At 61.2% G+C, this 115,343-nt stretch carries 103 protein-coding genes and 8 pseudogenes (2 of these 111 cut by a window edge); 52 read left to right on the top strand and 59 right to left on the bottom strand.

Going from position 1 to position 115,343, the window contains the following annotated elements:
• A protein-coding gene (locus C7411_RS17820; RefSeq protein ID WP_110385565.1) for a LysR substrate-binding domain-containing protein crosses the window boundary here: on the top strand, positions 1–918 show its 3' portion. 36 nt of this gene lie to the left of the window's left edge; 918 of the gene's 954 nt are visible here — the last part of the coding sequence; the start codon falls outside the window, past its left edge; the stop codon is at positions 916–918.
• 115 nt (positions 919–1,033) lie between these two features.
• Here C7411_RS17820 and C7411_RS17815 read toward each other — a convergent pair whose 3' ends face one another.
• Positions 1,034–1,729 carry a P-loop NTPase family protein gene (locus tag C7411_RS17815; RefSeq protein WP_110385564.1) on the bottom strand — a complete coding sequence of 232 codons (696 nt, stop codon included), beginning with the start codon at positions 1,727–1,729 and terminating at the stop codon, positions 1,034–1,036.
• Positions 1,730–2,273: 544 nt separating this feature from the next.
• Between C7411_RS17815 and C7411_RS17805 the strand changes: the two genes are divergently transcribed.
• Positions 2,274–2,723, top strand: a complete 450-nt coding sequence (locus tag C7411_RS17805; RefSeq protein WP_110385563.1) for a hypothetical protein — start codon at positions 2,274–2,276, stop codon at positions 2,721–2,723.
• Positions 2,724–2,924: 201 nt separating this feature from the next.
• Here the strand turns inward: C7411_RS17805 and C7411_RS17800 are convergent, their stop codons facing one another.
• The 7 genes from C7411_RS17800 to C7411_RS17770 form a co-directional block, all read right to left on the bottom strand.
• Complete coding sequence (locus C7411_RS17800; RefSeq protein WP_373682601.1) at positions 2,925–3,815, bottom strand: aldo/keto reductase family oxidoreductase; 891 nt, start codon at positions 3,813–3,815, stop codon at positions 2,925–2,927.
• 542 nt (positions 3,816–4,357) lie between these two features.
• Complete coding sequence (glnQ, locus tag C7411_RS17795; RefSeq protein ID WP_165822831.1) at positions 4,358–5,086, bottom strand: glutamine ABC transporter ATP-binding protein GlnQ; 729 nt, start codon at positions 5,084–5,086, stop codon at positions 4,358–4,360.
• Positions 5,083–5,739 carry a glutamine ABC transporter permease GlnP gene (glnP, locus tag C7411_RS17790; protein WP_110385560.1) on the bottom strand — a complete coding sequence of 219 codons (657 nt, stop codon included), beginning with the start codon at positions 5,737–5,739 and terminating at the stop codon, positions 5,083–5,085. Before glnP ends, glnQ begins: the two co-directional genes overlap by 4 nt.
• A gap of 63 nt (positions 5,740–5,802) precedes the next feature.
• Positions 5,803–6,555 (bottom strand): glutamine ABC transporter substrate-binding protein GlnH, encoded by a 753-nt coding sequence (gene glnH / locus C7411_RS17785; RefSeq protein WP_110385559.1) that lies wholly within the window; start codon positions 6,553–6,555, stop codon positions 5,803–5,805.
• Positions 6,556–7,241: 686 nt separating this feature from the next.
• Complete coding sequence (gene katG / locus C7411_RS17780; protein WP_110385558.1) at positions 7,242–9,416, bottom strand: catalase/peroxidase HPI; 2,175 nt, start codon at positions 9,414–9,416, stop codon at positions 7,242–7,244.
• A gap of 538 nt (positions 9,417–9,954) precedes the next feature.
• Positions 9,955–10,197, bottom strand: coding sequence for a GntR family transcriptional regulator (locus C7411_RS17775; protein WP_110385557.1), 243 nt, complete (start codon positions 10,195–10,197; stop codon positions 9,955–9,957).
• Positions 10,198–10,301: 104 nt separating this feature from the next.
• Positions 10,302–11,834, bottom strand: a complete 1,533-nt coding sequence (locus C7411_RS17770; RefSeq protein WP_243413213.1) for a glycoside hydrolase family 68 protein — start codon at positions 11,832–11,834, stop codon at positions 10,302–10,304.
• A 365-nt stretch (positions 11,835–12,199) separates the two neighbouring features.
• Here C7411_RS17770 and C7411_RS37065 point away from each other — a divergent pair, with 365 nt between their 5' ends.
• On the top strand, positions 12,200–12,667 hold the full coding sequence (locus C7411_RS37065; protein WP_133253668.1) for a hypothetical protein: 468 nt from the start codon (positions 12,200–12,202) through the stop codon (positions 12,665–12,667).
• Here the strand turns inward: C7411_RS37065 and C7411_RS17765 are convergent.
• Positions 12,618–13,607 carry a LysR family transcriptional regulator gene (locus C7411_RS17765; protein ID WP_243413207.1) on the bottom strand — a complete coding sequence of 330 codons (990 nt, stop codon included), beginning with the start codon at positions 13,605–13,607 and terminating at the stop codon, positions 12,618–12,620. The two genes, C7411_RS37065 and C7411_RS17765, sit on opposite strands and share 50 nt — an antisense overlap.
• Positions 13,608–13,658: 51 nt before the next feature.
• Here C7411_RS17765 and C7411_RS17760 point away from each other — a divergent pair, with 51 nt between their 5' ends.
• The 5 genes from C7411_RS17760 to C7411_RS17740 all read left to right on the top strand — a co-directional run bounded on the left by C7411_RS17760 (position 13,659) and on the right by C7411_RS17740 (position 19,314).
• The gene (locus C7411_RS17760; RefSeq protein ID WP_207786542.1) at positions 13,659–14,819 is read left to right on the top strand and encodes an L-dopachrome tautomerase-related protein; all 1,161 of its coding nucleotides are present in this window, start codon (positions 13,659–13,661) and stop codon (positions 14,817–14,819) included.
• Between the two features lie 61 nt (positions 14,820–14,880).
• The gene (locus C7411_RS17755; RefSeq protein WP_110385554.1) at positions 14,881–15,429 is read left to right on the top strand and encodes a GlcG/HbpS family heme-binding protein; all 549 of its coding nucleotides are present in this window, start codon (positions 14,881–14,883) and stop codon (positions 15,427–15,429) included.
• 40 nt (positions 15,430–15,469) lie between these two features.
• Entirely contained in the window at positions 15,470–16,537 is a 1,068-nt protein-coding gene (locus C7411_RS17750; protein ID WP_110385553.1) for an aldo/keto reductase, read from the top strand.
• Between the two features lie 178 nt (positions 16,538–16,715).
• Positions 16,716–17,774, top strand: coding sequence for an L-dopachrome tautomerase-related protein (locus C7411_RS17745; RefSeq protein ID WP_207786540.1), 1,059 nt, complete (start codon positions 16,716–16,718; stop codon positions 17,772–17,774).
• A gap of 370 nt (positions 17,775–18,144) precedes the next feature.
• The gene (locus C7411_RS17740; RefSeq protein ID WP_110385551.1) at positions 18,145–19,314 is read left to right on the top strand and encodes a porin; all 1,170 of its coding nucleotides are present in this window, start codon (positions 18,145–18,147) and stop codon (positions 19,312–19,314) included.
• Positions 19,315–19,420: 106 nt separating this feature from the next.
• Here C7411_RS17740 and C7411_RS17735 read toward each other — a convergent pair whose 3' ends face one another.
• From C7411_RS17735 to C7411_RS17715, 5 genes are all read right to left on the bottom strand, one after another.
• Positions 19,421–21,145, bottom strand: a complete 1,725-nt coding sequence (locus C7411_RS17735; RefSeq protein ID WP_207786539.1) for a GGDEF domain-containing protein — start codon at positions 21,143–21,145, stop codon at positions 19,421–19,423.
• Positions 21,146–21,492: 347 nt separating this feature from the next.
• Positions 21,493–22,821, bottom strand: a complete 1,329-nt coding sequence (locus tag C7411_RS17730; RefSeq protein ID WP_110385604.1) for an NTP/NDP exchange transporter — start codon at positions 22,819–22,821, stop codon at positions 21,493–21,495.
• Between the two features lie 57 nt (positions 22,822–22,878).
• Positions 22,879–23,631 carry an NADPH-dependent F420 reductase gene (locus C7411_RS17725; RefSeq protein WP_110385549.1) on the bottom strand — a complete coding sequence of 251 codons (753 nt, stop codon included), beginning with the start codon at positions 23,629–23,631 and terminating at the stop codon, positions 22,879–22,881.
• Between the two features lie 56 nt (positions 23,632–23,687).
• Complete coding sequence (locus C7411_RS17720; RefSeq protein ID WP_110856304.1) at positions 23,688–24,047, bottom strand: hypothetical protein; 360 nt, start codon at positions 24,045–24,047, stop codon at positions 23,688–23,690.
• A 29-nt stretch (positions 24,048–24,076) separates the two neighbouring features.
• Positions 24,077–24,718, bottom strand: coding sequence for a cupin (locus C7411_RS17715; protein ID WP_243413206.1), 642 nt, complete (start codon positions 24,716–24,718; stop codon positions 24,077–24,079).
• Between the two features lie 328 nt (positions 24,719–25,046).
• Between C7411_RS17715 and C7411_RS17710 the strand changes: the two genes are divergently transcribed.
• Complete coding sequence (locus tag C7411_RS17710; RefSeq protein WP_110385547.1) at positions 25,047–26,057, top strand: substrate-binding domain-containing protein; 1,011 nt, start codon at positions 25,047–25,049, stop codon at positions 26,055–26,057.
• Positions 26,058–26,403: 346 nt separating this feature from the next.
• Here C7411_RS17710 and C7411_RS17705 read toward each other — a convergent pair whose 3' ends face one another.
• Positions 26,404–28,062, bottom strand: coding sequence for a glycoside hydrolase family 32 protein (locus C7411_RS17705; protein WP_110385546.1), 1,659 nt, complete (start codon positions 28,060–28,062; stop codon positions 26,404–26,406).
• Positions 28,063–29,184: 1,122 nt separating this feature from the next.
• Here C7411_RS17705 and C7411_RS17700 point away from each other — a divergent pair.
• The 3 genes from C7411_RS17700 to C7411_RS17690 are packed head-to-tail and all read left to right on the top strand — an operon-like array spanning position 29,185 to position 32,884.
• The gene (locus C7411_RS17700; RefSeq protein WP_243413205.1) at positions 29,185–30,618 is read left to right on the top strand and encodes a sugar porter family MFS transporter; all 1,434 of its coding nucleotides are present in this window, start codon (positions 29,185–29,187) and stop codon (positions 30,616–30,618) included.
• Complete coding sequence (locus C7411_RS17695) at positions 30,618–31,355, top strand: HAD family hydrolase (protein ID WP_110385545.1); 738 nt, start codon at positions 30,618–30,620, stop codon at positions 31,353–31,355. The genes C7411_RS17700 and C7411_RS17695 overlap by 1 nt, the downstream gene beginning before the upstream one ends.
• Positions 31,352–32,884: a mannitol dehydrogenase family protein gene (locus C7411_RS17690; RefSeq protein WP_110385544.1), complete on the top strand. Its 1,533-nt coding sequence runs from the start codon at positions 31,352–31,354 to the stop codon at positions 32,882–32,884. The genes C7411_RS17695 and C7411_RS17690 overlap by 4 nt, the downstream gene beginning before the upstream one ends.
• 302 nt (positions 32,885–33,186) lie before the next feature.
• Here C7411_RS17690 and C7411_RS17685 read toward each other — a convergent pair whose 3' ends face one another.
• Both C7411_RS17685 and C7411_RS17680 read right to left on the bottom strand, forming a co-directional pair.
• Positions 33,187–34,554, bottom strand: a complete 1,368-nt coding sequence (locus C7411_RS17685) for a sensor histidine kinase (protein WP_110385543.1) — start codon at positions 34,552–34,554, stop codon at positions 33,187–33,189.
• Between the two features lie 4 nt (positions 34,555–34,558).
• Positions 34,559–35,236 (bottom strand): response regulator transcription factor, encoded by a 678-nt coding sequence (locus C7411_RS17680; protein ID WP_110385601.1) that lies wholly within the window; start codon positions 35,234–35,236, stop codon positions 34,559–34,561.
• Between the two features lie 299 nt (positions 35,237–35,535).
• On the opposite strand from C7411_RS17680, the gene C7411_RS17675 reads away from it, so the two are divergent.
• The 4 genes and pseudogenes from C7411_RS17675 to C7411_RS17660 form a co-directional block, all read left to right on the top strand.
• On the top strand, positions 35,536–35,793 hold the full coding sequence (locus tag C7411_RS17675) for a DUF4148 domain-containing protein (RefSeq protein WP_110385542.1): 258 nt from the start codon (positions 35,536–35,538) through the stop codon (positions 35,791–35,793).
• Positions 35,794–36,214: 421 nt separating this feature from the next.
• The gene (locus tag C7411_RS17670) at positions 36,215–37,057 is read left to right on the top strand and encodes an NAD(P)H-dependent oxidoreductase (RefSeq protein WP_110385541.1); all 843 of its coding nucleotides are present in this window, start codon (positions 36,215–36,217) and stop codon (positions 37,055–37,057) included.
• Between the two features lie 53 nt (positions 37,058–37,110).
• Positions 37,111–37,544, top strand: a pseudogene (locus C7411_RS17665) (alcohol dehydrogenase catalytic domain-containing protein); the annotation flags it as partial.
• Positions 37,520–37,798 (top strand): annotated as a pseudogene (locus C7411_RS17660) (chromosome partitioning protein ParB); the annotation flags it as partial. The pseudogenes C7411_RS17665 and C7411_RS17660, both read left to right, overlap by 25 nt.
• A 159-nt stretch (positions 37,799–37,957) precedes the next feature.
• Here C7411_RS17660 and C7411_RS17655 read toward each other — a convergent pair.
• From C7411_RS17655 to C7411_RS37060, 7 genes and pseudogenes are all read right to left on the bottom strand, one after another.
• Positions 37,958–38,374 carry a carboxymuconolactone decarboxylase family protein gene (locus tag C7411_RS17655; protein WP_110385540.1) on the bottom strand — a complete coding sequence of 139 codons (417 nt, stop codon included), beginning with the start codon at positions 38,372–38,374 and terminating at the stop codon, positions 37,958–37,960.
• A gap of 151 nt (positions 38,375–38,525) precedes the next feature.
• Positions 38,526–38,981 (bottom strand): SDR family oxidoreductase, encoded by a 456-nt coding sequence (locus tag C7411_RS17650; RefSeq protein ID WP_165822830.1) that lies wholly within the window; start codon positions 38,979–38,981, stop codon positions 38,526–38,528.
• A 233-nt stretch (positions 38,982–39,214) separates the two neighbouring features.
• Positions 39,215–40,360, bottom strand: a complete 1,146-nt coding sequence (locus tag C7411_RS17645) for a porin (protein ID WP_243413211.1) — start codon at positions 40,358–40,360, stop codon at positions 39,215–39,217.
• 72 nt (positions 40,361–40,432) lie between these two features.
• A pseudogene (locus C7411_RS38215) lies at positions 40,433–40,822 on the bottom strand (hypothetical protein); the annotation flags it as partial.
• Positions 40,823–41,416: 594 nt separating this feature from the next.
• Entirely contained in the window at positions 41,417–41,917 is a 501-nt protein-coding gene (locus C7411_RS17640) for an acyloxyacyl hydrolase (protein WP_243413210.1), read from the bottom strand.
• Between the two features lie 660 nt (positions 41,918–42,577).
• Complete coding sequence (gene poxB, locus C7411_RS17635; protein ID WP_110385537.1) at positions 42,578–44,299, bottom strand: ubiquinone-dependent pyruvate dehydrogenase; 1,722 nt, start codon at positions 44,297–44,299, stop codon at positions 42,578–42,580.
• Between the two features lie 212 nt (positions 44,300–44,511).
• The gene (locus C7411_RS37060; protein WP_133253666.1) at positions 44,512–44,841 is read right to left on the bottom strand and encodes a hypothetical protein; all 330 of its coding nucleotides are present in this window, start codon (positions 44,839–44,841) and stop codon (positions 44,512–44,514) included.
• A 52-nt stretch (positions 44,842–44,893) separates the two neighbouring features.
• Between C7411_RS37060 and C7411_RS17630 the strand changes: the two genes are divergently transcribed.
• The 15 genes and pseudogenes from C7411_RS17630 to C7411_RS38760 all read left to right on the top strand — a co-directional run.
• Complete coding sequence (locus tag C7411_RS17630) at positions 44,894–46,006, top strand: mandelate racemase/muconate lactonizing enzyme family protein (protein ID WP_110385600.1); 1,113 nt, start codon at positions 44,894–44,896, stop codon at positions 46,004–46,006.
• A gap of 171 nt (positions 46,007–46,177) precedes the next feature.
• Complete coding sequence (locus tag C7411_RS17625; RefSeq protein ID WP_110385536.1) at positions 46,178–47,317, top strand: branched-chain amino acid ABC transporter substrate-binding protein; 1,140 nt, start codon at positions 46,178–46,180, stop codon at positions 47,315–47,317.
• 34 nt (positions 47,318–47,351) lie between these two features.
• On the top strand, positions 47,352–48,029 hold the full coding sequence (locus C7411_RS17620; RefSeq protein ID WP_110385535.1) for an HAD family hydrolase: 678 nt from the start codon (positions 47,352–47,354) through the stop codon (positions 48,027–48,029).
• Between the two features lie 640 nt (positions 48,030–48,669).
• On the top strand, positions 48,670–50,358 hold the full coding sequence (locus C7411_RS17615) for a 5-guanidino-2-oxopentanoate decarboxylase (RefSeq protein ID WP_110385534.1): 1,689 nt from the start codon (positions 48,670–48,672) through the stop codon (positions 50,356–50,358).
• Between the two features lie 227 nt (positions 50,359–50,585).
• A complete protein-coding gene (locus C7411_RS17610; RefSeq protein ID WP_243413204.1) occupies positions 50,586–50,909 on the top strand; it encodes an aldehyde dehydrogenase family protein in 324 nt (107 codons plus the stop codon).
• Positions 50,910–51,072: 163 nt separating this feature from the next.
• Complete coding sequence (locus tag C7411_RS17605; RefSeq protein ID WP_110385532.1) at positions 51,073–52,170, top strand: extracellular solute-binding protein; 1,098 nt, start codon at positions 51,073–51,075, stop codon at positions 52,168–52,170.
• A gap of 4 nt (positions 52,171–52,174) precedes the next feature.
• Positions 52,175–53,089, top strand: coding sequence for an ABC transporter permease (locus C7411_RS17600; RefSeq protein WP_110385531.1), 915 nt, complete (start codon positions 52,175–52,177; stop codon positions 53,087–53,089).
• Positions 53,089–53,931 (top strand): ABC transporter permease, encoded by an 843-nt coding sequence (locus C7411_RS17595; RefSeq protein ID WP_110385530.1) that lies wholly within the window; start codon positions 53,089–53,091, stop codon positions 53,929–53,931. Before C7411_RS17600 ends, C7411_RS17595 begins: the two co-directional genes overlap by 1 nt.
• Positions 53,932–53,968: 37 nt before the next feature.
• Positions 53,969–55,042, top strand: a complete 1,074-nt coding sequence (locus tag C7411_RS17590; protein ID WP_110385529.1) for an ABC transporter ATP-binding protein — start codon at positions 53,969–53,971, stop codon at positions 55,040–55,042.
• A 49-nt stretch (positions 55,043–55,091) separates the two neighbouring features.
• Positions 55,092–55,910 carry a transporter substrate-binding domain-containing protein gene (locus tag C7411_RS17585; protein WP_110385528.1) on the top strand — a complete coding sequence of 273 codons (819 nt, stop codon included), beginning with the start codon at positions 55,092–55,094 and terminating at the stop codon, positions 55,908–55,910.
• A 37-nt stretch (positions 55,911–55,947) separates the two neighbouring features.
• Complete coding sequence (locus C7411_RS17580) at positions 55,948–56,700, top strand: amino acid ABC transporter permease (protein ID WP_110385527.1); 753 nt, start codon at positions 55,948–55,950, stop codon at positions 56,698–56,700.
• On the top strand, positions 56,697–57,353 hold the full coding sequence (locus tag C7411_RS17575) for an amino acid ABC transporter permease (protein WP_110385526.1): 657 nt from the start codon (positions 56,697–56,699) through the stop codon (positions 57,351–57,353). Before C7411_RS17580 ends, C7411_RS17575 begins: the two co-directional genes overlap by 4 nt.
• 30 nt (positions 57,354–57,383) lie before the next feature.
• The gene (locus C7411_RS17570; protein WP_110385525.1) at positions 57,384–58,109 is read left to right on the top strand and encodes an amino acid ABC transporter ATP-binding protein; all 726 of its coding nucleotides are present in this window, start codon (positions 57,384–57,386) and stop codon (positions 58,107–58,109) included.
• Positions 58,110–58,222: 113 nt separating this feature from the next.
• Positions 58,223–59,125: a LysR substrate-binding domain-containing protein gene (locus tag C7411_RS17565; RefSeq protein WP_110385524.1), complete on the top strand. Its 903-nt coding sequence runs from the start codon at positions 58,223–58,225 to the stop codon at positions 59,123–59,125.
• A 6-nt stretch (positions 59,126–59,131) separates the two neighbouring features.
• A pseudogene (locus tag C7411_RS38760) lies at positions 59,132–59,290 on the top strand (aminotransferase class I/II-fold pyridoxal phosphate-dependent enzyme); the annotation flags it as partial.
• On the opposite strand, the pseudogene C7411_RS17555 reads toward C7411_RS38760, so the two are convergent.
• Positions 59,277–59,472 (bottom strand): annotated as a pseudogene (locus tag C7411_RS17555) (IS5/IS1182 family transposase); the annotation flags it as partial. The pseudogenes C7411_RS38760 and C7411_RS17555 sit on opposite strands and share 14 nt — an antisense overlap.
• 476 nt (positions 59,473–59,948) lie before the next feature.
• On the opposite strand from C7411_RS17555, the gene C7411_RS37830 reads away from it, so the two are divergent.
• Entirely contained in the window at positions 59,949–60,179 is a 231-nt protein-coding gene (locus C7411_RS37830) for a hypothetical protein (protein WP_207786538.1), read from the top strand.
• Positions 60,180–60,268: 89 nt separating this feature from the next.
• Here C7411_RS37830 and C7411_RS17545 read toward each other — a convergent pair whose 3' ends face one another.
• The 7 genes and pseudogenes from C7411_RS17545 to C7411_RS37055 all read right to left on the bottom strand — a co-directional run bounded on the left by C7411_RS17545 (position 60,269) and on the right by C7411_RS37055 (position 66,767).
• A complete protein-coding gene (locus tag C7411_RS17545; protein WP_110385521.1) occupies positions 60,269–60,994 on the bottom strand; it encodes a GntR family transcriptional regulator in 726 nt (241 codons plus the stop codon).
• 176 nt (positions 60,995–61,170) lie between these two features.
• Positions 61,171–61,389: a hypothetical protein gene (locus C7411_RS38200; RefSeq protein WP_165822828.1), complete on the bottom strand. Its 219-nt coding sequence runs from the start codon at positions 61,387–61,389 to the stop codon at positions 61,171–61,173.
• Positions 61,390–61,394: 5 nt separating this feature from the next.
• Positions 61,395–61,676: pseudogene (locus C7411_RS38930) on the bottom strand (porin); the annotation flags it as partial.
• Between the two features lie 511 nt (positions 61,677–62,187).
• Positions 62,188–63,561 (bottom strand): cytochrome c, encoded by a 1,374-nt coding sequence (locus tag C7411_RS17530; RefSeq protein WP_243413202.1) that lies wholly within the window; start codon positions 63,559–63,561, stop codon positions 62,188–62,190.
• 133 nt (positions 63,562–63,694) lie between these two features.
• A complete protein-coding gene (locus tag C7411_RS17525) occupies positions 63,695–65,347 on the bottom strand; it encodes a GMC family oxidoreductase (protein ID WP_110385519.1) in 1,653 nt (550 codons plus the stop codon).
• A gap of 5 nt (positions 65,348–65,352) precedes the next feature.
• The gene (locus tag C7411_RS17520; RefSeq protein WP_243413201.1) at positions 65,353–66,141 is read right to left on the bottom strand and encodes a sorbitol dehydrogenase family protein; all 789 of its coding nucleotides are present in this window, start codon (positions 66,139–66,141) and stop codon (positions 65,353–65,355) included.
• A gap of 440 nt (positions 66,142–66,581) precedes the next feature.
• Complete coding sequence (locus C7411_RS37055) at positions 66,582–66,767, bottom strand: alpha/beta fold hydrolase (RefSeq protein ID WP_133253665.1); 186 nt, start codon at positions 66,765–66,767, stop codon at positions 66,582–66,584.
• Positions 66,768–67,074: 307 nt separating this feature from the next.
• On the opposite strand from C7411_RS37055, the gene C7411_RS38635 reads away from it, so the two are divergent.
• Positions 67,075–67,200, top strand: coding sequence for a hypothetical protein (locus tag C7411_RS38635; protein WP_258365430.1), 126 nt, complete (start codon positions 67,075–67,077; stop codon positions 67,198–67,200).
• A gap of 270 nt (positions 67,201–67,470) precedes the next feature.
• Entirely contained in the window at positions 67,471–67,851 is a 381-nt protein-coding gene (locus C7411_RS17515; RefSeq protein ID WP_110385518.1) for a BON domain-containing protein, read from the top strand.
• A 235-nt stretch (positions 67,852–68,086) separates the two neighbouring features.
• Here C7411_RS17515 and C7411_RS17510 read toward each other — a convergent pair whose 3' ends face one another.
• Positions 68,087–69,046 (bottom strand): aldo/keto reductase, encoded by a 960-nt coding sequence (locus C7411_RS17510; protein WP_110385517.1) that lies wholly within the window; start codon positions 69,044–69,046, stop codon positions 68,087–68,089.
• Positions 69,047–69,216: 170 nt separating this feature from the next.
• Between C7411_RS17510 and C7411_RS17505 the strand changes: the two genes are divergently transcribed.
• Complete coding sequence (locus C7411_RS17505; protein WP_110385516.1) at positions 69,217–70,143, top strand: AraC family transcriptional regulator; 927 nt, start codon at positions 69,217–69,219, stop codon at positions 70,141–70,143.
• Positions 70,144–70,146: 3 nt separating this feature from the next.
• On the opposite strand, the gene C7411_RS17500 is transcribed toward C7411_RS17505, so the two are convergent.
• The 21 genes from C7411_RS17500 to C7411_RS17395 form a co-directional block, all read right to left on the bottom strand.
• Entirely contained in the window at positions 70,147–70,443 is a 297-nt protein-coding gene (locus tag C7411_RS17500) for a hypothetical protein (RefSeq protein ID WP_243413200.1), read from the bottom strand.
• 7 nt (positions 70,444–70,450) lie between these two features.
• A complete protein-coding gene (locus C7411_RS17495) occupies positions 70,451–71,230 on the bottom strand; it encodes a trans-sulfuration enzyme family protein (protein WP_110385514.1) in 780 nt (259 codons plus the stop codon).
• The gene (locus C7411_RS37050; RefSeq protein ID WP_133253664.1) at positions 71,173–71,442 is read right to left on the bottom strand and encodes a hypothetical protein; all 270 of its coding nucleotides are present in this window, start codon (positions 71,440–71,442) and stop codon (positions 71,173–71,175) included. Before C7411_RS37050 ends, C7411_RS17495 begins: the two co-directional genes overlap by 58 nt.
• Positions 71,443–72,031: 589 nt before the next feature.
• Complete coding sequence (locus C7411_RS17485; RefSeq protein ID WP_110385512.1) at positions 72,032–72,553, bottom strand: FAD-dependent oxidoreductase; 522 nt, start codon at positions 72,551–72,553, stop codon at positions 72,032–72,034.
• Between the two features lie 17 nt (positions 72,554–72,570).
• Positions 72,571–72,975, bottom strand: coding sequence for a hypothetical protein (locus tag C7411_RS17480; RefSeq protein WP_110385511.1), 405 nt, complete (start codon positions 72,973–72,975; stop codon positions 72,571–72,573).
• Between the two features lie 229 nt (positions 72,976–73,204).
• Complete coding sequence (locus C7411_RS17475; RefSeq protein ID WP_110385598.1) at positions 73,205–74,410, bottom strand: M20 aminoacylase family protein; 1,206 nt, start codon at positions 74,408–74,410, stop codon at positions 73,205–73,207.
• Between the two features lie 32 nt (positions 74,411–74,442).
• Positions 74,443–74,754: an NIPSNAP family protein gene (locus C7411_RS17470; RefSeq protein WP_110385510.1), complete on the bottom strand. Its 312-nt coding sequence runs from the start codon at positions 74,752–74,754 to the stop codon at positions 74,443–74,445.
• A 52-nt stretch (positions 74,755–74,806) separates the two neighbouring features.
• On the bottom strand, positions 74,807–75,949 hold the full coding sequence (locus C7411_RS17465) for a porin (protein WP_110385509.1): 1,143 nt from the start codon (positions 75,947–75,949) through the stop codon (positions 74,807–74,809).
• Between the two features lie 140 nt (positions 75,950–76,089).
• A complete protein-coding gene (locus C7411_RS17460; protein ID WP_110385508.1) occupies positions 76,090–76,785 on the bottom strand; it encodes an SRPBCC family protein in 696 nt (231 codons plus the stop codon).
• Positions 76,782–77,693 (bottom strand): NAD(P)-dependent oxidoreductase, encoded by a 912-nt coding sequence (locus tag C7411_RS17455; protein ID WP_110385507.1) that lies wholly within the window; start codon positions 77,691–77,693, stop codon positions 76,782–76,784. Before C7411_RS17455 ends, C7411_RS17460 begins: the two co-directional genes overlap by 4 nt.
• A 45-nt stretch (positions 77,694–77,738) precedes the next feature.
• Entirely contained in the window at positions 77,739–80,129 is a 2,391-nt protein-coding gene (locus C7411_RS17450) for a xanthine dehydrogenase family protein molybdopterin-binding subunit (protein WP_110385506.1), read from the bottom strand.
• Positions 80,122–80,610: a (2Fe-2S)-binding protein gene (locus tag C7411_RS17445; protein WP_110385505.1), complete on the bottom strand. Its 489-nt coding sequence runs from the start codon at positions 80,608–80,610 to the stop codon at positions 80,122–80,124. Before C7411_RS17445 ends, C7411_RS17450 begins: the two co-directional genes overlap by 8 nt.
• 6 nt (positions 80,611–80,616) lie before the next feature.
• Positions 80,617–81,489, bottom strand: a complete 873-nt coding sequence (locus C7411_RS17440) for an FAD binding domain-containing protein (protein ID WP_110385504.1) — start codon at positions 81,487–81,489, stop codon at positions 80,617–80,619.
• Positions 81,486–82,631, bottom strand: coding sequence for an ABC transporter ATP-binding protein (locus C7411_RS17435; protein ID WP_110385503.1), 1,146 nt, complete (start codon positions 82,629–82,631; stop codon positions 81,486–81,488). The genes C7411_RS17440 and C7411_RS17435 overlap by 4 nt, the downstream gene beginning before the upstream one ends.
• A 9-nt stretch (positions 82,632–82,640) precedes the next feature.
• Positions 82,641–83,525, bottom strand: a complete 885-nt coding sequence (locus tag C7411_RS17430; RefSeq protein ID WP_221206671.1) for a carbohydrate ABC transporter permease — start codon at positions 83,523–83,525, stop codon at positions 82,641–82,643.
• The gene (locus C7411_RS17425) at positions 83,525–84,472 is read right to left on the bottom strand and encodes a carbohydrate ABC transporter permease (protein WP_110385502.1); all 948 of its coding nucleotides are present in this window, start codon (positions 84,470–84,472) and stop codon (positions 83,525–83,527) included. The genes C7411_RS17430 and C7411_RS17425 overlap by 1 nt, the downstream gene beginning before the upstream one ends.
• Positions 84,473–84,482: 10 nt before the next feature.
• Positions 84,483–85,817: an extracellular solute-binding protein gene (locus C7411_RS17420; RefSeq protein ID WP_110385501.1), complete on the bottom strand. Its 1,335-nt coding sequence runs from the start codon at positions 85,815–85,817 to the stop codon at positions 84,483–84,485.
• 382 nt (positions 85,818–86,199) lie between these two features.
• Complete coding sequence (locus C7411_RS17415; protein ID WP_243413199.1) at positions 86,200–87,042, bottom strand: TetR/AcrR family transcriptional regulator; 843 nt, start codon at positions 87,040–87,042, stop codon at positions 86,200–86,202.
• A gap of 480 nt (positions 87,043–87,522) precedes the next feature.
• Positions 87,523–87,750 carry a hypothetical protein gene (locus C7411_RS17405; protein ID WP_110385499.1) on the bottom strand — a complete coding sequence of 76 codons (228 nt, stop codon included), beginning with the start codon at positions 87,748–87,750 and terminating at the stop codon, positions 87,523–87,525.
• 18 nt (positions 87,751–87,768) lie between these two features.
• On the bottom strand, positions 87,769–88,371 hold the full coding sequence (locus C7411_RS17400) for an ANTAR domain-containing response regulator (protein ID WP_110385498.1): 603 nt from the start codon (positions 88,369–88,371) through the stop codon (positions 87,769–87,771).
• Positions 88,368–89,555, bottom strand: a complete 1,188-nt coding sequence (locus tag C7411_RS17395) for a transporter substrate-binding domain-containing protein (protein ID WP_110385497.1) — start codon at positions 89,553–89,555, stop codon at positions 88,368–88,370. The genes C7411_RS17400 and C7411_RS17395 overlap by 4 nt, the downstream gene beginning before the upstream one ends.
• A 406-nt stretch (positions 89,556–89,961) precedes the next feature.
• Between C7411_RS17395 and C7411_RS17390 the strand changes: the two genes are divergently transcribed.
• The 15 genes from C7411_RS17390 (at position 89,962) to oxlT (ending at position 107,324) form a co-directional block, all read left to right on the top strand.
• Positions 89,962–91,209, top strand: a complete 1,248-nt coding sequence (locus tag C7411_RS17390; RefSeq protein ID WP_243413198.1) for an urea ABC transporter substrate-binding protein — start codon at positions 89,962–89,964, stop codon at positions 91,207–91,209.
• 72 nt (positions 91,210–91,281) lie between these two features.
• A complete protein-coding gene (urtB, locus tag C7411_RS17385; protein ID WP_110385495.1) occupies positions 91,282–92,904 on the top strand; it encodes an urea ABC transporter permease subunit UrtB in 1,623 nt (540 codons plus the stop codon).
• Positions 92,901–94,034, top strand: a complete 1,134-nt coding sequence (gene urtC / locus C7411_RS17380) for an urea ABC transporter permease subunit UrtC (RefSeq protein WP_110385494.1) — start codon at positions 92,901–92,903, stop codon at positions 94,032–94,034. Before urtB ends, urtC begins: the two co-directional genes overlap by 4 nt.
• Positions 94,034–94,789 carry an urea ABC transporter ATP-binding protein UrtD gene (urtD, locus tag C7411_RS17375; protein WP_110385493.1) on the top strand — a complete coding sequence of 252 codons (756 nt, stop codon included), beginning with the start codon at positions 94,034–94,036 and terminating at the stop codon, positions 94,787–94,789. The genes urtC and urtD overlap by 1 nt, the downstream gene beginning before the upstream one ends.
• Positions 94,790–94,791: 2 nt before the next feature.
• Positions 94,792–95,496: an urea ABC transporter ATP-binding subunit UrtE gene (gene urtE, locus C7411_RS17370; RefSeq protein ID WP_110385492.1), complete on the top strand. Its 705-nt coding sequence runs from the start codon at positions 94,792–94,794 to the stop codon at positions 95,494–95,496.
• Positions 95,497–95,555: 59 nt separating this feature from the next.
• Positions 95,556–96,551, top strand: a complete 996-nt coding sequence (locus C7411_RS17365) for an acetamidase/formamidase family protein (protein WP_110385491.1) — start codon at positions 95,556–95,558, stop codon at positions 96,549–96,551.
• An 11-nt stretch (positions 96,552–96,562) separates the two neighbouring features.
• Entirely contained in the window at positions 96,563–97,333 is a 771-nt protein-coding gene (locus C7411_RS17360) for an SDR family NAD(P)-dependent oxidoreductase (RefSeq protein WP_110385490.1), read from the top strand.
• Between the two features lie 158 nt (positions 97,334–97,491).
• Positions 97,492–98,604, top strand: a complete 1,113-nt coding sequence (locus C7411_RS17355; RefSeq protein WP_181431349.1) for a substrate-binding protein — start codon at positions 97,492–97,494, stop codon at positions 98,602–98,604.
• Between the two features lie 25 nt (positions 98,605–98,629).
• The gene (locus C7411_RS17350) at positions 98,630–99,463 is read left to right on the top strand and encodes a branched-chain amino acid ABC transporter permease (protein WP_207786545.1); all 834 of its coding nucleotides are present in this window, start codon (positions 98,630–98,632) and stop codon (positions 99,461–99,463) included.
• A 13-nt stretch (positions 99,464–99,476) separates the two neighbouring features.
• Complete coding sequence (locus C7411_RS17345) at positions 99,477–101,318, top strand: branched-chain amino acid ABC transporter ATP-binding protein/permease (RefSeq protein WP_110385487.1); 1,842 nt, start codon at positions 99,477–99,479, stop codon at positions 101,316–101,318.
• A gap of 53 nt (positions 101,319–101,371) precedes the next feature.
• Complete coding sequence (locus C7411_RS17340) at positions 101,372–102,025, top strand: branched-chain amino acid ABC transporter ATP-binding protein (protein ID WP_243413197.1); 654 nt, start codon at positions 101,372–101,374, stop codon at positions 102,023–102,025.
• A 20-nt stretch (positions 102,026–102,045) separates the two neighbouring features.
• Positions 102,046–102,972: a DUF1028 domain-containing protein gene (locus C7411_RS17335; RefSeq protein WP_110385485.1), complete on the top strand. Its 927-nt coding sequence runs from the start codon at positions 102,046–102,048 to the stop codon at positions 102,970–102,972.
• Positions 102,969–104,366, top strand: a complete 1,398-nt coding sequence (locus tag C7411_RS17330; protein ID WP_110385484.1) for an amidase — start codon at positions 102,969–102,971, stop codon at positions 104,364–104,366. Before C7411_RS17335 ends, C7411_RS17330 begins: the two co-directional genes overlap by 4 nt.
• Complete coding sequence (locus C7411_RS17325; protein WP_110385483.1) at positions 104,363–105,202, top strand: nitrilase family protein; 840 nt, start codon at positions 104,363–104,365, stop codon at positions 105,200–105,202. The genes C7411_RS17330 and C7411_RS17325 overlap by 4 nt, the downstream gene beginning before the upstream one ends.
• A gap of 844 nt (positions 105,203–106,046) precedes the next feature.
• Positions 106,047–107,324: an oxalate/formate MFS antiporter gene (gene oxlT, locus C7411_RS17320; RefSeq protein WP_110385482.1), complete on the top strand. Its 1,278-nt coding sequence runs from the start codon at positions 106,047–106,049 to the stop codon at positions 107,322–107,324.
• Between the two features lie 106 nt (positions 107,325–107,430).
• Here oxlT and C7411_RS17315 read toward each other — a convergent pair whose 3' ends face one another.
• Positions 107,431–107,802 (bottom strand): RidA family protein, encoded by a 372-nt coding sequence (locus C7411_RS17315; RefSeq protein WP_110385596.1) that lies wholly within the window; start codon positions 107,800–107,802, stop codon positions 107,431–107,433.
• Between the two features lie 132 nt (positions 107,803–107,934).
• Between C7411_RS17315 and C7411_RS17310 the strand changes: the two genes are divergently transcribed.
• Entirely contained in the window at positions 107,935–110,337 is a 2,403-nt protein-coding gene (locus tag C7411_RS17310) for an acetamidase/formamidase family protein (RefSeq protein ID WP_110385481.1), read from the top strand.
• 9 nt (positions 110,338–110,346) lie between these two features.
• Here C7411_RS17310 and C7411_RS17305 read toward each other — a convergent pair.
• The 4 genes and pseudogenes from C7411_RS17305 to C7411_RS39135 all read right to left on the bottom strand — a co-directional run.
• A pseudogene (locus C7411_RS17305) lies at positions 110,347–111,585 on the bottom strand (acetamidase/formamidase family protein); the annotation flags it as partial.
• 34 nt (positions 111,586–111,619) lie between these two features.
• Positions 111,620–113,206 (bottom strand): amino acid ABC transporter permease/ATP-binding protein, encoded by a 1,587-nt coding sequence (locus C7411_RS17300; RefSeq protein WP_110385479.1) that lies wholly within the window; start codon positions 113,204–113,206, stop codon positions 111,620–111,622.
• A 1-nt stretch (position 113,207) separates the two neighbouring features.
• Complete coding sequence (locus C7411_RS17295) at positions 113,208–114,149, bottom strand: ABC transporter substrate-binding protein (protein ID WP_243413196.1); 942 nt, start codon at positions 114,147–114,149, stop codon at positions 113,208–113,210.
• A gap of 153 nt (positions 114,150–114,302) precedes the next feature.
• Positions 114,303–114,411, bottom strand: a pseudogene (locus C7411_RS39135) (IS21-like element helper ATPase IstB); the annotation flags it as partial.
• 111 nt (positions 114,412–114,522) lie between these two features.
• Here C7411_RS39135 and C7411_RS17285 point away from each other — a divergent pair.
• A protein-coding gene (locus C7411_RS17285) for an NAD(P)/FAD-dependent oxidoreductase (protein WP_110385478.1) crosses the window boundary here: on the top strand, positions 114,523–115,343 show its 5' portion. Its footprint extends 490 nt past the window's final position; 821 of the gene's 1,311 nt are visible here — the first part of the coding sequence; the start codon lies at positions 114,523–114,525; the stop codon falls past the right edge of the window.

The following is a 115,343-nucleotide window of genomic DNA, read 5'->3' as shown; positions in this document are numbered from 1 at the left end:
TCGGATACGAAAAGTTTTTCCCGGTCGGCGCGCAGCAGGCATCTCACCCAGTCAGCGTTCAGTAGACGAATTGTGGCGCTCGAAACGTGGATGGGCGCTAAGCTGGTCGATCGCAGCGTCAATCCGATCACCCTTACGCCGGCCGGCCGGATGTTTCGCAGTCTCGCGGCGGACATCCTGCGCAGCATGACTGCGGCGCGCAACCTAGTGGGCGGGTATGAACAGTTCGCCGAAAACGACCATGTGGTTCATTTCGCCGTTGCCCATACACTCGTCTTCACGCTTTTTCCTGACTGGCTCAAGCGCCTGACCAGTGAATTCGGCCACATCATGGCCCGGGTTCAGGCGGTCAACGTGCCGGAGGGTGTGCAACATCTCGTGGCAGGTGATTGCGACCTGCTGATCGGCTATCACCACCCGCAATTGCCGATCGCTCTCGATCCCAATCACTTCCCGTTCCTGACGCTCGGTGTTGAGCGCATCGTTCCCGTCTCGGCAGTAGCCAATGATGGCAAGCCTCTCTTCGAACTTCCTGGCAAGAGCAGCAGACCGCTGCCCCTGCTCGCCTACTCATCCGGAGCATTCCTTGGCAACGTTGTCGAAATGCTTTTGATGAACGCAACGGAACCGTACGCCCTGTTCCGCTGCTTCGAGACCCACATGTCAGAGGCGTTAAAAGGCATGGTCGTGGCCGGCCACGGGATCGGCTGGCTTCCGGAAAGCTGCATCACTAAAGAGTTAAGCGAAGGAAATCTGGCTCGTGCAGGGTCAAACGTTTGGGCGACTGAGTTGGAGATACGCCTGTACCGTCCGCTCAAGGAGCGGGGCCAGGCGGCCGAACGGCTTTGGGCTTTCATCAGCAACCAGGTGAACGAGCCGCGGACCGATCAGTTACCGGACATCGTGACTGCGCCGTGAGTCGCGAAGGTCAATCGATCGTAACGCCGATGGCGGAGTTAGACGTCGATCATTTCACCCCAGCCGCCGTGCGCCAAACCATTGCGCATTTCCGAAACCGACCGGCGTGGTGTCTCTACAAGGCGACCTTAACCAATTCGCCATAAGTGCGGTGTAGCCACACCTTGACGCGTTGCCGCTCAAGCAGGCCCAAGCCGGTGGCACCACGGTCATGATGATTGATGGCTGCCCAAAAGCTTGCGCTTTGTCGATCGACCTTCTGCATCGTCGTGTCGGGCAGCCGGCGCAGGGTGATCACGCTCGCGCCAAGCGCTTCAGCACGCGCGCGTTCACCGGATGAGTCTAGGATCTCGAACCGGTCACCGCGAATTTCGTTCAATACGACCACCAGCTTGAGTCGTCCACCAAACTGATCAAGCCACTGCCGCAGAAGATCAACCGAATCGCGTCCTGCGTCCATGACGTGCCACCAGGTCAACGTTAGACCGTGCTCTTCGGCAAGACCGATGACGTCCGTGTCATCCAGCCATTGGCCGAGAGACTGCTGCGTTTGGGCGGCAAGGTCGACAAGAACACGCCGCTCGGGATCGTCGAGTGCATGTTCGATAAGGGGATCGAGGCTGTCGGGTTGATCGAGTACTGCCGGAGCTGCAAAATCGGCATAGAATCGCAACAAGGCACCATGTGATTTGTCGGTGTCAAAGCCGACGAACGGAATGCCCTCGTCGATAAAATGCTGGGCCAAAACGCGGGCGACCAACGATTTTCCGACGCCGCCCTTCTCGCCGCCGATAAAGTGGATGAAGCTCATCTGTGCCGATCCTTGGTCATGAAGCCGGTTGGGTTGAAAGCAAAAAAATACCAGATTTAGGGTATGCGGTCGAGAAACGACGCCCTTCCAATGAGCGGCAGAAGGTCTGAACCTAAGTGTCCGCGTGGACACATGCACTCAGACCGCATTGACCGAGAATCAAGTCCTTCGCAACAGGCTGGTCGTTGGCGAGAAACGGGATGGCCGGCGCGAATTCAATGAGGATGCTGTGTGCGGGGTCGGCCGAACGACGACAGCGATTGCCCGGAGGTACAGTACATCGGCACCGTTGCGATTTATATCGACGCATGAGAGGCTTGACTCCTGGCCGATGGGATCGATGTGTGCAGAAGCGGGCCGCAAGGGGCGCCGTAGTGTGCATTACTCTCTCCGTACAATGACGGAAAGGACTATCGTTCCCCCGAACGTCTACAACGGCCGGCTCGAAAAAGTCGATTGCGAATGATCCCCTGCCCCCTCCTCGCGGACATGAGCAGCTCAGACGCTCTCGAGCTATCGTGCGGCGAACCGACTCCCGTTTCAAATGGTAACCGAACAGTTCGAACGAAAGGACATACGCAAGCCATCGCTCGGCGAGCCCGTGGTTGTCGATGCGCTCGTGCGTCAGTTCGCCACTCGCGTTATCGACACCTGGACGGCGTTTCTAGTGGGTGAGCCCGGTTTCGAAGTGCCGCTAGCCAACATTGGGAAGGATGCGCGAGATATGGCCGCAATCTTCCTTGGGCGTAACGACAGCTACGACCGTACACCGTGGAACGCAGACAATCGGCTCGGGGTTTATCTGCGGAGCCTCCTGCCTGAGGAGTCCCAAGACTACGGCGATCCTGGCAGTGCGCTCTTCATGTGGTTCGCCTACCAGGTTGCCAAGGCGTGCGAGGTGGCCGAAAGCGATCAGAACGCCGAAGAGGCCTGCCGCCGGCTGGAGCCGATCATCCAGGACGTGATCGCCTGGCTTTTGCACGTCAGGCATTGAGCGTGATCGAATTGGTTGTGCCTGGCATCGGGCGCGCCGCAATTGACCACATTGCCCGTCCGGTCTCAACGGATTCAGGATCCCGCCTCGAAGAGGATTGGGGGAATATGGACGCAGCGAGGCCCATGCACATCTTCAGGCGCTGCGTATCACGCTGAACGTACGCGGACGGAATTTCCTCGCCCGCGCCGTGCCGCCCGCTCACTCTTGAGCTTTGCCGATTGCGTCGAGTTGCGCGAGTACCTCGGCGGAGAGACCGAGCGGACCAGCGGTCAGGTTGTCGCGCAGATGCGCTACCGAAGACGTCCCCGGGATCAACAGGATGTTCGGCGCACGGTGCAGCAGCCAGGAAAGCGCAACGACCATCGGCGTGGCGCCGAGCGAGCGTGCAATGTCCGATAGCGCTGACGACTGGATCGGCGTGAAGCCGCCCAGTGGAAAGAACGGCACATAGGCGATACCGCGCGCCGCCAGCGAGTCGATCAGCGTATCATCGGCGCGATGTACGAGATTGTAGTGGTTCTGGACACAGACTATTGGCGCGATCTTTTCGGCATCGTCGATCTGCTTTGCCGTCGCGTTCGACACGCCGATATGGCGCACAAGTCCGCGTTCGCGCATGTCGGCGAGCGCTTCCATCTGACGCTCGATCGGCCCCTCCGACGGCTTGTGCACGTCGCCCATGATGCGAAGGTTGACAACGTCGAGCGTGTCGAGGCCGAGATTGCGCAGGTTGTCGTGCACTGCCCGCTCAATGTCGGCAGGCTCAAGTGCGGGCAACCACGCGCCAGCGGCGTCACGCACCGCACCCACCTTGGTGGCGATCGTCAGATCAGCAGGATACGGATGCAGCGCCTCGCGGATGATCCGGTTCGTCACGTGTGGACCGTAGAAGTCGCTCGTGTCGATATGGTTCACGCCGCGTTCCAGCGCCTCGCGCAGCACCGCAACGGCTTCCTCGCGGTCCCTCGGCGGCCCGAACACGCCGGGGCCAGCAAGCTGCATGGCGCCGTAGCCCATGCGGTTGACGGCGCGGCCCGCGAAGAGAAAGGTTTGGGCGGGCATTGCGGTGTGGGTGGTTGTCAGCGGCATCGTGCTCTCCTCATAAAGCGGTCGACGTAGTATGGACGCCGTCGCACTGCGCGATAATCCCCTGTAGTCCGCACAGGCTGTACAAAAAAGCGCACACCGGGAAGCAGTCCGCAGTGACGGGAGGCTCGGCCGCCAAACAACGATGCCCTGAAAGATTACGGCGGTATCCGACGGGTTGCCGATTTACGAATGGGCTTTCCCAAAGTGCGATAGCAGAGGCGAGAGAGACGACATGGGCAAGATCGTGCCCCGCCATCTTTTCGACTCACGTCAGCAACCATTACCGGCGCAGTCCGCTCAACGGCGTCATTCAAGGCACCGAATCGCCTTTGGACTTTCGCGAGACGGCTCAGCATCTTCCGATGCCCTGCGGACAGCTCCGGACGGAACAGGTCGAACAGATGCAGCATCTTCCGGCTCTTCTGACATCGTGCAAAGCCGAAAGTGCTCCAGGCGTCCCACCGAAAGGACGCCGGTTTGCGATACAGTCGCATCAGCCTCGGCTTATCCGCGAGAACAATGGACGGCCACCAGGACTTGAGCTACGACACATGCCGCAAAAAGTCCATCAAACGTTGCGTAGGTGGATTATCGATTAGCGTCGCTGGCGCGCCGTCTTCCGCGATCCCACCATTGTCCATAAAGAGCAGGCGCGTCCCCACCTGTTTCGCAAAGCCGATCTCATGTGTGACGACAATCATCGTCATACCTTCGGTCGCAAGGTCCTGCATGACCTTGAGCACTTCGTGACGCAACTCCGGGTCGAGCGCAGACGTCGGCTCATCGAACAGCATCAGCTTCGGCTTGATCGCAAGTGCACGCGCGATGGCAACGCGCTGCTGCTGGCCACCAGACAGCTCCGACGGATAGTGATCCGCGCGCGCCGCGAGACCTACCTTGTCGAGAAGAGCCATCGCCTGCGCACGCGCTACTGCGCGCGTGACGCCACGAACTTGAATCGGCCCGAACATGACGTTCTCAAGCGCTGTCATCTGCGGGAACAGGTTGAACTGCTGAAATACCATCCCCGCTTCAAGGCGTATCGTGCGGATATCCGACGTGTTGCCTTTGACGCTCAGGCCGTCAACGAGCAGTTCTCCACCACTGATTTTTTCGAGCGCGTTGATGCAACGAAGCAGAGTCGACTTGCCCGAGCCCGATGGCCCGACGATCACGACCACCTCTCCGTTCTCGATGCGTAGATTGATGTCCTTGAGCACCGGCACGGTGCCGAAGCTTTTCGAAACACCCTGGAATTCGACCATGCTCATAGTATGCGCATCCTTCGTTCAACCAGACGCAACGACAGCGTCATCACACCCGTGAGGGCCAGATAAATCACGGCCACCGCAGACCAGATTTCGACCGCGCGAAAATTCCCCGCAATAATTTCCTGGCCCTGGCGTGTCAGTTCGCCGACGCCAATGACGATAAACAGCGACGTATCCTTCAGACTCACAATGCACTGGTTACCTAACGGAGGAATCAGCCTGCGAAATGCCAGCGGTCCCACGATTTTCAGCAGAACGCGCGGCATGGATAGTCCCATCGCGAGGCCTGCTTCCATCAAACCCTTGGGGATCGACAGCAATGCTCCTCGCACGACCTCGGCCAGGTAGGCGCCCGAGTTCACCATAATGGCGATGATGGCGGCCGTGAGTCCGTCGATCCTGATGTGCGCGAGCAAAGGCAGCGCAAAATAAAGAAACATCACCTGAACCACAATCGGCGTGCCGCGAATGAGTTCAACATAGACCTGCGCTATGACGTTAAACACGAGGGGACCATACGCGCGGAACATGCCGGCGACGACGCCGACAACAAACCCGCCAACCAGTCCCACAAACGCAATGAATACCGTCAATTTCACGCCGGCCATCAAGTCTGGAAGAGCAGTCCAGATAACTGACCAATCGAATTCCACACACCGCTCCTGATTGAGTCGTCTTCGCGCAGTGGACGTCGCTGCGCGTCGTGCCATTGCCGGTTACGACTTGGGCGGCTCCGAGCCGAACCACTTCTTGTACAGCGTCGCGTAGCGACCGTCGGCTTTTATCTTGATCAACTCCTGGTTGACCTTGGCGACCAACGGACTCCCCTTCGGAAAACCGATGCCGTACTTGTCGCCGCTGACCGGTGTGCCGGCGACTTGCACTTTCCCTTTACCAGCGGTGTTGACGAAATAAAGCACATTTGGCGTGTCGTGCATCGCAGCGTCCACCCGACCTGCCTCCAGCGCAAGATAGGCTTCGTCGATATTCGGGAACTGCTTGATCTCCTTCGGTTTCAGGTGCGCCTTGATCCAGTCGATGGTAGCCGTCCCGGTTTTCGCTGCAATGACCTTGCCGTTCAGGTCGTCGATGGATTTGATGCTGGTGTTACCCGTTTGCACCATGGCGGCGAGCCCGCTGTCGTAGTACGGATCCGAGAAGTCAATCGCCTTCTTGCGTTCCTCCTTGATCGTCATACCGGAAAGCGCCACATCGATGTTCTGGGTTTGCAGTGCCGGAATGAGGCCGCTGAAGTCCATTGGCTGGATCTTGTAAGCCCAGCCCTGGTCCTTTGCAATTTCCGCCCAAAGGTCGAGATCGAAACCGACATACTTGTCGCCCTGCTTGAATTCGAAGGGCATGAACGACGTATCGGTGCCAACGACGAGTTCTTTGCTGCCGGCGTGGGCGAGAGCTGTGCCGAACATGGCGACAGCAACCATAGACTTGAGGAAGGATCGACGTCCCATAGATTCTCCGCGGTGGTAGGCAATGCCCCTGACATCATCAAAGGCGACGGACTAACGCTAGACAGCGCCGCAACACACGATTCTCGATCAAACTAATACGCAACATGTGTTGTCATGACGGATAGTACGACACCAAAATGTTTTGCAACAGGAATTTGTGTCGTTGAAACGCCTGGGTGACGACTCGCGCCTCCCGCGAGTATGGACAGCCGCGGCAGTTCTTTGCATCTCGTGGTGGCACCGACCTTTCCAACCGATAGCTCGCGCCGCTGCTGACCGGCGCGCGGTTACTACGTGCGGCAGTTCGTCGCGCATCGCCGAGATGTCCTGTACGTGTGCGCATGAAGGCGATGAGGTCGCGCGACAACGCGACTATGCCGCCCGTGAGTTCGCGGCCGAAAGACTATCGTGTGAAAGCGGTCTCAACTGGTCGATTCGGCGCCCTGGCTTCGTCTATGGCGATGGGCACATCGGGCAGATACCCGTATCGCCCAGATGCTCAAACTGCACCTGGCCAATCGACTGAGTATGATTGACCACCGCGAAATCGCCACTTTCGTGAAGATGGGATTAAGCGGCGCTCTGGATCGCAGGATCGTCAATGGGGTGGACGAGCGTGACAGCAGAGCGAAGATCGAGCGTCGAACTTCGGGCCGGATAAAGCGACCCGAAGTTCCGGCGGAAACTCAAGCCAGGTCAAAGCGGTCCAGATTCATCACTTTGGTCCAGGCCGCGACGAAATCCTTCACGAACTTCTCCTTGGCGTCGGCGCTCGCATAGACTTCCGCGAGCGCGCGCAGCACCGCGTTCGAACCGAACACCAGATCGGCGCGCGTGCCGGTGTACTTCGCTTCGCCGCTCTTGCGGTCACGCCCTTCAAAGCGCTCCGACGAGGCATCCACCGCCTTCCACGCCGTGCCCATATCGAGCAGATTGACGAAGAAGTCGTTGCTGAGCACGCCCGGCCTGTCGGTCAGCACGCCGTCGTTGCTGCCGTCGGTATTCGCGCCCAGCACGCGCAGGCCGCCGATCAGCACGGTGAGTTCAGGCGCGGTCAGCGTGAGCTGCTGCGCTTTGTCAATCAGCATTGCTTCCGTCGAGGGACCATCCTGCACACGGCGATAGTTGCGGAAGCCATCGGCCTGAGGTTCGAGCACGTTGACCGATTCGATATCGGTCTGATCCTGGCGCGCATCCACACGGCCCGCGATAAACGGCACGCTAACCTTCACGCCCGCCGCTTCAGCCGCCTGCTCGATACCGACCACGCCGGCCAGCACGATCACATCCGCAAGCGACGCCTTGCCCGACGCCTGCTGGATCGCCTGCAGCGTCGGCAGCACGGCGACCGCGGCCTTGTTCACGTCCCAGTCCTTCTGCGGCGCGAGCGCAATGCGCGCACCGTTGGCGCCGCCGCGCTTGTCGCCACCGCGGAACGTCGATGCCGACGCCCACGCGATCGACACCAGCTCGCTCACCGACAGGCCCGAGTCCGCGATCTTCGCCTTCAGATCGGCGATATCGGCAGCGCTCGGGTGATGCACGGGTGCGGGCAGCGGATCTTGCCAGAGCAGATCCTGCGCGGGCACTTCAGGGCCGAGGTAACGCGCCTTCGGGCCCATGTCGCGGTGGGTCAGCTTGAACCATGCACGTGCGAACGCTTCGCTGAACGCTTGCGGATCGTCGAGGAAGCGGCGCGAAATCTTCTCGAATTCCGGATCGAAACGCAGCGTGAGGTCGGTGACCAGCATGGTCGGCTTGCGCTTTTTCGACGGGTCGAACGGATCGGGGATGATCGCTTCTGCATCTTTCGCTTCGAACTGGATGGCGCCAGCCGGGCTGCGCGTCTGCACCCACTCGTACTTGAAAAGGTTTTCGAAGAAGTGATTGCTCCACTGCGTGGGCGTCTGCGTCCAGACCACTTCGAGACCCGAGGTGATCGCGTCCGCGCCCGCACCCGAGCCGTAACCATTGTGCCAGCCCAGACCTTGCGCTTCGAGTGGCGAGGCTTCCGGCTCCGCGCCCACGTTCTCTGCCGAACCGGCGCCGTGGGTCTTGCCGAGCGTATGGCCGCCGGCGATCAGCGCGACGATTTCCTCATCGTCCATCGCCATGTTGCCGAAAGTCGCGCGAATTGCCGGCGCCGCCGATACCGGGTCGCCGCTGGCGTTCGGGCCTTCCGGGTTCACGTAGATCAGGCCCATTTCGGTGGCCGACAGCGGGTTCTTCGCGAGCGTTTCCGGATCGCGGTACGCGAGCCACGTCTTCTCGTCGCCCCAGTTCACGTCCATGTCCGGTTCCCACACGTCTTCGCGGCCAGCCGCGAAACCGAAGGTGCGGAAGCCCGCGTTTTCCAGCGCAACGTTGCCTGCGAGCACGATCAGGTCGGCCCACGAAATCTTCTGGCCGTACTTCTGCTTGACCGGCCACAGCAAACGGCGCGCCTTGTCGAGACTGACGTTATCGGGCCAGGAATTGAGCGGCGCGAAGCGCTGCTGGCCACGGCCTGCACCGCCACGGCCGTCAATCATGCGGTAGGTACCGGCGCTATGCCATGCCATGCGGATAAAGAGGCCGGTGTAGCTGCCCCAGTCGGCGGGCCACCACACCTGCGAGTCGCTCAGCACCTTGCGCAGGTCGGTCTTGAGTGCGCTGTAGTCGAGTTTCTTGAACTCCGCGCGATAGTCGAAACTTTCGCCCAGCGGGTTTGAACGGTTGGAATGCTGGTTGAGCAAATCGACACGCAACTGGTTGGGCCACCAGTCGAGGTTCGACGTGCCACCGCCGGCGATCGGTCTGGCAGCGGCATGGAACGGGCATTTGGCTTCATCGGGCGTGGGTGTATCGATGGGCGTACTCATGTGTACTCCGTTAGCGTGGGAGAGTGACCTAATATATCCGTTCTCGATGACACAACCCAATTGAACACATTTATTTCGCTGATAGTCGGCCGCTGGCCTCTTTCCAGCCCCACACCAGCAAAGGATTGCAACTACCTTACTCAGCGCAAACCTGGACTCAACCTCCCATGAAGTTCTGACCGGGAGACGGCTGGTCAGCCAGATTGTGAATGTGTTGAAATAGCCATGTATTTTTAATTTTCTAGTTATCCATAGTATTGCTCATTGCCAGTTGAATCATGGATCGGCAAACGTCGGCACAGTGCTTGTGGTGCAACCGAATCCAAACGATTTCACAGTTCAGCTTTGACCTTCGCCGACGTGCCTGCTACCGCCGTCAGCGTGGATATGAATGGTCTCCGCGCGCCGCTCGTTCGCAGCGGTCGTGGTTTGTAATATCCCGGTTAGGTGGTCTCCCCGCCAGGCACAGGCGCGAAACACGGGTCGCTCGCGCTCCAGATTAGCCACATGCAAACCCGAGCGCGTCCGCTCCTATCGATTACCCGAGAACGATCGTCCCCCTGCGAGTGGTACCGACCGTGAGCCCGCGAAGCGCCGTCACGCGCATCGCCCGGTTCACCGTATTCACATGCAGGCCGAGAAAATCCGCGAGCAAGCGTTGCGGGGGCAACCGGCTTCCCGTCTTGAGCACCCCGTCACGAATAGCATTTTCAATGGCGTCTGCCACTGCAAGATATGAAGGTCCGTGGTAGCCAGACAACTCAGCAATCCAGCGTGGCATCGCGATACTCCCTGTTCCATTTGTCTAACGCGGCTACACAGCCGAACTTCGTGTGCGGCAACACCTTTTGCTGGCTGTTGCATGGGTGCTGCCGCCTGGCGGACTCAATGATTCGAGTTGCCACCGTCATTGTGACCATCGCCCGTTGCCGGCATATTGGCCGGAATATCGCCATAGCCTCCCAGCCCGCCGCTGCCGTAGGAGCGATCGACTGCCGTTGACGTGCCACTGATGTTCACCTTCACGGTCGGGGCAAGCGTGCCGCCGCGGCGTGCCCCGATGGCATCAATGAACGACTCGACGAGCCCCCCCGGCATCACGTAGTGCGAATACGACTGGAATGCGCGCGGATTCTGGTTCGGGTCCTCGGCATATGGCGCGCCGATCGGTGCGCTGAAATCGGTAGGATTGCCGAGCACGAGACCTCCCCCCCCGTTCAGTGGCTCAAAGTCGCTACGGATGCCGTTACCGACGAATCCGTACACGCCGTCCGGCCCGTCCACACCGGCTGCCATGGTCGCACGGTGACTGATCGTGAACAGATAGTACTTGCCGTCCTTCATGAAGATCTGCGGCCGCTCAGTCTGGTCATCCACGCAGTTTGCCGACAGGATTGGCGGAAGAAATTTCCACTCGGTCAGTTGCTTGTTGGTTGCGATCGCGAGGCCCACGTTCGCTTTCTGGTAAATCGCCCCCATGTTCATCACCGTGTTCAGGTCTTCGCGATACGGGTCGTTGGGCGCGTAACCGAGGTCGGCGTCGGTACAGGTACGCGCCCCACGCGGACCACCCGTGTTGCCTTCGAACACCATGTATGTCTTGCCCGGATGCGCAGGGTCGGTAAAGACAAACGGATCGCGGAACGAATAGTAGTCGTTCTGCTGCCCGGTCTGGTACATCACACCGTCAGGCTGCAGCAGCGCCTTGTGATCGTCGAAACCGCTGAACCAGACGTGCTTGTCATCTGCATGAATATGGCCGTCCGCCCGCGTGATGATAGCGATCGGCGCAGTGATGTCCGATCCGCCCGGGGCAGACCGGTTAAACGACAGGGCCGTGTAGTAGAGGCTCACGTTGTCTCCGCCCAGGAAGCGCGCCGAACCCGACCATTCAGCGTTGTTGGTCATCGGCGCCGTACCGAACACTTTCACGCTTGCACCGTCCGGGAACAGATGGCCGCCCCAGGTCCATCCTCCGTCGGCCGGGCGTTGCGATGCTGGTATGCCTGCGCGGCGATAAAAGAAGCCGATACGGGCGTGGACATGCCGGTCATCGAATGTGTAACCGGCATGAGGGTCCGCGGTCAGGGAGAAGATGACTTCCCAGCCCTTGTAGCTCAACTGGTTCGCATGAAGATCCGCAAGCGGCCACGTATCCCACACCCACACGTTCGGGTTGATCAACGGGAAGTCCTGCGGAATGTCCGGCATCGTCAGTGCCTGCGGCAGCGAGTTCTTGTCCACCGCTGTCGCCGTATGTGACTGCGCCAGGATCTGCCGGATGTCGGCACGCGTCCAGCGCATGGTGAAGTTGCCCTCTGGGTCGTAGGCCTGCTGCGTATGCGGAGTCGGAGCTGGGAAGCCCGATACTGGCGACGAAGTTTGGGCGTGTGCCGGAACCGCGCAGACGGACGACATCGCAGCGAGCCCCAAAAGCAAACGTTTGCTCAAAGAGCGTTGACGAGAAGCATTCGAATATTTCATGTGGACCTCGTATCACAGGGGATGGGAAGCACAGGGAGAGACCTTCCAAACCGGTTTGAATGCTAAACCTAACCGGTTTTGTAATCAAATGATATTTTTATTAAGTGAAATTACTATTTGCTTTCACCGGAGCGATGATTACCCGTTTCGCTCACAGACATCGTCACTGAGGTTCACACGTGGGTGTGCGCGACAGCATGTTGATAATTCGCGATCGTCACACCACGTGGAAAATACGGATTACCAATTAATTACCGGGAAATACATACAAACAAACCCATGCAGATTGCACCAAACGCTTGCCGGGCATCATCGGCCATGAGGCCGTCACGCTGGTCAAACTCCATGTGCGCGGCCCGGCGGTCAGCCGAGACACATTCCTGCGATGGTGGCTGTGCAAGCATGCGTCGCGTGTGGTGGCTCGGTCCGAAGGCCGGGCCTCGCGCTACGAGCGACCTCACAGCATTGGGCAGACCGAGCCGTGCCGGCCGTTTTGCCATCCGCAGGCCTGTGGCATCGATCCGCTGGCACAGCACAGCAAAGGACGGCACGACGACTGGTACGACGTCAGGTCGGGCGGTCGGAAGGTCGACGATGGCATCATTGATGCACCAGAACCTGCTTTTTGGGGAGCTTTGATGGCGTCGGTGGCCACTCGCCATCCACTGCTGGCGCACAGCCGCATGCCATTGGACGAGGCGCCGCGTTGCGGGCGCATCACATTGACGACAGCTCGGTGGAAAACGAATCAACCAGAAAGTCGATGAACAATTCGACTTTCTTGGACTGTGAGCGTTGTACCGGATGTAGCGCAAGAAAGGAGATGGGCTCGGGTTCGAAAGCGTCGAGAACCGTCGTCAGTTCACCCCGTTCGACCTCTGCAGCAACTTCCCACCACGATTTCTGCGTCAGCCCGACACCCGCGCGTGCCCACAGCACAGGCAATTCCGAATTGTTGCTGGTGAGCGCTCCTTCGATTCGAATGACCTGCGCCACGTCGCCGCGTCCGAATCGCCAGGTGGCAGAAAGATTCGCATCCGGGTTGTGAACGATACACACATGGTTGCGCAGATCGCCAGGGGTTGCCGGCGCTCCATTGCGCTCAAGATACGCCTGACTTGCGACGACAACTCGCCTTGAGGTGGCAATCACGCGGCCAACCAGCGACGTATCCCTGACCGGGCCACCCCGTATTGCCACATCGAACCCTTCCGCAACGATGTCTGACATCCGGTCGTCCAGCAGCAGGCTGATACGAATGTCCGGATGGCACGCCGCAAATGCACCGATCAGCGGAGCAATGCACCGACGCCCGAGCGGCGTGGGCGCAGTGACGCGCAGGACGCCCTGAGGCGTGTCGCGATAACGCTGCACCGCCTGCTGTGCCTTCAGGAAGTCCGCGAGGAGGCTCTCACAGTGCGCAAGCCAGGTCCGTCCGGCATCCGTGAGTGACTGGCGGCGAGTCGTGCGCACAATCAGCTTGACGCCGAAGCGCGCTTCAAGTGACGCAATACGTTCGCTAACAACCGAAGTCGCGAGTCCGAGTTTGCGCCCAGCGGCCGACAATGACCCCAATTTAGCTACTTCCACAAACACCTGCATGTCATTGATGTCGCGCATCCGTCTTTCGGCTTTTCCGTAAGAAGTTTCCGGGTCAGATGGCTTACCGGCCGCCGTCTTCCTGTGGATACTGGAGAACGTTAGCATGGAACCGGTTTCATTATGAGAATGACAATATCTCGCCGATGGATGGTCGGCGTGCTGGCAAGCACGTTCTCCGCGCTCGCCGCCGCCCAGGTCGCGCCCCTTCCGGGCGTCACGGATACCCATGATCAGGGCGGCGTGTCGGCGGGGTCGCTCGAAGTCGTGGCGCGGTTTTATGGTCCGGGCCCATCGGGCGTTGTTGTTACCCATGACGGACGCATCTTTGTTGGCTTTCCGCGCCACGCCGAGGATCACAAGGGCCCGACGCTTGCCGAACTGAAAGACGGACGGCTCGTTCCCTATCCGGATGCGGCGCACAGCCTTCCCTCGGACCGCGCCGCCGCCGAGCGGCTCGTCTCGGTTCACGGCATGACCATCGATGCGCGGGGTCGAATCTGGTTGATCGATGACGGAAAGCGCGCAGGACACCCCATCCCGCCTGGCGGCGCCAAGATCGTCGGCATTGATCCCGCTACAGATTCGATAATCGCGACTGTTGTCCTGAAGGCGCCTGCACTGCTTCCCGACAGCCACATGAACGATCTGCGCGTGGACCTCACGCACGGAGAACAGGGCACCGCCTATATCGCGGACTCGTCATTCGGCACCTCACCTGCAATCGTCGTCGTCGATCTCGCCACAGGCCGCCAGCGGCGCGTTCTTGCACACGATCCGTCGACGCAAGCCGAGCCGGATTTCATGACCGTACTGGAAGGTCGGCCGCTGCGATACGATGCAAAGCACCCGACGTTTCCCGTCGGTGGTGTGGATGGCATCACGCTCAGCGCAGACAGCTCCCGCCTTTACTACAGCCCCTTGTCGAGCAGGCGGCTCTACAGCGTCCCGACCGACCTGCTGGCCAATTTCGACACCAGCGATGCGCAGCTCTCGGCGGCCGTGAGCAACGAAGGTGAAAAAGGCACCGCCGACGGACTCGCAACCGACAGCGAAAACCGCATCTACACGACAGACTCGGAGCACGACGAGATCCTGCGCCGCTATCCGGACGGGCACTTCGATGTCGTCGTCCGGGATCCGCGCATCGTCTGGCCCGACGCGATCTTCGTCGCCGGGCACTACGTGTATGTGAGCTTGGGGCAATGGAACCGCCTGCCGGGTTTCAACGGCGGCCACGATCTGCGGCAGCCGCCCTATCTGCTGATTCGCGCGCCCATCGATGAAGCGCCGTCAGTCGACCGGCAGCCTGCCGGCTAGTCCCTGTTCTTCCGGCTGCGGTACCTGCTGCTCCCTCTGACCCCGCACGAAGAAGGGCCTCATGAAAGACAGAAACTCCTGGTCCCGACACCGCGCCGTATGCTGCTCACTTGTCTGCCTGTCTGTACTCGCATGTGCATCTGCATGCGCCGCGCCGGCCAATGACAGCATTGTGACGACGCAAAAGCTGGCGTGGCGGGTTGCAAATGAGCTTGCCGTGAAAGCCGTCGAACTGTGCGAGCAGCGCGGCTATTCGGTCACCGCCACCGTGGTCGACACGAGCGGCCATCAGCAGGCTGTCGTGAAAGGCGATAGCGTCCCGCTGCAATCGCTCTCCGTGTCCTACCGAAAAGCCTATACAGCCTACTCGTACGGCCAGGCTTTCGGTATGCGATCGACCGGCGAATTGCTGCGCGCCGGTCACGGCGGCCCCGCCGATGCGGGGCTCAACACAATCCCCGAAGTACTTTTCGTGCCGGGTGGCGTGACGATCCGATCAGGCAACAGTGTGCTGGGTGGACTCGGCGTGTCAGGTGCGCCCGGCGGTGACAGGGACGAGGCGTGTGCAGCCGACGCGCTCGCCCAGCTCCAGGATCGCATTGGTCGCTGAGCAGTGTCTCGCGGATCACTCATCAAGACGGAACAATCCTATGGAATATCGGCAACTCGGACAGTCCGGATTGCGCGTATCGGTGCTCTCTCTTGGGACGCTAACTTTCGCCGGCGAAGGAAAGTTCGGCGCGGTCGGGTCAACCGGTCTGGAGAGCGCCCGGGAACAGATCGCTCGCTGTGCCGAAGCAGGCGTCAATCTCATCGATACCGCCAATGTCTATTCGTACGGTCACGCCGAGGAGATTCTGGGCGAAGCACTCGGCGGACATCGCCATGACTTTCTGATCTCGACCAAGGCACGGATGCCTGTGGGAGATGGCCCCAACGATGCCGGCGCGTCACGCCACCATCTGATCCGCGAGTGCGAGGCAAGCCTGCGTCGCCTGAAAACGGACCACATCGACCTTTTCTACCTGCACGAGTGGGACGGCACCACACCGCTTGAGGAGACGCTCGAAGCGCTCGACACACTGGTGCGCTCCGGAAAGGTCCGCTATATCGGTGCATCCAATTATTCGGGGTGGCACCTCATGAAAGCGCTTGCCACCTCAGCGCGGTACCAGTACGCACGCTTTGTAAGCCAGCAAATCTACTACTCCCTGATAGCGCGCGAAGCCGAATACGAGCTCGTGCCGATCACGCTAGACCAGGGCCTGGGTACGCTGGTATGGAGCCCGCTTTCCGGAGGTCTGCTGTCGGGAAAATATCGTCGGAACAGTGTTGCGCCCCCCGGATCGCGGCACCTTGGCGAGTGGGACGAGCCGCCGGTCCGTGACGTCACCCTGCTTTACGACGTCGTAGAAGCACTCATCGCCATCGCAGAGGATCACGACGTAAGCGCCGCACAGGTTGCGCTTGCGTGGCTGCTCACAAAGCCCGGCGTGACATCGCTGGTCATCGGTGCCCGCACCCTCGCGCAACTCGAGGACAATCTTGGTGCGGTCCACCTCCAGCTATCCCACGAAGAGCGCGCGCAGCTCGATCGCCTCAGCGCACCGCCGCTCCTTTATCCATACTGGCATCAAGCCAAAACTGCTTCCGACCGCTTGAGTGTCGCCGACCTGTCCCTGCTCGGACCTTACATCCATGCGGGCGCAGCGAGTTGAATCAACCGCTGCCGATCAGGCCACACGGTCCCGCGCGGTGTGTTCGGGCCGGCAACAGAAATGTCGTTCGACGGTAGACGTTGTTCTGACACTGGCTGCTGCGGCGCTCATGGCGTCAGCAGCCAGCATGCCAGTATGTGCCGGGAAAGCACTGCGAGACGTCAATCGCGGGGAAGTCGTGGTTTCAACGGACTCCGCCGAAATATCCGGCGTCGCATTCTCACACGACGGTCGCCTCTTTCTAACCTTGCCCCGTGTCGGCAGGAACCACGCGGCCGCGGCAGTAGTCGAGGTCGTCGGCACGCGCCTCGTTGCTTTTCCCGACAGGGCGACAACGGAACCCTCGAAGCGGCCGCTCGCTGACTGGATCGTGTCCCCTCTCGGAATCACGGTCGCGTGCAACACGCTATGGGTACTTGACGAGGGCAAGCGTGCGGGGATCGACGGCATCCCCGAAGGGGCTGCGAAGATCGTCGGCATCGACATTCCCAGCCGGCGGATCGTCAGGCGCATTCTGTTTAACCGGCCGTTCTTTCGCGACACAATTCAACTGAACGATCTGCGCTTCGATCCGACACACGGCGCTCAGGGAACACTATATATCTCGAATAACGGATATGCTCAACCCGACCAGTCCATTATCGTCGTCGATGTCGCTTCGGGCCGCATGCGCGAAGTGTTCCGCGACCGTCCCGAGACTTCACCCGCCCCAGGCTTCATGACCTACGTCGAGGGCCGTCCACATGCATACAGTCTCGAACATCCGACGATGCCTCAGGGCGGTGTCAACGGAATTGAACTGTCTCCCGACATGCGTACCCTGTATTGGACCACCCCCACAAACCCCGACTACTACAGCATTCCGACCGCAGTAATCAGCGATTTCTCGAAGTCCGACGCCCAACTGGTGGCTGCGATCCATTTCGAAGGACAAACAGCCTCAAACGGCGGACTGGCGGTCGATCCCGGCGGCACACTCTATTTCGGGGATGCGTCGCGCTACTCCATACTCAAACGCGACCCACAGGGCCGCTTCTCGCTTGTTGCGCGAGATGGCCGACTCGTGTGGCCAGACGGACTCGCCTACCGGGACGGCTACCTGTATGTGAGCATCGGTCAGTGGCAACGCATGCCGGGTCTCAACGACGGCCACGACCTCCGGCGCCCGCCATACCAGGTACTCCGGTATCGCGTGCGCACGAGCTCAACACCGGGCTCGCCACCGCCAATGCGATAAGCCGGCCCTGTGCGCGAACGCAACAGTGCGCTCCCGGCCACATGCCAGGCAAGAGTTCATTCACTTGACACGTGAAGATCATTAGTCTGGCATGCAGATCAAATCTTTCCGTCAAGCAGCGAAAAAATAAAAACAACAGTGCAGCAACACGTGTGATACACCACGAAACTCACGATTACCGCGCCCGTCCTTATATCTTCTATCCACGGATGGCACTTTCGATTATTGAAAGACAGTATTACTTCGTGCGCTGCAGCGATCGTTTTTCCCTCTACCTACACTGCGTCGTCAGCCTTGACTGAATGCCGGTCCAGCACCGAAGTCATTCAGCCCAGCGCTGACTGCTCAACCACACCATCAGAGGGAATCAATGAAACGCCAACAGATGAAACTGTCCCGGTTTGCATGGCTACCGGCTCTCCTGCTCACCAGTGCGGCACACGCACAACAGACCGTGACGCTATACGGGCTGATTGACGAAGGCCTCAATTTCACCAGCAATACCGGCGGCCATAGCGCATGGCAAATGTCGAGCGGCGATACATTTGGCAGTCGGTGGGGTTTGAAAGGCAGTGAAGATCTTGGCGGTGGCGACAAGGCTATCTTTCAGCTGGAAAACGGTTTCAACGTGAACACTGGCAAGCTCGGTCAGGATTCGAGCATGTTCGGCCGTCAGGCGTTCGTGGGTCTGTCGTCCTCGCAGTACGGCACAATTACGCTCGGGCGCCAGTATGACACCAGCGTTGACGCGCTCGGCTTTGGCAGCATCACGTCAGCCGGAAACTGGGCAGGCGACATCACTACTCATCCCTTCGATAACGACAATGTGGACTGGGACTTCCGCGTCAACAACGCCGTCAAGTATGTCAGCCCGACTTACCGCGGGCTCACTGCTGAAGCCATGTACGGCTTCAGCAACCAGCCCGGCGGTTTCTCAAATAATCGGGTCTGGGGAGCGACGCTGAACTACCAGAATGGCAATCTGACTGCGGCTGCGTCCTATCTGAAGCTCAACAATCCGGGGCTCGCCTCGGGCGGTGCGATCAACAGCGGCGATCTCTTCAATGCTTCGTCGCAGCAGGACATCGGGGTAGCGGCCTCTTACCAGTTTACCCACGTGCTGGTCGGCGCAGCATGGTCCCATGTTGATGTCTATAATCCGGTCAGCAATGCGTGGATGGACAATACCAGCCTGCCGAATGGCGCGACGTGGAATTCGTGGAAATTCGACAACTTCGAACTCAACGCACAATACTACTTCACCCACGCGTTTTGGCTGGGCGCGGCCTATACATTTACGATGGCGCATCTGGACGCGTCAGACACGAAATATGTACCCAAATGGCACCAGCTCGGTCTGATGCTCGACTACGACCTGAGCAAGCGCACTTCGCTCTATCTGCAAGGCGCCTGGCAGCATGTCGTCAGCGCCCATACCGGGACGAGCTTTGACGAAGCACAGATTGTGGATGCCTCGGCTGGCGCATCGTCGGGAGTCAACCAGATGGTCTACCGCCTGGGCATGATCCACCGGTTCTAACCGCGCGCGCCGCCCGCATCGGAGCTCGGTCAACTCCGGCTTCACTGCGGGCCTGTTTGGAATCGACAAACGTCGGGTACGAGCCAGTCGACGGTTCCCGCCGCGTTCAACTGGCTGAATGTTCGTTCGGAGACGGTCCGCCCGCGGCAAAGTGGATACGGTCCCGTCCCGCCATTTTCGCCGCGTACAGAGCGACATCGGCTCGAGATACCAGCTGGCGCCATGTCACACCCGTCGCCTCTGCCACGCCAAAGCTGGCGGTGACCGGGACACATTCACCATCAGGGGTCCTTATCTCCAGCCCTCGCAATACGAGCCGTACCCGGTGCGCGAGAGCCTGTATGCTCGACGCGTCCCGTGCCTCACACAGGATCCCGAACTCCTCGCCCCCCACACGCGCAACAAGGTCACCCGGGCGAACGCTGTTCGACAACGCGCCAGCCACAGCGGCAAGAACACTGTCACCCATTGGATGGCCATACCGGTCATTGATCGACTTGAAGTGATCGATGTCCAGCAGGATAAGAAAAATGCGGGCGTGCGCATCCGGGTTCGCGATCCTCGGCTTGCCACGCGCTTCGAAGGTCCGCAGGTTCAGGAGTTTCGTCAAGTGGTCTGTCTCCGCCAGATGCCTGAGCTGGCGCGTGTGTGCCGAACGCTCGCGCAGTCTGGATTCCAGACGGTTAATCGCATCAAATAGCGCTTCCACCTCCCGGACACCGCGATGTCGCCGTGCACGTGCGGTGGGCTGTTCCTCTCCAAGGCCAATTACGGCTTCGCTCGCCTCGAGCAGCGGCTGCAACACTCGCGCCTGAATGAACAGCGCAATACCGGCGATCATGACGATGATCACGAGCGCAACGGCAAACACGGTCGCGAACTGGACGAGTGCCCTGTTTTCTTCCGCCGTGTAGTCGGACACGAGCTGGTCGATCCAGGCGCTGCGCCATGCGACGAGTGGACCCAGCGTTGCAACGTAACGTTCGGTGAACGCCGTAGCGTCCAGCGCATATGGCCCGCCGGCCTCACCTTCGGCAATCAGACGTTCCATGAGCGGCTCACCCTCGCCTGTGAACTCCGTCCTGGCGGAGGCCTGCAGGGCAGCCAGCGCGAGGCTTTGCCCACCCGCATTTTGCTCAAACTCAAGCAGCCCCAGTTGCTGCTCTGTGCGGCCGAGAATCAGATGGAATGCGTTGATATTTTGCGGGGGTACCATCGTCCGTGTGATGAGCGGCGCCACGATCTGAGAACCCAGGCGGCCGGCATCGTCTCGCAGCGCGCAGAGTACGAGCGCCCGCATGACTGGCGCGCTCAGGCGTGGATCCGCGCGCACCAGATCCTGCGCCTGCCAGTTCACGACCGCCCGGTAGGCGTCGTATGCCGCAAACATCGCATCGATTGCGCGCTGGACGTCGACGTAATGAGGCGGTGTACGGGCCGCCGCGGCATCGACAAGGCCGCGCGCCACTACCAGTTGCCGCGATACGCCCGTGACCAGCGGGAGCGGTACCTTGCCGTGACTTACAAGGTGCAGTGCGCGATCGGTTTTGGCGCGCGCTCGCTCGACCGCGGCCCGAGCCTTGGCGCGTGTTGCAGCGCTACTGTCCATCAGAATGTTGGATGGTGCACGCTCGGCGGAAATGCTGTTCGCGGCATCCAGAACAACACGCAGTTGCCCGAGTCGCGCGGCATTCTGCCTCGCGTCTGCGAAGCCGCGATATAGATGAACCAGTATGATTGCGGGCAACACGCCGGAAAGCAGAACCGCTGCACCGACACCTGACCATAGGAGCCGGCTTATTCGAGTTCGACGAAAAACCTTGGTATACACGTCTTGCGCCGCCAATTACCTGGGAATTGCATCGTATTACATTTCTCTTTCTGCGCATATCGACCGACAGGAATCTTCCATACAAATGCCATTCGGGTACGTGCCCTTTCAGTAAACGTACTGGCCAAAACCGTGCGGGCCGCGTTCGACAGGAAATCAGCCATGAACCAGTTTGCCATCCTGTTCGGTGATCGGTTTATGCAGGTGCGTGGGTAACCTGTTGCTCAACCGCCTCGCCCGCAAAAATGCGGACAGATTCATTGCCTGATCAAAGACCCGCCTCGACACCAGTGGACATTGCCTTCAGGGTAGCAAGCCGTTGCAGTATTTTCACCAGGGTCCGGAGTTCAACCTTCCATTGGACCTGCTGGAATCACCCCGCTTTCATGACGTCGGCCAAGCCACAGGCTGTTCATTAACCAGAGCAAGGAAAGCAGCATGGCAACGATCGCCATACCACCTCCCGACATTCCTATCGACTCGAATCCTGCATACGTCCATGCACCGATTTGATCTCCAGCACGATATATGACAGTATCGATAAAGCTCTTTGCCTTATATTTGTCCTCCCGATCCAGCTTCGTGAACAGTATTTCCCGGGTGGGTCTCGCAATCGCGAAGTTCCCGGCACGACGCAGCAAAGAGAAGACCACGACTGTGGAAAATGTCGACCACAGTGCGACAAAAGCAAACCCCACCGCACTCAGCGCCGGGATGAGAACCAGCGTAAGCGTCACTCCGAACCGGCGAATGATATGCCCCGTCACGAGTATCTGCATAAGCAGCGTCAGCAGATTTCCGACGAAATCGAGCGTGGCGAAAAAAGTGACCCGGGACGAGCCGCTTGCAAAGGTGCGATGGATCACGTTTGCCTGCTCGAAATAGAGTGTCGTGGAGGCCATCGAGAACAGCAGGATATAGACGCAGATGCTGGCGAGGTATGGCGAACGGATTGTCCGGGAAATGCCGGCGAGCACCGTTCCGCCGATCGCAGTGAATTCACTGCGAAAGTGCGAACTTCTCCGGTGCACAGGCGCAATGCGCCGCACACACCTTACCGAGACCTCCAGCAGGATGGCCGAGAGCACGAGCAGCCCAACAGGGCCGAAAAGATGATTGAGCGTCGCGGTGACTGCTGCGCCGACGATCGCACCTAGCGTTGCCCCGGCCGCCATCAGCGCGAAGAGTCGCCTGCCCTGCTCATCATCGAATGTGTCGACGACCAGTTCCCAGAAGACCGATACCACGAACAGGTTGAATACCGAAACCCATACGAAGAATACGCGCCCGATCCAGATGCTCTGCTCGTGAGATCCAAGCGATAGCAGAATGGCGAACACGAGCAGGTTGACGATAAAGAACCGGTAGGCAATCGCAATGAAGCGCGTGCGCGGAAGGCGTCGTGCGAGCGCCGCGAATGGCAGATTCGCCAATAGCATGCAAACAAGCGTGGCCGAGAACAGCCATTGAAGATTGCGCACTCCGCCATCGATGCCCATCGCGTCGCGAATGGGCCGGATAACATAGTAAGAACACAGGACACAGAACACATACAGCCAGCACCAGATGAGCGGACGCCCTTCCCCGGTCATGATCGGTACCCAGGGGCGCAACGCACCTGCCAGCCATGAAGTCGGGCGTCTCGCCCCGGTTTCAGGTTTCGCGTCAGACGACATGGCCATTCCCTGCTCGCAAACGCGTTCGAAAGACGACGATCGGGTCATTTTTACGGCTTACTGGCCACTGGGGGCAATACCCAGGCGTTGACGCAGTTCCGCAGCGCTGAGAACCACCTCGAAAAGCGATGACCCAGGTTCGAACTCGCGCGCCGCCCGCAATGGCCCGACGACGACGGGATCGAAACCAGCGTCGTGCACCAATGAGGCGGCAACAGCGAGCGCGCCCGGATTGTCACCTGCCAGGGGCACAGCGACGAGAGGAGGCTGGCGATGGGCCTCACTCGCGACGATGCTGGCATCGATCGAATTGAAACCACGAACGAGGCGTGTACCGGGAAAGAAGTGCGCGGAGGCAACCCCGCTGCCCTGTTGCATGGCGAGCTGCGCAGCCTCCCCGTCGCGCCATGCGTACGGATTGCACGCGTCAAGCACGACCTTGCCTGCCATCACGGACGAAAGATCGCGGCCCAGTTGCGGCAGCGCTCCATATGGGACCGCAAGCAGGATCGCATCGCCGAACGTGGCGGCATCACGAGGCGTGCCAGCATGCGCGGTCGTGCCGAGCTGTTGAACCATCCCTTCGAGCTCGTCTGGGTGCCGCGAGGAGAACATCACCTCATGGCCGGCCTGCACCCATAGACGCCCTAGTGTGCCGCCAACATGGCCCGATCCGATCACACCGATCTTTCGCGGATCCGAAGGAGTCTCGCCCCATGCAACGCGCAACGGTGAGGTTGAGAGAATCGTCAATGTCGCGCCGCTAGCGGCAATCGAAAGCAGGCGCCTGCGTTTTCCAGATATTCCCATTTCACTCCGTACAGTTGCCAGGCGCCGGAACTCGTCCCGCTGTGCGCCACGCTGGTCTAAGGCAGATGTGCGCTTTCGGCCTTCATCGTATGAGAACCCGATCTCTCATTGAACCAGAGCGCAATTGCTTGCCGCTCGGCATCGGTCATGTTCGTGACATTGCCAACGGGCATCGCGCGTAGTTCGACGACCTGGCGATAAATCGCGTGTGCGTGTTTATCAATCGTCGCCGGCGAGGCAAACGTCAGTCCCTTGGGTGCGCTGGACATCAAGGCTGGATGCTCCGAATGGCAAGCCGCACAGCGCGCCGACAGAATCGCGCCAATCTCATGATCGGTAACCGCGGCAGCCGCGCGCGCCATCGCCGGCCCAAGCGCAAGCAACAGCACGCAACCCAGTCGGATGATATTCTTCATCCAGTACACGCCAGGCATGACTATCGAACTCAGCTCCACAATTTTGGAAGAGCACCGTCCGGGCCGGACAATGGATCACTGCGTGGAAACTGTACTGCTTCCAGCTTCTGCATTTGCGCTGCAGTCAGCGCCTTGCGGCTGATGCCAATATCCTCATCCGGCGGATACGCGCCGACGACGAGAAAGTCGGAACTTGCTTCGAGCTTGCAGTGGCCGGTCCCGGCCGGTAACACCACGACATCGCCGGCCTGTACTTTCACCTCGCGCCCGACGGGTGCGGGGCCACCGAGCAACAGACGCGCGCTCCCTCCTGCAAAGCCAAGTACCTCATGGGTTTCCGGGTGGAAGTGGTGGAAATCGTAAATGCCATTTCGCCATTGCGGCGGCCACCCATTCTGTGCAAAAACCGCCTCGAAACTGGAGGCCGGGTCTGGTCCCTTCACGGTAACGGCGTTACGGTAGACCAGCACAGCCAGGTGCTGATTATTGGGAATCCATCCGTTGCTTTCGAATCGAAGCACCTCAGGCTCGACAGACCCAACCGCATCGCCATTTCGGGCCAATACTCGAGTAGCCGGAAATAATCCGCCAAGCGCAAGCGCCACATTCAGGTTTCTGCGTCGCAGATTGGCCATATCCGTCACCTCGAAAGCAAGCAGCGAAGCGATCATCGCATGAAATCGACGGCCGCGCCTTTCTGCATTTCCGGAATCAGTTTCCGCGTGGCCCTCACAACGGAAGTTGCCAGTTCAATGAAAGCTGTGTCGCGCTCGCGGCCAAGGCCACCAACCTCTTCACGCGCTCCCGTCCAGATCTTGACCTCACTGTGATCAGGATACGCTTCTGTGCAAGCCGCAGCCTGTCCCTGGACCTCCTTCGTGGTGGAGGGATGAAAATTCGTTCCGGGGCCACAATCGCAGTATCATAAGTGCCACGAACGCCCGGCCGCTTCACCCGGCTCCTGTGGGCAAATGAAGACGGACAGCACCCAATCCCGGTATGAAAACAAGCCTCAAGGCACTGGCCAGTTCTCTGGGTCTCTCGAAGACAACGGTAAGCCGCGCGCTGAATGGCTATGACGACGTAAGCGAAGCAACTCGCGCCCGCGTCGTCGCGGCCGCCGAGGCGCTCGGCTATCACGCGGATGCAACCGCACGCAAACTGGCGACAGGACGGGCAAACGCCGTCGGTATCGTGTACCCGTTCTCTGCCGGCGATCTTGGCGACCCGCGCTTTTGCGAGGTTGTCGCCGGCATTACGGAGGGACTGGGCGACCTGGACCTGATCATCGTGTCCGCCCGGCCGAACGCGGAGCTCGACACTTACCGCAGACTGGTCGACAACCGTCTGGTCGATGCTTTCATCGTCGCGCGCACGCTCGTTGACGATCCGCGCATCGCGTTCCTGCACGAACGCGACTTCCCGTTCGTCGCTTACGGGCGCACGAACAGCGAGCAGCCTTACTTCTGGTTCGACTTCGACAATGAGGCAGGTGCCTACGCTGCTACAAAACGGCTCATCGATTTCGGTCACCGGCGCATCGCCCTGGTCGGTGCACCGCTTTCACTGAGCTTTGCGTCCCAACGCCGCGAGGGTTTTCTCCGCGCGCTGCGCGAAGCCCGTATCAAGCCTGTTGCGCGAAACATGCGCCAGGCCGCCTTCGATCGGGATAACGGCTATCAGGCAACGCTCGCGCTGCTCGACAGCACCAGCCCGCCGACGGCCATCCTGGTCGACAACAATCTTGCGGGAATCGGCGCCTTGCGCGCCTTGCGGGACCGACGCCGCAAGCCTGGCAAGGACATTTCGCTGATCGTCTATGACGGTGTGCCTGCTGACAGCGCCGCCCCGTACACAGTTACGGCGGTTTCGCAACCTACCGGACGAGACTCAGGACTGGCACTCGCCGGGCTGGTCGTCGCGGCCATCGAAGGCCGCACGCCGCCCGAACACCGCCTCGCCGAGCCGTACATCGAGGCGGGCAACACTGACGGCCGCCTGCGAGTCTGAGCGCGCAATTCACGCCTGTGGGGCGCTGTATCAAGACGTTGCCCCTTCACGGACTCCGATCCGGCGGCCCACCGCAGCAATAAGGCAAGTATGTGCATATGCGCGGGCGACGCATCAGTAAACGACACGACACGTCCACCCGGCTCACATGGCGCAAATTCGACGCTCAAGCACGCGGATTCTCGTCCGGCACGTGCAAGGCGCGCGCACCGGCGCATCAAAGTCCGTGAGTTTGCCCTGCACCAGGGCGCTACCGATGCGCAGCGCGCTCGACGTCGCCAGACATCGCTGTTCGCCGTTGAATGCCATGGGAGGCGCCGAAACGTGAAGCACCCGCAGCGAGTCGCTACGGGTGTGCCCGCCCCTGGCGCATCCGCGACAGATCGCTCACCGCAATATCGCGAAAGCTCGCGTCGCCGCCCTCGGCAAAGAGGCTTACCCGGTCGTCGGCGAGCGTGGGAAGGATGAGGTCCGTGACAACCGCTCGCCCATCGTCGGCGAACACCTCGACCGAGGCACGGTCGACCACGACACGCAGCCGCAGCCTGCCGTCATGCAGTGGCAAATTCGCGATGTGCTGCGGGCTGTAAGCGCGCGAAAACGACGTATCCCCTGCGTGCGAACGGTCAACCGTGAGCGTTTGCGCCTGGGTATCGTAGAAAATCCGTGTGCCCGTCGCGCCGTCCGCCGAGCTGCGCACGACCAGGCCCGCACGGTGAGCGCTTCCTGGCTCGATAGTCAGTTCGATATTCTGAACGACGCCACGCGTTACCGCCGGCAGCGCCTGCGTGGACGACACGAGCCCAACCTGAGCGATACGCGTCGTCGGGCTGCGCCCCACCAGCGATGCATAGGATTCGGTCGGTGCAAATACAAGCTGTGGCCGGCCATCGACCGTCTTCAGCGCGAGCTCGCGCGGCAGCGCCATCGCACCGCGCCAGGGGGTTGTGGGCACGTCGTTGGCATAGTCCCAGTTACCCATCCATCCGATCGCCACAGTTTTGCCGCCCGGTGCGTTCGAGAACGTACCCGCCGCGTAATAGTCCGCACCATGGTCGAGCCACTGCCAGCGCACCGGGTCGGAGCCTGCAGGCGCGACGTCGTCGGGAACAAAGCGTGTGCCGTCGAAGCGACCGACGAAGTACATCGCACCCGAGCCACCTGCAATCGACCACGGATTGACGTTGACGATCATCACCCACTTCTCATTCGCCGGATTGCCATCGAGCGGCAACGGCAACAGGTCCGGCATCTCCCACAGCGCACCGTGATGGGGAATGTCAGGCAAGGTGAAGTCGCTCAGGAAAGTCCAGTCGATCAGATTACTTGACCTGTAGAGCTTCACGACGTGCGCATCGGCAACGACCGCACACATCAGCCAGTAACCACCGGGGGCGTACCACGACACCTTCGGATCCCGAAAATGACTCGACTCTGGGTCCAGCGTGAGCACGGGATTGTGCGCGTAGCGTCGCCACGTCTTACCTTCATCGGTACTGTATGCAAGCGACTGCGCCTGCACACCTGGCTCGTGCCCAGAGCCCGGCTTGTACACAGACGTGTAGAGCGCCACGAGCGGCGGCAGCGCGGCGCTGCCAAGGCCCGAAGTATTGTGCGCATCAACGACGATTGATCCGGAGAACACTTCCTCCGTGCGGTTCGCCGCGAGCGCGACGGGTTGCTCGACCCAGTCGAGCAGATTGCGACTGGTCGCGTGCCCCCACGACATGTTTCCCCAGACATTGCCCTCCGGGTTGTACTGGTAGAACAGGTGGTAGATCCCCTTGTAGTAGACGAGACCGTTTGGATCGTTCATCCAGTTGCGTTGGGGCGTGTAATGCAGCGCCGGACGCCACTGCAACGTATCAAGCTCCTTCAACGAATTCGATGCTCCATTGTCGGCTGCACCAGACGAACCACAGGCCGCAAACGTAAGCGTGAGCGCGACAAAGAGTCGGCTCGACCACGCTCCAGGGGCGCAGCCAACACGGTTGACATTCAACATGCTGGATCCTCAGTAGTGTACGCGCCGGCAATCCATGCGCACGCACGACCGTGCCGCAACGGCGACGACTCACCGCCAGGCCACGCTTCCCGGTTTCCCGCGATGCACGATCGCCGTCTTGACCTGCAGATCCCAGGAAGTCGACCAGCATCCGCTTTGGTGTCAGATGCATCTATAGCCCAACAAAAAAATCGGTTTTAATAGTAACTCAAACCGGTTTGGAACGTATACCCCTGTAACAAAAAGATAGAGTTTGATGGAAGCAACACACAGTTCAAGGACCGCGCGGAGCATCGCGATACCGGACGGAATGCAGGCACCTATGGAAATTGGATCAGGGTTCGTGACCCATATCGCGCCGACACGCGCGCGGCGACGCGACGCGCGAGTGACAGGCACAGGCTACGATCAATCACGATATTGAATTTTTTTCTTATTGATTAGGAATCCATTTTATAAATGCGAAAGATTATGAAACAGGGTTGAACATTTGCTCATGTTGTGTAGAATTGCTCATGCATCTTGGCCTCGGCGAGCAGTGGATCGCACGGCGCCGCCAGGTGCTTTCAACATGATTCGACGCCCGCTGCCATCAGGTGAGTGTCGAACGCCTTTTCGTTCCGTCCGTTACGCGGCTGGAGCGTCGTCTGCAAGGCAGGCGGTGAAGAGCCAGGGGAGACACTGGCGCCTTCCCCGAAGTGCGGCTAAAGATCGTGCGGAAACCTACGAATGTGCGAAGTCAGAGGCGAAGCCCGCGTGGCCAGCCTTGTGCGCGATTCAGACCAAGGCAGCTGTCATGACCCGTTGTCACCACGGTTCCAGGTTGTGCCGTTCGTGTCCTGAAACCACCAGCCCTGCTGCACCGGCAGCGTTCTCCCGCCCGCGGGGGATCGCAGGCAGATTCGCCACCCAGCGCGCAATGCACCATCTGCCCGGCCCATAGCGCGCCGCGCGCCCGCCGCAGCAATGGCACCGCTCGTGCCGTGCCTGCTTTCGTCCACTGCGAACCGCAATACGCATCCGTCAATGCAACGGGACGCGCGCGTTCTCTTTTCGGAGCGACTTTTCCATGTCCACCTATCTCCCCGAATCGTTCATACCTACATTCTCAGGAGAACGAAATTGATCACAAGACTGCTTACGACATCGGACGAAAAACGCCTTTCCCCTTCCGCCTACATGGCGGTTATCGCCACCGTTTCGGCCATCGCAGGCGGACTCTACGGGTACGACACGGGCATCATCTCCGGTGCCCTGCCATTGATCGCACACGAATTCGACCTTGATTATCGCGCGCAGGAACTCATCGCCGCCATCATCCTGCTCGGCGCCGTGATCGGTTCGCTCGCCTCCACGCGGCTATCGGCCAACCTCGGCCGCCGCCGTACCATCGTATTGATATCTGCCGTCTACACGATCGGCGTCGCCGCCGCCGCACTTTCCCCCAACGTCATATGCCTCGGTGTCTCGCGGCTGGTGCTGGGAATCGCGGTAGGCGGCTCCACGCAGATCGTTCCGACCTATATCGCCGAGCTCGCCGAGCCAGACAAGCGCGGCAGGCTGGTGACCTACTTCAACGTCGCCATTGGCGTGGGGATCCTGCTCGCAGCCGTCATCGGCGTAGCAGGCGAGCATGTCTTTACATGGCGATGGATGATCGGCGTCGCGGTTTTTCCTTCCCTCTTGCTGCTTTACGGCATGAGCAGGCTGCCGCGAAGCCCGCGCTGGCTGGTCGAGCAAGGCCGTGTCCAGGACGCACGCACCGAACTCTCAAAGGTACGCCATTCGCCGGACGCCGTCCGTCGCGAGCTTGCCGACATGCGCGACGTGGTGGATCAACGCGAAAATGACGCAATGCGCGGCTGGCGCGCGTTGGGCGAACCGTGGGTTCGGCCGGCACTCGTGGCCGGGCTGGGCGTCGCCGCGCTCACCCAGCTGAGCGGCATCGAGATGATGATCTACTACACGCCCACCTTCCTGCGCGACGCCGGCTTCGGCGATTCCGCGTCGTTATGGGCCGCGCTTGGCGTCGCGCTGACCTATCTGGCGATGACGCTGATGGGCAAGCTCTGCGTCGATCACATCGGGCGCCGCACGCTGAGCCTGAGCACGTTGCCGTTCGCCGCGGCCAGCCTGTTTGCGCTCGGCGCGGTCCTGCATTTCGATCTCGCCGGCCGGTTCCAGCAATGGTGGGTGATCGGATGCCTGATCGCCTTCATGGTCTTCAATTCCGGCGGTATCCAGGTAATCGGCTGGCTCACGGGCGCGGAGATCTACCCGCTCGGCGTTCGCGACCAGGCAACGGGCGCGCACTCGGCCATGCTCTGGGGTTCAAACCTGCTGTTGACGGGCACGGCGCTCACGATGACGAAGTGGCTCGGTGTAGGCGGCGCGATGTGGGTCTATGGAGCCCTCAACGTACTCGCGTGGATATTCATTTACTTCGCGGTGCCGGAAACACGAGGCCGCAGTCTCGAAGACATTGAACGCGCGCTACGCAATGGCACCTTCACGCCGCATTCGCACATGGCTACCACAACCGACAAGGTGAATTAATGAACGGCAATCCAGGCGGCACCATCGCCGAAGATATTCTGATGATCTGCGACTGCGATGGCGTCCTGATCGACAGCGAAGCTATCGCGGAACACATCATCGCCGATCGGCTCAAAGCACTCTGGCCGCGAAGCGATGTCAGCGACACGTTGCGGCCGCTGCTCGGCATGCGCACACAGCCGCTGCTGGAGCGGGTAGCCGCCGAGCTCAGTTGCCCAATCGACGCCGATGCCATTGCCTCGATCGATGCCGCCGTGCGCATGGGCGCCGTGCAGGCGCCCATGATTGAGGGCGTCAACGACGCACTGGGCGCGATCGCGCTGCGCAAGGCCTGCGCGAGCAACAGCAATGCGGATTACGTCTATAGCGCATTGACGCGTACCGGTCTGATCGGGCACTTCGGCGAACGCGTTTTCACCGCGGACAAGGTCCCCAATCCCAAACCTGCCCCCGATGTATATCTTGCCGCGGCGCGTAACCTCGGCGTTGCACCGAAGCATTGCGTCGTGGTGGAAGACAGTGTGACCGGCACTCGCGCGGCAGTGGCGGCTGGCATGACCGTCCTGGGCTTCGCCGGTGCGAAGCATATCCCCGGCGACCAGGTGCACAAGCTCCTTGCTGCAGGTGCAAGCATCGTATTCGAACGGATGGCACAACTGCCGTCGCTCGTCGATTCCTTCATCATTCAGTGCACTGCACAGAAGCGCAATGTAAACACAAACCGGGACTTCGCATGACACACGCAACGAACCAGGACACCACCGCCTCGGGTGCCGCTCAGGACGCGGCTCTGCCGCTCTCGAGCATAACGCTTGACCTGCTCGACGCACACATCACCGCGCCAGGTTACGATCGCGCCGCGCTGACCGCAGGCATCGCGCATATCGGCGTCGGCAACTTCCATCGCGCGCACCAGGCGCGCTACATCGATTGCTGCCTGCGTCTGCCGGGCACCGCACAGTGGGGTATCTGCGGCATCGGCCTCGGCAACGGTGCGTCGGCGCGCGCAAAGGCCGACGCGCTGCGCATCCAGGATGGCCTCTACTCGCTCACCGAGATTGGCCCCGACGGGCGCGAGGACGTTCGCATCATTGGCGCACTGGTCGACTATCTGCACGCGCCCTCCGATCCCGACGCAGTGCTCACGAAACTCGCCGATCCGGCAATCCGCATCGTCTCCCTGACAATCACCGAAGGCGGCTACAACTTCGACGAAGCATCGGGCGAATTTCGATTCGACGAGCCGGATATCGCCCACGATCTCGCTGGCGAACGGCCACGCACTGCATTCGGATTCATCGTCGAAGCACTGCGCCGCCGACGCGACGCGGGCATCAAGGCGTTCACCGTGATGTCCTGCGATAACCTCCGCCAGAACGGCGATACGGCGCGCCGCGCGGTGCTCACGTTTGCGGCGGCACGCGACCCCGAACTCGCAAACTGGATCGAGCGCCACGTCGCGTTTCCGAACAGCATGGTCGATCGCATCGCGCCGCAAGTCACTCCGTACATGCATGCGCGTGCGCACGCGCTAACGGGCGACGCTGCCCCGGTCGTCGCCGAGACCTTCACGCAATGGGTGATCGAGGATCACTTCAGCGACGGTCGGCCACCACTCGAGAACGTGGGCGTCGAACTCTGCGACGACGTTTGGGAGTGGGAAGCCATGAAAGGCCGCATGCTCAATGCTTCGCATATGCTGCTCGCTTATCCCGCGCTTCTGCTCGGTCATCGGCTCGTTCATGACGGCATGGCCGATCCTGACATCGCCGCGCTGTTACGCGTGTTCATGGAGCAGGACGTGAATCCGATCCTGCCGTGGCCGCCTGGCGTCAACGGGCTTGACTATATCGACAGCACGATCGAGCGCTTCAGCAACGCCGCGCTTGCGGACCAGCTTTTGCGCGTCGCACACGACGGCGCGTCGAAGATTCCGGTCTTTCACAGCAAGACCATCTCGAAACTGGAGCGCGACGGTCGCGACATCTCACGCGAGGCACTGTTGCTCGTGTGCTTCCAGCAGTACCTGAGAGGTGTCGACGATTTCGGCGACACCTTCGCCGTGGATGAGAAAAAGCTCGGCCCAGGAGACTGGAATCTGCTGGCGAGCGGGGATCCGCTCGCAGTGCTGCTCATGTCGCCGTTCGTCAGCCTTCGCCTCGACCAATGTGGACCCTTCGTGGAAAAATTCATGCAGTTTCACGAAAGCGTGTCGTCACGTGAAACGCGCAAGGCACTTCGGGACGCTATACGCACTGCAGGCTAACGCCTGGCAGGTGGTGTCCAAACGCCGCTGAATCCGGCCAGGGCATCACCCATTCGCGCCTGGCGCGGCGCAGAACTTCCCGGCTTCACCCGCGAAATGCGAGCAGCCGATTGCGCTCGTCGACAGATGTCTCTTTGACGTGCCAGCGCCACGCAGCGCTCAACGCGAATGTTTGGAGGCGTTTGCACGCGCTGCACCGCCCGCTTACGCGTCCTCCCAGCCTCTCGCAGTACGGACAACCGCCGCCATACAGCGCTTCGTCACGGCAGTCTGCAAACACATGATGCGCGCAACCACGCCGTTCATATGAATACGTGTCCAGGGCAGCAGTCGAGCGTGACGCACGTACCCGGATTGGCATCCGAGAGTGTTAACCGGAACTCGTGCAGGTGCATTACCGCCTGGACGATCGACAGCCCAAGTCCCGAACCCGGTCTTTCACGGGTACTTTCGCTACGATAAAAGCGCTGAAGGACGGCCGACCGTTCGTTGGCAGGAATTCCTGGACCATCGTCGCATATGGTGATCCTCGGCCCGTGTTTTGCCTGCCCTGTGGCAATCACGACCTTGCCATTCTCCTGCGCGAACTTGATCGCGTTGTCGACGATATTGGCAAGCGCTTCGAACATAAGAGCAGAGTCAGCACGTACAGGTTGTGTATCCTGCAGATCTAACTCCAGATTGACACCCTTGTCCGCCGCGACGGGTGCATAAAGCTCGCCGACCTCTCGACACAGAACATGCATTGCTGTATCACTGAAGGCGCCACGCCGACGCAGGTTTTCGATTTCGGAAATGCGCAGGATCGCAGCAAATCGCCTGAGCACCTCGTCAGCCGCACCTTTTGCCTGCTGCAGGTTTTGCGAATCCTCCTGCTGCAGCCGTTCTGCGTCGATACGGGCCAGCAACGAACGAATATGAATCAAGGGCGTACGGAGATCGTGTGCGATGCCGTCGCAGGCGCTCTTCACTTCGCCCATCAGCCGTGCTATCTCGTCGAGCATGCGATTGATGATCTGGGAAAGCCACGCAAGTTCGTCCCTCCCCCGTAGAGGCAGGCGCGTCTTCAGGTCGCCTTGCGCGATCAGATACGACAGGTGTCGAATTTCGTTGAGACGACGCAATTGCGCAGCGGAAAACAATATTCCGAGCCCTATCCCACCGAGCAAGGCAACGACACCGCTCCATGCAAGGCCGCCCAGCACGTAGTTGCGCAACTGGGTCATCTCGTCAACATTGCGCGCTACGATGAAGGTGTCGCCATCGGGCAGCACCATGGCCCGCGTCCACATGAAAGTCGGGTGCTGGCGAACGTCCTGCGAAAGTTCGGGACGGAACCATTCGCCCGCTCCACCCGGCTTGACATCTGCTGGCAGCACCGCGATGTCACCAGCGATGTGCTTTCCATCCCGTGAGAACAACCCGTAGTAGTTGATAGGCCGACGCATCTCCGCGCGCAAATGCGCATTGACCTCATCGATCAACACGTTGCGCGGCAATGCCGAGAAGTATTCGAATTGCCAATTGATATTAAAGTCTGCCTGCTGGGCGGTATAGCGCGCAGAGTTCCAGTAGTTGAAGCCCACGAGTCCGACTACGGACGCTGCAAATACCAGCGCATACATTGTCAGCAGCCGGAAAATTGTGCTCCGCCAGAAGCTCATCTTCATCGCCTCACCCCAGCATATAGCCTGAACCGCGCACAGTCTTCAGCAGCGGCGACATACCCGGCAGATCAATCTTTTTCCGTAGCATGCCCACATATACCTCGATCAGGTTGGTACCGGGATCAAAGTGCAAGTTCCAGACGGCTTCGAAGATCATCGTGCGTGTGTGAATCTGCCGGCTATTGCGGGCTAGATAGACCAGTAACCTGAATTCCACCGGTGGCAACGAGACAACATGTTCGCCTCGGCGCGCCGTGCGTGCGATCAGATCGATCTCCAGGTCGTCCACCCGTAACACTGTGACTTCGGGTTCTGGCAGGCGAGCTCGCCGGCGCAACAACACTTCGACACGTGCGCGCATTTCTATGGGCGAAAACGGCTTGGCAATATAATCGTCGCCACCTGCGAGCAGACCGCGAACCCGCTCATCGACATCCGACAACGCGCTTATCATGAGCACCGGCGTCTCGACACCAACACCACGCAGGGTCTTCAGTATCGTCAATCCATCGACGCCAGGCAGCATCCGGTCCAGTGTGATCACATTGAATTCGCCGTTCAGCGCACGTGCGATACCGTCCTCTCCACTCATCACCCATTCGACATCAAATCCCGCTTCGCAAAGCGTATGGACAATGTCGCGCCCAACAATTTGATCGTCCTCGATCGTGAGAATTTTTGCCATGATCGGCGTTTCCGGCCCAGCGCACCGGACAAGGAATGACACCATGCGAGTATCGCAGATCATCGCGCGGGTTATGTGAAGAATATTTCATCGTCCGGAACGTCAACATCGGAACACCCGCACTTGTAGAAAAAGCATCACGGTCCGCTATCGCCCCCTTTTTATCCTAAAGAAACCTTAATCTGTTCGACTGCCACCGCGACCAGCGCGCCTGAGATCATGGATACGTCACGTGCGATCGGGGTCTTTCTGCCTGGCCACACGTTCCGTGTGTTTCCGCTTATCTGAGGTACTGGCTTATGAAATCCGTCATCATCGTTCTGTTTCTCGCAGCGTCGACTACCCTCCTCGCGTCCAACACCCATGCCCAGTCGACGTCAAAGGGGCTCACACGTGAGCAGGTCCGCGCTGACCTCTATCGTGCGTTCCTCAATGGAACGACAGCCGAGGATGAAAAGGCTTCTTATCCTGCACCACCCGATGATCGTGCGGACCTCGCAGCGCAGCGCGCGCGGGAAGCTCGCTCAAACCCGGCTTACGCCAATTTTGTGCGCTAATCGAGCGGGTCGGTGCGTCTTGCCCTGACTGGTGCCCGTCGGGGAGATATCCTCGGCTTTGTCGCGATGACCCGGGCCGACAAAAAATAGTGCCGGCTCAAATCGGGCATGACCATCCCGGATGACGTTGAAAAGGCTCTACAACGGCGAGGTAAGTTCGGCCAAGCCTGCCGTGACAGCCCGACTCACGTTGTGCTCCTCAAGCAATACATTGAGCGTGCGCAAAGGTTCAGGTCGAGACTACGCAAATTATCCATGGCAATAGCAGGTATCTATGAAATTCATTTCCAATATACCTGATCACCATTTACGCTGCGTGCTTCACCATCAACGAGATGAACGGTGAAAGTCCTTAGGGCTGTCTAGCTTTGAGGAGAACGGTCGAAAGCCGCCTCTTCCCTTTCTTATTCAGGATCACAGCATGAGCAACGTTCTTATCGTCCACGCCCATCCAGAGGCTCAGTCGCTGACCGGCTCTTTGAAGAACCTCGCGGTCGAAACGCTGACCGCGCAGGGCCATCAGGTTCAAGTATCCGACCTCTACGCCATGCACTGGAAGGCCGTCGCCGATGCAGCCGACTTCCCGCAGCGTAAGAACGCCGATCGGCTACGCTATGCGTCGGAATCGGGCAATGCCTTCGCTACGGGCACCCAACCCGCCGATGTCGTGGCTGAGCAGCAGAAGCTGCTGTGGGCCGACGCGGTCATCCTCACCTTCCCGTTGTGGTGGTTCAGCGCGCCGGCGATCCTGAAGGGTTGGGTCGAGCGCGTCTATGCGCATGGCTTCGCTTACGGCGTCGGCCTGCATGGTGGTGAGCGATGGGGTGATCGGTATGGTGAAGGAACGCTAGCCGGTCGCCGGGCGATGGTTGTCGTCAGCATCGGCGGCCGCGAGCCACACTATAGCGAGCGCGGCGTCAATGGCCGACTCGACGAGATCTTGTGGCCCATCCAGCATGGACAGCTATTCTATCCGGGCATGGATGTTATGCCGCCCTTCCCCATCTACCAGAGCGACCGCCTGTCTGAAGAGCGCTGGGTGGAAGTCGCGGCAGCCTTCAAGGTCCGGATGGAGAATCTCTTCACCGACACGCCAATCCCGTATCGCACTCAGAATGGCGGACACTATGATGGACAGCAGGTGCTCAAGCCCGGTCTCGGTTCCGGAGAAACGGGCCTCCGCATCCACCTGGCGCAACAGGGCGATCCCGTTGAGAATTTGCACTCAGCCGAATCACAGCCCGCGGCGCTTGCCCGCGTCTGACCCATCATGCGCGCGTTCTCTCCAATGGTCAGGTGGGCCTCGAAGCCCTCACGATGGTCGAATTGCCCGATCCAGGGATGCCGGGTCCGGGAACCATCCGGGTCCGCCTGCATGCGACCTCGATCAATTTCCATGATCTCGGCATTGTGACCGGAAGGACGTGGGCTGCGCCTGGACGTATTCCCATGGCAGACGGCGCAGGCGTGGTCGAAGCGATCGGCGACGGCGTGTTCGGCTTCGCAGTGGGAGATCACGTCGTCTCGACATTCTTCCCACAATGGGTTGATGGTGCCCCCCGGTCAGCGACTTTTCCACGACGCCCGGCGACGGCATCGACCGCTATGCATGCGACTGCGTGCTCGCCCCGGAAACGGCCTTCACCCACGCTCCTGCCGGATATTCACATACCGAAGCGGCGACTTTGCCCACGGCGACGGTGACTGCGTGGCGCTCGCTGGTCGTCAACGGCGGAATCGAGGCGAAGGATTGCCGCTCGGCGTGAGCCTGAAAGTGCAAGACCGGCTGGAAAACTCTGCTCCGGACGTGCCGGAATCGCCTGCCGCCGTGGCACTGCACGCCTTGCCGGAAGTCGCAGGCGAAGCGTTGCCGCAGGACAGCGCCGAACTGTTTGCCGTGCTGCAAGACGAGCTGGCGCGTCGACTGGCCGTGTGCGTCGCGTCCACGGTGGGCGTGGTGACGCCACGCGCCACGCAGCAACAGCCCTGTGTGAAAGTGGCGCAGATCACCCGTTCAAAAGCGGAATAGCGATCAAGCCAAGGCCAAGGTCAAGGCGGCCTACGGACGACAGATCGAGGCCCACAAGTTGGCAACCGGCGCTCGCTGGCGGCCTCCTGCGCAGAGTGTTGCCGTAGTTGAAAGCGATCAGACCGGGGCTGCTTCTCAGAGCAGGCCACGATGACCTGCATAGTCTGACGTCTTGTCGAAGCCCCGTTCGGCTATGATCTTCGTCGCAATCGGCAGCACGCTCGAAATGGCGGGAAACCCGACATAGGGAAGCATCTGGATCAGTGCTTCTTCGATCTCGTGAAGCGGCATGCCGTGATCGAGTGCGAAATTCATGTGGAGGCCAAATTCATGCGGCTGCCGCATTGCCACCATGACCGTCATGGTGATGAGGCTACGGCGCGGCTGGTCTAGGCCTTTGCGCGTCCAGATATCGCCGAAAACATGATCGATGGCATATCCGGCGATATCGGCACCGAACGTATCGGATGCGGCCGCCGTGGCGAGACGTTCGGATTGTTCGGTGCCCATGAGTTCTCGCGTCGCCGCATTGCCTTTATCTCTGGCTGTCATGATTGTTCTCCAGTTTCGGATTGTTTGCTGGAAGCTCTAGGACTATGGCCTGAGCTCTGCGATCTTCGGCTTGTCGGGGTGTTCCATGCGGAGTTCGGGCAATGCCGACGGCCTACGCGGCTACGACTCACCAGAGCCTTCCGTCGATGCGTCAGACGGAGCACATGCCGCCGTCAACCAGCAGCTCACTACCGGCAACGAAGCTGTTGTCCTCTGACGCAAGGAAGAACATTGCCCCCGCGATCTCTTCCGGCCTTGCCATGCGACCGAGCGGTATATTCGCAGCGTGCTTGGCACGCGTCGCCGCGGCGGCCTCCGGAGTGCTTTCCTGTGCGTCGATCAGCGGCGTGCCGCACGGACCCGGCGTGATCGTGTTGACGCGGATGCCACGATCCTTCAGCTCCATCGTCCAGGTTCGGGCATAGGAACGCAGCGCCACCTTCGAGGCGGCATAGGCTGAACGAACCGGGAATCCACGCAGGGAAGCGATGGTGCTCGTCAGGATGATCGACGCGCCGTTGTTCATGAGAGGCAAAGACTTCTGCACCGTGAATAGGAGGCCCCGGGCGTTGACCTCAAAATTGTGGTTGAAGCTGTGGGCTACCACACGGCGGCCCGTTGTGAAAGCACAGAGTGTTTCGTCGACTGGACCCGCGTTACGCTTGAATATGCGTGGGTATCAATGAATGTCCATTGCACCCATATGGCTTCAGTGGTGGCCCGATAAAATGAGTGCGAGCGCTGCGAAATACGATCGGTGCAGCCCCTGTCTTTCAACAATGCGGCAACCCCAAGCTGCATTGCGGCCCGGGGCAGCGCATACATGGGTTCTGTCCGTCGTCAGAACATCTGGCGAAGACCTACTGCCACGCCAACGTTGTTCGTACGGCCGATGCTGTCAACAACGCCAGCCTGATTGGTCGAACCGGGATAATCCGCGGCGAATGCGCCGTTGCCACGTGCGAAGTCAGCCGTTCCGTACACTTCCGTGTGTTTCGACAATGAATACTCTGCAAGCAGCGTGGCCGAGTAGTTGATACCCGATCCAAGCGTTCCATCGAGTCGCTCGGCATTGCGTGCGTGGTCGTAGTAGCCGGCTACCGTAAATAGCAAGGCACCGGTCGCCTGCCAGTTTCCACCCACATAGAATGCGTCGTCGATCCGGTTCGGGCTGCTACCCGGAAGTCCCGGGGCACCGGCCTGCTGCATGTTGATGTCAGTCGTTCCGGACTGGTCCTGCGAATGAAGCCAGCCGGCGAGCAATCGCACTGACGATGTGAGCTGATACGCTCCGCTGATGTGCAGCATGTTAATTTTCCCTCCGTTGACCAGGCTGCCTTGCGCGGACGTAACAGATGTCTGCTGGAAGCCAGCGCCGAGAGTGGCAGGACCGCGAACATATGTCAGGTCTACACCGTACGTGCTGCCAAGACCCACAGAACCAGCCTGGTTCCCAAAGCCGTAGAGGGCATCAAGAGTCAGCCCATCGACCGTCACTGTGTACTTCACAGCGTTGTTGACGATAAGGTACGGCCCAATACCGTTCCACACCCAACTGTCTTGCCAGTAGTCCCCCACTGTCAGCGGATCGAAAATTTCACCCATCGAGTCGTAGAGAGGAGAATATTGGCGGCCGAGAGTAAGAGTCCCGTAGGTATCGCTCGACAGACCGACATATGACTGCCTGCCGAAAAGCTCATTCGGTGAACTCAGCTTGCCATTGAATGCGTCAAACTGGTTTTCAAGACGGAAGATCGCAGACAGCCCACCGCCGAGATCTTCTGTTCCCCTCAATCCCCAACGGCTGTTGGTTTCCGGACCAACTGTCATACCGACCAGGTCCTTGCCGTCGGGGGCTGCATTTGTCTGATACCGGACGGCCGCGTCGACAAGACCGTAAAGGGTGACCGAGCTTTGCGCGAACGCCGGTGACGCCGCAACGGCGAGGATCGAACCTGCCGCACAGGAAATTGTAATCTTCTTCATGTCTAGCAGCATGCTGGCGTAGGCAGGAATTCTGGACCCAGGGCGTGCGCCTCGCAGTTGGCGACCAGCGACGTGCAAAGCCTTTGTCTTGATTTCCCGCAAAGCCAGATCAATTCCGGCCATTGCATGACTGAGCGCACCTTTGCGACCACTGTATATCGCGCAGTCGCACAGCTTCTTCCTGAGCCGGGTCACGTTCACTGGATCTTCACCGAGAAGCAGATGACGCAGCCCCGACACCACCGGTGAGGAGAACGGCGCTTCAATCACGGCCTTATTGATTGCTCTCGATCCGTCAGCCTCGCCCCAGCCAACGATACCGGCATCGGTGGTTATTTTGACCAGAAACGCCTCTGTCGAGCCATCTGACAGCGCTTCGATGTCATCGCGGAAATGGAATGCCTGCACGTCAATGATCTTCACAACTTCTCTCCGTATGTTTGTGTACTGGTATACGATCATGACGAAATCAGGATTGCAAGCACAACCGTTCTCGACAAACAAGCTGATCGGCAGGCGCCACTTCCGCCCAGATCCGGAGTGAGGGCGACAGCCCTCCGAGATCGTTGCGCCGTGTGCCCGTCCACGAGCGACTCGCGGTGAAGGAACCGGCCACGTATATGCGCGCAACTGGCTGGCAAGCCGTAATCTGGCACGATGCCAGCAACGCAGCACTTTGCTCGCAGTGTGCCGCCGTACGGATTCGTCTCGCACATCGGGACTATTGGCGAAGTACCGTTCGCATCGGGAATTCGCTGCTCAATGACCGGCCTGATGGCGATGGGGAGTCGCTCAGATACTTTCTCACTACCGCACCGGCGAGGCGACACTGGAGCAGCTTGTGGTAATAGGGTGGCCGCCCTGCCTCTGTGGCAGGAGTACTATTTCAACGGAGGCGTGCGCCGACGCGCATGCGGCTGGCACACTACGCCGCCTGGCCCATCAAGTCCCGTTCATTGCACCACATCCCGTTCCGCCGTAGTTAAAGGCAATAAAACGCTCCCGCCGATACTGAGGCGATCTGCGAAGCGGTGTCGCGCCTATCCATACGGTTCGTCACACTCCGAAAGGGGTCGTCGCAGATCTTGGCCGCACTTCATCGAGTTCGGTAATTATTCGAGCGCGACTGTGTGCGCACCGGAAACCGGGTTCATAGTTCATCGCGTTCATCAATGCGCCGGGTGGCGCGTGCACCAACTCGAACCAGCTGGTTTCGACGGCCGGATTGCCCACCGGCGTTTGATGGTCTGGTAACGCTCCGGTGGCAAGGTCAGAAGCATACTGGATATATCTGAAGCTGATGCCGGGATTGGAATGCCTGAGACCCGCATTCGACAAATGCTGAAATCGGAAACCAGCCTGACAGGTCCGGTGCACGCCGAACTGTGCCCCGACTCCAGCCATGTCGGAAAACTGAAACGAGGAAAAGAAACCACGGTCTGGCGTTTCATCCACGCGAGAAAGCAGTCTCACGCCTGCGCCAGCTTCGGCGAATGGCCGAATAGAGCCGGAACTCTTATGAAGCGAAACACCGGTGTTACGCCGAACATCCCGCATGTCCGGATGCGAGCCCGGTTGTTCCTGAATATCCCGACGGCGAAATGATAACCGGCAACTTCCCACCATCTTAGTCCCGGGTCCCAGCAATGCCGAAATCGGCTTTGCGAACGCCGTGATCCGCCATGCCCTCGGCGAATTGAACACCCCACTGCCCCCCGTACGCAGCCGTCGTGCTCAAGCACAGCACCCCGAATCGAAGCCTTCCTTCTTTCAATTTTTTCCTCTATCTTTTTCCATCAAATCCGCTGTTATTGGATCATTTGCGAAAGCTGGATCGGAGCCTCGTTCGCGACCATGCCGATTGCCGATGGTCTGAAACGCAGCAAGCGGCACGAAAAAAAGACCTCCGTCGAGGCAACCGGAGGTCTAAGCGGGGAGAACATCATCGAACCTCATTGGGAACGATGAGCAACTATGCTAACAATATAAATTCGCACAATAAATGCGAATTTTCGCACTACACAATTTCTGATTTCTTATATATAAAATTATAACAAAATAATCGGACAATGCTTATTTATAGATTCGCCTTCTAAATTAAACCGGGCATCTATTTCGAGAATAGAAATTCACTATTTCGCAATTAGTGGCAATCCATGGCACTTGGCAGCGGAAGTCAGCGTGTCGGAGAGGCGAAAAAAGGCGGTACGGGGCACGTCATCGCAGATTCGTCTTCGCCAGCTCGACGAGCTCATCTCCACGGCCATTCAAGATCGCACGCAACATATACAGACTGAAGCCCTTGGCTTGCTGGAGCTCAATCGTCGGTGGCATCGCGAGCTCATGTTTCGAAATGACGACGTCAACGAGTGCCGGACCAGGCTGCGCGAAGGCCTCCTTCATCGCCGCGGGCAGCGCCTCAGACTCCTCGACGCGCACCGACCAGATGCCCGCACCTTTCGCGATCTGCGCGAAATCTGTCTTGCCTAGATCGACATTGGTATCGAGATAGCCCGCCGCCTTCAACTCCATCGACACGAAACCAAGCAGGCTGTTGTTGTACACGACGACCTTGATCGGCAAATCCAGCTCGCGCGCGCTAATCAGGTCACCGAGCAGCATCGACAGGCCGCCGTCGCCCGACAGCGACACGACCTGGCGTTTCGGATGCGCGGCCTGCGCGCCGAGCGCCTGCGGCATCGCGTTCGCCATCGAGCCGTGATTGAACGAGCCATGCAGTTGCCGCTTTCCGTTCATGGTCAGGTAGCGCGCGGCCCATAGCGTCGGCGTGCCGACATCCACCGCAAAGATCGCGTCATCGTCCGCCGCGTCGTCGACGAGCCGCGTCAGGTACTGCGGATGGATCGGACGCCCAGGCGCCGATGGTGTCGCGAGATCGTCGAGGTCCTTACGAGCCGACGCATAATGCTTCAGCGCGTTGTCCAGGAAACGCCGGTCAGTCTTTCGGTGTAGCAGGGGCAGCAGGGCGGCAACCGTCTCCTTCACAGTGCCGACGAGCCCCATTGCAAGCGGCGCTCTCCGTCCCAGTTGCGAGCCCCGCCAGTCAACTTGCACGATCTTCGCCGAGGGCGGATAAAATGGCCGGTACGGGAAATCGCAGCCGAGCAGCACCAGCGTGTCGCACGACATCATCGCGTGATATCCCGAACTAAAACCAATCAGCCCGGTCATCCCGACGTCGAACGGATTGTCGTACTCGATGAACGTCTTGGCACGCAATGCGTGCACGACCGGCGCACCAAGCGTGTCGGCCAGCTTCACCACCTCACCGTGCGCACCGGCCACACCGCTGCCGCACATGATGGTCACGGCTTCGCTGGCGTTTAACATCGACGCGAGTCGGTCCAGTTCCGCATCCTGCGGCGTGATCGTGATCGATGCGTTCGCGTTCCATTGCGGTGTGACCGACGGGCCCTCGCCCAGCGCAATGTCACCGGGGAGCACGATCACTGCGACGCCGCGCTCATTGATCGCCGTGCGCATCGCCCGCTCGAGCACACGCGGAAACTGCGAGGCGTTCGACACCAGTTCGACGAAATGACTGCACTCCCTGAACAGCTCCTGCGGATGGGTTTCCTGGAAGTACCCGAGTCCAATCTCCGTCGAAGGAATGTGAGCAGCGATCGCCAGTACCGGCTGCTGGCTGCGATGACAGTCGAAGAGGCCATTGATCAGATGAAGGTTACCCGGTCCGCAGCTTCCGGCACATACTGCAAGCTTGCCGCTCGACGCCGCCTCGGCGCCTGCCGCGAACGCAGCGGCTTCCTCATGGCGTGTATGCATCCAGCGGATCGATCCAAGTTGATTGAGACTGAAAGCCAGGCCATTCAGGCTGTCACCCGTGACGCCCCAGATACGCTCCACACCTGCCTGCGCAAGGGTCGTCGCCAGATAATCAGCAATCGTTTTCTTTGACATGGAAGTTCCTTGAAAGGACCACGGAAATTACTTTGCACGAGCATATCGTGCATTCGCAGGATATCGTTCAAATCAAATGTATGCATCGAAATACTCTTATTATTTAGTATTACTTATTAAATAAAAGCAGGCATACCATCTGGATAGTTGTGATATTCCCGGGCGCGAGATCGGGTAGATCAAACTGCCTCTTGAAAATTTGACGATTCCGCTCATTGCCTGAAACCGTGTTCGCTGCGCTTCTGAACCGCCTGAACGCGAGTTTCACATTCGTTCGGAACCTGATGTGGTGATAGTTCGATTCGATCAGATTGTTGCGATACTTCGAGGAATGCACCTTCGTGTTTCCACAAAGCAGCCCATCGGGCCGCTGTCGGAATGGTGTCCATCGGTTCCGGGGCGTCGCACGGCGCCTGTTCTCCGCGGCGTTGCTTCCGGTCGGGCTTTGCTTGTGGATCCACAATTGGTAGCACGTCGCGGCCGATGGAAGACAAGGTGATGCTCCCGATCTGCTCCCTTGTCGGGAACGGTTCTGCTTGCAATCCTGATTTCGTCGTGTTTGTATACCAGTACACAAACATACGGAGAGAAGTTGTGAAGATCACTGATGTGCAGGCTTTCCATTTGCGCGGTGACATCGAAGCGCTGCCAGACAGCTCAATGGAGGCGCTTCTGGTCAAAATATCCACCGATGCCGGTATCGTTGGCTGGGGCGAGGCTGACGGATCGAGAGCAATCAATAAGGCCGTGATTGAAGCGCCGTTCTCCTCACCGGTGGTGTCGGGGCTGCGTCACCTGCTTCTCGGTGAAGATCCCATGAACGTGACCCGGCTCTGGAAGAAGATGTATGACTCCACGATATACAGTGGTCGCGAAGGTGCGGTCATTCATGCGATGGCCGGAATTGATCTGGCTTTGTGGGATATCAAGGGGAAGGCTTTGCAGGTTCCCGTTCATCAACTGCTAGGCGGATGCTTTAGATCCAGAATTCCTGCCTACGCGAGCACACTGTTTGAAATCACTCCGGGCAAGAACGCTGATCTCGCGAGAAAAATCGTGGATGACGGCTATACGGCGATGAAGATGGGTTGGCAGTCTTTCGGGCGCGGCCCCCTGGCAGACGACATCCGAACGATTGAAGCAATTCGGCATGCCGCTGGGGATGCGACAGGCATTGCGGTTGACGCGGGTTTTGCCTGGACGCCGAAAGAGGCTATGCGCAGGGCTCAGGCATTCGAGCCTTACAACTTGATGTGGATCGAAGAACCGCTTGTCCCGGACGACCTGGTCGGATATGAACGACTTTCGAATTTTGTCCCCACTGAGATTGCGGCAGGAGAAGAAGATGCTTCCGTCAATGGTTTCGTGCGATTGATGAACGCGGGAATTGACTACATCCAGATCGACCTGACGAAAACCGGATTGACAATGGCCATGCAGGTGGCCGCAATCGCAAATCAGCGGGGCCTGAAGTGCATCAACCATAACTTCTCGAACCACATTAACACTGCCGCATCCCTGCATTTTCTGGCAGCTATACCGAATGCCTTTATTCTGGAATATGGCTACAACCCGGCCGAGATCGCCAGGACACTGATCCTGAATCCAATTGTGGTGAACGATGGATATGTCGACGTGCCCATGGAGCCTGGGCTAGGCGTCGAGCCGGATCTAAGCGTAGTTGAGCGCTTTCTTGTCCGCGGCTGATAATTAAAAATATTAACCACATTTTACAAATTGAATCGACCGCAATAATTTTCTGGAAAATCTTAAATTCCTTTAATTTTAAGATTTTTTAAAATCCGACTTGTATGTGAATTTTATGGTTATGACGAAATTTCTGTACCCCGTCTTTAAAAACTGCTTTTTGGAGGTGCTATGAATTCTGGCACGACGAAATTTTATTCAGTCTCATTTCTTTTTTTAGCTATGCTGGCCAGCCGCAGCGCAACCGCCGAAGTTGTCAAGATCGGCAGTGCTGCACCAACCACGGGCTCAATCGCGCATATCGGGAAGGACATCGAAAACGGGGCACTCTTGGCCGTAGAGGAAATCAACGCGAAAGGTTTGACGATTGACGGAAAGAAGATCGAGCTGCAGCTTGATAGGCAGGATGACGCTGCCGACCCAAAAACTGCGACGCAGGTAGCACAGCGTCTTGTGGACGACAAAGTTGTCGCGGTGGTTGGTCACGGAAATTCCGGTGCCTCGATTCCTGCCTCCAGGATCTATTACGATGCGGGGATTGTTCAGATTTCGCCGGGAACCACTAATCCTGTCTATACCCAGCAGGGGTTCAGGACGGCCTATCGTGTCGTCGGGACCGACGCCCAACTCGGACCGGCACTGGCACAGTATGCACACGAGACCCAAAAACTTAAAAACGTTGCGATCGTAGATGACGCGACGGCTTATGGTCAGGGGTTGGCCGACGTGTTTCGGCAACGTGCGAAGTCATTGGGCATGGAGGTCTTGTCGACCGACGAGACAAACGATAAGGCTATCGATTTCCGCGCAATTCTTACCAAGATCAAAAGTGAGCGCCCTGAAAGTATTTTCTACGGCGGTATGGATTCGACAGCGGGCCCTTTTGTGAAGCAGGCGAAACAGCTGGGAATCGATGTCCCCGTTTTTACGGGCGATGGAGCATGTACTGACAAACTATCAGAACTCGCCGGCAGTGCAGTGGATCAGGTTGTTTGCGCAGAAGCCGGCAGGGATATTAAAGCGATGCCGGGCGGAAAAGATTTCGGCATCAGGTACGAGAAGCGATTCCATCAGCCGGCCGAAGTCTACGCCCCCTTTGCGTACGACGCTGTTTATATTATCGTCGACGCCATGCGACGAGCTAATTCTGTCGATGCATCAAAGATTCTTAGCGCCATGCCAACGACCGATTACAACGGAGTAACTGGAAAGATAAATTTCGACAACCACGGGGACCTGCAGCATGGAGTGGTGTCACTATACGATTATAAGGCCGAGAAGAAGACGCTTCTCGATGTCGTTAAAATGTAGTATTTTTAATTTTAATTAATGAACTGGATAAATTATGGATAAGTGGATTACCTTTGACTGCTATGGGACACTAATCGACTGGCGGCTTGGAATGACTCAGGCACTGGAAATTGTGTCGACGGGTAACGCACGTGAAATCATGGCCCATTACAGAAGAGTAGAATTCGAAGTCGAACTGGAACCTTATCAACTCTACCGTCAAGTCAAGAGTCGAACCGTGAGAAGGATTGTCGATGAGCTGGGAATTGCGATGAGGCCGGGAGATGAAGATATCCTGACTGTTACGATGCCTTTCTGGCCCGTCTTTGACGATTCGAATGCTTCATTGCGTGCTCTCAAGAGTCTGGGCTACAAGATTGCAATCCTGTCAAACGTTGATCGTGACATCATTGCCGGCACGCTCCGGCATTTCGACGTCGTTTTCGACTTGATCATAACTGCGCAGGATGTATCGTCTTACAAGCCGAGAGATGCGCATGCGAAGAAGTTCCTGGAAGTTTCGGGTGTCAAACCAGGTAATTGGCTGTATGCTGCATACGATCTTGAATATGATCTGCAAGCTGCGGGGCGAAGTTTAGGTGCGGGTTGCGTATGGGTGAATCGCGACAGAAAGGAGTCGACTGATACCTCTTTCCTGGTTGCCAATCTCCCTGACATCAGTGCGTTGCCGGAAGTCGCGACCCAATATTTTTCCCATTCTCAGTTCGGTTAAGCCCGTGGGCAGTATGCCTATGCATGCCCGATCGCCATTATGGACGTCTCCACCGTTTATCATGAAATGAAGAAAGGGGCGCAAGGGCATGCCTATGGCAATAACAGAGCGTGGGGTCACGCACGGTAGCTCGCCTGACATTGGGAAGATTGTTACTGTTCGGGTTCGCTGAGATCGATGACCTGCCGTTGCGTGTCCTGGTCGTATTATATGTCTGCTGCGTTTATACCAGCCCGGTGGTTTAACAGATTGGTGGCCGGATTCTTAAAGCTTGATGGCAAATAAAGTGGCGCCACCGAGTCAACGTTAGCAGAAACTTCGAACCCAACAGCTGGCGATACCCATTTAGTCTCCCCCTTCTGACGGGATGTGCCGTTCAGGCGGTTGGAGCACCAACGCAGCCACCGCAAGAACGGGCCTGCCCCAATCGCAGCTGCAGTCCACTCACCGTCAGCTCACCTCCGCAGTCGCGCCGGCAAACCTGTAAGCCATCGCTGGCGTATCCGCTGCCATGCAGAAAGTTCATGCGGGCCATGAGAACTAATCGATTGTTTCCAGACTGGAGCGGCCTCGACAATGGCTCGGCGCCTGCCGCGCGCGGCGCTTGCCCACCCACACACTGGAACAAGAGCGACGATCCATGAACTCTCCGGCCCTGTCCCCATGCCTGACTGAAGCGCCCGTCTTTGCCTCCCCGCCGCTTGCCGCTCCGACTTGCGGCGAAGTACTCGTCAAGCTGCTCGAACGCCATGGCGTCGAATACGTGTTCGGCATTCCGGGCGTGCACACCGTTGAGCTCTACCGGGGCCTCGCCGCATCGTCGATCCGCCACGTCACGCCGCGCCACGAGCAGGGCGCGGGCTTCATGGCGGACGGCTACGCGCGCGTGACGGGGCGCCCCGGCGTCTGCTTCATCATCACCGGGCCCGGCATGACCAATATCGCCACGGCGATGGCACAGGCGTACGCCGATTCGATCCCGATGCTAGTGATCTCGAGCGTCAACGCACGCCGCGAACTGGGCAGCGGCGATGGCCATCTCCACGAACTGCCCTCGCAGCGCGACGTCTTCGCGGGCCTGACAGCCTTCTCGCACACGCTGCTCGACGCGGCCGATCTGCCGCAGGTGCTCGCGCGCGCGTTCGCCGTCTTCGCGAGCGAGCGCCCGCGCCCGGTCCACATCGAAATTCCGCTCGACGTGATCGTCGCGCCCGCTTCGGCCATCGCGCCCGCACCCGTCGTGCTGCCCACGCGACCCGCGCCCGACGCCGCCACGCTCGCGGCCGCCGTGCACCTTCTGCGCGTAGCGCGCCGTCCGCTCATTCTCGCCGGAGGCGGCGCGGCGCACGCCAGCGAGGCACTGCGTGAACTCGCCGAACGCCTGCAGGCGCCGGTCGCCCTCACGATCAACGCGAAGGGCCTGCTACCTTCGCAGCATCCATTGCTGCTGGGCTCGACGCAGTCGCTGCCGCAAACGCGCGCGCTAGTTCGCGATGCCGACGTCGTGCTCGCCATCGGCACCGAGCTGGGCGAGACCGATTACGACGTCGTCTTCGACGGCGGCTTCGCGATAGACGGGCAACTGATCCGCGTGGATATCGACGCCGAGCAGTTGATGCGCAATTACCGGCCGGACGTGGCGATCGTCGGCGACGCGCGCGTGGCGCTGGACGGGCTCTGTGCGGCACTCGACGCGGACATCTTGCCCGAGCGCGGCGCAGCGTGGGGTACCCCGCGCGTCGCTGCAGTGCGCGCCGCGATCGCAGCCGGCTACGATGCGCCCACGCGTGCGCAGGCCAAGCTGATCGACACCCTCGCCGCCGCGCTGCCCGGCCTGATCGTGGTCGGTGACTCTACGAGCCCCGTCTACGTCGGCAACGTCACCTACGACGCGCCGGGTCCTCGCGCGTGGTTCAACTCGTCGACAGGCTACGGCACGCTCGGCTACGGGTTGCCCGCCGCGATCGGCGCGAAGCTCGCAGCACCGGACCGCCCGGTCGTCTGCCTGATCGGCGACGGCGGCCTGCAGTTCACGCTGCCCGAGCTGGCCAGCGCCGTCGAAGCCGGCTTGCCCGTGATCGTCCTGGTCTGGAACAACGAGGGCTACGGCGAGATCCGCAAATACATGGTCGCGCGCGATATCACACCGGTAGGCGTCGATCCGTACACGCCGGACTTCATCACGATCGCGCGCGGCTTTGGCTGCGCAGCGCGCACGGTCGACGACCCCGCCGCGCTCGCCGGAGCGCTGGAAGACGCCCAAGCGTTCGGCGTGCCGACCGTCATCGAGATTCGCGAAGCGAACTGGTTTGCGAAGGTCGGCCTTTGAACAACGCCGCCCCCCTGGCTCGATGCGCCGCTGCGCACGCCGCTCTTCATCGACAGCGCGTGGTGCGCAAGCGCATCGGACCAGCGCATCGCTGCCGTTAATCCGTCGAACGAAACCGTGATCGCGGAGGTCGACGCGGGCGGCAAAGCCGATGGCGAGCGCGCCGTCGCGGGCAGCATCCTGCCCTGCGGCCCGGCTACTTCGTCCGCCCAACGGTCTTCACCGACGTGCCGAAAAACAGCCCGCTATGGCGCGACGAGATCTTCGACCCTGTGCCCCGCATGCGCGCCTTCGACACCGAGGATGAAGCGATCGCCATGGCCAACGACAAGCCCTACGGCCTCGTCGTACCCGTCGCAACCCGCTACTGCGAGCGCGGCACGCGAGTCAGCAACGCGCTCGAGGTCAGAGTCGTCTGGGCCGGCGCGCCACAGATGAACTTTCCTAAGACCTCATGGGGCGGCTACACGCAGAGCAGCCTCGGCCGCGAACTTGGCCCTTTCGCGCTCGCCGCGTATCAGGAGATCAAGCAGGTGCTGCTCCCCGCCTGAGACGGTGCCGCGCCGATGGCGCCATGAGGGATTCTCATGGCGCCCATGAGGAGATTTCGATTGTTCCGAAAATTTGACCTGCCTACATTTGAATCCCCCACCCCCGCGCGGCAAGAGCCCCCCAGCGCGCATACGCAGCCGCATCGTTCAACAGGAGATGACCATGCAACGTTACAACCCAGGCAGAAGGCAGGCGATGAAGGCGATAGGCGCAACGCTCGCTGCCTCGGCGCTGCCCATGCCGTTCATCCAAACGGCGAAGGCCCAGCAGGCCAGTTTCGCGGGCAAGACGCTGCGTCTCCTCACCTGGTCGGACGATACCGGCACCGCCGCGCTGCGCAATATCGCCGAGACATTCAGCAAGCAGACCGGAGCAAAGGTGATCGCGGACCGCGCGGACGGCACTTCCGGCATGGTCGCCAAGGTCAAGGCCGCGGGCGACCGCCCGACCTATGACGTCATCACGCTGGCCGGCGTGGGTGCCGCGGGTCTTGCCGATGCCGGTCTCCTGCAGCAGCCCGACCTCCAGAAGCTGCCGAACCTGAAGGACGTCCCGCCCCAGTACCGCACCGGCGCAAACGGCTTCGGCATTGGCTATCTGCTGTGGTCCGACGGCCTCATCTACAACACATCGACCGTCAAGATGCCGCCGTCGAGCTACGAAGCACTTTGGGATCCGAACTATTCTGGCCGACTCTTCCTGCCGCCGCCGGAATGGGCTGAGGCGGTCGATCTCACGATCATCGCCGCGAAGCTCGCGGGCGGCTCGCAGCAGAACATCGAACCCGGCTTTCGCAAGCTCGCCGAACTGAAGGACCGCGTGATGACACTAGGCGAAAATCCGAATCAGATCGCGGACCTGTTCCGCACGGGCTCGCTCGATATCGGCGGCATCTACTCGGCGGCGTTCTTCCCTGACCAGATCCGCAAGCCCGAGTACAACATGGGCATCACCTACGGCATGAAGGAAGGCTTCGCGACGCAACTCATGTTCAGCGTGATCCCCAAGGCGCACCCGGGCGATCTCGACCTGATCCACGCGTTCGTGAACCATACGCTCGACGCGGGCGTACAAGGCCGCATGGCCGCTGACGTGCTGAACGGCCCCGTCAACAGCCGCGCCGTGATCCCCGCAGAAAGCCGCGCATTCGTCCCGTCGCCGAAGCAGATCGCCGAAAAGGCCGTGCTGCATAACGACAAGGCGCTCGCGGCCGTGCAGGCAGCGTGGATCAAGCGCTACACCGGCCTCTTCGCCGCGTAACGCCATGGCCTCGCTCTCATCGCCGGCTGCGCGCACGACTACGAAGCCCGCGGGAGGACGCGGCGAGCCCGCCGCGCTGCCCGCTATCCCGCCGTGGCTGCTGCTCGCGCCCATCCTCGTCTTCCTCGCGGTGCTAATCGCCGCGTCGCTCGCGGTGCTTCGCATGAGCTTCGGCGTGCCCGGCAACGAGTGGCATACCTTCACGCTACAGAACTACGCCGACCTCGCCGATGCGTACTTCCTCAAGTCGCTCTGGCTCACCCTACGGCTCGCCTTCGGGAGCATGGTGTGCGCCATGCTGATCGCGGTTCCCGTCGCGCTCGCGATGGCCCGCACCGAGTCGCGGCTCGCGCGCCGGCTCATGCTCGCGTGCGTGCTGCTGCCGCTGCTCGTGAACCTGCTGTTGCAGGGCTATGGCTGGCTTGTGATCCTTGGGCCCGCAGGTCTGCTCAATCACGTCCTGAAGGCGGCGGGCCTCATGCAGCGCCCCGTAATCTGGCTGTACCGCGAGCAAGGGGTGCTGCTCGGCCTGATCCAGACTGCATTCCCGCTGGCAGTGCTGCCGATGTCGAGCGCGCTGCGCGCCGTGTCGCGCTCGTTTGACGAAGCGGCGGCCACGCTCGGCGCATCACGCTGGCAGACGCTCTGGCACGTCACGCTGCCGCTCGCGATGCCCGGCATCGTCTCGGGCGCGCTGCTCGTCTTCGCCTACAACGCGAGCGCGTTCGCCGTGCCGCTGTTGCTGGGCGGCCGGCGCGTGCCCATGCTCGCGGTGCTCATACACGATCAGGTGGCGCCGCTGCTGAACTGGCCGGCTGCGTCCGCTTCCGGCGTCGTCCTAATGGCCGCGACGCTCGCCGTCATGGCCGTGTCGCAGCGTCTCGCGCGCCGCGTGCAACACCTCGAGGAGCCCCGCTGATGAACCGCCTGCTCACTGGCGCTGCCCTGCCGGGTCGGCTCAGCCGCCCGACAGGCCTGCTCGCTGCCCTTGTGCTGTTCCTCGCAGCGCTGCCCATCCTCACGATGGTCACGATGTCGTTCGGCACCTCGGACATGCTCGAATTTCCGCCCCGGCACTTCGGGCTGCACTGGTACCGCGCCGCCTGGCGCACGTTCGTGTCTCCCGACGCGACCGACACGCTCTCGATGAGCACCGCGCTCACTACCAGCCTGATCGTCGCTATCGCAACCATGGCGATCTCCACCGCAGTCGCCGCGCCCGCCGCCTACGCACTCGCGCGCTATCGCTTTCGCGGGCGGGCGTTCGTCGAGCAGCTCGTCGCACTGCCCGTCGTCTATCCGCTCGTGATGCTCGGCCTCGCGCTGCTGCTCGTGTTCAACGCACTGCCAGGCGAGCTGGGCATGCTGCGCCTAATCGTCGCCCACGTCATTCTCACGCTGCCGTTCGCGGTCAAGAACTGCGCGGCTTCCGTCGCATCCATCGGCCCCGAGTTCGAGGAAGCGGCCTGCCTGATGGGCGCGAGCCCGCGACGCGCGCTGTTCGACATCGTGGTGCCGCTCATGCGGCCCGGCATCCTCGCGGGCATGCTGTTCGCGTTCATCGTCTCGTTCAACGAGTTCACGGTGACCTTCTTCCTCTACAGCATCGACACCATGACGCTACCGGTGTGGCTCTACAGCCGCACGGTGTCGTCGCTCGACCCCACGGTGTTCTCTTTCGCGGTCTTTACCGTTGCGATCGACTTCGCGCTGATCTGGATGCTCGAGAAGCTCGTCGGCGACGCTGGCGTCGCGGTCTGAACCCCGAGCGCCTCACGCTCCCCTGCAAGGAATGACGATGACACAGCTGGTACTCCAGGACGTGACGAAGCGCTTCAACGACGCGTACGCCGTCGATCACGTGAACCTGTCCGTGCCCGACGGCAAGCTCGTGTGCTTCCTCGGCCCTTCGGGCTGCGGCAAGACCACGCTCATGCGCATCATCGCGGGCCTCGAAGCGCCCACCTCGGGCACGCTGACCTTCGCCGGTGAGAACCTGCTCGACGTGCCCGCGAACCGGCGCAACTTCGGCATGGTGTTCCAGTCACTCGCACTCTTTCCGCACATGACGGTCGCGCAGAACATTGCGTATCCGCTGCGGTTGCGCAAGACCGACGCTGCTGCACAAAAGCGCCGCGTGGCCGAACTGCTCGATATGATCCAGCTGCCGCATATGGCCAGTCGGCTCGTTACGCAACTGTCCGGCGGGCAACGGCAGCGCGTGGCGATCGCGCGCGCGATTGCGGCGTCGCCGCGCCTGCTCCTGCTCGACGAGCCGCTTTCGGCGCTCGATGCGAAGCTGCGCGAAGCGATGCAGGTCGAGATCCGTTTGCTCCAGCAGCGGCTCGGCATCACCACGATCATGGTCACGCACGACCAGCGCGAGGCGATGACGATGGCCGACGAGATCGTGGTGATGGAGAAAGGCCGCATCCAGCAGGTGGGCCGGCCGCTCGAGATCTATCGCGACCCTGTGAACGAGTTCGTGGCCAACTTCATCGGCCTCGGCAATATCCTGCCGGTCACGCCGGCCGAGAGCAACCAGATCGTGCTGCCGGGCGGCCAGCGCCTCACCGTGGCGGCGCCCGATCCGCCCGCGCATGCGCTGGTGGCGGGCGGCGGCGTGCGCCTCCTGATCCGCCCCGAAGACGTTTGCCTGCGGACGAGCCCCGCGGTCCCGACTCCCAACACGCTACCTGGCCGCGTGACGTTCGTGCGCGATGTTGGCGCCTCGATCGAAGCCACCATCGATTGCGAGGGCTTCACGCTGACCGCCGCGACGACGCCGCGCGAAACGCCCGATCTGCGCACGGGCATGCCCGTGTTCGCCCACCTGCCGCCGCATGCCTGCAAGCTGATCGCCGCGCGCTAAGACAGCCGACACATTCACTTACGCTCCACACACTACGAAGGAATCGACCATGAACGCTACGCTCCGCACCGCCCTTCCACTTCGCGCCCTGCTGTCCCGCGCCGCCGTCGCGCTCGCCTGCGCGAGCGCGTTTGCGGCCACCGCGATGCCCGCGCACGCCGACACCCTCGACACCATCACGAAGTCCGGCATCGTGCGCATCGGCGTATTCGAGGACTATCCCCCGTTCGGCTCGATCGGCCCGGACATGAAGCCGCAAGGCTATGACATTGACATGGCTAACCTGATCGGCAAGGCGCTCAACGCGAAGGTCGAACTCGTGCAGGTGACGGGCGACAACCGCATGGCCTATCTGGCCGACCACAAGGCCGACCTGCTGCTTTCGGTGGGCGAGACGCCAGAGCGTGCGAAGGTCATCGACTTCTCGCAGGCCTACGCGCCGTACTACCTCGCCGTGTTTGGCCCGAAGAACCTGCCAGTGAAGGGAGCGCCCGATCTCGCGGGCAAGACAATCGCCGTCGCACGCGGCACGCTGGAAGACCTGAGTGTCACCAAGGTCGCGCCCGCAGGCGCCACTATCAAGCGCTTCGACGACCCGAACGGCGCGATTGCCGCGTTTCTCTCCGGGCAAGCTCAACTGCTCGTGGTCGGCAACGATGTGGGCGCAACGATCATCGCCCGCCACCCCGCCATCGATCCGGAGCAGAAGTTCTCGCTGTTCAGCTCACCCGACCATGCGGGCCTGAACAAGAATGAGCCGCGCCTCATGCAGAAGGTGAACGACGCCATTGCCGGCGCGCGCAAGGACGGCTCGCTCAATGTGATGTCGCAGAAGTGGCTGCATGCCTCGCTGCCCGCGGATTTGTGATGCACTTTCCGCTCTTACCGTCTGTTGAGGGTTCGCGATGAGCTATGTCTTCGAATTCAACGATATCGGCACCTATGCCGGCATGCTCGTGCGCGGCACCGGCGTCACGCTCGGCCTGACCGCCGTGTCCACCGCGCTCGGAGGAATCGTCGGCGCCGCCGGCGCGGCGATCGTGATGGCCGGTCCGCGCTGGACCCGCGCCGCCGTTGCCGCCTATGTCGAGCTGATCCGCAACACGCCATTTCTCGTGCAGCTGTTCTTCGTGTTCTTCGGCTTGCCGAGCCTCGGCGTCCATATCGACGAGGTGCAGGCCGCCGTGCTGGCCATGACGGTCAACCTGGGCGCCTATGCCATTGAGATCCTGCGTGCAGGCATCGACTCGGTGCCGCGCGGGCAGGTGCAGGCGGCCATGGCGCTCGGGCTGCGCTGGCCGCAATTGTTCAGCCACGTCGTGCTGCCGCAGGCGCTCGCCAACGTGTTCCCCGCCCTCGTAGGCCAGGTGCTGATCGTGATGCTTGGCTCCGCGGTCGTTTCGCAGATCTCGGTGCAGGACCTCACCTACGCGGCCGACTATATTCAGTCGCGCAACTTCCGCGCCTTCGAGGTCTACATCATCGTCACGGTAATCTACCTGCTGCTTTCGATGACCTTGCGCTGGCTCCTCAACCGGATGGGCGCCCGACTCTTCGCGGGCCGGACCTCACAGCGCACAGCATCGCGCCAGTCGCGACGCTTCGCGTGGCGAACCCGCTCCGCACGCGCGACGGTCACGACGGAGACCGCACCATGATCGAGTTTTCCAACTGGGACATCGCGTATAACCTGCTGCTCGCAGCGCGCTGGACCGTGCTGCTTTCGCTGATCGCGTTTCTCGGCGGCGGCGTTGCCGGACTCGGCCTGCTCGCGATGCGCGTGGCGCCGGTCCCCGCGCTGCATCGCTTCGTCAACGCTTACGTCGCGCTGTTCCAGGGCACGCCGCTTCTCATGCAGCTTTTCCTCGGCTTCTTCGGCCTGCCGCTCATCGGCATCGACGTCACGCCCTGGTCCGCCGCGACGGTCGCGCTCACGCTCTACACGAGCGCCTACCTCGTCGACGTCTGGCGCGGCTGTGTGGAGGCAGTCCCGCGTGGTCAGTGGGGCGCGGCGGCGAGCCTCGGCATGACGTGGGTGCAGCAACTCCGCTACGTGATCTGGCCGCAAGCCTGGAAGATCGCCGTGCCGCCGACGGTCGGCTTTCTCGTGCAGGTCGTGAAGAGCACGGCGCTCACGTCGATCGTCGGCCTGACCGAGCTGACCAAAACGGGCAACATCATCACGAATGCCGTGTTCCGTCCGTTTCCCATCTATGCGATGGTCGCGCTGATCTACTTCGCGATGTGCTTTCCGCTCACGTGGTACGCACACGGGCTCGAACGCCGCTTTCACGCGGCACGGGCTCATTGAAGCCTTTTTCTTGCAAATGCGGGTTCCGACATGATTTCCATAGACAACGTTTCGAAGTGGTACGGCTCGTTCCAGGTGCTGTCCGACTGCACGACGGATCTGAAGAAGGGTGAGGTAGTGGTGGTGTGCGGGCCGTCGGGCTCGGGCAAGTCCACGCTCATCAAGACCGTCAACGGACTCGAGCCGTTCCAGCAGGGCGAGATTCGCGTGAACGGCGCTTCGGTGGGTGACAAAAAGACCAACCTCTCGAAGCTGCGCTCGAAGGTGGGCATGGTGTTCCAGCACTTCGAGCTGTTCCCGCATCTCTCGATCACCGAAAACCTCACGCTCGCGCAGATCAAGGTGCTCGGCCGCAGCAAGGACGAGGCCGCGGACAACGGCCTGAGGCTGCTCGACCGCGTGGGCCTGCGCGCGCACGCCGACAAATTTCCAGGTCAGCTCTCGGGTGGTCAGCAGCAGCGCGTCGCGATCGCTCGCGCGCTATCCATGGACCCTGTCGCGATGCTGTTCGACGAGCCGACGTCGGCGCTCGACCCCGAGATGATCAACGAGGTGCTCGACGTGATGGTAGAACTCGCGCAGGAAGGCATGACGATGATGTGCGTGACCCACGAAATGGGCTTCGCGAAGAAGGTCGCGCATCGCGTGATCTTCATGGATCGCGGCTTCATCGTGGAAGACGACACGAAGGACGCCTTCTTCGCGGCGCCGCGCTCCGAGCGTGCACGGGACTTCCTCGCGAAGGTCCTGCACTGACGCTCAGGACCGACCGCACCGCTCAATTGGCGTCGTATCATTACGGCTCGAGCGCGGGCGGCGCGAGCGGGTACAGGCCCGCCAGCTGTCCGCCCGCCGGAGCACGCCCCCCCATGAGACGCCTTCCTCCCCTCAACGCCCTGCAGATCTTCGAAACGGTCGCCCGCTACGGCAGCTTCACGCGCGCGGCGGACCACCTCTGCCTCACGCAGGGCGCCGTGAGCCGCCAGATCCTGGCGCTCGAGGACTATTACGGGCTGCCGCTGTTCAAGCGCTCGCCCAAGGGCCTCGCGCTCACGGCCGAGGGCGAGCAGTTGCTACCCGCCGTGCGCGAAGGTTTCGGCCGCATCGAGGAAGCCTCGGTGCGCCTCACACGGCAGCGCACCGAACTCGCGCTGAAGGTGCCGACCTGCGTAATGCATTGGATGCTCCCGCGCATCATGCGCTTCCAGACCGAGCATCCTGATCTTCAGGTGCAGATCACCACGACGTGGCACCACGAAGCCGATTTCCAGGCCGAGCCCTTCGACGCCGCGATCATCTACGGCTCCTCGCCCGGCACGGACGTCCACGCGGTGCCGCTGTTCGACGAGTACCTCACGCCGGTCTGCACGCCGGAACTCGCGAAAGCACGGCCGCTTGTGCACCCCGACGATCTGTCCGGCCACACGCTGCTACATCCCACGCGCGACCACGCCGACTGGAAGCTTTGGCTAGGCCGCGCGGGCGCACCGAACGTCGACTGGAACGTGGGCCCCACGTTCCAGTCACTCGATCTCGCGACGAGCGCCGCCATGCAGGGCTTCGGCGTTGCGATCGGCGACCGGACCCTCGTGGCCGAAGATATTGCCGCCAATCGCCTCACGATGCCGTTCGATCTGGCCGTGGAAACCGGCTCGCGCTACTACTTCGTATACCCCGACTGCGTGGCCCAGCAGCAGAAAGTCACGCTCTTTAGCGAGTGGATCGCCCGCGATCGCGTGGCGTCGCCGGCGACTGTGGAACCCATGAAGTAAACGCATGGCGTGCAGCCTGTCGCCATCAAGCTCGCGCAGCCGGACTTCCGCGTGAACTGGGACGAAGTGGCGGTGGCCATCAACCCGCGCACGCGGATGATCATTGTGAACACGCCGCACAACCCCACGGCGACGGTCTTCAGCGAACACGAGCATCGCCGAATGCGCCTTTAGACCCGTTCCGATCGAGTTTGCCCGTAGGCCGACTTCACGTGACCAATGGCCGGTTCGATCGCGCTTCGCCTTCGGATCGTTGCACGCCGAATCCGCGTGATACCGCACTGCAATCCCGGGTGGTAAATCTTCACGCCATCGCCCCTCCTGTAGCCACGATCAACAATCGCCACCTCCGGCTCAACGTCACGCCTACCCCTCCCAACGTGCGAGCGCAACGTGCGCAGAGCGCCCTCTTCACTCGTTTCTGCTGCTTCTCATGGGCGTAGCAGTCTTTGAGATGAAGCGTAACGCCAGCGCAGTTCGCATGGGTGATTGTCGACTCGACGATCCGGGAGAAGGTCGTCGCCCATACCTGTCAGAAGAACAGGGCCTTGCGTCCTGCCCAACGAACGAGATCCTTGCGCGTCTTTCAAAAGCGTCCGTGCCAGCGACGGAATATGACGGGTTGCGGTACGGCAGTCCTTCACCTTCTCACGTGCGCCGAAGCGGCATTGCAGCATGTGTCAAGTCGGACTTCGATTAAACCCGTGCTCAATGGGGAAGCTCTTGTAGTGCTTCTGGGGTCGTGAAACCACGAGTGCGACAGACATCTGCACTTCGCCGCTCGCTTGATCCCGATAGGCGTGTGGCGCCATCTGTCGCAGCCATGAAACAAGAAATCGGGTGCGCTCAGCTGCTGAGTTCGGGCACTGGAACCGGCTGCCACACTCCGGCAGACGCCGGTATTGTTTGTTCACTTGACATCGGCCCGCTAATGGACGAGGGAGCTGCTGCGCGCCATCGTCTGGCTGGGCATCACATCAAGGCCATTCTTTTCGTTCTTATGGTCCCGCGCCTGTTCATCGACTTCGCATTGATGCGGGTGCCGTCATGTTGACCGCAAGACTTTTTCAATCCTGAGAATGAACCTTGCAGGACCGACCGGCTTTAGACCATAAAAACATGGTCTAACTTAGGCCGATTCTCCTAGACTTTGAACCTCGCCCGAGCCTCCATTATATGAGGTTGCAAATGCTCTTTAAAACTCTTCCGGTTTCCAGCCCTAAGCATCTCCAACAAGGCGAGGTGGTCCTCTACGACCAGATTTTCAGGATTTTGGTAGAGACTTAAGCCGACAGCAATCAAGATTTTCTTTGCCATGCGATCCCAAATCTCGAGCAACATACTGTTTCCGCTGGCCGCATACAGTGCCCGATGAAATTCCATGTCCGCCTGCGCCGCCAAAAATGGGGAGCCTTTTCGGAATGCACGCTGCATGTCGTCTACTGCATCTTCGAAAGGAGTCAGTAATTTTGGATTTTTTTTGATAGCACCAAAAGCCAGGTCTGCTGCATGCGCTTCCAGAACGAGCCGAACCGAAAGCATCTGCTCCAGCATGTCTGCCGTTATCGTGACCAACCGCACTTCCCGATTGGGCAAGGGGATGACGATGCCTTGGCCCGCCAGGGTATGCAACGCGCCACGCACAGGTACGCGACTGACACCGAACGCATCGGCGAGTTCGCTCTCAATCAACCTTTGGCCTTGCACCAGGTGCCCATGAATGGCGGCGCTTACAATCGAATCGGCCACCTGGTCACCAAGATTTTTGGACCGTTCATGACTCACAAAGGGAAGTACACTGTCGCGCATTGATGAAATTGACGCAATTGGCAATGTACACCAGTATACCACGTTTAAAGCTTGCTCCATGTCTTTTGAAGCCCCCCTGCCCCGGCCAAAGGCCAATAGCAGCGGTCTCCCCCGTTAGCGGCCCTTCCCCGAATAAGGTGCACGCCTGGTGTTGCACGCACATGAGGACGGCTGTTGTTGTTCCTCTGCGCCGTGGTCGCGCTGGCATGTTGCACCCGGTGCCTATAGGAGCGGGATCATTCGCGCGGGGTTTCGACGCGGTGCCGTATGGCCAGAAGGAGGTGGCCGCAGCAATCGCACTGAGCGCGGTCGATGCGCTGCGTTTCGTTCCCCGTGCCGCAGGGTTTGCGCCTCGCGCTGCCGGCGCTGCTCGGCTTCTCGATCATGATGCTGCAGGCCACGTCGCTCTGCTTCACGAGCGCGCTGCCCGAACTCGTCAGCCGCGCCTCGAGCATCGGTTCACCTGGCCGAACTGCCCGCTCAAACCAACGAACGCCCTGCGCCCGAAAAATGACTGCCCATCAAACGCACCCGGCTGGCCACTGTCGATCCTGTAAAAGCTTTCGAGCGTAAAAATCGCTTTCATGCCACCGCCCAGGTCTTCGGGCCCGGAGAAGCCTCAATATGATGTGGATTGTCCACCCGAACCGACCTCCCGCGCGTCTCCCGCTGACCCAGGCGCACGTACCACTCTCGCAAATGCGTTGGCCAGGCCGTAAAGCAACGTTGAAGACTGCGCGTGCGCGCCACGGCAAACGTGCCGAACACTCCCGCAGGGACTGCTGTACGGCCGCCACCGGCAGCTTTTCGGCCACGCGCTGCTTGCCCCAAAGCTTCACGGCTATGTCAACAACGATGCTGGCTCGCGGGCTGTGCCCCACGCGTGCGCAAATAGTTACAAAAGGTCACGGGCCAGGATGCAACCGCGTGCTTTTCCAATCGAACACGTCCCACACAAGTCATTCCAGGCCGCCCAGACGCGCCCCGCCAAATCGATTTTCCTGTCCATACCGCGTGCAGAAGCACCCAGCGTGATACGTCAGCACCACACCGCGCTCGAAGGTGCGCGACGTGGTTACACCGCAATCAAGTTGTCGTTTCCTTTGCTGCCGTTAACAGCAAGGAGGAGCATGTTTTGGCCCTTGGTGCCCTTGGTACCCTTTGCGCTTCCGCCCGACACGATACAGATCGACCGTGCGCAGTTTGCCGATTCCTGTCAGGTAGTCGAGCAACGGTATGCATGGCACCTGCCATCAGCCATCCTCCCCGGACAATATGCCCGTGTGTGCCGTACGGCGTGCGCGGCGGCGCCAGAACACAATTCCGAAGACGACCATCAGCGCGGCAACTACAGGAGCCGCCAGCATCAGGGGACGGGTCCGCACGAGCAGCGGAACCGGTCCGCCACCGCGCGCGACCGCAATGTCGTGCGCCGTCACTGAAACATTGGCGTTGCCGTACTGCACCAGCACATAGTTTGCGATCGCAGCGATTTGTTCATCCTTGAGCGGCTGGACGTAGGAATCTTCACCGAATGACGGCATCAGCACATGCTGCCCTCCCGCATTACGATCAACGCCGTACAAGATCGCTGCGATCAGATTCGACGGATTGCGCGAGCCTGTGGCGGTGTTGTTCAACAGCGACGGATACGACTGGCTCGGGCTACCCTTGCCGTCTACCCTGTGACAGCTTGCGCAATAGCCGCTGTACAGTGCCACCCCCGTCGTCAGCGTGCCGTTCGCATTCAGCGCGTGCGTGCCGCGCAGCGCGGCCTCGCTGCTGACCGCGCGACCGTACGTGAATGCAGGTGCAGATTCGCGCTCGTCGCGGATCGGCCTCGTACTGCGCAGGTACGTGACGATCGATTTCAGGTCTGCGTCTGACAGATACTGCAGGCTGTCCTGCACGGCTTCCGCCATCGGGCCGGCCGCCTGATTCTTGCCGGATGCGCGGCCGGTCTTCAGGTACGACACCAGCTCGTCGTCGGTCCATGCACCGATTCCGCTCACCGGATCCGACGTGATGTTGGGTGCGTACCATGAGCCGAGCTGCGCGCCGGCCAGGTTGCGGTCGAAGTCTTCGGCCATCAGGGCGTTGCGTGGCGTGTGGCACGCGCTGCAATGCGCGAGCACGTTGGTCAGATACGCGCCGCGATTCCACTGAGCGTCGTGGGATGGATCGGGTTCGAAACGTTTGTTCGACAGGAACAGCATGTTCCATCCGATCATCGCCGTGCGCATGCCAAACGGAAACGGCAGGTTCGTGGCGGGCGCAGGGTCATCGACCGGTTTCACGGCCAGCATGAAGTAGTAGTAAAGCGCACGCACGTCGTTCTCACTGAGGCCGCTGTACGACGTATACGGCATCGCCGGATACAGGTGCGCGCCGTCCGCGCGCACACCTTCGCGTAGTGCACGTGCGAACTGCGCTTCCGTGTAGTTGCCGATTCCGGCTGTTTTTGAGGGCGTGATGTTGCTCGAATAGATCTGCCCCACTGGCGACGCGATGCCGTATCCGCCCGCGAACGGCTTGCTGCCGTCGCGCGCCGTATGACATGCGACACAGTCGGCCGCGATTGCGAGTTGATGGCCTTTCTCGATCAGTGCGGCGTCGGCTGATGTCAAGGAGGCGCCCGGCGGCGCCTCCCGCGCCAATGTGGGCGCGCCGCAGACTCCGAACAGGCTAAGTGCGATCGCTGTACGATATCCGGCAACGTACAGCATGCGAAGTTGTCGGTGAATCGCGTCTCTCATCGGATCAACTCTTCACGAGACTCGCGGAAATCGAATCTGCCGCCTTCAGGCCGAGTGCCGCCATCGACAGGGTCGTATTTACGACGGATGCCGACGGCATCGCGCCACCGCCGGGCAACCACAGATTCGCATGATCGTGTGCGCGGCAGTCGCCATCGACGACCGAATTCTTTGGATCCGATCCCATGATGGTGCCGCCCATGATGTGATTGTTCGCGTTCAGGGCCGTCGTGATGTTGAATTCGACCGCGTCGAACAGGCTGCCAATATGCGTGAGTTGCTTGCATGCCGCATCGTAGCCACGCCGCACGTAATTGCCGACGTCGTAATGGATGTCCGGGCACGCCAGGCCAAGCGGATCGAATCGCGTCTTGCTGAGCGTCAGACGGTTGTTTGGATCGGGCAGCGGTTCGAGGCTGATCGACAGGTCAACGCCATAAATCGCGCGGCGCCGAATCTCCTCGTCCAGAGCCTTGCCGACCAAGCCAAGCTTCAGCGCCTGCTGCGTGGCTGGCCCGACGCGCGAGATGTTGTTCAGGATCATCTTGTTCGCCGAATAATTCCCACGGAACTCGCCGTCGCGCGGTCCGACGATGCAACTGCTCTGCGCAGGACCACGACCGAGCCACATCGGCTCGTTCGCGAGGAACGTACAGTGAAAGCCCGAGTGATCCATCATGTTGCGGCCAACCTGGTCCGACCGGTTCGCAATGCCGCGCGGATTTCGCTCGTTCGCGGCAAGCAACAGCAGGCGCGGCGTCTCGATACCGTTGCAGGCGAGCACGAACATCTTGCCGCTCGCCTTGTGCGATTTGTGCGACGCGTCGTACCAGTGCACAGCCGTTACGCGATTGTTTGCGTCGGTGTCGACCTTGTACGCGACCGATTCGGTGAGCACCTTTGCCCCCTTGCGCTCCGCTCGCTCGATATGATGAATGCCGCTGTACATCGCGCCGATCGGGCAAATCGGCTGGCAGTTATTGTTGCCGCAGCAAGTCGGGCGGCCATGCCACGGCCGCGTACTGCGCGCCTGCGGAATCGGGATCGACCGGTAGCCGTGTGCGTTGACGACGTCGGCAAATCGTCGGTCACCGTGACCCCATGGCACCATGTCCATCGGGTACGGGCGACTGCGTTGCGACGGTGACTGCATCGCCGGATCGCTCGGCCCCGCGACACCCATCTCCTCTTCCGCACGGCAGTAGTACGGTTCAAGATCGTAATAGGAGATCGGCCAGTCGCGGCCGACGCCATATGTCGATTGCATCCGGAAATCGACCGGCAGATGCCGCCAGCTCGATGCAGCCCAATGCCAGGTTGTGCCACCGACTATCCGCAGGTAGCCCTGCTGAAAACTCTGCCCATCCGGGCCACTCAGGCCGACGTAGTTGTTCTTCGGAAAATAGAGTGGGGCCGGCGCATTCGGCGCCTGCGGATAGAGCCCCTGGAAGTCCGAGCCGACACGATTGTCGAAGGGCATGTTGCGCCAGTTCTCGACTGCCTGCGCGCGTTCAATGCGCAGGCCGGATTCAAGAACCAGCACCGAATGGCCGTGGCTTACCAACTGGTCGGCGATCAGACCGCCAACCACGCCGGATCCCACGATCACGACGTCGGCCGACACGTCGCCGTTCGATTCAAATACGGGACTTCTCATGAGATTCAAGCGTGTTCTTGTGAGTGCGAGGCAGTTGCTGGCGTGATCGTTTTACGGGGCGGTGCGACAGCGGCAGACGGTGGTTCAGCGGTCCACCAGAGGGGCCCGTTCGAACAGTAAGTCGGCGCACTCATGCCGTCATTGACGGTGTCGTACATCAGTGCATCGGCATAGGCGACCATCACGGCCTTCTGACCATGACCGACCGTTCCCGTGTACCATGCGGCGACGATCGCGAGCGCCGTGTCGCGCAGGCCGATGCGATCGGCGGCGGCGAGCAGTTGCGCCGATGTTTGGCCAGCGCGGACGCGTTGCGCCAGCACGGCCGCACGCTCCGCAAAACCGGCGTCCGCGCGCCGGAATGCGTCTGCAATTCGCGAAGCCGTCGTCGGATCGAGATTCGCGTTACCTGTCACCGCTTGCGACAGCGCAAGAAAGCCCTTGCTGTCGAGATCCGGCTGCTGCGCAAATACGTACCTGGGTGCAGCGGTGAACAGGCCGACTTGCGACAGCGCTGCCGCCATGACTTTCAGGACCGCTCTCCGGGTAACACCGGCGCACGCAATAACGCGCATTTTCTGATCGTATGGGGCCATGTGGTTTTCGTCTTGTTCGCGAGAAATAGCTCGCATGCTTTCTTTTTTCCGGATGTTCCGCGACAGGAATCCCTTCCGACCGAAACGGCCGGAATGCATCCCTTCACAGCACACAGTCGCCGATCTGGACGCGCCGTCAGACAACCGCTCCTGGTTGAACCAGGTAATACGCAACCGGCGTGAATCGAACCTGTTCATTGGGAATACGCATAATCAGGTCGTCAGATTATGAAACCGGTTCCATCGGCAAGTCCAGTCTCTTGATAAAAATTTCATCACAGTGATAGCAATGTGACGATATCCGTCAGATCGTATATTTTCTCGACCACTCCGCAGGCCTGCGACCGTACCCGAGCAGACCGGAAAGCAGAATGAAATATAACTGTCGGGATGCGATTATTAATCGAAGAGGTGCGCGATCCATCGACAATGTGTCCGTCGCGGAAACCGGCAGCGATACTGCCAGGCGATCAAGGCCGCAGACACACGACAATTTGATTGAAGCAGCGCCTGCAGCCGCGATGAAGCTATCCTGAACGCTTCACCACCGCTGGCGCCGAGCGCTCCCCAGCGACAATGGAGTCGCAGGTGGGACAGTGATCCCGTCACTCGTTTCCTGCGCAAGTCGCCGCCGCGATTCAATGCGCCTGGGGGCCAGCCTGTTCGAGTGTCTGCCCTGACTCGAGAATCCGAGCGTCGAGATAGACAAGATGCCTGATCTTTTCTGGAATACGATAGACGGTACCGGAAGCTGATGGTCCGCCAAAACTGTTTCCGACCAGAACGACATTCGATAGTTCTTCAGCGTCGACGATCAAATTCACAATATCCAGTCCTTCCTGAACAATTCGTTTTGCCGACCACCGGCGTTACGGCGATTGAAGCCTGGCAGTGCCGCGGTTGAGCAAGGCAGCCAGAATAAAGGCACAAAGAAGCCGCAGCTTCCAACGTCTCTCTAATCACCTGCTGCTTGAATTCTTGCGCGTACGTGCGATGGGGATGGGCTCGCCCCCTGCGTTCGACATGACTGACTGGCTCCGTCAATCTAAACGCGCTCATCATGCGTTGGAAAAATCAACATCGAGAAGCGGTCAGACCGAGCCGCTTACATCCAAATGAACGGATATCGTATTGAACGCGGTGGTTCAGCACGCTGCGGGCGGCGCTCATGCGGACATTTACAACGGCGTGGTGGCGCAGCAGTCGAGCGGCGTGAATCAGGTGGCCGTGCATACCGGCTTGCGGCATCGTTTTTGAAAAGAACGCCGGTATCACTTAGTCGTCCATGCACCGCGCGCTTCACCTGCCTGTTCCTCCGATGCGGAGGAACCCAGACTGATCTCCAGTATTGCGATCCTGCAAAAGAGCTTTCCAATACAACGTGTTGATCCAGAAAATTGACCCGGAGATGATGGCTTTCGCCGCGGTGCGATACGCCCGCCGTCGGCAATTGAGTCCGGGCGCGCGAGCTTGAGTTCGTCATGCCCGGCCGTCGCTGCACTTTGCTTATACTTGGGAATAGGGAAAATGAGATCGAACAGCTGGTTGAGTGCAGTAGCTATTGCGGTGTTGTTTGCTTCCGCAAGCTATGCGTATGCACAAGAAAGTGGCGTGGCAACGATCCCGCCGATAGCATCCGCATCAAAGGCCGCTCCTTCCACAAAGGCACAACGCAAAGCGCAACATCAGGCAAACCGCAAGCTGGAGAAGTCGGTGCGAAATGCTCTCGTACACACCGATGGTTTGCAGATGTACAACGTCAATGTCCTCGCGCGGAACGGGAGGGTTGATCTTGTTGGATCGGTACCCGATGAAGCCCAGATTCAGCGCGCCGGCGACGTGGCGAGAGCCGTCCCGGGGGTCGTCTCACTGAACAACGCGCTGCATATTCGCGTTGCCGGGCATTAGCCGGACTGGCACGGGTGGGTGACGATCGAATACCGGCTTCCGGAAAACGCACTGAATATAGCTCGCCTGCAACCGCCGCGAAGCAGCGGAGATGTCGCAATTCCATCTTCATCCGCCTTACAGATCACGCGCTCTCACACAACCTGCCCCCCGCGACCGGGAAGCGGTAGACCGAATACATGCTGTCCCGCAGCCCGCTCCGAACGGTATTCCGAGGACTTGGGACAGCGGAGCTTCAGACTGACATCTCCTGTTCCCACCAGCCACGGGTGTTCACGTTAGCGCCGTCGGCGAGAGCTTCCAGCTCTGCGATTTCGTCTGTGGTGAGCATGATGCTGCTGACTCTGACCAGACTATCAACATGTTGGGGTTTGGTAACGCCGATGATAGGCGTCGTTCCCTTGGCGATAGCCCAGGCCGTCGCGACATCGGCCGCTGCCGCACCCCACTTCTGACCGATCGAGGCGAGCTTGTCCGTCAGGGCCTTTAGCTGAGACAGCATGCCATTGTAAGTCTTCGCCCGGTTGCTGCCTTCCGGCAACGGGCTCTCCGGACTGTACTTGCCGCTCAGGGCACCCTGTTCAAGCACCATATAAGCAAAGAATGGGATGCCGTGGTTGCGGCAGTAGTCCAGGATGCCAGCGTGCTCAGAACTGCGGTAGAGGAGGCTATAGTGGTTCTGGATGGCTTCGACCCGGAACCCGGCTTCTCCGAGAATCTGGTTGGCGAGTTCGATTTCGCCCAGGTTGTGATTCGAAACGCCGACATGTTTGACCTTCCCGCTTTTCAGCAACTGGATCAGGTGCGGAGTCCATCGCGCCACATCCGCCGGATTGTGAATCCAGTAAAGGTCGATGTAGTCAGTGCCGAGGCGGGCCAGGCTCTGCTCCAGCATGTCTGCGACCGGATCGTCGGCCGTCCCCGCGGCCTGTGGGGTGAACTTCGTGGAAAGCTGGTAGTCGCTGCGCGGGAAACGCTTCATCACTTCCCCGAGGACAGCCTCCGAACGGCCCATGCCGTACACAACGGCGGTGTCCCAGAGGCTGAACCCGGCCGCATGCGCCTTGTCGGCGACCTCTTCGAGACCAGCCTGAGTGAGGCTGCTGCCGAAGTAGCCATTACCAGTCTCGCCGCTGTCGCCCCAGGCCCATGTGCCCAGTGCGACCGTGGGGATCTTCAGATTGTCGGTTGTCATGTTTGCTCCATATGGTTTCGGGACCAGGTTTGCTGTGACCAGGGCACCGCTGACACTGTGATGCGCGCCGCCGCCGAACGGTTAGCCTGATCCGCCGGGATTGCTGCCCAATCCTCCAGAAGCCGCGGTTCACATTGCCGCGCTTCCGCGCTCGTGCGATAGTCCGTCTCATGGAAACACTAGCGGAAATTGCAGCAATAATTGCCCGGAACGTCTCGAAGGATGGTTTCCACGCCACCCCGATCGAACATGTGACGCTTGTCCGATCCTCCACGGTGACGATGCCGATGCCGAGTGTTTACCGGCCGCAACTGTGCCTCGTCGCGCAGGGACGCAAAGAAGTCACGCTGGGCGACCGCGTCTTCAGATACGCACCGGGACGCTATGGGGTCGTGACGTACGACCTGCCGGCAATAGGCCAAGTGGTTGAGGCGACGCCTGACAAGCCCTACCTGTGCCTGTACCTCGATTTCGATCCGGTCATGCTGGGAGACCTGGCATTGCGCGTGCCGCCGCCCCCTGGAGTGCCACCCCTGCCCGTAGGCAAGACGGTGTCCGACGCCAGCGCCGGTCTGCTCGACGCGGCGCTTCGCCTGCTGCGCCTGCTCGACGACCCGGCCGCGTTGCCCGTGCTCGGGCCGCTTGCCGAGCAGGAAATTCTCTATCGCCTGCTCGCTGGCCCCGACAGCGCGAGGATGCGTCACATCACCTCCAGCCAGGGGCGCGTGGCCCTGGTCGGCCGCGCCATCGCATGGATCGGGAAGCACTTCCGCGAACGGTTCAGCATCGAGCAGCTTGCCGCCGAAGCAGGCATGAGTCCGTCGAGCCTGCACGAACATTTCCGCGCCGTGACGGCGATGACGCCGCTGCAATTCCAGAAGCAGCTCAGGTTGCAGGACGCGCGCAGCCTGATGCTGGTTCATGACGTCGACGTCACTACCGCCGCCTTCCGCGTGGGTTACGAAAGCCCAACGCAGTTCAGTCGTGAATATCGCCGCCACTTCGGAGAACCGCCGGCGCGCGATATCGCCCGCTTGCGCGCTTCGCCGGACCTGGCAGTCGCGCTGAACGGCTATGGACGTCAAGCGAGTCTCTGACCGCTACGCATTGATTGATACGGTGGCGTGCTTTGGTTGGTCATCATTCGGTGGACCTTCAAAGGCCAGACCGGAGATGAGCGGATCAACGGCTGCAGCGCCTGCAATAAATCGTCGATCCAATCTTTGCTGTCTTCGAGCCCAACCGACAAACGCAGCAATCCGGCCGGCAACCCATAGGCCGCCGAGCAGCATCGGCACGATGCCACCGCGAGCGTGCAAGTCAAGCATACGCCGCTCCGGCAAGTTCATACGATCTTCATTATCCGTTCGTTCGCCAACCCCAGTCGTCGTGCCCATGCCGCGCTCACTCCAACGCCTGTTCGATATCGGCGATCAGGTCGCCCGTCTCTTCGATGCCTGAACAGATTCGCACCATGCCGAAGCTCAACCCCATCTGGGCGAGCCGCTCCCCGGAAAGCCGGTTGTCGAAGAACGACGCAGGCTGCAGGACCGTGGAGTTGATGCCGCCCAGTCCGCCCGAATGCGTCGGTATTTTTAGCTGCTCGATGAAGCGGTGCGCCGCGTCATACCCGTTCCGAAGCTCGAACGTCACGACACCGCCGAAGCCGCTCATCTGGCGTTTCGCCAGTTCGTGCTGCGGATGCGATTCGAGGCCCGGATAGTAGACCGCCTTCACTGCGGGATGCCGTTCGAGGCAGGCCGCAATCGCGTGACCGTTTGCATTGTGCTGCTTCATCCGCAATCCGAGTGTCCGGATGCCGCGTAGCGCAAGCCAGGTATTGAACGGCGCGCCCACGGCGCCGGTGGTATAGCTGGTGTCCCAGATACGTTCGACGAGTTCCCGCGATCCGGTCACGCAGCCGGCCATCAGGTCGTTGTGACCGCCGATGTATTTCGTCACGCTATGAACCACGATATCGATACCGGATTCGTGAGGCCGCTGGTTGACCGGCGTGGCCAGGGTGTTGTCCGCCACCGTGACGATGCCCTTCGCTTTCGCCATGTCCGCGATTGCCTTCAGGTCCGTCAGATGCAGCAACGGATTGGACGGCGTTTCGATGTAAATCAGTTTGGTATGCCTGGTGATTGCGCGCTCGAACGCGTCGACGGACGTTTGCGCCATGACTTTGGCGAAGCGCGCGCTGGTCGGGTTGTGCGGCGCGTATAGCTCATGCCGGTCAACGGGCGGGTCAATTCGGCCTTGTGTTCGTCGTTCAGAAAGACATAGCCGACCGATTGATGCAGGTCGGCGGAGATGCCGAGTTCTTCCGAGTAATCTCGGTCCGTGAGGATAGCCACAGTGGACGGCGCCAGGTGGTCGAGCGACGGGTTCATGTTCTTTCCTTGACTGAAAGTGGTCAGTGGAAAGTCTAGGTATAGTGACGCTTTGCGTAAACGGACGGCACCGCCGATCTCATGGCCGGTTCAATGCGCGCGGAGATTCGGCGCCGTACCACACTGGCGAGCACGGTCCTTGGAAGAACCACGTGTCTCAACGATCCCGACGCGATTCATCTCTGGCTACCGCTGACACGAGACGACGCGCAACGGGCTCATGCGATGTGCGCCGGCGCAGGCGTCACCGTCACGACGCCGTCCCGCGTCACGGTCGATCCCGACGCGGCGTCGAGCGGACTACTACGCCTGTGCATCGGTGCGGCACCGCTGCCGGCGCTCGAAGAGGCTTTGATCAAAGTGAGCAACATCCTTCAGTCCATACGCTGCGCACCGGTCTCTCACGCGGACGTGTAGCTGCTCAGATAGCCGCAAGCGTGATAACAGCGTGGGCAAGGGGCACATTGCCCTCATCGCCAATCGATATGCCAGCATGGGCCACGCGCCTTGAGCGCGGTTGTCAACCGCTCGCGGCAATCCAGATTCGTGCGTCGAGATGGGATGGCCGGCCGCGTGCAAACAGGCAGAATCAGTGCACGGCAAACATCTCGACGACACTGCAGGGTGCGTGCTCGCCAAAAAACCGTACATGATTTCGCGCTGTCTGACGGGCAACGAATGGACTTCGAGGGAACAAGGCGTCCTCGTACTTCTCAAGTGCGGCCTCGAGATCGCCGCGATTTTCACACAACGCTTTTCCCAGCTCCGCACCGTCATACATTGCGAGATTGGCACCTTCTCCGGCGAAGGGAGACATGAGGTGGGCCGCATCACCCACGAGGGTAACGCCTGGGACACGCTGCCATTTGTGATCAACCGGAAGGGCATAGATCGATCGCACTGTTGGCTCAGCATCGCATTCCAGGATCAATGTTCTCAACGAAGGCGCCCATCCTTCAAATTCCGCTGCAATCTGTACGAGTGCGGCAGGCCGGTTGCTGAAATCAAGCGCGTCTATCCACGTTTCCGACTTCTGCAGCGCGACGTAACTGCGGACGGTCCCGTTTGCATGTTGATGCGCGAGAATTCCCCTCCCCGGCTCAACTGCCATGAGCGTTCCAGGGCCGATCAGCTCTGCGGTTGCCCTCCGTCGCGGCTCGTCGACGGACGACGCTGCGTCGCCATTGACATTTTCTCTCTGCGGGCCGAAGCATTGGCGGCAGTTAGCGACGGCAGGCCGATACCGCTCATCCCCATTCCCCGGGAAAGGCAGAGCGATGTTCGTGCGCGGTGCTGACCAAATCGACGCCGCGCGCCGGCAGGATGCCGGGGAAGTCGCGCAATCCCGCCTGCCGCATCCAGCGACAAGCTTTCGCCGCCGTTAATTTTGCAGCGGCCATCAAGAGCAAAATGCCATGATGGACCATGCACGGTGGTCAGCCGTTCGCCGTCGAAACCGAAGGCGTTCGCGTGCGTATCTGCGCTAGCAATCGTCACCGTCCCGGCAATATGACCGCCGTCATGCAGCGCCATGATCGACCCGGACGGACGGACGCGGCGACGAACCCCACGTTAGCACCACAGTCTAGAGCCAGACGGCGCGCCCCGATGCGAGCCAGTGCACCGCCGTCTCAATCACTTCGCATTCCGCGTCCCGCATGCGCGCGTCCCCTTCATCCCCGTTATTCGCCGCACACTGCCAACCTCCATCGTGCTACGTGCCGGCCCGTTCGTACCTGCCTCATCATAATCAACATCGCGCTCAGACGACACTGGACTCCGCCCCATCGCGATCGGCTGTTGCGCGCTCCGGCGCCGCGTCGAACGCCTTTACCACGTTGACCCAGTACGATGCGCCGATCGCAAGCGCGTCGTCATTGAAGTCGTAGTGCGGGTTGTGTAACGGCGCACCGCGCTGCGCTTCGGCGGGGTCAACGCCAAGCCAGACATACGCGCCGGGTTTAGCCTGCGCGAGGTACGCGAAGTCCTCAGAGGCCATCGACGGCTCGCAGTCGAATGTCACCGCGTCGTCACCGACCGTGGCGCATGCCGCGTCGCGGGCGATGTACGCGGCCGTCGCGGCGTTGATGGTCGCCGGGTAGCCGTCATGGTGACGAATCACCGTTTCGGCCCCATGCGTACGCGCCGTCCCCGCGGCGATCTCATCGATCAACGCGCGAACGCTCAAACGTACGTCCGGTGCGAAACAGCGTACGGTGCCACGAATCACCGCGCTGTCCGGCAACACATTCCACGCTTCTCCGCCGTGAATCTGCGTCACGCTAACGACGGCCGCCACTTTTGGCGAGAGCCTGCGGCTTACGATCGTCTGCAGTGCGACCACCACATGGCTCGCACAGACGAGCGCATCGACGCCCTCCTCTGGCATGGCCGCATGTGCGCCGCGACCGTCGACATGGATTTCGAACGTATCGAACGACGCCATCATCGCACCGGGGTTTAGCGCAATCCGGCCGAGCGGCAGTCCCGGCCAGTTGTGCAGGCCAAATACCGCGTCACACGGGAAACGCTCGAACAGCCCATCTTCGATCATCACCCGTCCGCCGCCGGCTATTTCTTCGGCTGGCTGGAAAATCAGGTGCACAGTGCCGCGCCAGTCAGGGTCGCGCGAGAGCAACGCGGCTGCACCGAGCAGCATCGCGGTATGGCCGTCGTGCCCGCACGCGTGCATCCTGCCTTCGTGGCGAGAGCGGTGCTCGCAGATGTTCGCTTCGGAGATAGGTAGCGCGTCCATGTCCGCGCGCAACGCCAGCGCAGGTCCAGCGCCGCGCGTCAATGTGCCAACCACCCCGGTGCGGCCGATCCCCTCGTGAACGCTCCAGCCGAATTCGCGCAGCGTGGCTGCAACAAGGTTCGCCGTCGCCACTTCTTCGAAAGCGGTCTCCGGATGCCGGTGAAGATGGCGGCGCCACGCGATCATGTGCGCAAGCAGTTGTCTGTCAATCATCGTGCTCATTCCTCGTAGGGAGTATCGCCGCGTCACAGAACGGGGCAGAATGCGGCCGGCGCAAGAAACACCGACTCCTGATGCACCAGATACGGCAGGATGCGCGGCGTGAACGCGAGCCAGTCGGCATCGGCGCCAAGCTTCGAGCGCTGTGCCACACGATGTGCGTAGTCGTCGTAGGCCCAGCAGAACACCACCGAGTTCAGCGTGCCGGAATCCTTCGTCCAGCAGCCGACCAGCCGCGCATAGCGCGTGATGATGTCGAGGCCTTCCCGCTCGTAGATCTCGAGAAACTCAGGCACTTTGCCCGGCAAGATCGTATAGGTACGCATTTCTACCAGCATGATTTGTCATCCTCAATAATTTCGGCCGGCCTGTTCTGACCAGCCTGGCGTATCAGAAGTTGTGCCGAATGCCGATTCGCACCGCCACCTGGTTCGCTGTCGACGAAGGAGTGAGATAGGTCAGATCCGCAACCGCCGCGTGGCCCGTCGAATCGGTACCGCTCGCGTGCTGCCAGGCGGCCACGAGGTAAGTGAACGTGCGCTTGGAGAAGACGTACTGCGCTCCCGCGCCGACCTGGTTGTAGTGCGCTTCGCGCCCAGACGTATAGTCGTAAGTAATGCCGCCGATTATTGCAGGCGTGAAACTGTGCGCGACGAACGCCTCATATGACGCGATCGTTGCGGAACCGGCAAACGCCGTGCTTGCGGTCGCGACTGCATTGTGGAATGAGGTGTTCGTATAGACAGCGCCCAACGTCGTGGTGCCGAGCACATAATTCGCACCGGCCCCGAACGTGCGCATGGTACGCGCAGTCGCATAGCCACTGTAGATGGGGCTCGCTACGGGGTTCGCGAACGCGGCACCCGGCGTCGCGCCGCCAGCGCCGTCGAAACGTGCGACCGCCGGATTGTTCACCTGCAGGAACGCCGCCCCCACGTGCAGCGGGCCTCTCGCATAGTTCAGCCCGAAACCGACCTGCTGCGACGTGCCGATCGCGCCGGGTACGCCGCCGAAGCTGTAGAGCGCTCCCGCCGACATCCCATGAAATGTCGGGCTCACATACTTGGCCGTGTTGCTGACCGGATACGTGCCCCAAACGCCGTCGACGTCGCCGGCGTGCGAAGTCAGGGAGCCACCGAACAACTGGGCCGACGTCAGCGACTGCAGGTTCGTCACCATGAAGTCGTACTGACGGCCCAGAGTGAGCGTGCCGTAGCGGTCGCTCGCCAGACCCATATACGACTGGCGGCCGAACATGCGTCCGTTGTAGCCGAGTTTGCCGCTGTTCATGTCGAAGCCGCTCTCCAGGCGGAAGACCGCTGCAAGGCCGCCGCCGAGGTCTTCGTGGCCGAGAAGACCAAACTTGCTGCCCCCAAGTCCACCACTGAATGTCTGATAGGCGGCGTGCCCGGACTGGTTGTTCGTGTAGGTGATGCTGTCGTCGGCGACACCGTACAGCGTTACGCTGCTTTGCGCGAACGTGGCGGTCGATGCGCCCCATAATGTGATCAGTACTACTATATGACATTTCATCGCTAACCTCATGGAAAGTCCAATGGAATGGAAACCTCGAAACTGCGATACTCCAACGGCAAATTCGCACTGCACCGGCGGTGACGGCGTAAAGCCTCCGCCGGCAATCCTGCATCCGTGTTTCGCGTCTCGACTGCGCGCTAAGTCAGATGACCGGCGAGAAACCCGATCAGGAGCCCGGCGCCGCCCGCCACGGCACCGATGGCCCATACGGGCCATCCGCGCGATGGAAAGGAGGCGCGCGCGGCATTGCTCGATCGGGCCGGCGCCCCCGCCGATGACGCGGGCGGCAAGGACGCAGCGGCGGCTCGTGCCGTGCCCTCTTGCGTGTCCTGCACCCGGGCGGCGTGCTGGCTCTCCACCGATGAACCGATCCCAGCGTCATTTCCGGACATCTGCTCGACGTGCGCGCGCAGCGCGCCGAAGAACGCGTCGAGATTCTTCGCCGCAGCCGACTGGATCAACCGCGCGCCCACACTCATCAGTTTGCCGCCGATCTCGACGTCGGCGTCGTAGTGCAGCGCGGTCGTCGCCTCGTCCAGCGCCTCGAGCCGCACACGCGCAGTCACCCTGGCGAAGCCGGCCGGGCCGGCGTTGCCGTAGCCCACGATTGTGTATGCGCGCGGCGGTTCGAGATCGAGCAGCTCGACATTGCCTCGAAACGTCGCGACGGCGGGCCCCACGCGTACCTGCAGCGTCGATTCGAAGTGCCGCTCGTCGAGCATTGCGAGCGAGCGGCAGCCAGGCAGCGTCGCCTGCAGCACGGCCGGGTCGTTGAGCGCGGCCCAGACCGTATCCGGGGATACGGGCAGCGTGTACTGGTCGGCAAGTTTCATTGCCCGGCCTCCGCGTTGCGCGGCACAGCCGCGTCGTACAGCGAGAACAGAGCCTGGGTGCCGCTGCGCGCGTGGCCGGCGTCCGCGAGTTCGCGATAAAGCCGTCGGGCCAGCTCCAGCGCCGGCAGATCGCCGCCCATCGCGGCAACCTCCTCGGAGGCGATCCGCATGTCCTTCAGAAAGTGCTCGACGAAGAAGCCGGGCGCGTAGTCTGCGCGCGCGATCTTCGGCCCAAGGTTGTTCAGCAGGAATCCCCCCGCCGCGCCGCCGCCTATCGCCCCGAGGACGGTCGGCGCGTCGAGCCCGGCGCGCTGGGCATAGGCGAGGCCCTCGCAGACACCCAGCATCGTCGCCGCGATTACGATCTGGTTGCACAGCTTCGCGTGCTGGCCCGCGCCGGCGCCGCCCAGGTGCACGATGTTCGCGCCGAGGCAGCGCAAAACCGGCGTCGCGCGTTCAAGCGCCTCCGCCTCGCCGCCGACCATGATCGACAATCTGCCCTCTCGCGCGCCCACGTCGCCGCCCGATACCGGGGCGTCGAGCATCGCGATACCGCGGGCGGCGGCGAACGCGCAGAGCTCGCTCGCGAGCGCCGGGCTCGATGTCGTCATGTCGATCAGCACCGCACCCTCGCGTGCGTTCGCGATCAGCCCAAATTCGCCCTCGTAAAGCGCGCGCACATCGTCAGGCATGCCCACGATCGAGATCACGATGTCCGCCTGCTTCGCCAGCGCAGCCGGCGTGTCATGCCAGTGTGCGCCCGCCGCGACAAGCGCGTCCGCCTTCGAGCGCGTACGGTTATAGACGTGCAGCGGGTAGCCACCCGCCGCAATTCGCGCCGCCATCGCGCCGCCCATGATGCCGAGTCCGATGAAACCCACGGCCGGCAGTGTTACAGCTTGTGTCATGTCATTTCGTCCATTGTGTCGATCGAAAAGTGATCTCGATCAGGTTCAGTCGCCTCGTGTTCGCGCAGTCCGCCCGCGCAGCAGATCGCGCATTGCCATCGGCGTGAGCGGATGCTGCCAGGCCACCACCTGAAACGGAGCGAGCGCGTCGTTCACGGCGTTCGTCAACGCGCCGAGCGCGCCCATCACGCCGCCTTCGGCCATGCCCTTGATGCCAGCTGCCGTTGTACGGTTCGGCGTATGCATCGGGATGATCTCGATGTTCGGCAGCTCGGTCGCGGTTGCGATCAGGTACTCTGCAAGCGAGCCGGTCGTGTTCTGGCCAGTCTCGTCGTACACGACGTGTTCGAAGAGCGCACCGGACAGACCCATGGAGATCGCGCCGTGCTGCTGGCCCTCGACGACGGTCGGGTTCAACAGCGTGCCGCAATCCTCTGCGACCACATAGCGCGCGACCCTGATCGCGCCGGTCGCGACGTCGACTTCCACTTCGCAGGCGTGCGCAGAGTTCGAGTACGTCATCGCTGGCGGATCGTAGGCCAGATGGAACTCCAGGCCCGGCGTGAGGCCGGCCGGCAGCGACGTCGGATCCAGGTAGGCCGACTGGGCGATGTCCGCGAGCGTCAGGCCAGTCTCGCGCCACAGCGGGTGCCCCGCAGTGGTGTTGCCACCACCGCAGTATTCGATGCGGCCGTCGATCATGCGAAGCGACTGCACGCTGACGTCGAGCCGCGCAGCCGCGATCGCCAACACCTTGTGGCGCGCCTCCCGTGCGCACAGGTACAGCGCGCCGCCGCCAGCGGTGCCGCTGCGCGCGCCACGGCTGCCCATGCCGTATGGAGCGATGTCGGTATGGCCCATGTGGATGCGAACGCGCGCGGGCTCAACCCCCAATCCTTCGGCAACCGCGTTCGCCATCGCACTCTCGTAGCCCTGCCCGCTCGGACCGAGCCCGACTGATGCGTTCACCATGCCGCCCGGTTCGATGCGCACCCAGCTCGCCTCATGCCCCGAACCCGGAATGCCAGACGCCTTGTAGAAGCGCGAGCCGTAAGTGGTGGGCTCGACGACGTTGCACAGCCCAAGACCGAGATAGTGGCCGCGCATGCGCGCGTCCCGCTGTCGCATACGAAATGCTTCATAGTCGATCGCGCGCAGTACGCCTTCGAACGTTTCGCCCGGCGTGATGTCCTCAAGACGCTCACCGGTCGGCGTGCGGTACGGCAGCTCGTGCGGCGCAATCAGGTTGCGCCGTCGCACCTCGACCGGATCGAGACCGAGTTCGCGCGCAATCGCCTCCATCGTGCCTTCCATCACCCAGCTCGTGATCGACATCGGCGCGCGCATCGGCGCATTACCGCATTTGTTGCTCAGCGCGATTTTCACGTCGTATGCATAGTCACTGATCCGATACGGCCCCGTAACGATCATCGCAACGACGCGCGCCAGATAATTCGCCGGAAAGAAGCAGTACGCGCCGAAGTCCTCGCGCAATTCGAGCGTCAGCGAGAGAAGCGTTCCGTGCGCATCGACGGCCGCACGCGTGCGGCAGAAGTCTTCGCGCGAGTTGGCAGCAGCCGTCAGGTTTTCGAGCCGATCCTCGCGCCAGCGCACCGGGCGACGCAACTCACGAGCCAGCGCGGCAACGGTCAGTTCCTCGCGATACAGCGCGATCTTCTGCCCAAACGAGCCGCCGACGTCCGGAGAGATGACCGTGACCTGCGATTCATCGAGCAAGAGCCGCGTCGCGAGTTGCGTGCGCAGCGGATGCGGTACCTGGGTGCCGACATGGAACGTCAGATGCCCGCGGCCTGCATCCCACACCGCCGCGCAACCGCGCGTCTCGATCGGCACGTGCGTTTGCCGCTGCTGGCTGAAATGGGCTTCGACGACACGATGCGCCCGCGCCTCGGCCGCGGCGGGATCGCCTGCGGTGAACACCTGATGCGACACGAGGTTGCCGTACACCATCGGATCGACCTGCGGCGCACCGGGTTCGAGAGCCTGCCACATGTCGGTGACAGCCGGCAGCGCCTCGTATTCGACCAGCACGCGCTCGGCTGCATCCTCCGCGATGTAACGGTCCCGCGCGACGACGCAAGCGACGGGATCGCCCTGGAAGCGCGCGACCGCAGTGGGCAGCGTTTCGATCTCGACAGGCACGAGACCTTCGATCGGTGGCGCCATGCGCAGCGGTGCAGTCCATTGCGCGAGGTCGCGGCCGGTAACTACCGCGACGACGCCATGCAACGCCAGCGCATCGCTCGCGTCGATCGAGACGATCCGCGCGTGCGCGTGGGGCGAGCGCACGAAGCACGCGTGCAGCGCGCCAGGAATCGCGACGTCGTCGACATAGCGGCCGCGGCCCGTGACGAGCCGCCGGTCCTCGGTTCGCCGCGTCGGGCGGTTCAGGTAGCGGAAGTCCGGCTCAGACATCGGTCGCCTCCTCGCGCAGACGCGCCGCCGCTTCCAGCACGGCACGCACGATATTCTGATAGCCCGTGCAGCGGCAAAGATTGCCGGACAGCACATCGCGCACCTGGGTCTCGGTGGGCGCGGGGTTCTCGCGCAGATACGCATCGAACGTCATCACGATGCCCGGCGTACAAAAGCCGCACTGTAGCCCGTGGTGGTCGCTCAGCGCCTGCTGCAATGTGGACAGGCGGTCGGCGTCACCGATGGACTCGATCGTACTCAGCGGCACGTTTTCTACCTGCGCTGCGTAGATAAGGCATGCGCGCACCGGCCGCCCTGCGACCTGCACTGTGCACGCGCCGCAGACGCCGTGTTCGCATCCCACATGCGTGCCGGTAAGCCCGCAGTCTTCACGCAGCACGTCCGACAACAGCTTGCGTGGCTCGCAACACACCTCGTGCCGTTCACCATTCACTTCGAGTTGAATCAGGATTTTTTTCATACGGGTTCAGACTTCGTTCAGGGCCCGCCGAATCGCACGCGCCAGTGCGCGCGCGCTCAGCGCTTCGACAAGTTCGAGACGGTACGCGGCCGGGATGCCCGGCTGGGGCACAGGCTCAACACTGGCCGCGACGCTTGCGGCAATGCGCGCGACGACCGCCGCATCCGCTCGCGCGCCGACGAACCCGGCCGCGACCTCGTCGAGCGCAAGCGGCGCGTCCGCGACGCCGCCCACGCCAAGCCGCAGCGCGTCGAAATGTCCATCGGACACGCTGACCGTCACCGCGCAGGCGGCGATCGCAAAGTCGCCGTGACGGCGGCAGAAGAGTTCGAACGCATGACCCTCGCCAGCACGCGCGCACGGAAAGCTCACCGCGGTCACGATCTCGTCCGCGTCGAGCGTCGTGCTCATTGCGGCCAGGACGAAATCAGCTGCGGCGATCTCGCGCGCGCCGCCGGGACCAACGACGTCGATGCGCGCATCGAGCGTGCGCGCAACGAGCGGCAACTGCGCGGCCGGATCGGCGTGAGCGAGGCTGCCCCCCAGCGTTCCGCGCTGGCGAATTGCGTAATGCCCGATCGTCGCCGCAACCTCAGCGAGCAACGGGCACGCGTGCGCGACGAGCGGATCGGTTGCAAGCGTGTGGTGACGCGTAAGTGCGCCCACGCGCAGCGCGCCCTGCTCGCGACGCACGCCATCGAGCCCGGCGATGCCGTTCAGGTCGACGAGATGCATGGGCTGCGCGAAGCGCATGTTCATCATCGGCGCGAGCGACTGCCCCCCCGCGATCACCTTCGCATCGAATCCATGCTCCACGAGCAACGCGATCGCTTCGTCGAGCGAGCGCGGACGGTAGTACGAAAACGCGGCAGGTTTCATGGCAGCAACGCCAGATTCATGCCGCTCGCCTGATCGAACAGGTGCAGCCGGCAACGGTTCAACGGAATGGCCACGCGCTCACCCATCGCGAAGCGGCGCTCCTTGCCCGCGCGGAAATACATCAGCTGCGAAGCCGGGCGCGCACCCTTCTGCGTGCTCGCATCCCCGCCAACGTCGATGCCGATAAACTGGTCGGAGCCGACCGGGAGCAGCGAGCAGATCTCGCCGCTAATCGTGCACGCATCGTCCGCCGGCTGCTCATCGACGTCCTCGGCACGAATGCCGACCGATACGCGCTGGCCGGCGCGCTGCGCCAGCCGTTTGCGCACATCGTCAGCCAGCACGAGCGTGAAGTCGCTGCCGCGGCTGCGAAACAGTACGCCGCCTGTACCGTCGGCCTCGAGCGCCCCTTCGACAAAGTTGATCGGCGGGCTGCCGAGAAAATTCGCGACGAAACGATTGGCCGGTCGCTCGTAGATGTCGTCGGGCGAGCCAAGCTGCTGCACGACGCCTTCGCGCATCACCACGATGCGGTCCGCAAGCGTCAGCGCTTCGGCCTGGTCGTGCGTCACATAGACGAAGGTCGTGCGCATCGACTGATGCAGGGCCTTGATGCCCGCGCGCATGGACACGCGTAGTGCCGCGTCGAGATTCGAGAGGGGCTCGTCCATGAGGAATACCGCCGGCTGCCGGACCATCGCGCGGCCAAGCGCGACGCGTTGGCGCTGACCGCCCGATAGTTGCACGGGGCGGCGCTCCAGAAGGTGCTCTATCTCGAGCGAACGCGCAGCGGCCCGCACGCGCACGTCGATCTCGTCGCGCGAATGGCGCCTCATGCGCAGCCCGAACGCGATATTCTCGTAGACATTCTTGTGCGGATAGAGCGCATAGCTCTGGAACACCATCGCGACGTCACGTCGGTGCGCCGGCACCGAGTTGACCTCGACGTCGTCAAAGCGCAGGCTTCCTTCGGTCACTTCCTCCAGACCGGCAATCATGTTGAGCGTCGTCGACTTGCCGCAGCCGGACGGCCCGAGCAGTACCAGAAACTCGCGATCGCGAATCTGCAGGTTCAGGTTTTCCAGCGCGACATGCCCGTTGGCATAGCGCTTGGCGACTTCGTGAAATTCGATCTGGGCCATGTCGGCTCCTTATCCCTTGACCGCGCCGGCGGTGAGGCCCGACACGATGTAACGCTCGAACATCACCGCGATCGCCACGGGCGGCACGATCGCGACGACGCCCGCCGCGTTGATGAACGAAAAACTTGTCGTGAAATCAGAGGTGAATGACGCGACGATGATCGGTACGGTCTGGGAAGCCGCTGTCTGCGTGAACATCAGTGCGAACAGAAACTCGTTCCAGCTCGTGAGGAATGTGAACAGGATCACCGCGACGAGCGCCGGCAGCGCAAGCGGCAGGAACACGCGTACGAGCGCGCCGAAGCGCGAACAGCCGTCCACGCGCGCCGCCTTGTCGAGCTCGTCGGGCAGCCCTTCAAAATAGCTGAGCAGCATGAACACGCTGAACGGAACCGTGACCGCGAGGTACGTGATGATCAGTGCACCGACGCTGTCGAGCAGCCCGAGTTTGCGCACGAACAGGAAGAACGGCACGACGAGCGCGATGTCCGGAATCACGCGTGTCGCCAGCATGAAATAGACCGACAGGTTGCGGCCGACATAGCGGATCTTCGCCATCGCGTAGGCGGCCGGCACGCTGACCGCGAGGTTCAGCACGACAACCGCGCACGCGACGACGAGACTGTTGCGCAGCGCCGGCAGCAGGTACAGCGCAGTCGATGGCACGAACGCGGCATCGGCGGGCAGCGTGCCGAGCCCGGCCTGAACGATTGCGCGAAAGCTCGCGAGCGTCGGCGGATGAGGGATCCAGTGCGGCGGAATCGACGTGATGTCGGCTTCGCGCTGCAACGCCGACGACAGCAGCCACGCGACCGGACCGAGTACGTATGCGAGCAGCAGCACTGACGCAGCAAAAAGCGCCGCGCGGCGCACGAAAATCGGGGACAGGATCATCAGAGCCTCCGGCCAAGCAGGCGGATCACGCCATAGGCCATCGCGAACGTGGCGAGCGCAAGGACATACGCGAGTGCGGCCCCGCTGCCGAAAGACAGCTTGCGGAACGTTTCGACATACACGTGCCACGCGAGCACGTGCGACGCATCGGCCGGACCGCCTTCGGTCAGAATGAAGAACAGGTCGAAGTGGCGCACCGCAGTCATCGCTTCGTAGATCGTCACGAGCATGAAGCCCGGGCGCAGCGCAGGCAGTGTCACATGCACGAAGCGCCGCAGGAGCGTCGCGCCGTCCACGCGCGCGGCGGCGTACAGGTCAGCGGGGATCGACTTGAGCGTGACAAGCAGCAGGATCGTCGCGAGCGGCACTTCCTTCCACACGAACGCATTGACGATCAGCGCAAGCGTACGATGCGTATCGCCAAGCCATACCGTGTAGCGATGGATCAGGCCGAGTTGCAGCAGCACACCGTTCAGCGCGCCGTACCCCGAGTCGTAGATCCACTTCCACATGAGGCCGTCGACGACGTACGGAATCGCCCAGGGAATGAGCAGCGCCGTCGACAACAGCCGTCGGCCGCGGAACTCCCGGTTCAGTAGCAGCGCGGCAGGCGTTGCGATCAGCATGATTGCGACAACCGATGTGATCGTGAACACCGCCGTGCGCCCGACTGCGGCCCAGAAGTCCGGATCCTGGAAGATCGCGGCGTAGTTGCCCAGCCCGACAAACGTCACGTGCATACGCGTGAGCCGGATGTCGAACAGGCTGGTCCAGAGCGAATACAGGATCGGAAACACTGCGACGGCAATCAGCACGGCCAGCATCGGAGCGAGTAACAGCAGTGCACTACGCTGGTCTGTAGCAGACACCGCGTGGCGAGCCAGCCAGCCGCGCGGCGTGCGAACCGGCGCGGTGGGCGGTGCAGGATGTGGAAAGGGGATGCTCATGGCTGCTCCGTCAGGCACTGCGCGAGAGTTCGGTCCACTTCGCCGCGGCCGTCTTCAGTGCATCTGTCACACTCGAACGGCCGAGAATTGCGGCCTGCCACGCGGTACTGTTCGCCTCGTCCCACTCGCCGAACCAGCGCGCGATCACGTCCTTGCGCCGCGCGAGGTCCTGTTGCTTCTGGAACATCGCAAAATCGCCGTACTTCTCGTACGCAGCACGCACCTCGGGGTCATTGAACAGCGACTTCACGCCGAATGCCGTGCCGGTGTCGAGGAACATCGCCTTCTGGAATGCATACTGCCCCCCGAACTTGCCGCCGAACGCCTCGATCAGTCGCGCGGCGTTCGCCGCGCGCGCCTTGTCGCCAGCCGCGGCCGCGCTCATGGCATGCATACGCATCCATGCGACGGTCGCATGAGAGCCGTTCGGTCCGGCGGGCATCAGCGCGTGACGGATACGACCGGCCACGTGTGACTGACGCGGATCGTTCAACGCCTGGATCCGGTAGCGCGGCAACAGCGCGAACGCGTGATTGCCGGACGCGACCGCCTTGAAACCGTTCAACTCTCCCAGCTCGACGCACGCCGGCGAGACGATGCGGTGCTTGTTGACCGCGTCGACAACCCACTGCAGCGCGCTCATCGCGCCGTGACGGGGATCATCCATTACCGCATGCCCGCTGTCGTCGACGAAACGGCCCCCGTGAGAGAACACCAGTGACGACATGAACTCGATCGTCCAGCTCTCGTGGGCCATCGACAGCATCAGCGGATAGTTGGACAGCCCCATCTGCCGGATCTTCAGGGACTGCGAAACCAGTTCGTCCCATGTCGCGGGCGGCTCGCTGAAACCGGCCTTTTGCAGTATCTCCGCATCGTAAAGAAATGCCATGTAGTCGGTGTAATACGTCATGCCGTACTGACGGCCCTTGTAACGCGCCGACTGCACGCAGAAGTCCTGCACGTCAGCGTTGTAGCGCATCAGTTCCGGCCGGCTGTCGATCGGCGCGATCCAGCCCGCGTCCGCCCACTCGGGCAGCCAGCCGTCGGACACCCACAGCGCGTCGATCGGCGCCTGCCCGACAAACTTCGTGACCATCGCCTCGCGGTACTGGGCAAACGGCAGGTTGTTGTAGTTGACCGCAAGTCCAGTGGCCTTCTGGAACGCGGCGAGCTGGCGGCGCACCGTATCGACCCCGGCAGACCACGTGTACAGGTTGAGCGCTTCGGCTGCGCCCGCGCGCCGCACACCAGCCGTCAGACCGGCTGCCGCGATGCACGACATCGAACAGAACTGCAGAAAACGGCGCCGACTGCTTCCTTCGAATTCCCCCACTTCGTTCATGAATGCGCTCCAGGACTCTGCCTCAACGGCGTTTGCGACGACAGGGACGGCCGGGAAAACCGACCGCATTGGAGCGAACCATATTGGCTTCAAAATAAATCGTCAACTGACGACTTAATTTTTATCCGATCGCATCCATCCGCAGGAAGCGGGGATAGCATCACCATTAACATTCATAAATTCATGCACTTAAACGAGAAAATATCAGCCCCATGATGTCGAGTAGATATCATCATATGACGACTAATATGATTGACAGAGATGAGCGAGCGCAACCGGCGCGGCGCAATCTCGAGACTGCACGATCGCCGGCAGGCAAAAAAGGGAGGGCTGGCAGGATGCGCGGGCCGCGGAGCCCGCGCGAGAGGGAACGCCGCGAATCTCAGCCGGCGGCCTCGGGCATGGGCAGCAGCGACGGCACTGCGACGAGGAATGCGCGCACATTTAGCGCAATGACCTCCTCGGGCGGCAGCGAGTTGTCGTTCGAGTAAATACGCCGTCGAATCGCCAGGTGCGAGATCGCACCGTGCAGCGTCCAGCCGATTTCAGTGAGTTCGTCGATCTTTGACGGCACATCACGACCTGCGTCGTGAGCGGCTTCGGTCACGACGATTTCGAGTGCGTGCGTAACGATCGCATCTGTGTAAGTCGGCGCCATGCGCAGCCCGGCGAGAGACGAAAACAGGAACAGCCGCAGCCAGCGGCGCGTCAACAGCGACTCGTAGTAGTCCCGGTAAAAGTCGATCAGGCGCTGCTCCAGCGGTACGCTGCGATCCTTCAGTTTCACGAACCAGATCGCCTTGAAGATGCCCGCGATCTCGCGGTTGTACACCTCCTCAATCAACGCGGCCTTGCTCGGAAAGAGGCTGTACAACAGCCGCTGGGACACGCCGCACGCCTCGGCAATGGCGCGCGTCTGGGCGCTCAGTCCGTGTTCGGCGAAATACTCGGCGGCTTTCGCAAGTACCAGCCCCTGACGTTCGGTACGCGGCAGCCGGCGCCGTGTGCTTTGCGCTGCCTGGCGGCCGCGCACGGAGTTTGCCGCCCCCTTCGGCTCGTCGCTGCCGGGCGCTCCCTCGCGGGCGTCAAGCGGCGCTGTGCGTGCGCGCCGCGTCACCGGCCTGGCGGCTGTTTCGCCCGGCATCGTGCTCGCGCCCCTGGTAGACTTCGCGGCCCTGGTGGGACTGCGCTTCGGCGTTGCCACTTTCCTCGTAGTCGACTTCATGACTCTCCCATGCTCGTTCCCGCGGCTTCGGCCGCGAAAATATCGTCGCTTGACGACTTATGTTTTGCTACAGTGTAGCTCCGTGCGACCTCCAGACAAGCCGCCGCACTGGCGCATTATCGCAGTTCGCGATGACGTCGACGGTTCACCGGCTGTTCATCGTCCACTGCCCGAGCGCCGCCCGAGGACAACCCGATTTCCCGGGTATCCTCAAAGGAAGGAGCAGAGATGACTATCAGCGCTTTCGACCTGTTCTGGCGTGACAACGTGCCGTCAAGTTTGCACACCGTCGACCCCATGCAGGCGGCTTTGCAGTTCGTCGACACACTCGCTCGGCATGGCCGCCTCCTTAACGTCGTACGCGCATCGAGCTTTTCGGTTCGCTTCGGGAGACAGGCAAAGGAAACGACAGCGACTGCGGCGTGCGGCCGCGCCTCGTTGAGGACTTCATGGCATTCTGTTGGCAGGAATGCTGCGCTGTCAGGGATCCCAGCGCATTTGCGGTGCTCGGATCGGGACTCTGCGCGCGAGCACGTCGATGACGATCATTGGTACGCCGCAGTGCCGTCTGGTGAAGACAAGGCGGCGGGCACGGCGGTTCACCTCGATACTGGCCGAATCCACCATGTGATTGGAAATGCCCTGTCCCGTCAGCCAACGGTACATCCTCTCGCCCAGTTCAAAACCGTGCGAGTCGGCGGAAAGCAACTACCCCTTCCTCTTTGGTTAAAAACTAAGCGTTTCGTGTGCCTTAACGATCTCACCCGCCACCGTCTCGATCTGCTCGCGCTTGAGCATCGCCTGTGAGCGCAGCATTTGATAGGCATCTTCTTCCGACACGCCGCGCGTTTCCATCACAATCTGCTTGGCCTGCTGGATCACCCGGACCTTCGCCTGCTTCTGCTCGAGCCGCTCAATGTATCGCTCCCGAGCACGGGACGCCTTAAATTGCGTGAGAGCCACGGCAATCCCAGTTAGCAGCCCAAATGACCGTACCGGCGACGGAATGGTCGCAAACGCGTTAAGGCGCAATACCGCTTCAATGGTGATCGGATTTTCGTAGGTGACTACCGGAATCACAGGCGGCGACGTGCTGGTTCCGAGCCACGGAAAATTTACCGAAAGGGTTTCAGGGCGCATCGCCATAATCACGAGTCCAGTTCCGGAGGGCAAGCTGTCGAGTCGCGGCCAGCATACCTCCACGTCGCAGCCGATGCGTTGCAGTTGCGCGAGCAACTCCTCTCCGTCCTGATCCTGCGGATGAATCACCACGACCTTTAGCGAACGCAGATCGCGCAGGATCGCTGGCGTCTCTGCGGTCCGCTTCATCGGTCCACTCCTGCACGTCCAGGCTCAGGATGCGCGTTCGCGATCCACTCCGGCGTGATGTGAGAGACGACGTACGGATCGGCCTTCACGCGTTCAGGTGAGCGACCAATGATGTCGAAACGGCCGTGCGCATTCACCCGGCCGATCAATGGGCGCAGGTACGTGTGGTTGTTGTGTTCATCGATGCGCACCCGTCCTTGAGGAGCGTCGAATTCCAGGCCGGGCAATACGCGCAGTAACAGCGTGGGATCGTCCGAGCCGACACGGCGGATTGCATCCGCGAGCAAATGCATCTGGAAATAGGCCGCTTCCCAGCACATGTTGGTCGGCTGATCGTCGCCGAAGCGTGCCTGATAGCGCGCGACGGCGCCGAGATTTTCGCGTGTATCGAGACTTTGAAAATACGCAGCCGAGGTGATATGCCCCTCCGCCAGGTCGCTTCCCATGACCGCGATCTCGGCTTCGCTCGTCATATGGCTCGCAATAGGTACACGGTATGGATCGAGCCCGACATAAGCGAATGCACGATACAGATGTGGAATGCCCTCGCCGACCACGGTCGAAAAGATGAAGTCGGGGGCGAGTTGCCTGATCCGTTTCGCTGCCTCCAGATAACTCTCCCACGGAGCATCGAGCGACAGATAAGTCTCGTCGACCTTCTCTCCACCTCGCTCGAGGATCAGATCACTCATCACGCGATTAGACTCGTACGGGCACACATAATCCGAACCGATCATGCTCACGCGGGAACCGAACTGTGTGAGCATAAAACCGGCAAGCGGCAGTGTGTTCTGGTTCGGTGCTGCACCGGTGTAAATCACATTGCGGCTGTATTCGAATCCTTCATATGGGGTCGCGTAGAAGAGCAGCGCGTTGTATCGCTCGACGATAGGTATGACCGCCTTGCGGGTGCTGGACATGTAGCAGCCCACAATGAGCCGCACCCGATGCTCGAGAATCAACTGTTCGGCAAGGTCTGCATAACGGCGCGGCTGGCACTGGGGATCGAGACACACAAGTTCGACTTCCCGGCCGGAGACTCCGCCCGCGCGATTGATCTCCTCGACCGCGAGCATGGTGGCCTGCAGCTGCGTGACCTCGACAGCCGAGGTCACGCCCGAGCGCGAGTAAAGCGTACCTATCCTGATTGGTTCCGAGGTACTTCCAGAATCGTTACGTGCCATTCGGAAAATCGACGATGGTTGCTACGTTTGAGAAGCGCACCAGTTGCGCGCCGCTGTGCATGACTGGTGCGCAAAATGCACTGCGTTAGTGCGGTGTTCCTTAGGCAAGTACAGAACGTGCATTATTTATGATGCCTTTTACACTGACGCAGATGCAAGTAATCAATTTGCACGCGTTTAGCACGAAGGTTTTGCGGCAAGCGTCACCTATCGTCCACGCAACCTGGCATGACGGTTGCTTTAAGCTTTTCGCTGACCCGTCGTGCACAACGGGACCAACAGCATCCATTCCGTTGTTCAAGACAAAGGCGTCTTGATCGACACCGGCCAAAAAAGCCCGAAACCAGTTCATCTGGTTTCGGGCTTTTTGCGTTTGCGATTTCTAATCCATGTCGGAGTGAAGCAAATGAAAAGACGTACCTTCCTGTCGGCAGTCGGTTCCGGGTTGGTGACCGCTGCGGGCACTGCGCTGCCTAAGGCTGTGCTGGCTGCGCAAACCAGTGAGCCGATCAAGCTCGGCTTGCTGTTTTCGCAGTCGGGCACCATGGCCAATGGCGAGTCGCTGCTAAAGGACACCGCGTTGATGACGATCGATCAGATCAACGCCAGGGGCGGCGTCCTCGGGCGTCAACTGCAGGGCGTAGTGGTCGATCCGGCATCGGACTGGCCCATGTATGCGCAACTCTCCAAGCAACTGATTCTGCGCGATCAGTGCGCGGCGCTGTTCGGCTGCTGGACGTCGGTGTCACGCAAGTCGGTGTTGCCGGTCGTCGAAGCGCAGGACAGCCTGTTGTTTTATCCGCTTCACTTCGAAGGCGAAGAGCAGTCGAAGAATGTGGTCTATCTGAACTCGCCGCCAAGCAGTTCCGTGCTGCCCGCGATCGACTACCTGATGAGCGATCAAGGCGGCGGCGCGAAGCGCTTCTATATGATCGGCAGCGATTACGTCTGGCCGCGCACGATCAACAAGATGCTCAAGGGCTATCTGAAGACGAAGAACATTCCGGATTCGGCATGGCGCGAACATTACGTGCCGTTCGGCCAATCGAACTTCCAGACCATCGTGCGTGATATCAAGGACTTCGCCGCCCAACCGGGCGGTCAGGCCATCGTCGTGATGACGGTTGTCGGCGATTCGATTCCTGCAATGTTCAAGGAAGCGATTAACCAGGGCGTCCGCGCGACCGATATTCCGATCCTCGGTCTGGACGTGGTGGATAGCGACCTCGAAGGCCTCGACACGACACCGCTCGTTGGCCATCTCAGCTGCTGGTGCTACTTCCAGAACGTCGACACGCCGCAGAACCGGCAGTTCAAGAGCGACTGGAAAAACTATGTCAGCGCACACAACCTGAAGCATCGCCCGGACATGGTGATCGATCCGATGGTGTCGACCTACCTCGGCATCAACCTTTGGGCACAGGCGACCACGAAGGCGCATTCGACCAGTACCGACGCCGTACGCAAGGCGCTCGCGGGCCAGTCGATGGTCGATCCGGCGGGCTACACAGTCAGGATGGACGCTTCCACGCAGTATCTCTGGCGCGGCGACATGATCGGCTCGATCAATGCGAAGCAGGGTTTCGACATTCTCTGGAAGTCGAAAGACATTGAGAAGCCGGTGCCGTTCAGTCCGTTTATCGGCAAGGCATAGCCGAGCTTCGAAAGAAGATGGATTGGCGCGCGCAAACGCGCCATCCCCGTAGCAGCATCGAATGGAAACACAATGATCAATTTCAGGCAGATCTTTCTCGCGATCGCTTGTCTGGCATTAGTCTGGGTTACCTCTGCAAACGCGGTGCCTGCCGCTGCGCCAGGCCGGACTGCAGCGCTCACGTCGTTCTGTGCCTCGCACAGCGATAAAGCCGCTGCGCTGGAACAACTCGTCGAGCTAGGCGTATCAGCCGATGTGCAAGAGCGCGCCTGGGCCCGCCGGATTGTCGACGCCATCCGCAACGGCGCACTGGTGTGCAGCGCCGATGCTCAGGCGACCATTCAGGGAAGCCCTGCGCTCGACGCAGCGAGCCTTCAGCCGAGCACCCGTACCACTGCTGATGCGCCCTATGTGCCCAGTATCGTGATGATGCGCAAGCTCGCAGTAGCATCGGCGGAGATGGACCTGTTCTCTCCGCAGCAGGACACCCGCGCAGCGGCGGCGCGACAAGTCGACAAGTTCTTCGCGTTGCTCGACCCGGTGATCATTACCCGCGCGATCAGGCAGCAGCGCGATCCGGATACCGCCACCGTCCTCACCCTCGCGTTGGCCAAGCGCGGCCTGAACAGCAGCGTAAAGGCCGACCGCCTCGCCGCCATCAAGGCCGTGGCCAGGGTGCCGAGCGAAACCGCCCGCACCGCGCTCGCCAATTTCGCGGCGCAAGACTCGGCGCGCTCGGATCCTGATGTACTTGCCGCGGCGCAGGGCGCCATCCGTTCGATCGACACGTGGCTTTCTATCGGCAAGGCGTTATCGATTCTTTTCAGCGGCTTGAGCTATGCCGGCGTGCTGTTGCTTACCGCGCTGGGCTTGTCGATCGTGTTCGGTCTGATGGGCGTGATCAACCTCGCGCATGGCGAATTCATCATGATCGGCGCTTACGCGACATATCTCGTGGAGCGCTTTATGCAGGCACATTTACCGGGGCTATTTGACGCCTATATTTTCGTTGCGATTCCCGTGGCATTCGTGATCTGCGGGGCGTGCGGCATGGTGCTCGAGTTTTTCGTCATCCGCTTTCTGTATCGCCGGCCGCTGGAAACGTTGCTCGCCACGTGGGCTGTCAGCATCGCATTGATCAAGCTGATTCAGGTTCTGTTCGGCTCGCAAAACGTGGAATTCATCACGCCGGGATTTCTTGACGGCGGCATGCAGGTCGCGCCCGGCTTCTTCGTGACCTACAACCGCGTGTTCGCAATCGTTCTTGCACTGCTGATCTTCGGTGCGACCTTCGCCGTGGTCCGCCTCACGAAGCTTGGCCTGCTGATGCGCGCCACGACGCAGTTGCGCGATATGGCTCGCTGCCTTGGTGTGCCCGCCGAACGCGTCGACCGCGTCGCGTTCGGCCTCGGAGCCGGCCTCGCAGGACTCGCCGGCGTGGTACTGACGCAGATCGCCAGCGTCAATCCGTCGATGGGTACGGGTTTCGTGGTCGACTCGTTCATGGTGGTCGTACTGGGTGGCGCAGGCAGCCTGACGGGGACGCTCGTGTCGTCACTCGCGCTAGGGGAAATCAACCAGTTCATCGAACCGTTCTATGGAGCGGTGGCCGCCAAAGTCGTGGTGCTTCTACTGATTGTTCTGATCATCCAGAAACGCCCGCAAGGACTCTTCGCATTGAAGACCCGCGCATGAACACGCTCCCCGATCCGCGCACCAACAGGAGATTTACCTTGTCGGCATTCGCTGCGAAATGGATGCGCCAGACCGTCGAGATTGGCATTGTACCCGTGCTGGTGCTGGTGGCTCTCTATTTGCCCTTTTCATATTTTCTGATTCCCGAATCGAACGCGTTGCATCTATCGCTGTTCGGCATCAACCTGATCGGCCAGATCATGTGCTTCGCGCTGCTCGCGCTCGCACTCGATCTGGTCTGGGGTTACGCCGGCATTCTGAGTCTCGGGCACGGCATTTTCTTCGGCATCGGCGGCTACCTGATTGCCATCTATATGCTGAACGGCGCCTATGCCGAGACTCATGTCTTGCCGGACTTCATGCAGTACATGGGTGCGAGCGACTTCCCTGCCCTGTGGAAGATTCTGTCGCGACTCGACGTGACCATCGTGGTCACGGTTATTGTCACCACCGTGGTCGCGGGCGCGTTCGGCTTCGTCACGTTCCGCTCCCGGATCAATGGCGTGTACCTGTCGATCATCACGCAGGCCCTGACGTACGCGCTGATGCTGCTGTTGTTCATCAACGACGTCGGGCTGGGCGGCAATAACGGCATGACCGGATTCACCAGCATCGCCGGTCACAATCTGGCCGATGTGCCGACGCAGATCGGCCTCGCGGTGGGCTCCTGTTTGCTGCTCGTCGCGGCTTATGTCGGCGTGCGCTTTCTTGCGCGCTCCAGCTTTGGCCGTGCATTGATCGCCGTACGAGACGACGAAGCACGGATGCGCTTCCTTGGCTACCGCACGCATACGCTGAAGCTGTTTGCGTGGTGCCTGTCGGCGGTGCTCGCGGCGTTTGCCGGCATGCTGTACGTGCCGCAGGTCGGCATCGTCAACCCGACCATCGTGTCGCCGGAACTGTCCGTCGAGATCGCGGTTTGGGTAGCCATCGGCGGACGCGGCACGCTGATCGGCGCAATCGTCGGGGCGATTGTGGTCAACGGACTGAAGTTCTGGCTCACCGCGCAATTGCCGACTGTATGGCCATTCATTCTTGCCGGTGTGACGCTCGTTATCGTCGTCTATTTCAGTAACGGTGTATGGGGCTCCCTCAAGGCCACCGGAAGCAAACGCAAGGGGGCGCGCTAATGAATCAGCCGGCACCCCGCACCGCGATCTATATCAGCGGCCTGTCCGTCAGGTTCTCCGGTTTTGCGGCGATCACCAACCTGTCGATGGAATTCCACTATGGCGAGATCCGTGCCATCATCGGCCCGAATGGCGCGGGCAAGACCACGTTGATGGATGTGATTACCGGCAAGACGCGTCCAGCCGAAGGCGACGTGTTTCTGAACAAGGTCACGAACCTCGCGACACTCGACGAAACGTCCATCGCGCGCCTCGGCGTCGGCCGCAAATTCCAGAAACCGAGCGTCTTCGAGGCCTTGCGGGTCCGCGAAAACCTCGAACTCGCCATTCGCAATGGCCGCGGCTATGCGGATATGGTCTGCTCCCGTCTCGGTGCCGCACAGAATCGGCGTATCGATGAGGTGCTCGAGACGGTGGGTCTCGAGGTCGAGGGACAGCGGCAGGCCGGAACGCTGTCGCATGGTCAGAAGCAATGGCTCGAGATCGGCATGCTGCTTGTCGCCGACCCACACGTCATTCTGCTCGACGAACCGGTTGCCGGCATGACGGATCACGAGACGGCGCGCACTGCCGAATTGATCTCAGGGCTCAGATCCCCCGAACGAGCTGTCGTCGTGATCGAGCACGACATGGATTTCGTCGGTGAGATCGCGGACCTCGTCAGCGTGCTGCACGAAGGGCGCCTGCTCGGCGAGGGTTCAATGGAAAGCGTGCGCAATGATCCACGCGTGATTCAGGTTTATCTGGGGCGTTAAGCATGCTGAAGATTTCCGCACTCAACCAGTTTTACGGCAGCAGTCATACGTTGCGCGACGTGTCGCTGAACGTGGCAGACGGCGCCTGTACCGTGGTGCTCGGCCGAAATGGTGTGGGCAAGACTACCCTGCTGAAGTGCCTCGTAGGTCTGCTGCCTGTCAAGGCCGGCGAGATCGTCCTGGCCGGCCAGCCGTTGACACGTACGGCCCCGCACCGGCGCGTGCTGGCGGGCCTCGGTTACGTGCCGCAAGGGCGCGATATTTTTCCGTTGCTAAGCGTCGAAGAAAACCTGCGGATCGGCGCGTACGCCGGCGAGCGCAATCAAACCCGGCAAGGCAAGCAGTTTTCCTTCGACGACGTCTTTCATACCTTTCCGGTGCTCAAGACAATGCGCCGGCGCATCGCAGGCAATCTCTCCGGTGGACAGCAGCAGCAGCTTGCCATCGGCCGCGCCCTTCTCACCAACCCGAAACTGCTGATTCTCGATGAACCGACCGAAGGCATCCAGCCGTCCATCGTCATGGAGATCGAAGCGGTGATCCGCTCGCTGAAAGGCTCACTGTCGATTCTGCTGGTCGAACAGTTTTTCGACTTCGCGCAGGCCGTGGCTGACGACTACGTGGTGCTGGTGCGCGGCCAGGTCGTATCGACCGGTCGCGGCGACCAGATGGAAGCCAATAACGTCAAATCGCTCATTTCAGTGTGAAGCGGCGCTCTCAGTGCACCGCTTCATCTTGACAACCAACGCTTTAAAAGGACATCCACATGAACTGGCTTGAACAATCGATCATGCACACACGCGGCGTTGCTCGCGGCGAGGTACGCGAGACGCATGAACTGACGGAAGCCCGCCAGGGAGCATTCCACTACACCATCGGGCCGTATTCGGCCCCGACGCTGAGTATTGCGCCAGGCGACCGCGTGGTTGTCGAGACTCGCGATGCATTCGACGGCAAGATTCTCACGGAACAGGACCTGCCGAGCCAGAAGCTGCGAGTGCCGTTTCTCAATCCGCAGAGCGGACCGATCATGATCGACGGCGCGGAGAAGGGCGACGTGGTGGCCGTGTACATCGAATCGATGCTGCCGCGCGGCGACAATCCCCGCGGCACCTGCTGTCTGATTCCGCGCTTCGGCGCGTTGACGGGCACCGAATACACCGCAACGCTCAATGAACCGCTGCCGGAGATCACCCGCAAGATCGATGTCGACGAAGAAGGCGTCTACTGGAGCAAGCGCGTCACGCTTCCGTACAAGCCGCATATCGGCACGCTAAGCCTGTCGCCGGAAATCGACTCCATCAATTCACTCACGCCGGACAATCACGGCGGCAACATGGACGTGCCTGACATGGGGCCTGGCAGCATCACGTACCTGCCGGTGCGCTCGGCGGGTGCGCGGCTTTTTATCGGCGACGCACACGCCTGCCAGGGGGACGGCGAAGTATGCGGCACCGCTGTCGAGTTCTCCAGCACGACCACCATTCACGTCGATCTGATCAAAAACTGGCAGATCGACTGGCCGCGCCTTGAAACCGACGAACTGCTGATGACGATCGGCAGTGCGCGTCCGCTGGAAGATGCAACGCGGATCGCTTATCACGAACTCGTCCTGTGGCTCGAAAAGGAATATGGCTTCGACCGTTGGGATGCCTACATGATGCTCAGCCAGTGCGGCAAGGTAAGGCTCGGCAACTTCGTCGACCCGAAGTATTCGGTGGGCGCGGCGATCGGCAAAAAGTATCTCGCACCGGCAGCCTGAGGAGATCAGCCATGGATCTGAAACTGAAGGGTTTGAAAGCGCTCGTGACGGGCGGCACAAAAGGCATTGGCCTCGCTATTGCGCAAACGCTCGCGGCCGAAGGAGCCGATGTGGCGATCTGTGCCCGTGACAGCGCCGCAGTCGAGCAAACGGTGGCGTCCCTCGTGCAGCTTACCGGCGGTGCCGTCAAGGTGACCGGCGCGTCAGTCGACGTGTCGAACGCTCCGGCACTGCAGGCCTGGACGCGTGAGGTCGCGGCGCAACTGGGCGGTCTGGATATCGTCATCGCCAATGTGAGCGCGCTGTCTATCGGCAACGACGCCGAATCATGGCGCAAGGAGTTCGAAACCGACCTGATGGGTACGGTCAACCTCGTCGACGCGGCGCTGCCGTTTCTCGATGCGAGCACGGCAGCCTCGATCATCGCGATTTCGAGCGTATCGGGCCGCGAGATCGACTTTGCAGCCGGCCCTTATGGCACGTTCAAAGCCGCGCTGATCCACTACATGCAAGGTCTCGCGTACAAGCTCGCGCCAAAGGGGATCCGCGCGAATACGGTGTCGCCGGGCAACGTCTATTTCGAGGGCGGCGTATGGGATCAAATCGAAAAGAACGATCCGAAGCTGTTCGCGGAATCACTAGCACTCAATCCTGGTGGACGCATGGCGCGCCCACAGGAAATCGCCAACATGGTCGCATTCGTCGCAAGTCCTGCGGCGAGCTTCGTGAGCGGAGCGAATGTTGTGGTGGATGGCGCGCTAACGCGTGGCGTGCAGCTCTAAGCCTGCGCAGGTATTTGCAGGGTGCGTCACTCGAATTGATTGAAGCAAAGCGATTGAAGCAAACCCAAGGAGCCTTGACGATAATGAAAAGAATGTCTTCCCTTCTGTATGCCGGCCGTTCACGCGGCGCGGCGATTGCCTTGCTGGCATCACTCGCGATGGCGAGCCATGCCGCCATCGCGGCCGATCCGGTCAGGATCGGCGTACCCGTGGGCCTGAGCGGCGCGAACAGCGTCGTTGCGCCTTCGGTCGTGCAGGCCGCCCAACTGGCGGTCGACGAGATCAACGCGAAAGGCGGCATTCTGGGGCGGCAAGTCAGCCTTGAGGTTGCCGATGACGGAAGTGGCGCAGCGGGCGCGCAAAAAGCCTTTGATTCGCTGATCTTCGAGAAAAAGGTCAACGCGCTCATTTCGATGGAAACGAGCGCGGCGCGCAACGCGGGCCTGCCGATCGTGACACGCGGCAAGGTGCCCTTCATCTACACGTCGTTCTACGAAGGCCGCTCCTGTAGCCGGTATATGTACGTCGACGCATGGGTGCCCGACCAGCAGGTCGCACCGATCGTCGATTACTTCATGAAACAGCAGAAGGCGAAAACCTTCTTCCTGATCGGCAGCGACTACGCGTTTGGGCGCGGCATGCTCGACTTCACGAAGACCTATATCGAGAAGCAGGGCGGCAAGGTAGTCGGCGATGAGTATCTGCCGATGGACGGTTCCGACTGGACGTCGATTATCAGCAAGCTGCAAGCAGCCAAACCTGACGCGATCATCACCTCGACGGCGGGCGGCGCGCCGAACGTCACGCTCACCAAGCAACTGCGTGCGGCGGGCGTGAAGGTTCCATACGGCAATCTCGCCGTCGATGAAGGCACGGCCAAAAGCATGGGTGCGGATGCACAAGGTATCTACATTTCCGGTTCGTACGTGACCAACATCGACACGCCGGCCAACCACGCATTTCTCGCCGCCATGCAAAAGCGCTTCGGTGCAGACCTGAAAACCCAGAACGACCTGTCGGTGCCCGAGTATGAAGCGATCTACCTGTACAAGGCCGCGGTGGAAAAGGCCGGCAGCGTCGATACGGCGAAGGTGATTCCGGCCCTCGCGCAAGTTTCGTTCGATGGCCCACGCGGCACGATCCGCATGGACAAGGAACGGCATACCCCGCTGACGATGTATCTGGGCCAGGTGCAGGCAGACGGTTCGGTGAAAGTGATCGAGTCATTCAAGAATGTCGATCCCGGCGAGCAGTGTCCGGCTTTGAAGTAAGTTCCACGATGGAGTCTCAGCAATGCTGAACCTTGGGCTTGATGTCGTCACCACGGCGGCCATCCTGTTCATCGTCTCGGCGGGGCTGTTGATGGTCTTCGGCGTCATGAAGATCATCAACTTCTCGCATGGGGCGTTCCTTACCACCGGCGGCTATGCCAGCGTCATCGTCGCTCACGCCGGCCTCAACTGGTGGTGGGGCGTGCCGTGTGCGCTGGCTATCGGCTTCGTGGCAGGTATGGCGGTTGAGCGTTTCATTGTCCGTCCACTATACGCACGGCCACTCGACGCGATTCTGGCAACCTGGGGACTAGGCATCATTGTGAGCCAGATCATCACGCTGATCTTCGGGCGCGGCGTGCAGATGGTGGCCAGTCCTGTAGATGGCGCCATATCGCTTGCCGGCGCGCACTACTCGGCCTACCGATTGATCCTCGTCGGCGTGGCTGTGCTGATCGCACTCGCGCTTGGGTGGTTGCTCAACGGTACGCGGCTCGGCTTGCAGACACGCGCGGTCATCATGAACGAAGCGCTCGCGCGCGGTCTCGGCATCAGCAGTTCGCGGGTGCGCTTCATGACGTTCTCCACCGGCGCTGCGCTGGCATCAGCCGCGGGTTGCCTGATCACGCCGCTTGCCAGCGTCGATCCGAACATGGGCGTGCCGTGGATCGTCGGCGCGTTCATGCTCGTGCTGGTGTCCGGATCGTCGCTCGTCAGTCTCGCGGTTGCGAGTGTGGTGCTAGGGGGCGCTCAGGTCCTGGTCAGCACTTTCGTCAATCCCGTGCTCGGCGGCCTGACTATCGCGGTTCTGGCCGCCTTGCTGTTGCGCATTCGACCGGAGGGCTTTGCACGTGGCTGATCCCGTTACCACCATGCCGCTACGCAACGCCGCCTCTTCGTCGTGGAAGGCACCGTTTTCGTTCGGCGTGGTCGCCCTCCTCCTACTCGCGGTATGCAGCATTACGTTGCCGACCTTCCTCGTCAACAACCTGATCCGCGCGTTTCTGTATGCGGCAGTTGCACTGACCGTCGATCTGCTATGGGGCTATACCGGCATCCTCACGTTCGGGCAGTCGGCTTTCTTCGGTATTGGCGCCTACGCGGCGGGTCTGGTATTCACCCACGCTGGTTTTTCGTTTCCGCACGCGGCCGCTGCGCTCGCCGCCGGGCTTGTTGCGGCATGGATCGTGTCGCGCGCGGTCGGCTGGTTGGCGTTTTATCATGGAGCGTCACCGCTCTATGCGTCGGTCGTCACGCTGGTTTTGCCGATCGTGCTCGTCCAGGGAATCTATTCGGGTGGTGAGTTCACGGGCTCGAGCAGCGGCCTGTCTGGTTTCGACAGCTTCGATATTCCACTCGAAGCCTGGTTCTTCATCGCGGGCGCATCGCTGATTCTGCTGACGGTCGCGGCATGGATGTTCGTGCGCAGCGATGCGGGTCGGTTGCTGGTCGCAATCCGCGAGAACGAAGCGCGCTGCGAGTATCTCGGCATCAATGTGTCGCGCTACAAGGCGCGCCTGATGGACACGTGCGCGGTGATCGCCGCGTTCGCCGGTTTTTTGTTTGCCTGTGTACAAATGGTGGTCGCGCCGGAATACGCCGGTTTTGTGTTCGGCACCGAACTGGTGATCTGGGTGGCGCTGGGCGGCCGCGGGTCGCTGATCGGACCGACTATCGGCGCGATGTCGATCGACGTGGGAAGCGCCTATCTGAGCGGCAATCTGCCTTACGTGTGGACGCTGCTGGTAGGTGTGGCGTTCGTCGTCGTCATCGTCGCCATGCCGCGCGGACTTGGGCCGCTAGTGGCCGGCGCAGCGCGGCAGGCGTTGCCGAGGCGCCGGCTTGCAGCGCCGCCGGTAGTCTTCGCAACCGCCCCGCCGCGCGACGGGAATGCGGCTGATCACACGGCTGACAGCACGACTGACAATGCGACCGGCAACGCCGGGCCAGCCCTTTCGCTCAGGAACGTGCAGAAGCATTTCGGCAGTCTCAAGGTACTGGAAGATATCAGCTTCGATGCGCACGCCGGGGAATTGCTCAGCCTGATTGGACCGAACGGCGCGGGCAAGAGTACGCTGATGCGCTGCATCGCGGACGGCGCGGAACGCTCGGGCGGCACGGTCGAGATCGGAGGCACGGAGATCCGCACCCTCGCGCCCTATGACTGCGTTGCGCTGGGCGTTGGCCGCAAGTTCCAGACGGCGACGGTGTTCGAGTCCCTGAGCGTCGCCGAGGCGTTGCGCATTGCGCGTTACCGGGTCGCACCGCCGTCGCAGTGGCGGCGCGATGCGACGCTCGAACTTCCGCAACCGGCACTCGACGTCTTGCGGCTGACCGGCCTCGACCGGATCGCGGAACGCGAATGCCGTTATCTGTCGCACGGACAGAAGCAGGCGCTAGAGCTTGCGATGGTGCTGGCGCTCGAACCGCGAACAGTGTTGCTGGACGAGCCTACCGCGGGTCTGACGAAGCAGGAGCGCACGCAGATTGGCGAAATCTTCGTCGCGCTGTCGACTCGATATCTGATGTGTCTATTGCTGGTGGAGCATGACCTCGACTTCGTGCAGCAGATCAGTACGCGCATCGTAGTACTGCATCAAGGGCGCATTGTGATGGACGGCGGCGTCGACGAGGTGGTCAACTCCGAGCTCGTGCGCGCGGTGTACGCGGGCGAGACCCACTCTGCTGCCAATCCTTCGGAGCGCGAAGCATGAATGCACCCCCGGTAATCCAGGTCGATGCGCTGCAAAGCGGCTATGGTGAGGCGATGGTGCTGAAGGGCCTGAACCTCACGCTCGCGCGCGGCGAGGTCGTCGCGATTCTCGGCAAAAACGGCATGGGCAAATCCACCTTGCTGAAGACGCTGATGGGTTTCATTCGTCCCAGGAGCGGTGACGTCGCGCTGTTCGGCGAGAAGACCACCGGCGAGTCGCCGAACCGGGTTGCGCGACGGGACGTCGCCTACATCCCGCAGGAAAAGACCTTGTTTCAGGATCTCTCCGTCGAGGAGAACCTGAAGCTGGCGCTGCTGCGCGACCGCGATTTCAAGCCGCTGTTCGAACACATCGAGGATCTGTTTCCGTTTCTGAAGGACCGCCTCAAGCAGAAGGCCGGCACGCTTTCCGGTGGCGAGGGGAAAATGCTCCTCGTCGCACGTGCGCTGATTCGCCAGCCGAAGCTGATTCTGATCGACGAGATCACCGAGGGCATGCAACCGTCCGTGATCGAACGGCTGGTCGGCATTCTCGGCCGCCAGCGGGACAGCGCCGGGACGACCATGCTGCTGGTCGAGCAGCATGTGCGGTTCGCCTTTGCCGTCGCCAACCGTTACGCAGTGCTTGAACTCGGCGAGATTTCCGCCACAGGCGAAACGGTGGATGCATCGGCGCATGCGACCGTTTCACGTTTCCTGTCGCTGTAACACAAAGGGGAAGACTCACCATGACATTTTCCATTGTCGCCCGCTGCCCCCGCAGCGAAGCGCTGGGCGTGGCAGTCAGTACGGCCGTACCAGCGGTCGGCGCGGTATGCGTCTATCTGCGCGCGGGTGTGGGCGCGGTGTCGACTCAGGCGTGGGTAAATCCGTATCTGGCGCTCAACGCGCTCGATTTGCTGGACCAGGGTACGAATGCCGAAAATGCCCTTGCGCAAGTGTTGGAAGACGATCCTGCAGCAGCCCTGCGGCAAGTCGGCATTGTCGGCGCCGATGGGCAAAGCGCGGCGTGGACGGGCTCACAATGCACCTGTTGGGCCGGGCAACTGAACGGCCCAAGCTGGTCGATTCAGGGCAACATGCTGACCGGCTCCGCCACGCTCGAGGCGATGCGAGAGGCGTTCGAGACCAGCGGCGAACACTCGCTTGCAGAACGCCTGATGCGCGCGCTCGAAGCGGGGCAAGCCGCGGGCGGCGACAAGCGGGGCCGGCAATCGGCGGCGCTGAAAGTGGTGCACCGTGAGGCTTACGCACTGCTCGACTTGCGGGTCGACGAACACCACGACCCAATCGCAGAACTCAGGCGCGTCTTCGAGGTAGCGCAACGGCAGTTTGTGCCGTTCGTCGAAGGGATGCCGACGCGCGACGTCCCCGGGCGCGCGCCGCCCGCCGACGTGGTCGACCTGCTGTTGACCCCACCGCAATCGAGGCCGGGAGCGTCAGAGCATCCGAACGCCGAGATGCAGGTGCTCGGTCGCTGGCTGGGCGTTGAATTCGCCGCGGATCGCACAGCGCACAACCTGGCTACCTACCGCGCAATCCTGGAGGAGATCAACAAGCTGCGCACGCTCGATTTGTCGGCGCTTCATCCGGCGGTCATTTTCGACCCAGTACGCACCTATGCGGAACCTTCCTTCAGGACGGGCGAGGCATGAACGACGATCTCACCGCGCTTTCCGCGCGCATCGAATCGGGCGAAGTTTCGCCGGTCGAGGTCATGGAGGCTTTGCTCACGCGCATAGCAAAGCTCGATCCGGCCGTGATGGCCTACGAGTGGCTCAATCCGGCGGCGCTTGCCGAAGCCGACCGGTGCACACAAGAACTGACGCAGGGCCTGCGGCGTGGACCGCTGCATGGCGTCCCGATTGCGGTCAAGGACAACTATCTCACGGCCGACATGCCGACCACCGCGGGCAGCCGTGCGCCCGGCTATACCTTTGCCAATGAGGACTCTGCTGCGGTTGCGCGCTTGCGGGCGGCCGGCGCGGTATTGATCGGCAAGACCCGCACGCACGAGTTTGCATGGGGCACCGAGACGCCGCCCACGCGTAATCCGTGGGATCCATCACGTATTCCCGGCGGTTCGAGCGGCGGTTCCGGTGCGGCGCTCGCTGCGCGGATGGCCTACGGCGCGCTCGGGTCCGATACGGGTGGCTCCATCCGGATTCCAGCGAGTCTATGCGGCGTAGTCGGTCTGAAGCCCACGTTTGGACGCGTCAGCCGTGCAGGCATCGTGCCGCATAGCTGGTCGCTCGACCATGCAGGGCCGCTCGCGCTGTCGGTGCGCGATGCCGCGCTTTTGCTCAATGTCCTTGCGGGACATGATGTCCGCGACCCGGGCAGCGCCGCTGTGTCCGTGCCCGATTACACCGCGTCGCTGAACGACGGCATCGCTGGCATGCGCATAGGTGTATGCCGCAATCACTTCTTCGGGGAAAACGAGGCCGAAGTCGAAGCGCAGGTCGAGCACGCGATTGCGGACCTCGCCGGTCTGGGCGCGCAGGTGGTCGATTTCGAAGTGCCCAATCTGAAGTACGGTCTGGGCGCTATCTTCGCGATCGAACTGGCCTCATCCAGCGCCTATCATGATCGAGGATTGCAGCGCGGCGCCAGCGCCGCAATGGCCGACGACGTGCGCACGCTCGTCGAAATCGGCCGTATGGTATCGGCGTCGGATTATTTGAAGGCCGAGCAACTGCGTGCATCCCTGATCGAAGATTTCAAGTGCGTACTCGAGCGCATCGACGTGGTAGTAGTGCCGGCCTCGCCGGTCACCGCATGGCAGCGTGGCCAGACCACGGTCGTGACCGGAGGCAAGGAGGAGAGCCCTCTTGCAGCATCGTGGCGCCACACGTATCCGTTCAATCTGACCGGTTTGCCGGCACTGTCCCTGCCCTGCGGCTTCGATTCGCGCGGCTTGCCGATCGGCCTGCAGATTGCCGGTAAGCCTTTCGATGAGACCACCATCCTGCGCGTCGCACGGACCTATGAGGGTGTGCACAAGTGGAACGAGATGCGCTCGCCCCTTGCGACGAGTATTCAGCCATGAAAACAGGTCACGAGAGCAAGCTGTGTGTGGCATGCGTCCAGATGCGCCCGGAAGTGGGGGCCAAGGCGCGTAACGTATCGCACTCGTTGGAACTGATCGAACAGGCGCATGCATGCGGCGCACGGCTGATCGTGCTGCCGGAACTGTGCAATTCGGGTTATGTGTTCGAATCGCGGGAAGAAGCGTTTGCATTCTCAGAGTCCCTTGCGGACGGCGACACCATTCGAACTTGGGCCACGCTTGCCGCTCAGCTCGGCGTAACGCTGGTGGCCGGCTATGCGGAGCGTGACGGCGACGCGCTCTACAACGCGGCAGCAGTAATCGGCCCGCGTGGCGTGCTGGGTAACTACCGGAAGATGCACCTGTGGGGCAACGAACATCTCTATTTCGAGCCGGGCAACCTCGGCACGCCGGTGTTCCATACACCGTTTGGTCGCGTGGCCTGCGCGATCTGCTACGACATCTGGTTCCCTGAAGTGTTCCGGATGGCGGCACGCGGCGGGGCCGACATCCTGTGTGTGCCGACCAACTGGGTGCCGATGCCCGGGCAACCGGCAGAACTGCCGGTAATGGCCAACCTGCTGGCGATGGCCGGAGCGCATTCGAACGGACTGTTCGTGGCAGCCGCCAACCGCGTGGGCGTCGAACGCGGCCAGCCGTTTCTCGGCCGCAGTCTGATTGTCGACTCCCAGGGGTGGCCGGCAGCCGGTCCGGCCAGCTCAGCCGACGAAGAGATTCTCGTCGCTCCCGTGAATCTCGCCGACGCGCGCCGGCACCGGCAATTGAATGCGTTTAACCACGTGCTGCGGGATCGTCGTGCCGACATCTACGAATAGTCGTGGAAAAACGCATAACGTTCATTGTCGGCTGCGCAACGGCCGGTCATTTGCACGCCCGCTCACTTTCGAATCTCGAGAACTCCGGCTTCGTCGCAGTAAGCGTCACCCCTATCAATCAACTGGTTGCGGGTTTCGATCAAAATCGTGGTAGTTATTCTTAAGGATTGCGAAGTCTGTGCGGAATGGGGAGCATTGGAAACGCGCGATGCGCAAGCATGTTCTCTTACGCGAAGTTGCGTCGATGACGCGCACGAGCGACGTCTCGGCGCGAGCGGTGAAGCTCGGCGCGCTTTGCCATAAGCTCTTCCAGGTGTCGAAGACTCGGCGGACAGGTCTCGTCTACGATGATTGTCTCGACGAAACTAACGACGTGTACTGTGGCAGTTCTCGAAGCCATTCGCGCCATCGATAGCGAAACGCCAATCGCCCGGAATGCCTCTCACATTCATCGCAGCAAATCAGAGATACGCAAGTTGACCTTGCACCGTCTGCATGCCGTGCGCACCGATTCCGTCATCTCCGCACCATCCACGAGCATCGTTGACAATTGAGATCGCCACAATTGAGATCGCCACAACCGTAACGTCGTCACATTCCACCCCCACCGCGAGACCACGGGGCGCCAGCATATTGCCAGATCGTGCTGGCACGATTCTCGCTCGCGTCGACAGCCATGTACGCGGAATCAGTCCGCCGGCAACGACGGACACCTCGCCCTTCAAAGGGCTCTTCTACGCGCCGCGTGGTTGCGTGCCATCACCTGGCGGCCACGACCGGATAGGCACGTGACCGCAGCCATCGGGCCGCCCGAGGCATTTCCTCCGACCTTGACACCTACGCGATGAACACCGTGAACACATCGGCGCTCCCCGGCGCCAAACTGGTCGAGCGGCACCGCTGGGGGCAGCTCGCACTCGGCCTGGTCTGCATGATGGCCATCTCAAGTCCGCAGTACGTGTGGACGTTAATGACGAAGCCTCTCATGGCCAAGCTTGGCGTTGGACTGCCCGAGCTGCAGGTGACGTTTTCGATTCTCGTGCTCTTGCAAGCGTTCTTCTCGCCAGTGCAGGGAGCGCTGATCGACCGTTTCGGGCCGCGCATGCTGATCTCGATCGGCACCGCGCTGACCGGACTGAGCTGGTACCTCGCGTCGCACGCGCAAGGCGTGATCGGCCTCTATCTGACGTATGGTGGCGTGGGCGGTATCGGGACCGGCATCGTCTATGTCGGCGTGGTCGGTTTGATGGTCCGCTGGTTTCCCGAGCGCCGCGGCTTTGCCGCGGGTATCGCAGCCGCGGGCTACGGCATGGGCGCGATCATCACGACGTTCCCGATTTCGGCCTCACTCGTCACACGCGGGATCGACGGCACGCTCGGTTTGTATGGCATCCTCATCGCCGTGGTGGGCCTGGCCGCCTCGCAAGGGCTGCGCATGCCGCCCGGCGAAAGCGTCGCTCCGCACATCCAGGCAGAGACCTTGGCCGGCACGCGGACCGCGCCTGACTACCGGCCTACACAAATGTTGCGCACGCCGCTGTTCTGGCTCATGTTCGTCATGATGACCATGATGGCCACCTCGGGCTTGATGGTGACGTCGCAAATGGCGATATTCGCAGCCGACTTCGGCGTGAGCAAGGTGCTCGTGTTCGGCCTCGCAGCGTTGCCTCTGGCATTAACGATCGACCGCTTCACGAATGGTCTGACGAGACCGCTTTTCGGCTGGGTGTCCGACCGCTTGGGACGCGAAAACACGATGGGCTTCGCGTTCGCTCTCGAAGGTATCGCGATGTTCCTCTGGTTGCTGACGCGCGAGGACGCCATGATGTTCGTACTCCTCTCCGGTGTGGTCTTCTTCGGCTGGGGCGAAATCTTCTCGCTATTCCCCTCCACGCTCACCGATACGTTCGGAACCCGCAACGCGACTGCCAACTACGGCTGGCTTTATATTTCGTTTGGTATCGGTTCCATCTTCGGTGGTCCGCTCGCCGCGCTCCTGCATCAGCACACGGGTAGCTGGATTCCGGTTTTCGGGTGCGCGATTACGCTGGACATCACGACTGCCCTGCTCGCGCTCTTTGTCCTCAAGCCTGCGCGCAAACGCTTTCTGCGCAGACACTGAGCCCCCTCGACAACGCAAGGCAGGCGCCGGGCCGCCCGGATGCTATGCACACTCCATGCTGGAGCAAGCGCAACATCCAGACGAACCGGCTCAAGCCAACCTCCAACTATCGCCGCGCGACGAAATCGATCTCAACGCGCGCATCTTTCGCGAGGCCGGTGACGCCAATACAGGTCCGTGCGGGAAAGCGTCCGGCCTGGAAGTAAGTGCTGTACACCGCATTCATTCGATCGTAATCCTCACGGAAATGCGTGAGAAACACGCGCGCGCAAACCACGTGCGAAAGATCGAGGCCGCAGCCCGCCAGTACCGTTTTCAGGTTGGCCATAACGGCGTGTGTCTGCGCTTCGATGCCTTCAGGGTACTGACTGTCGATTGAAGATTCCGTAAACGGCATCTGCCCGGTCACGAACACCCAGCCCTCGCATTCGACAGCATGGCTGAAGGGTGCAACCGGGTCCGGTGCGCCGGCAATCATGTGGAACAACGGGTTCATTGAAATACCTCCTGTATGGCGACAAGGAAAGTCAGGCCAGGCCGTAACGGCATGGCGCGAGTGAATGGCATGCCACCTGCCTCAGGCAAGCCGATAGAATAAAGGAGTCTTGAAGTGGAGATCGAGCGATTCACGACCGAATCCTGGCCAGTCCCGCAACGGGCCCACGTCTGGCGCGAGATATTGAAGCCGCATAGTCTGAGTCCAGCAATGGTGACGCGCGCGAACATACCCTTGTATGGCCTGCTGACCGCGGCGCGCACCGCACGAGGTGCGGCGCTCGTCCGTATCGCTTCGTCGCCCCAGACGTTGGCACGCATGCATGCAAACAGGGAAACCGATGACCGGTTCTGGCTCGCCCTGCACCAAGCCGGTCATGCGGAGTTCCATGACGGCACGCGTTCGTTCGAGTTGAGTCCCGGCGATATTGTCTTTGGACCTGCGCATCACACATTCGATCTGACTTTCCACTCGGACTTCCGGCAATTCCAGATCTCGCTGCCCGGAGCCGCGGTTCAGGCGCGGCTGCCCTGTGCCCGGAGCCTCTCCCCCGCACATCTGTCGGGCCAGGCCGGCCTGGGCCGCCTGCTGGCCGGCACACTGACTGGACTCGCGGATACCTTCGACACCCTGAACGACGAGCAGGTCGCCAGCGTCGAAAGCTCATTGTTCGACTACCTGGCTAGCAGTCTGAACGCGAGTGCCGACGATGCCGCCGCGGCAGCCGGCAAACACCAGGCCGCTGCACTGTATCGCGTCTGCCAGTTCATCGAAAATACGCTCAGCGATTCAACACTCTCGCTCACCATGGTGGCGTCCAGCCAGAATATGTCGGAGCGGCTCGTGCAAAAGCTCTTCGACGGAACCGGCCAGACCTTCACCGGTTACCTGCGCCAACGGCGGCTCGAGCGCTGTTGCTCGGATCTCGCCAATCGCCAGTATGGACACCTTTCTATTTCCGACATCTGCTTTCGCTGGGGATTCAACGACGCTGCGCACTTCAGCCACGCCTTCCGGGATCGCTACGGACTTTCGCCGCGCCAGTACCGCCGCCAGACCACCGAAGCAAGCGAACAGAAATTGCGTAAGCGCATTCAGCGCGGTTGGCCGCCGGGCTACTTCGAGCCTCAGACAGCCGCCGCGGCGCTTGATCCCGACACTGACGCATCCAGCGCACGCACCGGCGCTCATCCAGCCAGTGCCGCCGGGCCAGTGGCATCCGGCCGCCATTTTCATTTGCCAGCGACACCGGAAACCATCCATTGGGGCTATCTCAGCCGCGATATTGCGTCGGCGCTGACGATCGATTCCGGTGACATCGTCACTATCGAGACCTTGACCCAGCATGCGTACGACGACTATGAGCGCATGATAAAGGGCGACTCCGGCGCCGAACGCGTGTTTCAATGGACGCGAGAAGGCAAGGCCGTCGAACGCCGAGGTGCCGGGCCAACCGATGCATCGATCTACGGGCGTGGCAACGGCGAAGGCTTCGGCGTCCACATCTGCACGGGTCCGATCTACGTAAAGGAGGCGCAGCCCGGCGACGTCCTCGAAGTGCGCATCCTCGACATCGCACCGCGGCTCGCCGCCAATGCCAAATACGAGGGCCGCGCCTTCGGCAGCAATGCCGCGACGTGGTGGGGCTTTCACTACGACGACCTGCTCGAAGAGCCCAAGCCGCGCGAAGTCGTGACGATCTACGAGGTCAACTGCAGCGCGGGACAGAACTGCGCCCACGCAGTCTATAACTTTCGCTGGACAACTCAGCGCGACCCGCAAGGCGTCGAGCATCGGACGATCGATTACCCGGGTGTGCCCGTCGAGCGCGACTCCATTGTCGAAAATCACGGCGTGCTCGAAGGCGTGACGATTCCGGTGCGGCCGCATTTTGGCGTGGTCGCCCTGGCGCCTGCCGAGACAGGCCTCGTCGACTCCGTGCCCCCGTCCCATTTCGGCGGCAACATTGATAACTGGCGGGTCACCAAGGGCGCCACGCTTTACCTGCGTGTCGCAGCCGTTGGCGGTTTGCTTTCCGTTGGCGATCCGCATGCGTCCCAGGGTGACGGTGAACTGTGCGGCACGGCCATCGAGTGCTCGTTTACCGGCGTATTCCAGGTCATTCTCCACAAGGCCGAATCCCTCACCAGTGAACCGTTTGCCGATATCGACTACCCGCTCATCGAAACACCGGACGAATGGGTACTGCAGGGATTCTCGCATCCGAACTACCTGAAAGAGCTGGGCGAGCGCGCACCCAGCCTCGTGTACGAGCGATCCTCTCTCGACTCGGCGATGCGCGACGCCTTTCGGAAGACACGACGCTTCCTCATGACTGCATTCAGTTTGAGCGAGGACGAAGCCATATCGCTGATCTCCGTTGCCGTGGACTTTAGCGTCACGCAGGTCGTCAACGGCAACTGGGGCGTACATGCAGTGATCCGGAAATCGATGTTCACGCAACGACTCAATCGCCTGAACGCGGCACACTCTCAAGGAGGGGCCACGACCAGTTGATACACTCGCTTACCGCTCGGCGAATACGCTCTTGCGAATCGAGCCGTGGACGCCCCAATTCGCGTCGACCACCTGGGTTATGCCGAAATCGGCGGCAACCGAAAGCAGTGCGATCGCCTCGTCCTCGCTGAGCTTGTGCACCTGCATCAGGAAGCGACGCAGCTTGCGGAACGCGTCGCGCATCGCCTGGTCGAGCGACGCGTGTCCAGCAACGGTGGTCTGCCCTTCAGGTCCGAGCGCCGCCAGGTAGTTCGGGAACGTGAAGCCATACATCGACCACAATTCTTCGGTCTCGAGCATCGGATGATCGAGACCTTCCAGGATGGTCCCTGCGAGCGTGTGCTTCTTGTGCAGGATGAATTCGAATTCTCCGGTCAACGAGGTTTCGATCGCCGTGCCCCCGAGTTCACTGTCCCCCTGCGCCGCGTGCGGATCGCCCACCGAGAAATGTGCACCGGCCACGGCGACCGGGTAATACATGCGGGCGCCTTTTCCGGCGCGCCAGTCGTCGATGTTGCCGCCTGTGTAGCTCGGAGGAATGGAACTGACGTAATCCGCTTCCGCCGGCGCCACGCCCATCGTGCCGAAATGCAGACGCGCCGGTACCTTGACGTCACGCAGCACGTTCTCGCGCTTCTTCACGAGCTTATGGTCGACGCGTACGCCTGGATAGTCGATATTCGAATGCACCACGCCATCCGGGTCGGTTTGCGGCGTCCAGACATAGTTGTAAACCGCGCGGGCATACGGCTCGCCAGCGGTATCGAGTTCGAAGATCGTCACGACCTCGCGAGGTTTCGGCTCTTCGATCAAATCGCGGTAGTGAAAGCCCCACGAGGCTGCCACATTCGAGCCGAAGCAACGGCCCGCGAAGCAGGCACCGCAGCTCGGCCGCGGCTGCACGTCGACGATGCGCACTTCCAGCACGTCACCCGGCTCCGCGCCTTCGACAGCGACCGGGCCGGTCAGCAGATGTACGCCAATCCCTTCGCCCACACCGTACTGGAGCGGACCGGTTGTCGGACCCGCGCCGCGACGCGCTACCGCCTTGTATTCGGACGTCCAGGCAAACACCGACTCTGCGCCCGGATCGCCTTCGATCATGCGTTCGTAGTCGTCGTTTGCGTGGTGTGTGAGCGTCTCGATCGTGACACGCTCGCCGGAGCGCACGGTCAATGCGGGCGCAACGACCTTGCTGAAATAGCCCCAGTGCACGGTTTGCGGAGAAACACGCAGAATATGTTGCTTCATAGCCAGATTTCGAATCAGAAAGGGGTCACTGTCATTCGGCCGTCGTTACACTCAGGAATCGCGCAGTTTGCGAATGCTCCGGGTTTGTCAGAACCTTCTTCGCCGGTCCGCTTTCAAGAATGCGGCCCTCGGCGAGGAACACCACCCGGTCGGCCACCTCCGCTGCAAAGCGCAGCTGGTGGGTCGAAATGATCATCGTCAGTCCGTCTTCACGCGCGAGCTTGCCGATCACGTCGAGCACTTCATTCACCCGCTCCGGGTCGAGCGCCGATGTCGGCTCGTCGAGCAACAGCACCTCCGGATTGGGCGCGAGTGCGCGCGCAATGGCCACACGTTGCTGCTGGCCGCCAGACATGTGGCGCGGCAACGCGTCGGCGCGATGCGACAAGCCGACCCGCGCAAGCAGTTCGAGCGACCGGGCTTCGGCTTGTTCGCGCGACCAGCCGTGCACCCAGCGCAGTGGCCCCGCGATGTTTTCGCGCGCGCTCAGATGAGCGAACAGGTTGAACTGCTGGAACACCATCCCCACTCCAAGACTCGCCCGCTCGCGAGCCAGATCGGCAAGGCTCATCAACTGGCCGTCGGCCTTGTAGCCCAAACGCTTGCCTCGCACGTGAATCTGGCCAGCGTCCCAGTTTTCGAGGTGGTTAATGCAGCGCAGCAGCGTGCTCTTCCCCGAGCCGCTTGGACCGAGCAATGCCACGACTTCGCCCGCTGACACCGAGAGATTCAGATCGTCCAGAACGGTCTGCGCACCGTAGACCTTGCTCAATCCGCTCACGCGAACGACCACCGGGGCTTGTGCGATGCGTTCGGCGCGCTCGCTGGCCGCCTCTTGCGTTGCGCTTGCGGAGCGCGGCGCGACTGGCTCGACGGGTTCGGCTTTCACCACCGGCGCGATCGGTATGCCCGCGGGCTGCACGGCGCGCAGTAATGGAAGCCAGCGGGCCAGACCGCGCCCACTCCCGTGCCGGTCGAGATCGAATCGAGCTTCCACCATGACCTGCAACAGTCCGAGCAAGCCAGTCAGCACGAGATACATCAGCCCCGAGGCAAAGAAGATCGAGAAGAAGTCGAACGTCGTGGAAGCCAGTTGCGTGCTGCGCAACGTCAACTCCTGCACCGCGATCACGGACGCCAACGACGAGTTCTTCAACGTCGTGACCGCCTCGTTGCCGAGCGCCGGGATCAACGCGCGCAATGCCTGCGGAGCGACCACGCGGTGCATCAGCACGCCCGGCGTCATGCCCAGCGCCTGACCCGCCACCCGCTGGCCACGGTCGACACCAAGCACGCCAGCACGCAACATCTCCGCGATGAAAGTCGCTTCGTTGAACGCCAGCGCAACGCCCGCCGCGAGCAAACCCGGCAAGCGTATGCCGAGATATGGCAGCGCATCGTAGAAGAACACCATCTGCAGGATTAGCGGCGTGCCGCGAAACACAACGGAGTAGCCGCGTGCGAGCGTAGCGGCAAGACGCAGGCGGCTGAGCTGCATCGCAGCAAGAAATGCGCCGAGCACAAGGCCGCCGGCGAGGCCGATGCCCGTCGCGGCCAGCGTGAACTCGATACCCGCGATCAAATACGGCAGCGTCAGGTAGTGAAAAAACAGAGCCATTTCACTTCGCCAGGACCAGACGCGGGGCCTCCAGGTTTTCGACCGGGAGGTTGTTCTTCTTCAGCATGGCGGTTTGAACGCCCGACTTCTGCAGTACGTTCAGCGCATCGACAAACGCGGCGCGCATTTGCAGGTCGCCCTTCGGAACGGCGATGCCGACGGAATACGGAATCGTCACAGCGGTCGCTTTCTCGAGCTTTTCCGGATATGCCTTGACCGCGCCGTCGACCGTATTCACGTCGTTGATGTAGGTATCGGCACGGCCCGCCAGAATCGCCTGGATTGCGGTTTGATTGTTGTCGTAGAGCTGCACCTGCGCGTCACCCCTGCCCTGGGCTTTGCAGGTCGGCGCCAGCGCCTGGATCAGCGGCACCTCGACGTAGCCGGTATTCTCCGCGGCTGTCGTATCACACAGCGAGGCATTGATACCATTGATTTTCTTCGGATTGCCCTTCGCGACCAGCACGCCATCGAACACCTTCGAGTAGGTGATGAAATCGGCCGCCTTGGCTCGTTCTTCGGTTGCGTAGATATCGGAGATCACGAAATCAGCCTGTTTGGCCTGCAACGTGGGCAGCAGCGTGGCAAAAGCAACGGGCTTGTAGTCCACCTTGAAGCCCAGACAGGCACCAATCGTCTCGCCGAGATCCACGTCGAAACCGATATACCTGTCCGGACTCACCGGATCGACCGTTTCATACCCAGGCGTATGGGGATTGATTGCATTGGTCAGCGTCTTACCCCTGAATTGCGGATATTTCGCCTGCAACGCCGAGCATTCCGCCGCTGGCGGCGTCACCACAGCGGCCTGTGCGTGAGTGCACCACAGCAGTGCGATTGTGGCGCTACCGAATGCGCCAACAGCGCTGCAACGCAGTGCGTCGAGCCATGCGCATACGCGCGCCATGCCGCGGCTAATCCCGGCAAAAACCCCGTTCTTCATTCGATCGCTCCTGGGAGGGGCGGCGCCGGCAGACACCTTGTCCGCCATATTCGACCGCGTGAGTGCAGTGTAGGAAGGGAAAAAAAGACGGACTTGTGCGCACGCGCATGAATCCTTGAATGGCGCTTGAGCGTGAGTAGCGGAAACGGTGAGGAACAGAACGCTGGTCTTGGCCTGATCCTTGCGCGTGCGACAGGTCATCCAGGACGATCAGGTCGAAGCGATCGAGCTTAGCCAGCGCTGAAGACAACTGCAGGTTCTTGCCGCGCCACACACTATTTTGACAAATAAGGGTTATCCCTTACTCTTTGTCTATACCTGTCCAACAGAGGGTCCTGCGCAATTAGCGACAGAGCGACAACAGGGGAAGCACATGCAAGCACACACTGATCACAAGGTCGTCATCGTTGGTGGCGGCGCCGGTGGCCTTGAACTCGCCTCCCGCTTGGGGCGACGTTACGGTGCGGCACATGTCGCACTCGTTGACAGGAGCCCCGTGCACATCTGGAAGCCGACATTGCATGAAGTCGCGGCCGGTACGCTCGATATTCATAAGGAAGGCCTTCCATACGCAATGCTGGCGCGCAATTGTGGCTTCACGTTCGTGCCCGGCGAGATGCACCACATTGACCGGGACGCACGCATGGTGAATCTAGGTCAGGTGACATCGGAACACGGCGAGGATATGGCCCCGGCGCGCGCTATACCATATGACTCACTGGTTCTCGCAGTCGGCAGCAAATCCAACTTCTTCGGCACGCCGGGCGCGGCTGAGCACGCGATCGCGCTCGACTCGGTGACGCAGGCGGAGCGTTTCCGACGCAAGTTGCTTTGCGCGCTGCAGCGGGTCAACGTCGCGAAGCAGACTAACTCCAGCCAGCGCGTGAATATTGTCATCGTGGGCGGAGGGGCAACGGGTGTCGAACTCGCCGCCGAGCTTCGCGAAGCTTGCGCGAACATCGTCTCATATGGATTAACGAACCTGGACCCGCAAAGAGATGTGTGTCTCAGCGTGATCGAAGGCGCCCCTCGCATCCTGGCCGCGCTTCCGGAAAGGCTTTCTAATGCCGCCCATGCACAGCTATCAGCGCGCGGCGTCGACATACGGACACTTACCCGAATCTCCAGCGTCGGCCCGAGTGGTCTTGAAGACACGAGTGGAATTTTCTATCCCGCCGACATCTGCGTCTGGGC

Source organism: Paraburkholderia silvatlantica (assembly GCF_003096715.1).
GTDB lineage: Bacteria > Pseudomonadota > Gammaproteobacteria > Burkholderiales > Burkholderiaceae > Paraburkholderia > Paraburkholderia silvatlantica.
The sequence above is the reverse complement of the archived record's forward strand: the minus strand, read 5'-3'. Positions and strand labels throughout refer to the sequence as shown.

What these genes read in the sequence shown, in the direction of transcription:
- C7411_RS17815 (WP_110385564.1), bottom strand. Translation starts at nt 1,729, where the DNA reads ATGAGCTTCATCCACTTTATCGGCGGCGAGAAGGGCGGCGTCGGAAAA.
- C7411_RS17805 (WP_110385563.1), top strand. Translation starts at nt 2,274, where the DNA reads ATGGTAACCGAACAGTTCGAACGAAAGGACATACGCAAGCCATCGCTC.
- C7411_RS17800 (WP_373682601.1), bottom strand. Translation starts at nt 3,815, where the DNA reads ATGCCGCTGACAACCACCCACACCGCAATGCCCGCCCAAACCTTTCTC.
- glnQ (WP_165822831.1), bottom strand. Translation starts at nt 5,086, where the DNA reads ATGAGCATGGTCGAATTCCAGGGTGTTTCGAAAAGCTTCGGCACCGTG.
- glnH (WP_110385559.1), bottom strand. Translation starts at nt 6,555, where the DNA reads ATGGGACGTCGATCCTTCCTCAAGTCTATGGTTGCTGTCGCCATGTTC.
- katG (WP_110385558.1), bottom strand. Translation starts at nt 9,416, where the DNA reads ATGAGTACGCCCATCGATACACCCACGCCCGATGAAGCCAAATGCCCG.
- C7411_RS17775 (WP_110385557.1), bottom strand. Translation starts at nt 10,197, where the DNA reads ATGCCACGCTGGATTGCTGAGTTGTCTGGCTACCACGGACCTTCATAT.
- C7411_RS17770 (WP_243413213.1), bottom strand. Translation starts at nt 11,834, where the DNA reads ATGTCGTCCGTCTGCGCGGTTCCGGCACACGCCCAAACTTCGTCGCCA.
- C7411_RS17765 (WP_243413207.1), bottom strand. Translation starts at nt 13,607, where the DNA reads ATGCTAACGTTCTCCAGTATCCACAGGAAGACGGCGGCCGGTAAGCCA.
- C7411_RS17755 (WP_110385554.1), top strand. Translation starts at nt 14,881, where the DNA reads ATGAAAGACAGAAACTCCTGGTCCCGACACCGCGCCGTATGCTGCTCA.
- C7411_RS17750 (WP_110385553.1), top strand. Translation starts at nt 15,470, where the DNA reads ATGGAATATCGGCAACTCGGACAGTCCGGATTGCGCGTATCGGTGCTC.
- C7411_RS17740 (WP_110385551.1), top strand. Translation starts at nt 18,145, where the DNA reads ATGAAACGCCAACAGATGAAACTGTCCCGGTTTGCATGGCTACCGGCT.
- C7411_RS17730 (WP_110385604.1), bottom strand. Translation starts at nt 22,821, where the DNA reads ATGTCGTCTGACGCGAAACCTGAAACCGGGGCGAGACGCCCGACTTCA.
- C7411_RS17725 (WP_110385549.1), bottom strand. Translation starts at nt 23,631, where the DNA reads ATGGGAATATCTGGAAAACGCAGGCGCCTGCTTTCGATTGCCGCTAGC.
- C7411_RS17720 (WP_110856304.1), bottom strand. Translation starts at nt 24,047, where the DNA reads ATGAAGAATATCATCCGACTGGGTTGCGTGCTGTTGCTTGCGCTTGGG.
- C7411_RS17715 (WP_243413206.1), bottom strand. Translation starts at nt 24,718, where the DNA reads ATGATCGCTTCGCTGCTTGCTTTCGAGGTGACGGATATGGCCAATCTG.
- C7411_RS17710 (WP_110385547.1), top strand. Translation starts at nt 25,047, where the DNA reads ATGAAAACAAGCCTCAAGGCACTGGCCAGTTCTCTGGGTCTCTCGAAG.
- C7411_RS17705 (WP_110385546.1), bottom strand. Translation starts at nt 28,062, where the DNA reads ATGTTGAATGTCAACCGTGTTGGCTGCGCCCCTGGAGCGTGGTCGAGC.
- C7411_RS17695 (WP_110385545.1), top strand. Translation starts at nt 30,618, where the DNA reads ATGAACGGCAATCCAGGCGGCACCATCGCCGAAGATATTCTGATGATC.
- C7411_RS17690 (WP_110385544.1), top strand. Translation starts at nt 31,352, where the DNA reads ATGACACACGCAACGAACCAGGACACCACCGCCTCGGGTGCCGCTCAG.
- C7411_RS17685 (WP_110385543.1), bottom strand. Translation starts at nt 34,554, where the DNA reads ATGAAGATGAGCTTCTGGCGGAGCACAATTTTCCGGCTGCTGACAATG.
- C7411_RS17680 (WP_110385601.1), bottom strand. Translation starts at nt 35,236, where the DNA reads ATGGCAAAAATTCTCACGATCGAGGACGATCAAATTGTTGGGCGCGAC.
- C7411_RS17675 (WP_110385542.1), top strand. Translation starts at nt 35,536, where the DNA reads ATGAAATCCGTCATCATCGTTCTGTTTCTCGCAGCGTCGACTACCCTC.
- C7411_RS17670 (WP_110385541.1), top strand. Translation starts at nt 36,215, where the DNA reads ATGAGCAACGTTCTTATCGTCCACGCCCATCCAGAGGCTCAGTCGCTG.
- C7411_RS17655 (WP_110385540.1), bottom strand. Translation starts at nt 38,374, where the DNA reads ATGACAGCCAGAGATAAAGGCAATGCGGCGACGCGAGAACTCATGGGC.
- C7411_RS17645 (WP_243413211.1), bottom strand. Translation starts at nt 40,360, where the DNA reads ATGAAGAAGATTACAATTTCCTGTGCGGCAGGTTCGATCCTCGCCGTT.
- C7411_RS17640 (WP_243413210.1), bottom strand. Translation starts at nt 41,917, where the DNA reads ATGCGGGATGTTCGGCGTAACACCGGTGTTTCGCTTCATAAGAGTTCC.
- poxB (WP_110385537.1), bottom strand. Translation starts at nt 44,299, where the DNA reads ATGTCAAAGAAAACGATTGCTGATTATCTGGCGACGACCCTTGCGCAG.
- C7411_RS17625 (WP_110385536.1), top strand. Translation starts at nt 46,178, where the DNA reads ATGAATTCTGGCACGACGAAATTTTATTCAGTCTCATTTCTTTTTTTA.
- C7411_RS17620 (WP_110385535.1), top strand. Translation starts at nt 47,352, where the DNA reads ATGGATAAGTGGATTACCTTTGACTGCTATGGGACACTAATCGACTGG.
- C7411_RS17615 (WP_110385534.1), top strand. Translation starts at nt 48,670, where the DNA reads ATGAACTCTCCGGCCCTGTCCCCATGCCTGACTGAAGCGCCCGTCTTT.
- C7411_RS17605 (WP_110385532.1), top strand. Translation starts at nt 51,073, where the DNA reads ATGCAACGTTACAACCCAGGCAGAAGGCAGGCGATGAAGGCGATAGGC.
- C7411_RS17600 (WP_110385531.1), top strand. Translation starts at nt 52,175, where the DNA reads ATGGCCTCGCTCTCATCGCCGGCTGCGCGCACGACTACGAAGCCCGCG.
- C7411_RS17595 (WP_110385530.1), top strand. Translation starts at nt 53,089, where the DNA reads ATGAACCGCCTGCTCACTGGCGCTGCCCTGCCGGGTCGGCTCAGCCGC.
- C7411_RS17590 (WP_110385529.1), top strand. Translation starts at nt 53,969, where the DNA reads ATGACACAGCTGGTACTCCAGGACGTGACGAAGCGCTTCAACGACGCG.
- C7411_RS17585 (WP_110385528.1), top strand. Translation starts at nt 55,092, where the DNA reads ATGAACGCTACGCTCCGCACCGCCCTTCCACTTCGCGCCCTGCTGTCC.
- C7411_RS17580 (WP_110385527.1), top strand. Translation starts at nt 55,948, where the DNA reads ATGAGCTATGTCTTCGAATTCAACGATATCGGCACCTATGCCGGCATG.
- C7411_RS17575 (WP_110385526.1), top strand. Translation starts at nt 56,697, where the DNA reads ATGATCGAGTTTTCCAACTGGGACATCGCGTATAACCTGCTGCTCGCA.
- C7411_RS17570 (WP_110385525.1), top strand. Translation starts at nt 57,384, where the DNA reads ATGATTTCCATAGACAACGTTTCGAAGTGGTACGGCTCGTTCCAGGTG.
- C7411_RS17565 (WP_110385524.1), top strand. Translation starts at nt 58,223, where the DNA reads ATGAGACGCCTTCCTCCCCTCAACGCCCTGCAGATCTTCGAAACGGTC.
- C7411_RS37830 (WP_207786538.1), top strand. Translation starts at nt 59,949, where the DNA reads ATGAAACAAGAAATCGGGTGCGCTCAGCTGCTGAGTTCGGGCACTGGA.
- C7411_RS17545 (WP_110385521.1), bottom strand. Translation starts at nt 60,994, where the DNA reads ATGGAGCAAGCTTTAAACGTGGTATACTGGTGTACATTGCCAATTGCG.
- C7411_RS38200 (WP_165822828.1), bottom strand. Translation starts at nt 61,389, where the DNA reads ATGCTCGAGGCGCGGCTGACGAGTTCGGGCAGCGCGCTCGTGAAGCAG.
- C7411_RS17525 (WP_110385519.1), bottom strand. Translation starts at nt 65,347, where the DNA reads ATGAGAAGTCCCGTATTTGAATCGAACGGCGACGTGTCGGCCGACGTC.
- C7411_RS17520 (WP_243413201.1), bottom strand. Translation starts at nt 66,141, where the DNA reads ATGAACAGGTTCGATTCACGCCGGTTGCGTATTACCTGGTTCAACCAG.
- C7411_RS17515 (WP_110385518.1), top strand. Translation starts at nt 67,471, where the DNA reads ATGAGATCGAACAGCTGGTTGAGTGCAGTAGCTATTGCGGTGTTGTTT.
- C7411_RS17510 (WP_110385517.1), bottom strand. Translation starts at nt 69,046, where the DNA reads ATGACAACCGACAATCTGAAGATCCCCACGGTCGCACTGGGCACATGG.
- C7411_RS17505 (WP_110385516.1), top strand. Translation starts at nt 69,217, where the DNA reads ATGGAAACACTAGCGGAAATTGCAGCAATAATTGCCCGGAACGTCTCG.
- C7411_RS17500 (WP_243413200.1), bottom strand. Translation starts at nt 70,443, where the DNA reads ATGGGCACGACGACTGGGGTTGGCGAACGAACGGATAATGAAGATCGT.
- C7411_RS17495 (WP_110385514.1), bottom strand. Translation starts at nt 71,230, where the DNA reads ATGGCGCAAACGTCCGTCGACGCGTTCGAGCGCGCAATCACCAGGCAT.
- C7411_RS37050 (WP_133253664.1), bottom strand. Translation starts at nt 71,442, where the DNA reads ATGAACCCGTCGCTCGACCACCTGGCGCCGTCCACTGTGGCTATCCTC.
- C7411_RS17485 (WP_110385512.1), bottom strand. Translation starts at nt 72,553, where the DNA reads ATGGCAGTTGAGCCGGGGAGGGGAATTCTCGCGCATCAACATGCAAAC.
- C7411_RS17480 (WP_110385511.1), bottom strand. Translation starts at nt 72,975, where the DNA reads ATGGCGCTGCATGACGGCGGTCATATTGCCGGGACGGTGACGATTGCT.
- C7411_RS17475 (WP_110385598.1), bottom strand. Translation starts at nt 74,410, where the DNA reads ATGATTGACAGACAACTGCTTGCGCACATGATCGCGTGGCGCCGCCAT.
- C7411_RS17470 (WP_110385510.1), bottom strand. Translation starts at nt 74,754, where the DNA reads ATGCTGGTAGAAATGCGTACCTATACGATCTTGCCGGGCAAAGTGCCT.
- C7411_RS17465 (WP_110385509.1), bottom strand. Translation starts at nt 75,949, where the DNA reads ATGAAATGTCATATAGTAGTACTGATCACATTATGGGGCGCATCGACC.
- C7411_RS17460 (WP_110385508.1), bottom strand. Translation starts at nt 76,785, where the DNA reads ATGAAACTTGCCGACCAGTACACGCTGCCCGTATCCCCGGATACGGTC.
- C7411_RS17455 (WP_110385507.1), bottom strand. Translation starts at nt 77,693, where the DNA reads ATGACACAAGCTGTAACACTGCCGGCCGTGGGTTTCATCGGACTCGGC.
- C7411_RS17450 (WP_110385506.1), bottom strand. Translation starts at nt 80,129, where the DNA reads ATGTCTGAGCCGGACTTCCGCTACCTGAACCGCCCGACGCGGCGAACC.
- C7411_RS17445 (WP_110385505.1), bottom strand. Translation starts at nt 80,610, where the DNA reads ATGAAAAAAATCCTGATTCAACTCGAAGTGAATGGTGAACGGCACGAG.
- C7411_RS17440 (WP_110385504.1), bottom strand. Translation starts at nt 81,489, where the DNA reads ATGAAACCTGCCGCGTTTTCGTACTACCGTCCGCGCTCGCTCGACGAA.
- C7411_RS17435 (WP_110385503.1), bottom strand. Translation starts at nt 82,631, where the DNA reads ATGGCCCAGATCGAATTTCACGAAGTCGCCAAGCGCTATGCCAACGGG.
- C7411_RS17430 (WP_221206671.1), bottom strand. Translation starts at nt 83,525, where the DNA reads ATGATCCTGTCCCCGATTTTCGTGCGCCGCGCGGCGCTTTTTGCTGCG.
- C7411_RS17425 (WP_110385502.1), bottom strand. Translation starts at nt 84,472, where the DNA reads ATGAGCATCCCCTTTCCACATCCTGCACCGCCCACCGCGCCGGTTCGC.
- C7411_RS17420 (WP_110385501.1), bottom strand. Translation starts at nt 85,817, where the DNA reads ATGAACGAAGTGGGGGAATTCGAAGGAAGCAGTCGGCGCCGTTTTCTG.
- C7411_RS17415 (WP_243413199.1), bottom strand. Translation starts at nt 87,042, where the DNA reads ATGAAGTCGACTACGAGGAAAGTGGCAACGCCGAAGCGCAGTCCCACC.
- C7411_RS17400 (WP_110385498.1), bottom strand. Translation starts at nt 88,371, where the DNA reads ATGAAGCGGACCGCAGAGACGCCAGCGATCCTGCGCGATCTGCGTTCG.
- C7411_RS17395 (WP_110385497.1), bottom strand. Translation starts at nt 89,555, where the DNA reads ATGGCACGTAACGATTCTGGAAGTACCTCGGAACCAATCAGGATAGGT.
- C7411_RS17390 (WP_243413198.1), top strand. Translation starts at nt 89,962, where the DNA reads ATGAAAAGACGTACCTTCCTGTCGGCAGTCGGTTCCGGGTTGGTGACC.
- urtB (WP_110385495.1), top strand. Translation starts at nt 91,282, where the DNA reads ATGATCAATTTCAGGCAGATCTTTCTCGCGATCGCTTGTCTGGCATTA.
- urtC (WP_110385494.1), top strand. Translation starts at nt 92,901, where the DNA reads ATGAACACGCTCCCCGATCCGCGCACCAACAGGAGATTTACCTTGTCG.
- urtD (WP_110385493.1), top strand. Translation starts at nt 94,034, where the DNA reads ATGAATCAGCCGGCACCCCGCACCGCGATCTATATCAGCGGCCTGTCC.
- urtE (WP_110385492.1), top strand. Translation starts at nt 94,792, where the DNA reads ATGCTGAAGATTTCCGCACTCAACCAGTTTTACGGCAGCAGTCATACG.
- C7411_RS17365 (WP_110385491.1), top strand. Translation starts at nt 95,556, where the DNA reads ATGAACTGGCTTGAACAATCGATCATGCACACACGCGGCGTTGCTCGC.
- C7411_RS17360 (WP_110385490.1), top strand. Translation starts at nt 96,563, where the DNA reads ATGGATCTGAAACTGAAGGGTTTGAAAGCGCTCGTGACGGGCGGCACA.
- C7411_RS17355 (WP_181431349.1), top strand. Translation starts at nt 97,492, where the DNA reads ATGGCGAGCCATGCCGCCATCGCGGCCGATCCGGTCAGGATCGGCGTA.
- C7411_RS17345 (WP_110385487.1), top strand. Translation starts at nt 99,477, where the DNA reads ATGCCGCTACGCAACGCCGCCTCTTCGTCGTGGAAGGCACCGTTTTCG.
- C7411_RS17340 (WP_243413197.1), top strand. Translation starts at nt 101,372, where the DNA reads ATGGTGCTGAAGGGCCTGAACCTCACGCTCGCGCGCGGCGAGGTCGTC.
- C7411_RS17335 (WP_110385485.1), top strand. Translation starts at nt 102,046, where the DNA reads ATGACATTTTCCATTGTCGCCCGCTGCCCCCGCAGCGAAGCGCTGGGC.
- C7411_RS17330 (WP_110385484.1), top strand. Translation starts at nt 102,969, where the DNA reads ATGAACGACGATCTCACCGCGCTTTCCGCGCGCATCGAATCGGGCGAA.
- C7411_RS17325 (WP_110385483.1), top strand. Translation starts at nt 104,363, where the DNA reads ATGAAAACAGGTCACGAGAGCAAGCTGTGTGTGGCATGCGTCCAGATG.
- oxlT (WP_110385482.1), top strand. Translation starts at nt 106,047, where the DNA reads ATGAACACCGTGAACACATCGGCGCTCCCCGGCGCCAAACTGGTCGAG.
- C7411_RS17315 (WP_110385596.1), bottom strand. Translation starts at nt 107,802, where the DNA reads ATGATTGCCGGCGCACCGGACCCGGTTGCACCCTTCAGCCATGCTGTC.
- C7411_RS17300 (WP_110385479.1), bottom strand. Translation starts at nt 113,206, where the DNA reads ATGGCTCTGTTTTTTCACTACCTGACGCTGCCGTATTTGATCGCGGGT.
- C7411_RS17295 (WP_243413196.1), bottom strand. Translation starts at nt 114,149, where the DNA reads ATGAAGAACGGGGTTTTTGCCGGGATTAGCCGCGGCATGGCGCGCGTA.